Annotated in this window: 90 protein-coding genes; 46 read left to right on the forward strand and 44 right to left on the reverse strand. The window is 71.3% G+C overall.

What is annotated here, in order from left to right; translation table 11 throughout:
- From ACIA8R_RS50290 to ACIA8R_RS50300, 3 genes are all read right to left on the reverse strand, one after another.
- A partial coding sequence (locus ACIA8R_RS50290) for a DEAD/DEAH box helicase (RefSeq protein WP_397045128.1) occupies positions 1 to 723 on the reverse strand: 723 nt, incomplete at its 3' end.
- 352 nt (positions 724 to 1,075) lie between these two features.
- Positions 1,076 to 1,282, reverse strand: a complete 207-nt coding sequence (locus tag ACIA8R_RS50295) for a cold-shock protein (protein ID WP_020545593.1) — start codon at positions 1,280 to 1,282, stop codon at positions 1,076 to 1,078.
- An 826-nt stretch (positions 1,283 to 2,108) separates the two neighbouring features.
- Complete coding sequence (locus ACIA8R_RS50300) at positions 2,109 to 2,900, reverse strand: class I tRNA ligase family protein (protein WP_397045130.1); 792 nt, start codon at positions 2,898 to 2,900, stop codon at positions 2,109 to 2,111.
- Between the two features lie 478 nt (positions 2,901 to 3,378).
- On the opposite strand from ACIA8R_RS50300, the gene ACIA8R_RS50305 reads away from it, so the two are divergent.
- Positions 3,379 to 3,744: a hypothetical protein gene (locus tag ACIA8R_RS50305; protein WP_397045132.1), complete on the forward strand. Its 366-nt coding sequence runs from the start codon at positions 3,379 to 3,381 to the stop codon at positions 3,742 to 3,744.
- 108 nt (positions 3,745 to 3,852) lie between these two features.
- Positions 3,853 to 4,293: a hypothetical protein gene (locus tag ACIA8R_RS50310; protein WP_397045134.1), complete on the forward strand. Its 441-nt coding sequence runs from the start codon at positions 3,853 to 3,855 to the stop codon at positions 4,291 to 4,293.
- A gap of 26 nt (positions 4,294 to 4,319) precedes the next feature.
- Here ACIA8R_RS50310 and ACIA8R_RS50315 read toward each other — a convergent pair whose 3' ends face one another.
- Positions 4,320 to 5,441 carry an FAD-dependent oxidoreductase gene (locus ACIA8R_RS50315; RefSeq protein ID WP_397045136.1) on the reverse strand — a complete coding sequence of 374 codons (1,122 nt, stop codon included), beginning with the start codon at positions 5,439 to 5,441 and terminating at the stop codon, positions 4,320 to 4,322.
- 63 nt (positions 5,442 to 5,504) lie between these two features.
- Between ACIA8R_RS50315 and ACIA8R_RS50320 the strand changes: the two genes are divergently transcribed.
- Positions 5,505 to 5,957 (forward strand): MarR family transcriptional regulator, encoded by a 453-nt coding sequence (locus ACIA8R_RS50320; protein WP_364099435.1) that lies wholly within the window; start codon positions 5,505 to 5,507, stop codon positions 5,955 to 5,957.
- A gap of 40 nt (positions 5,958 to 5,997) precedes the next feature.
- On the opposite strand, the gene ACIA8R_RS50325 is transcribed toward ACIA8R_RS50320, so the two are convergent.
- Positions 5,998 to 6,936: an alpha/beta fold hydrolase gene (locus ACIA8R_RS50325; protein WP_397045138.1), complete on the reverse strand. Its 939-nt coding sequence runs from the start codon at positions 6,934 to 6,936 to the stop codon at positions 5,998 to 6,000.
- Between the two features lie 90 nt (positions 6,937 to 7,026).
- On the opposite strand from ACIA8R_RS50325, the gene ACIA8R_RS50330 reads away from it, so the two are divergent.
- Positions 7,027 to 7,614, forward strand: coding sequence for a TetR/AcrR family transcriptional regulator (locus ACIA8R_RS50330; protein WP_397045140.1), 588 nt, complete (start codon positions 7,027 to 7,029; stop codon positions 7,612 to 7,614).
- Positions 7,615 to 7,927: 313 nt separating this feature from the next.
- A complete protein-coding gene (locus tag ACIA8R_RS50335) occupies positions 7,928 to 8,401 on the forward strand; it encodes a hypothetical protein (RefSeq protein WP_397045142.1) in 474 nt (157 codons plus the stop codon).
- A 34-nt stretch (positions 8,402 to 8,435) separates the two neighbouring features.
- Here the strand turns inward: ACIA8R_RS50335 and ACIA8R_RS50340 are convergent, their stop codons facing one another.
- On the reverse strand, positions 8,436 to 9,347 hold the full coding sequence (locus tag ACIA8R_RS50340; RefSeq protein WP_397045144.1) for a LysR family transcriptional regulator: 912 nt from the start codon (positions 9,345 to 9,347) through the stop codon (positions 8,436 to 8,438).
- A gap of 250 nt (positions 9,348 to 9,597) precedes the next feature.
- Between ACIA8R_RS50340 and ACIA8R_RS50345 the strand changes: the two genes are divergently transcribed.
- Together ACIA8R_RS50345 and ACIA8R_RS50350 are read left to right on the forward strand one after the other, a co-directional pair.
- The gene (locus ACIA8R_RS50345) at positions 9,598 to 11,358 is read left to right on the forward strand and encodes an adenine deaminase C-terminal domain-containing protein (protein ID WP_397045146.1); all 1,761 of its coding nucleotides are present in this window, start codon (positions 9,598 to 9,600) and stop codon (positions 11,356 to 11,358) included.
- A gap of 62 nt (positions 11,359 to 11,420) precedes the next feature.
- Complete coding sequence (locus tag ACIA8R_RS50350) at positions 11,421 to 12,089, forward strand: DUF6198 family protein (protein WP_357706784.1); 669 nt, start codon at positions 11,421 to 11,423, stop codon at positions 12,087 to 12,089.
- A gap of 76 nt (positions 12,090 to 12,165) precedes the next feature.
- On the opposite strand, the gene ACIA8R_RS50355 is transcribed toward ACIA8R_RS50350, so the two are convergent.
- Together ACIA8R_RS50355 and ACIA8R_RS50360 are read right to left on the reverse strand one after the other, a co-directional pair.
- A complete protein-coding gene (locus ACIA8R_RS50355; RefSeq protein WP_397045148.1) occupies positions 12,166 to 12,594 on the reverse strand; it encodes a hypothetical protein in 429 nt (142 codons plus the stop codon).
- A gap of 24 nt (positions 12,595 to 12,618) precedes the next feature.
- Positions 12,619 to 12,789 carry a hypothetical protein gene (locus ACIA8R_RS50360; protein ID WP_357706786.1) on the reverse strand — a complete coding sequence of 57 codons (171 nt, stop codon included), beginning with the start codon at positions 12,787 to 12,789 and terminating at the stop codon, positions 12,619 to 12,621.
- A gap of 203 nt (positions 12,790 to 12,992) precedes the next feature.
- Between ACIA8R_RS50360 and ACIA8R_RS50365 the strand changes: the two genes are divergently transcribed.
- Positions 12,993 to 13,553, forward strand: coding sequence for an RNA polymerase sigma factor (locus ACIA8R_RS50365; RefSeq protein ID WP_397045150.1), 561 nt, complete (start codon positions 12,993 to 12,995; stop codon positions 13,551 to 13,553).
- Positions 13,550 to 14,230 carry a hypothetical protein gene (locus ACIA8R_RS50370; RefSeq protein WP_397045152.1) on the forward strand — a complete coding sequence of 227 codons (681 nt, stop codon included), beginning with the start codon at positions 13,550 to 13,552 and terminating at the stop codon, positions 14,228 to 14,230. The genes ACIA8R_RS50365 and ACIA8R_RS50370 overlap by 4 nt, the downstream gene beginning before the upstream one ends.
- Positions 14,231 to 14,283: 53 nt before the next feature.
- Here the strand turns inward: ACIA8R_RS50370 and ACIA8R_RS50375 are convergent, their stop codons facing one another.
- The 3 genes from ACIA8R_RS50375 to ACIA8R_RS50385 all read right to left on the reverse strand — a co-directional run bounded on the left by ACIA8R_RS50375 (position 14,284) and on the right by ACIA8R_RS50385 (position 17,910).
- On the reverse strand, positions 14,284 to 15,456 hold the full coding sequence (locus ACIA8R_RS50375) for a sensor histidine kinase (protein ID WP_397045154.1): 1,173 nt from the start codon (positions 15,454 to 15,456) through the stop codon (positions 14,284 to 14,286).
- A gap of 75 nt (positions 15,457 to 15,531) precedes the next feature.
- A complete protein-coding gene (gene glpK, locus ACIA8R_RS50380) occupies positions 15,532 to 17,043 on the reverse strand; it encodes a glycerol kinase GlpK (RefSeq protein ID WP_364099462.1) in 1,512 nt (503 codons plus the stop codon).
- Between the two features lie 21 nt (positions 17,044 to 17,064).
- Positions 17,065 to 17,910, reverse strand: coding sequence for an MIP/aquaporin family protein (locus tag ACIA8R_RS50385; RefSeq protein WP_357706793.1), 846 nt, complete (start codon positions 17,908 to 17,910; stop codon positions 17,065 to 17,067).
- 83 nt (positions 17,911 to 17,993) lie between these two features.
- Here ACIA8R_RS50385 and glpD point away from each other — a divergent pair, with 83 nt between their 5' ends.
- Positions 17,994 to 19,664 carry a glycerol-3-phosphate dehydrogenase gene (gene glpD / locus ACIA8R_RS50390; RefSeq protein ID WP_397045157.1) on the forward strand — a complete coding sequence of 557 codons (1,671 nt, stop codon included), beginning with the start codon at positions 17,994 to 17,996 and terminating at the stop codon, positions 19,662 to 19,664.
- A gap of 10 nt (positions 19,665 to 19,674) precedes the next feature.
- Here the strand turns inward: glpD and ACIA8R_RS50395 are convergent, their stop codons facing one another.
- The 3 genes from ACIA8R_RS50395 to ACIA8R_RS50405 form a co-directional block, all read right to left on the reverse strand.
- Positions 19,675 to 20,661, reverse strand: a complete 987-nt coding sequence (locus tag ACIA8R_RS50395) for a S66 peptidase family protein (protein ID WP_364099467.1) — start codon at positions 20,659 to 20,661, stop codon at positions 19,675 to 19,677.
- Positions 20,662 to 21,819, reverse strand: a complete 1,158-nt coding sequence (locus tag ACIA8R_RS50400; RefSeq protein WP_364099470.1) for a ThiF family adenylyltransferase — start codon at positions 21,817 to 21,819, stop codon at positions 20,662 to 20,664. It abuts the gene before it with no gap.
- Positions 21,820 to 21,970: 151 nt separating this feature from the next.
- Positions 21,971 to 23,251: an MFS transporter gene (locus tag ACIA8R_RS50405; RefSeq protein ID WP_364099473.1), complete on the reverse strand. Its 1,281-nt coding sequence runs from the start codon at positions 23,249 to 23,251 to the stop codon at positions 21,971 to 21,973.
- Positions 23,252 to 23,671: 420 nt separating this feature from the next.
- On the opposite strand from ACIA8R_RS50405, the gene ACIA8R_RS50410 reads away from it, so the two are divergent.
- The 4 genes from ACIA8R_RS50410 to ACIA8R_RS50425 all read left to right on the forward strand — a co-directional run bounded on the left by ACIA8R_RS50410 (position 23,672) and on the right by ACIA8R_RS50425 (position 26,286).
- Entirely contained in the window at positions 23,672 to 24,262 is a 591-nt protein-coding gene (locus tag ACIA8R_RS50410) for a hypothetical protein (RefSeq protein WP_397045160.1), read from the forward strand.
- Positions 24,263 to 24,269: 7 nt separating this feature from the next.
- On the forward strand, positions 24,270 to 24,764 hold the full coding sequence (locus ACIA8R_RS50415) for a hypothetical protein (protein ID WP_397045162.1): 495 nt from the start codon (positions 24,270 to 24,272) through the stop codon (positions 24,762 to 24,764).
- An 84-nt stretch (positions 24,765 to 24,848) separates the two neighbouring features.
- Positions 24,849 to 25,352: a hypothetical protein gene (locus tag ACIA8R_RS50420; RefSeq protein WP_397045164.1), complete on the forward strand. Its 504-nt coding sequence runs from the start codon at positions 24,849 to 24,851 to the stop codon at positions 25,350 to 25,352.
- Between the two features lie 25 nt (positions 25,353 to 25,377).
- Positions 25,378 to 26,286, forward strand: a complete 909-nt coding sequence (locus ACIA8R_RS50425) for a cation transporter (RefSeq protein WP_364099485.1) — start codon at positions 25,378 to 25,380, stop codon at positions 26,284 to 26,286.
- On the opposite strand, the gene ACIA8R_RS50430 is transcribed toward ACIA8R_RS50425, so the two are convergent.
- The 11 genes from ACIA8R_RS50430 to ACIA8R_RS50480 all read right to left on the reverse strand — a co-directional run bounded on the left by ACIA8R_RS50430 (position 26,259) and on the right by ACIA8R_RS50480 (position 38,324).
- Complete coding sequence (locus ACIA8R_RS50430) at positions 26,259 to 27,059, reverse strand: hypothetical protein (protein ID WP_397045166.1); 801 nt, start codon at positions 27,057 to 27,059, stop codon at positions 26,259 to 26,261. The two genes, ACIA8R_RS50425 and ACIA8R_RS50430, sit on opposite strands and share 28 nt — an antisense overlap.
- Positions 27,060 to 27,064: 5 nt before the next feature.
- Entirely contained in the window at positions 27,065 to 27,958 is an 894-nt protein-coding gene (locus ACIA8R_RS50435; protein ID WP_364099491.1) for a hypothetical protein, read from the reverse strand.
- Positions 27,955 to 28,809: an ATP-binding cassette domain-containing protein gene (locus ACIA8R_RS50440; RefSeq protein ID WP_364099494.1), complete on the reverse strand. Its 855-nt coding sequence runs from the start codon at positions 28,807 to 28,809 to the stop codon at positions 27,955 to 27,957. The genes ACIA8R_RS50435 and ACIA8R_RS50440 overlap by 4 nt, the downstream gene beginning before the upstream one ends.
- On the reverse strand, positions 28,806 to 29,609 hold the full coding sequence (locus tag ACIA8R_RS50445; RefSeq protein WP_357706813.1) for a zf-HC2 domain-containing protein: 804 nt from the start codon (positions 29,607 to 29,609) through the stop codon (positions 28,806 to 28,808). The genes ACIA8R_RS50440 and ACIA8R_RS50445 overlap by 4 nt, the downstream gene beginning before the upstream one ends.
- Entirely contained in the window at positions 29,606 to 30,133 is a 528-nt protein-coding gene (locus ACIA8R_RS50450; RefSeq protein ID WP_364099498.1) for an RNA polymerase sigma factor, read from the reverse strand. Before ACIA8R_RS50450 ends, ACIA8R_RS50445 begins: the two co-directional genes overlap by 4 nt.
- Before the next feature lie 183 nt (positions 30,134 to 30,316).
- Positions 30,317 to 31,240 (reverse strand): ABC transporter ATP-binding protein, encoded by a 924-nt coding sequence (locus ACIA8R_RS50455; RefSeq protein ID WP_364099501.1) that lies wholly within the window; start codon positions 31,238 to 31,240, stop codon positions 30,317 to 30,319.
- Positions 31,240 to 32,181, reverse strand: coding sequence for an ABC transporter ATP-binding protein (locus tag ACIA8R_RS50460; RefSeq protein WP_397045170.1), 942 nt, complete (start codon positions 32,179 to 32,181; stop codon positions 31,240 to 31,242). Before ACIA8R_RS50460 ends, ACIA8R_RS50455 begins: the two co-directional genes overlap by 1 nt.
- Complete coding sequence (locus ACIA8R_RS50465; RefSeq protein ID WP_364099505.1) at positions 32,178 to 33,143, reverse strand: ABC transporter permease; 966 nt, start codon at positions 33,141 to 33,143, stop codon at positions 32,178 to 32,180. Before ACIA8R_RS50465 ends, ACIA8R_RS50460 begins: the two co-directional genes overlap by 4 nt.
- On the reverse strand, positions 33,140 to 34,057 hold the full coding sequence (locus tag ACIA8R_RS50470) for an ABC transporter permease (protein ID WP_357706819.1): 918 nt from the start codon (positions 34,055 to 34,057) through the stop codon (positions 33,140 to 33,142). The genes ACIA8R_RS50465 and ACIA8R_RS50470 overlap by 4 nt, the downstream gene beginning before the upstream one ends.
- Positions 34,058 to 34,091: 34 nt before the next feature.
- Positions 34,092 to 35,732: an ABC transporter substrate-binding protein gene (locus ACIA8R_RS50475; RefSeq protein WP_397045172.1), complete on the reverse strand. Its 1,641-nt coding sequence runs from the start codon at positions 35,730 to 35,732 to the stop codon at positions 34,092 to 34,094.
- Positions 35,733 to 35,810: 78 nt separating this feature from the next.
- Positions 35,811 to 38,324: a collagenase gene (locus ACIA8R_RS50480; protein ID WP_364099514.1), complete on the reverse strand. Its 2,514-nt coding sequence runs from the start codon at positions 38,322 to 38,324 to the stop codon at positions 35,811 to 35,813.
- 153 nt (positions 38,325 to 38,477) lie between these two features.
- On the opposite strand from ACIA8R_RS50480, the gene ACIA8R_RS50485 reads away from it, so the two are divergent.
- Complete coding sequence (locus tag ACIA8R_RS50485; protein ID WP_357706823.1) at positions 38,478 to 39,434, forward strand: LysR family transcriptional regulator; 957 nt, start codon at positions 38,478 to 38,480, stop codon at positions 39,432 to 39,434.
- Positions 39,435 to 39,443: 9 nt separating this feature from the next.
- On the opposite strand, the gene ACIA8R_RS50490 is transcribed toward ACIA8R_RS50485, so the two are convergent.
- Genes ACIA8R_RS50490 through ACIA8R_RS50505 form a run of 4 tightly spaced genes read right to left on the reverse strand, consistent with a single transcriptional unit; the run spans position 39,444 to position 45,518 of the window.
- A complete protein-coding gene (locus tag ACIA8R_RS50490) occupies positions 39,444 to 42,440 on the reverse strand; it encodes an alpha-mannosidase (RefSeq protein WP_397045174.1) in 2,997 nt (998 codons plus the stop codon).
- A gap of 25 nt (positions 42,441 to 42,465) precedes the next feature.
- A complete protein-coding gene (locus ACIA8R_RS50495; RefSeq protein WP_364099523.1) occupies positions 42,466 to 43,347 on the reverse strand; it encodes a carbohydrate ABC transporter permease in 882 nt (293 codons plus the stop codon).
- Between the two features lies 1 nt (position 43,348).
- Positions 43,349 to 44,221 (reverse strand): carbohydrate ABC transporter permease, encoded by an 873-nt coding sequence (locus ACIA8R_RS50500; protein WP_397045177.1) that lies wholly within the window; start codon positions 44,219 to 44,221, stop codon positions 43,349 to 43,351.
- Between the two features lie 7 nt (positions 44,222 to 44,228).
- The gene (locus ACIA8R_RS50505) at positions 44,229 to 45,518 is read right to left on the reverse strand and encodes an ABC transporter substrate-binding protein (protein ID WP_397045179.1); all 1,290 of its coding nucleotides are present in this window, start codon (positions 45,516 to 45,518) and stop codon (positions 44,229 to 44,231) included.
- Positions 45,519 to 45,618: 100 nt separating this feature from the next.
- Here ACIA8R_RS50505 and ACIA8R_RS50510 point away from each other — a divergent pair, with 100 nt between their 5' ends.
- From ACIA8R_RS50510 to ACIA8R_RS50520, 3 genes are all read left to right on the forward strand, one after another.
- Positions 45,619 to 46,644, forward strand: a complete 1,026-nt coding sequence (locus ACIA8R_RS50510) for a LacI family DNA-binding transcriptional regulator (protein WP_364099533.1) — start codon at positions 45,619 to 45,621, stop codon at positions 46,642 to 46,644.
- Between the two features lie 114 nt (positions 46,645 to 46,758).
- The gene (locus ACIA8R_RS50515) at positions 46,759 to 47,991 is read left to right on the forward strand and encodes a glycosyl hydrolase (protein ID WP_364099536.1); all 1,233 of its coding nucleotides are present in this window, start codon (positions 46,759 to 46,761) and stop codon (positions 47,989 to 47,991) included.
- Positions 47,992 to 48,005: 14 nt separating this feature from the next.
- Positions 48,006 to 50,408, forward strand: coding sequence for a discoidin domain-containing protein (locus ACIA8R_RS50520; protein WP_397045181.1), 2,403 nt, complete (start codon positions 48,006 to 48,008; stop codon positions 50,406 to 50,408).
- Positions 50,409 to 50,448: 40 nt separating this feature from the next.
- On the opposite strand, the gene ACIA8R_RS50525 is transcribed toward ACIA8R_RS50520, so the two are convergent.
- From ACIA8R_RS50525 to ACIA8R_RS50540, 4 genes are all read right to left on the reverse strand, one after another.
- Positions 50,449 to 52,440, reverse strand: a complete 1,992-nt coding sequence (locus ACIA8R_RS50525; RefSeq protein WP_364099542.1) for an ABC transporter ATP-binding protein — start codon at positions 52,438 to 52,440, stop codon at positions 50,449 to 50,451.
- 12 nt (positions 52,441 to 52,452) lie between these two features.
- On the reverse strand, positions 52,453 to 53,358 hold the full coding sequence (locus ACIA8R_RS50530) for an ABC transporter permease (protein ID WP_397045183.1): 906 nt from the start codon (positions 53,356 to 53,358) through the stop codon (positions 52,453 to 52,455).
- Positions 53,355 to 54,317: an ABC transporter permease gene (locus ACIA8R_RS50535; protein WP_364099548.1), complete on the reverse strand. Its 963-nt coding sequence runs from the start codon at positions 54,315 to 54,317 to the stop codon at positions 53,355 to 53,357. The genes ACIA8R_RS50530 and ACIA8R_RS50535 overlap by 4 nt, the downstream gene beginning before the upstream one ends.
- A gap of 67 nt (positions 54,318 to 54,384) precedes the next feature.
- Positions 54,385 to 56,196, reverse strand: a complete 1,812-nt coding sequence (locus ACIA8R_RS50540) for a peptide ABC transporter substrate-binding protein (protein ID WP_364099551.1) — start codon at positions 56,194 to 56,196, stop codon at positions 54,385 to 54,387.
- Positions 56,197 to 56,416: 220 nt separating this feature from the next.
- Here ACIA8R_RS50540 and ACIA8R_RS50545 point away from each other — a divergent pair, with 220 nt between their 5' ends.
- From ACIA8R_RS50545 to ACIA8R_RS50615, 15 genes are all read left to right on the forward strand, one after another.
- A complete protein-coding gene (locus ACIA8R_RS50545; protein ID WP_357706838.1) occupies positions 56,417 to 57,565 on the forward strand; it encodes an ROK family transcriptional regulator in 1,149 nt (382 codons plus the stop codon).
- 17 nt (positions 57,566 to 57,582) lie between these two features.
- A complete protein-coding gene (locus ACIA8R_RS50550; protein ID WP_364099554.1) occupies positions 57,583 to 59,049 on the forward strand; it encodes a M81 family metallopeptidase in 1,467 nt (488 codons plus the stop codon).
- A 214-nt stretch (positions 59,050 to 59,263) separates the two neighbouring features.
- Complete coding sequence (locus tag ACIA8R_RS50555) at positions 59,264 to 61,057, forward strand: serine protease (RefSeq protein ID WP_397045187.1); 1,794 nt, start codon at positions 59,264 to 59,266, stop codon at positions 61,055 to 61,057.
- 133 nt (positions 61,058 to 61,190) lie between these two features.
- Positions 61,191 to 61,580 carry a VOC family protein gene (locus ACIA8R_RS50560; protein ID WP_364099560.1) on the forward strand — a complete coding sequence of 130 codons (390 nt, stop codon included), beginning with the start codon at positions 61,191 to 61,193 and terminating at the stop codon, positions 61,578 to 61,580.
- A 212-nt stretch (positions 61,581 to 61,792) separates the two neighbouring features.
- Positions 61,793 to 61,999 carry a cold-shock protein gene (locus ACIA8R_RS50565; protein ID WP_055509312.1) on the forward strand — a complete coding sequence of 69 codons (207 nt, stop codon included), beginning with the start codon at positions 61,793 to 61,795 and terminating at the stop codon, positions 61,997 to 61,999.
- 153 nt (positions 62,000 to 62,152) lie between these two features.
- Positions 62,153 to 63,967, forward strand: coding sequence for an asparagine synthase (glutamine-hydrolyzing) (gene asnB / locus ACIA8R_RS50570; RefSeq protein ID WP_397045189.1), 1,815 nt, complete (start codon positions 62,153 to 62,155; stop codon positions 63,965 to 63,967).
- A gap of 16 nt (positions 63,968 to 63,983) precedes the next feature.
- Positions 63,984 to 64,874: an SseB family protein gene (locus ACIA8R_RS50575; protein WP_357706845.1), complete on the forward strand. Its 891-nt coding sequence runs from the start codon at positions 63,984 to 63,986 to the stop codon at positions 64,872 to 64,874.
- Positions 64,871 to 65,278, forward strand: a complete 408-nt coding sequence (locus tag ACIA8R_RS50580; RefSeq protein ID WP_364099570.1) for a hypothetical protein — start codon at positions 64,871 to 64,873, stop codon at positions 65,276 to 65,278. The genes ACIA8R_RS50575 and ACIA8R_RS50580 overlap by 4 nt, the downstream gene beginning before the upstream one ends.
- A gap of 91 nt (positions 65,279 to 65,369) precedes the next feature.
- Positions 65,370 to 65,765, forward strand: coding sequence for a YbaB/EbfC family nucleoid-associated protein (locus ACIA8R_RS50585; RefSeq protein ID WP_357706847.1), 396 nt, complete (start codon positions 65,370 to 65,372; stop codon positions 65,763 to 65,765).
- Positions 65,762 to 66,097: a hypothetical protein gene (locus tag ACIA8R_RS50590; RefSeq protein ID WP_364099573.1), complete on the forward strand. Its 336-nt coding sequence runs from the start codon at positions 65,762 to 65,764 to the stop codon at positions 66,095 to 66,097. Before ACIA8R_RS50585 ends, ACIA8R_RS50590 begins: the two co-directional genes overlap by 4 nt.
- A gap of 3 nt (positions 66,098 to 66,100) precedes the next feature.
- Entirely contained in the window at positions 66,101 to 76,387 is a 10,287-nt protein-coding gene (locus ACIA8R_RS50595) for a hypothetical protein (RefSeq protein WP_397045192.1), read from the forward strand.
- A 46-nt stretch (positions 76,388 to 76,433) separates the two neighbouring features.
- Positions 76,434 to 76,958 carry a hypothetical protein gene (locus tag ACIA8R_RS50600; RefSeq protein WP_357706851.1) on the forward strand — a complete coding sequence of 175 codons (525 nt, stop codon included), beginning with the start codon at positions 76,434 to 76,436 and terminating at the stop codon, positions 76,956 to 76,958.
- Positions 76,951 to 77,502, forward strand: coding sequence for a hypothetical protein (locus ACIA8R_RS50605; protein WP_397045194.1), 552 nt, complete (start codon positions 76,951 to 76,953; stop codon positions 77,500 to 77,502). The genes ACIA8R_RS50600 and ACIA8R_RS50605 overlap by 8 nt, the downstream gene beginning before the upstream one ends.
- A gap of 119 nt (positions 77,503 to 77,621) precedes the next feature.
- Entirely contained in the window at positions 77,622 to 78,737 is a 1,116-nt protein-coding gene (locus ACIA8R_RS50610; RefSeq protein ID WP_397045196.1) for a family 2 encapsulin nanocompartment cargo protein terpene cyclase, read from the forward strand.
- Positions 78,738 to 78,774: 37 nt separating this feature from the next.
- Entirely contained in the window at positions 78,775 to 79,629 is an 855-nt protein-coding gene (locus ACIA8R_RS50615; RefSeq protein ID WP_357706856.1) for a geranyl diphosphate 2-C-methyltransferase, read from the forward strand.
- Here ACIA8R_RS50615 and ACIA8R_RS50620 read toward each other — a convergent pair whose 3' ends face one another.
- Both ACIA8R_RS50620 and ACIA8R_RS50625 read right to left on the reverse strand, forming a co-directional pair.
- Entirely contained in the window at positions 79,630 to 80,433 is an 804-nt protein-coding gene (locus tag ACIA8R_RS50620; protein WP_397045199.1) for an MBL fold metallo-hydrolase, read from the reverse strand. It abuts the gene before it with no gap.
- Positions 80,434 to 80,475: 42 nt separating this feature from the next.
- Positions 80,476 to 81,666 (reverse strand): 4-hydroxybenzoate 3-monooxygenase, encoded by a 1,191-nt coding sequence (locus ACIA8R_RS50625; protein WP_397045201.1) that lies wholly within the window; start codon positions 81,664 to 81,666, stop codon positions 80,476 to 80,478.
- A gap of 151 nt (positions 81,667 to 81,817) precedes the next feature.
- Here ACIA8R_RS50625 and ACIA8R_RS50630 point away from each other — a divergent pair, with 151 nt between their 5' ends.
- A complete protein-coding gene (locus ACIA8R_RS50630; protein WP_397045203.1) occupies positions 81,818 to 82,177 on the forward strand; it encodes an ArsC/Spx/MgsR family protein in 360 nt (119 codons plus the stop codon).
- A 5-nt stretch (positions 82,178 to 82,182) separates the two neighbouring features.
- Here ACIA8R_RS50630 and ACIA8R_RS50635 read toward each other — a convergent pair whose 3' ends face one another.
- Both ACIA8R_RS50635 and ACIA8R_RS50640 read right to left on the reverse strand, forming a co-directional pair.
- Positions 82,183 to 83,037, reverse strand: a complete 855-nt coding sequence (locus tag ACIA8R_RS50635) for an FRG domain-containing protein (RefSeq protein WP_364099594.1) — start codon at positions 83,035 to 83,037, stop codon at positions 82,183 to 82,185.
- Between the two features lie 66 nt (positions 83,038 to 83,103).
- Positions 83,104 to 83,976 (reverse strand): patatin-like phospholipase family protein, encoded by an 873-nt coding sequence (locus ACIA8R_RS50640; RefSeq protein ID WP_397045205.1) that lies wholly within the window; start codon positions 83,974 to 83,976, stop codon positions 83,104 to 83,106.
- A gap of 71 nt (positions 83,977 to 84,047) precedes the next feature.
- On the opposite strand from ACIA8R_RS50640, the gene ACIA8R_RS50645 reads away from it, so the two are divergent.
- Positions 84,048 to 84,614 carry a hypothetical protein gene (locus ACIA8R_RS50645; RefSeq protein WP_364099600.1) on the forward strand — a complete coding sequence of 189 codons (567 nt, stop codon included), beginning with the start codon at positions 84,048 to 84,050 and terminating at the stop codon, positions 84,612 to 84,614.
- Between the two features lie 17 nt (positions 84,615 to 84,631).
- Here the strand turns inward: ACIA8R_RS50645 and ACIA8R_RS50650 are convergent, their stop codons facing one another.
- The gene (locus ACIA8R_RS50650) at positions 84,632 to 85,471 is read right to left on the reverse strand and encodes an NmrA family NAD(P)-binding protein (RefSeq protein ID WP_397045207.1); all 840 of its coding nucleotides are present in this window, start codon (positions 85,469 to 85,471) and stop codon (positions 84,632 to 84,634) included.
- 223 nt (positions 85,472 to 85,694) lie between these two features.
- Between ACIA8R_RS50650 and ACIA8R_RS50655 the strand changes: the two genes are divergently transcribed.
- From ACIA8R_RS50655 to ACIA8R_RS50670, 4 genes are all read left to right on the forward strand, one after another.
- Positions 85,695 to 86,378 carry a response regulator transcription factor gene (locus ACIA8R_RS50655; protein WP_397045209.1) on the forward strand — a complete coding sequence of 228 codons (684 nt, stop codon included), beginning with the start codon at positions 85,695 to 85,697 and terminating at the stop codon, positions 86,376 to 86,378.
- 88 nt (positions 86,379 to 86,466) lie between these two features.
- Entirely contained in the window at positions 86,467 to 87,066 is a 600-nt protein-coding gene (locus tag ACIA8R_RS50660) for an NADPH-dependent FMN reductase (protein WP_397045211.1), read from the forward strand.
- An 11-nt stretch (positions 87,067 to 87,077) separates the two neighbouring features.
- Positions 87,078 to 88,094 carry an ATP-binding cassette domain-containing protein gene (locus tag ACIA8R_RS50665; RefSeq protein ID WP_357706869.1) on the forward strand — a complete coding sequence of 339 codons (1,017 nt, stop codon included), beginning with the start codon at positions 87,078 to 87,080 and terminating at the stop codon, positions 88,092 to 88,094.
- Complete coding sequence (locus ACIA8R_RS50670; RefSeq protein WP_364099615.1) at positions 88,091 to 88,933, forward strand: ABC transporter permease; 843 nt, start codon at positions 88,091 to 88,093, stop codon at positions 88,931 to 88,933. The genes ACIA8R_RS50665 and ACIA8R_RS50670 overlap by 4 nt, the downstream gene beginning before the upstream one ends.
- 90 nt (positions 88,934 to 89,023) lie before the next feature.
- Here the strand turns inward: ACIA8R_RS50670 and ACIA8R_RS50675 are convergent, their stop codons facing one another.
- Positions 89,024 to 89,671, reverse strand: coding sequence for a hypothetical protein (locus tag ACIA8R_RS50675; protein ID WP_397045214.1), 648 nt, complete (start codon positions 89,669 to 89,671; stop codon positions 89,024 to 89,026).
- Between the two features lie 652 nt (positions 89,672 to 90,323).
- Here ACIA8R_RS50675 and ACIA8R_RS50680 point away from each other — a divergent pair.
- Complete coding sequence (locus tag ACIA8R_RS50680) at positions 90,324 to 90,785, forward strand: hypothetical protein (RefSeq protein WP_397045216.1); 462 nt, start codon at positions 90,324 to 90,326, stop codon at positions 90,783 to 90,785.
- A 73-nt stretch (positions 90,786 to 90,858) separates the two neighbouring features.
- On the opposite strand, the gene ACIA8R_RS50685 is transcribed toward ACIA8R_RS50680, so the two are convergent.
- Both ACIA8R_RS50685 and ACIA8R_RS50690 read right to left on the reverse strand, forming a co-directional pair.
- A complete protein-coding gene (locus ACIA8R_RS50685; RefSeq protein ID WP_397045218.1) occupies positions 90,859 to 94,050 on the reverse strand; it encodes an ATP-binding protein in 3,192 nt (1,063 codons plus the stop codon).
- 48 nt (positions 94,051 to 94,098) lie between these two features.
- Positions 94,099 to 95,295 (reverse strand): cytochrome P450, encoded by a 1,197-nt coding sequence (locus ACIA8R_RS50690; protein ID WP_357706874.1) that lies wholly within the window; start codon positions 95,293 to 95,295, stop codon positions 94,099 to 94,101.
- Positions 95,296 to 95,436: 141 nt separating this feature from the next.
- On the opposite strand from ACIA8R_RS50690, the gene ACIA8R_RS50695 reads away from it, so the two are divergent.
- Genes ACIA8R_RS50695 through ACIA8R_RS50705 form a run of 3 tightly spaced genes read left to right on the forward strand, consistent with a single transcriptional unit; the run spans position 95,437 to position 98,728 of the window.
- Positions 95,437 to 96,954, forward strand: a complete 1,518-nt coding sequence (locus ACIA8R_RS50695; RefSeq protein WP_397045220.1) for an FAD-dependent monooxygenase — start codon at positions 95,437 to 95,439, stop codon at positions 96,952 to 96,954.
- 19 nt (positions 96,955 to 96,973) lie between these two features.
- Positions 96,974 to 97,927 carry an NAD(P)-dependent oxidoreductase gene (locus ACIA8R_RS50700; protein ID WP_357706876.1) on the forward strand — a complete coding sequence of 318 codons (954 nt, stop codon included), beginning with the start codon at positions 96,974 to 96,976 and terminating at the stop codon, positions 97,925 to 97,927.
- 51 nt (positions 97,928 to 97,978) lie between these two features.
- Positions 97,979 to 98,728: a sulfite exporter TauE/SafE family protein gene (locus ACIA8R_RS50705; protein ID WP_357706877.1), complete on the forward strand. Its 750-nt coding sequence runs from the start codon at positions 97,979 to 97,981 to the stop codon at positions 98,726 to 98,728.
- A 14-nt stretch (positions 98,729 to 98,742) separates the two neighbouring features.
- Here ACIA8R_RS50705 and ACIA8R_RS50710 read toward each other — a convergent pair whose 3' ends face one another.
- Positions 98,743 to 99,462 (reverse strand): hypothetical protein, encoded by a 720-nt coding sequence (locus tag ACIA8R_RS50710; protein ID WP_397045223.1) that lies wholly within the window; start codon positions 99,460 to 99,462, stop codon positions 98,743 to 98,745.
- A gap of 198 nt (positions 99,463 to 99,660) precedes the next feature.
- Here ACIA8R_RS50710 and ACIA8R_RS50715 point away from each other — a divergent pair, with 198 nt between their 5' ends.
- Positions 99,661 to 101,220 carry a cellulase family glycosylhydrolase gene (locus ACIA8R_RS50715; protein WP_397045225.1) on the forward strand — a complete coding sequence of 520 codons (1,560 nt, stop codon included), beginning with the start codon at positions 99,661 to 99,663 and terminating at the stop codon, positions 101,218 to 101,220.
- A 108-nt stretch (positions 101,221 to 101,328) separates the two neighbouring features.
- On the opposite strand, the gene ACIA8R_RS50720 is transcribed toward ACIA8R_RS50715, so the two are convergent.
- Complete coding sequence (locus tag ACIA8R_RS50720) at positions 101,329 to 101,907, reverse strand: TetR/AcrR family transcriptional regulator (RefSeq protein WP_397045227.1); 579 nt, start codon at positions 101,905 to 101,907, stop codon at positions 101,329 to 101,331.
- 142 nt (positions 101,908 to 102,049) lie between these two features.
- Between ACIA8R_RS50720 and ACIA8R_RS50725 the strand changes: the two genes are divergently transcribed.
- Complete coding sequence (locus ACIA8R_RS50725; protein WP_397045229.1) at positions 102,050 to 103,579, forward strand: MDR family MFS transporter; 1,530 nt, start codon at positions 102,050 to 102,052, stop codon at positions 103,577 to 103,579.
- A 162-nt stretch (positions 103,580 to 103,741) separates the two neighbouring features.
- On the forward strand, positions 103,742 to 106,645 hold the full coding sequence (locus tag ACIA8R_RS50730; protein WP_364099641.1) for an AAA family ATPase: 2,904 nt from the start codon (positions 103,742 to 103,744) through the stop codon (positions 106,643 to 106,645).
- Here ACIA8R_RS50730 and ACIA8R_RS50735 read toward each other — a convergent pair.
- A partial coding sequence (locus ACIA8R_RS50735; protein ID WP_364099644.1) for a M28 family peptidase occupies positions 106,642 to 108,320 on the reverse strand: 1,679 nt, incomplete at its 5' end. The genes ACIA8R_RS50730 and ACIA8R_RS50735 overlap by 4 nt on opposite strands.

Raw genomic sequence — 108,320 nt, forward strand, 5'->3', positions numbered from 1 at the left:
CACCTGGTCGAGCAGGTGGGTGATCTGCGGCATGAAGCCCATGTCGGCCATCTGGTCGGCCTCATCCAGCACGGTGATGCCGACCTGGTCCAGGCTGCAGTCGCCGCGCTCGATGAGATCCCTGAGCCGTCCCGGGGTCGCGATGACGACCTCGGCACCGTTGCGCAGCGCATGGGCCTGGCGGCTGATCGACATGCCGCCGACGACCGTGGCCAGCCGCAGCTTCAGTGCTTGGGCGTACGGCGTGAGCGCATCGGTGACCTGCTGGGCCAGTTCCCTGGTGGGGACGAGGATCAGGGCAAGCGGTCGCCGCGATTGTGCGCGCTGTCCGGAGGTGCGGACGAGCAGGGCCAGGCCGAAGGCGAGTGTCTTGCCCGACCCGGTGCGCCCCCGTCCCAGGACGTCCCGGCCGGCCAGGGAGTTCGGCAGCGTGGCCGCCTGGATGGGGAACGGTTCGTTCACGCCCAGGCCGCTGAGCACCTTCAGCAGTGCGGGCGGCATGCTCAGCTCAGCGAATGTCGCGGCTGCCGGCAGGGCCGGGGTTACGGTGACCGGCAGCGCGAACTCTCTCTGGAGCGCGGCGGGACGCCGCCCGTTGCCGGACCGGTTGGAGGCGCCTGAACGGCCCTGAGCCGGAGAGTTGAATCGGCCGCCCCTGCTTCGGGCGGAGCCGCCCGTACGGGGCGAAGAGTTGCGATCGTGCGCGCGAGTTGCGTGGTTCATGCAGAACCTTCCTCGATGCGGCACGTGTCAGGATCCTCGGCGCGATGAGCGGCACAAGAACAGCTAGCACGAGCCGAAGAAAGACGAGTCGAACCGGCGGAAACAGCCTGGGCTCGTACGTCGAAATGGTCGGCTTTCGCCGGGAAGAACGCGGCTGTGATGCGGCGCCCTGGAACTGGAGCGAGCCTACGCCCGAACCGGAGCCATCGGTGGTGCATCCGGTGTGCGGCGGAAGAACAGACATGCTGTGCTTCTCGGGTTGTGAGGTCATCACGGCACGATGGATGCCACAAAAGCAACGCGCCGGGGACCGCACCCTGCGGCGCGGGCCCCGGCTACGTGGTGCGCAGTGTCAGGCGGGAACGATGTTCTCGGCCTGCGGGCCCTTCTGGCCCTGCGTGACGTCGAAGGCCACCTTCTGGCCCTCGCGCAGCTCACGGTAGCCGCCGTTGGCGACGATGTTGGAGTAGTGCGCAAAGACGTCGGCGCCGCCGCCGTCCTGCTCGATGAAGCCGAAGCCCTTTTCCGCGTTGAACCACTTCACGGTGCCAGAAGCCATGTTGATCTCCTTCGATGGGTGCAAAGCCGGAATCCGCATCGAACGGATTCCGCGTCGCCGCGATAGGACCACACACCCGGAGATGACCGGAGAACAAAAAATGCACCTGAGGCTACATACCGTCAGGTGCACACAAGTCTTTATGGGTACCACAACTGCAACTGATCCCAATCTAGCACATGTGCCGTCGTGCTGCGCATGCCCCCGTCAGCGCCGACATCATCCGCGCGCCATTGCCGCCTTGACCTGCAAGTTCCAGGTTCAACTGCGCTGTTGCCCGCACCGCGCCACCCGACGCGGGCCTCATGGCCGAGTGACCGGCGACCTCCAGACCCGGCAATCAGCGATCCGAGCCGTCGAGATTCACCTAGCCCCTGCCCGACCGGTCGGGCAGGGGCTAACGGATGGATCATGCATCCCGGCCAGCCAATGGAATGAGAGTGCGCATGGCCAAGGGATGACACCCGTCCCATGGCTGCTCGTTGGATGCTCGTCGGCACCCGACACGACATGGCACCGGACGGCATTTGCGGGCGACCTACGAAGGGCACTGCGCCGGCTTCACGCGGGACCTGTCCCCTGGAGACACTCTGCAACGAATCGGCATCACTCCTGGTCCCCTGGGCGGGTCCGGATTCGGCGTCGCAGCCCAGGGAACTCACACCGGTACCGTGCTGATCGATGCGGCTGGGCCGACCTGCTGTCCGTGAGCACGGTCACGGCTTCGACGGCGGCCTGATCACCGCGTTCAACCGCCATTCCGTGGAGTCCACGGAGACGTCCCGGTCCAGGCGGCTCTGGGCGTCCTGCCCGGTCTGGATCGCGGTCAGCGGCCGCTGCCAGGTGCCGCCAGCGGGCCGGCGTCAGGGCCGCTCGTGGCGCGTGCTCCGTGGGACGCGCCGTCCACGCGGACGACGATCCGGACGGCGTTGCCGTCCGACAGCTTCTGCTCGGCTGCCAGGGCGTTGGCGTCCCATTCCACCGACGTGGCGAGCGTCTGCTCGGCGAGGAAGTCACGGTGCTGCTCGACCACCGCGCGAAGGGCGACGTCGGCTCCCAGCGTCAGGTGGATGCGGTCGGTGACCTTCAGCCCCAGGTTCTTGCGCTCCTGCTGGACCAGGCGGACCAGGTCGCGGACCAGCCCCTCGCTGATGATGGCCGCGTCCCTGACGAGGTCGAGCTGGACGATCACCTGCGGGGTCTCGCATTCCCAGCAAGAGGGCAGCACCCGCTCACCCTGATAAACCAGGCCCTTGCCGTGGAGCTGTTTGAAGGCCCAAATGACGCTCTCCATGCAGGAGAGGTCCATCGTCTTGTAGTCCTGCTCGAAGTCGACCCAGCGGGCCTGCCGCGTGATGTACCACTCCCACTCGTCGCGGTAGGCCAGCACCGACTTCCGGCAGAACTCGTTGAACCGGTCGACGCCATATTTGATGATGTTCGCCCGGCCGAAGAGCCCGAGCTGCTTTTCCGCCTCCATTTCGGCGGGCAGGCCGTGGCAGTCCCAGCCGAACCGGCGATCCACCCGGTAACCGCGCATGGTCTTGTAGCGTGGGACCACGTCCTTCACGAACCCGGTCAGGAGATGGCCGTAATGCGGCAGGCCCGGCCTGCCCATCCGGGCCAAGCAATCAATGGTTCTGTGACGCGGGACGACGCATGCCGATCAGGAGGCGGCCGGTGCGCCCGGCTCGCGGCACGGGCGCTGTCGAAACTGCAGCGTGCCGTGCCCGGGTGCTCTCCCGCCGGGCGAACACCTCTCCCTTTCGTCGGCCGACGCTTCTAATGTGGCCGGTGTGACGACGAAGCGATCCTTTCTCCTGGCCGCCCTTTTATGCGGGACGCTATTAGTGCCCGCCCCCGCGATGGCCCACGACTTGTCCGCGGCCCCGTCCAAGGCCGCGCTTCTCGCCCCCGAGGACCTCGGAGACGAGTTCGTCCGTCGCGGATTCCGCACCCGAGGACTTCTGCACCCCGAATTCAGCCACACGAAGCCCTGCGCCACAGCCGTCAAAAAACTCGTCCCGGTCTATCGGACCAAGGTCTCGACAGCGCTGAAGCACACGGACAGGTGGGAAGGGATCAGCGAGTACATCGTGAGCGGCACCTCCCGTGAGCTGTCCGCCCTGGAACGCGCGGCCAAGGCCGTGATCCGCCATTGCGGCAGGGTCACGATCAGGACCGGCGCCTCCAGGGAGATCATCCGCAAGCTGTCGATCGGCCGGCTCGGGGACGGCGCCTACGGGATCAGGTTCCGCAGCGGGCTCGTGAACAGCAAGCTGGAGTCGGATTCCCACATGTCAGGCATGATGATCGCGATCGACATCGTGATCGTCCGGGTCGGGAACGTCCTGATCGCGTTGGAGCACGACGGCAACGTCGGCGAGTTCGACCCCGCACTGACCAGGACCGCGGCCGAGCTGGCCGTGACACGGGTCCAGGAGGCCGCGCAGGACGGTTAGCCGATCCGGGAGTGGGTCCAGGCCCACCCATCCGTACGGCCAGCCGCATACCGGGCCGAATCCCCTCTTCCTAGCATCGTTGACACAACGACACGGAGGAGAACGACCATGGCGAACACCGGCCTCACCACGACCGCGACGGCGCCCCTCGGCGAGGCCCGCACCCAGGACGCCTTCGCCACGATCAAGAAGTGCGTCACGCTCTTCGGCGTCGTCGGTGTCATCGTCCTGGGGGTGGTCGCCGTGACGACGTTCGCCGGGCAGGAGGCGTCGGCGTTCATGTGGATCAGGGGAGTGATCCTGGTCGCGGTCGCCCCGCTGATCCACCGCATGACCGTCCGCGCCTCGCAGGGGTCGTACAAGGATTTCGCCCGCGTACGCACCCTGTCGGCCACCCTGCCCATCGCGATCGTCGCCGTCGACCTGATCCCCGGCCTGTGCCCGGCCTGGTACGCCGTGCTCCAGGGCCTGTCCGCGCCGGCTCTGGGCGGGGTCGCCCTCATCACCCGCGGTTCGTCGCTGCGTGCCGCCTTCCCCGCCAGGAAGTGAACGCGGGCAGCGGCGCATCCCCGCTCTCAGCCTGCGAGGGCCGTGAGACGGTTGCTGAAGCGGGCGAGCATCCCGCTCTGGGACGTCTCGGGCACCATCCGGCCGATGAACGGCGGGATGCGCCAGTTGGCCGGGCTGCGCCTGGCCATCCTGGACACCAGGTTGACGTGCGGGTAGCGGGCCCGCTCGTAGGCGCGTAGCCGTTCCGCCGGGTCGCCGCCCTTGGCGAGCTCGCGCCCGAGCACCCACACGTCCTCAAGGGTCTGGTTGGCGCCCTGTCCGAGGGTGGGCGGCATGAGGTGGGCGGCGTCGCCGAGCAGGGTGACGCGGCCCTTGCCCCACTCCCGGCGCACCTTCTGCCAGTGATGCCCGAAGAAGTCGAGGTCGTCCTCGGACGCCTGGGCGAGCAGCTCGGGGACGGGCGACGCCCAGTGACCGAAGCGGCGCCTGAGCTCGGCCAGGGGCGCGGCGGGGCGCGGCTCGCCCGGGGACCAGCGCACGTCGAACCACCACTGGAGTTTGCCGTCCCCGGCGGGGATCATGCCGCACGCGCCCTCCCGCCCGGTGATCATGAGGTGGAGGTGGGTGCGGGTGAGGTCGATGTCGATCGGGCTCAGGGCCTGCCAGGTGCCGAAGGTGGCCGTCCGGATGGGGACGTCGCCCCACAGCTCGCGCCGGACGACCGAATGGTGGCCGTCGGCCCCGATGAGCAGGTCGGCCGTGATCGTCGAGCCGTTGTCGAAGGTCGCCGTGACGTGGTCACCGTCCTGGGTCACCGTCCGGAGGGCCGTGCCGTAGCCGATCAGGTCGTCGGGCAGCCCGTCGGACAGCCGTTCCAGCAGAAGGCGGCGGGAGATCGACTTGTTCGGGAAACCGTAGAGCGCGGCCGCATGGGCCATGTCGGAGCTGAGCCGCAGTCGTCCGTCGGAGGTCAGCGCGTCAATCCGGTCGAACCGGCCACCGACCCCGTCGAGGCTGACACCGAGATCGTGCAGCACCGCCGCGCCGTTGCTGAAGATGCTCAGGCCCGCGCCGCCCGTCCGCAGGGCCGGCGCCTGCTCGAAGATCCGCACCTGGTGGCCGGCGGACAGCAGGCTCCGCGCCACGGCCAGGCCGCCCACCCCGGCCCCGATGACAAGAACGTCCATTTTCTCTCCAAATCGAAGTTACTTCGATTCAAAGATACATCGCGGTGAAGTACATTGGGCCGAGTGACCGACAAGCACCCAGAAGAGGACGTCTTCCGCGAGTTCCTGATCGCGGTCATGCTGCACATCGAGGCGATCGCGGACCGGCTGGGCGTGCACCACGTGGACGTGGCGGCCCTCATCCTGCTGGAGATGCGCGGCCCGCTTCCCGTGGGAGTCATCTCCGAGGAACTGGGGTTGCCGTCCGCCTCCGCGACCCGGCTCATCGACCGTCTGGAGAAGGCCGGCTACGTACGGCGGGTGCGCGGCGAGCGCGACCGGCGCATGGTCACCGTGGAACTGCTGGAAGGTGGCATGGCCGAGTACCACGCCACCCGCATCACCTCCGAGCGGCATTTGGGCGAGATCCGCGCCGACTACCCGCCGGAGCAGGTGCCGTTGATGCTGGGCATCCTCACCGGCGTCGCGCGGGCCTACCGCTCGGCGACCAGGGAACTGCGCGAGCAGTCCGGCTGAGGGGCCCCTTCACCTCCATTCGCTCTCACCGGCGCGCGCGTCACGGCGTCTCGCGGGTGCGGTCGACCTCGTCGACGAAGGTCAGGACCCGGGCGTTGACGCGCTCGGGGAACTCGCCGTTGATGGCGTGGGAGGCGTCCGGCCACAGTTCGACGACGCCTTTGGCGAGCAGGCGGCGGGCGCGCCGGGCGGCCTTGCGCGGGTCGTGGATGATGCTGCGCCCGGCGATCAGGGCGAGCACCGGCACGTCGAGTCCGGCCACCGTGTCGTCCGCGGGGTACGTCGGCGGCGGCAGGAAGGCGGTGAAGTCCCGCATCCCGGCCGAGATCAGGTTGGCGACGGGCTCGTCGTCGGAGGCGTCGGCGCCGCCGGAGATCCAGCTCAACAGCTTCCTGCGCCACGACTCGGGGAAGAACGGCACCACCGAGCCCAGCGAGATGACGATGACCTTCCAGGTGATCCGGCCGAAGAGCACGGCGGGATCGAGCAGGCTCACCGAGGCGATCTTCTCGGGGACGTTCAGGGCGAGATGGAAGGCGCTCCACCCGCCGATGGACACCCCGAAGAGGTGCACCCGGTCGAGGCCGAGCCCGTCCAGCAGCTCCGTAAGCCAGCTCGCCTGGTCGGCCGCGGTCGTGAACGCCCGCGTCTGCACCGAGAGGCCGGGCTCGCCGAGCAGATCGATCGCGTAGACCGGGCGGTGGGCGACGAGCCCGGCCAGGTTCGCCTCCCACATCGGGGTGGACGCGGTGCGTCCCGGCAGCAGGAGAAGCGGCACGCCGTCGCCCGCGCCGAAGCGATGGACCCGGACGGTCCCGAACTGGGTCGCCACGTCCTGGATCAGATCCGGCTCGGGCAGTCGGGCCATGGCCTGGTCGTAGGCGGTCCGGTAGCGCGCGAAGGCGGACGCGTCACGGAAGTGGCCGAGCCGCCGCCCGCGGAACGCGGCTCCGATGTTGGGTTCCACAAGATCGTTCACGTACGGGACCTCCGCTCGCACCCTTCGCGATACGATCGTATCGCATCGAATGTCACGATACACTCGTATCGCGAAGAGGGGGGCGGGGCCGTGCCGAAGCAGGTGGACCACGCGGCGCGGCGGGCGGAGATCGCCCACGCCGCACTCAGGTTGTGCGCCCACGACGGCCTGGCCGGGGTGAGCATCGGGCGGGTCGCCCAGGAGGCCGGCGTCTCCAAGGGGCTCGTGCAGCACTATTTCCCGGCGAAGGCCGACCTGCTGCGGGCCAGCGCACACCTGCTCAGGCAGGAGATCGAGCGCCATGTCCGCGCGGCGCTGCCGGACGCCGGCAGCCCGGCCGACACGCTGCGGCGCACGCTGCTCGCCGTCGTCGAACTGGGCGCTCGCGCGCCTGTGCTCCTGCTCGCCGGACACGCGTTCCTGGCCACGGCCGTCGCCGACCCCGACGTACGCGAGCTGTACCGCGCGGGCGGCGACACGGTCCACCGCGAGATCGCCGCGCTCGTGACCGCCACCGCGTCGGAACCGGGCCTCGACGCGGGTGCCGAGGCTCACGTGCTGCTCGGGCTCGCGCGCGGCCTGGCCGACGGGGTGCTGGTCGGCGAACTGGACGTCACGGAGGCGGTCGCGGTCCTCGACCACCAGCTCGGCCGGATCGGCGTACGGGCGAACTCCTGACGACGGCTTCCGCAAGAACGCCCACCGGAGGTGTTCAACCTACCTCGGCACGGCCTTCGCGGTAGATCTCCGCCGGCCCTACCAGGCTGTCCCCCGCCCTCGAAATGCACGGGGTCGCCGGACCCACGGATACCGCCGACGCTTTTTCCGGCGGCGTGATGCGCATGGGACGCATTTATTGCGCCACTCTCCTTTTCGTCTGGCATTCCTTACCGATGGCAGGGCGCGGAACCCGCGAACGGCCGCAATTCGTGGAGAGGACCGACCACAGGCGGGAGCGGGTCGATCGAAGGCGGAAAGGAGAGTCATGCGATTGTCAGAGTGGTTGCAGATTGCATCCTTCTTCGGGGTGGTGGTCGCCTTGCTGCTCACGACTCTCCAGCTCAGACTGGTTTCACGCCAGTCACAGGCTCTCACGCGCTCGATGCAGTACGGCGACTACCGCACCCTCGTGGGCCGGCTGAACGAATTCAGGACCGTGCACCTGCGGCAGGACCCGAAGCTGCTGGCCTGGGTGCTCAGCACGCGAGGCTTCGCCGGCACGAGATCGGCCGACCTGAACAACCGCCGCATCTACATGATCGGGAAGGTGGACATCTTCGAGGGCTGCTATTTGAGTCGCAAGAACGGGCTCATGCCGGACGACGTGTGGCTCACCTGGCAGCGCATCATGCGGGCGGACGTGAAGATAAAGGAGTTCCAGGAGGTCTGGCCCATCGCACGGGTGTATTACGACCTCGAATTCGGCCGGTTCATGGACGAGATGATGCGCGCCGAATGCCCGTGACGACCGCCGTACCCTGCGGGAAAAGGCCGGGGCGTCAGAGGGGCGGGTGGGCCACGGATTCCAGGGTCTGGATGATTTCGTCGGCGAACAGGAGGCCGGCCAGGCCGTGACCGTGTTTTTCGCGGCGGACGAGCGAGAGGATGTTGTCGCTGAAGGCGCGGTCGCGGACCGGACGGAAGGCGAGGGTGCCGTTGTGGTGTTCCTCGGCCATGTCGAACCTGCTGAGAAAGGCGATGGCCTCCCCCGCGGCGGCCAGGCGTTTCATCGTCTCGATCGAATTGGTGTGGAAGGCGGGTTCGACTTTCAGGCCGGCCTCGGCGAAGGTGTCGGCGATGATGCCGTGGATCACCATCGAGCGGTCCGCGAAGATGAGCGGGTAGGCCGCACACTGGGCCAGCGGGATGGACTCCAGGCGGGCCAGCGGGTGATGCGGGGCGATGACCGCGCCGAGCCGGGTGTCCATCTGCCAGCAGAGTTCGAGCTGCGCCGAGGACGGGACGTTGAACCCCAGGCCCAGGTCGGCCTCGCTGTTCGCCACCGCGCGCAGGATCTCGTGGGTGGACAGCGCGCGGATGGAGATCCGCACCTCGGGGTGGCGGGCGTGGAAGCTCACCGTGGCGGTGGAGACGATGCTGCTGGCCAGGCCGGTCATCGTGGCGATCACCACCTCGCCGCTCGGCAGTGACTGCAGGTCGCGGATCTCCGTCACGGCCTCGCGGTACTCCTGCAGGGTCTTCCGTACGTGGGCGAGGAGGAGCTCGCCCGCCGGAGTGGGCCGCATGCCGCGCGGCAGGCGTTCGAAGAGAGGCTCGCCGAGCTCTTCCTCAAGCAGCAGGATCTGCCGGTTGATGGCCGACGGCGCGACGTGGAGCCTTGCCCCGGCGGCCCGGATGGAGCCGTACCGCGCGACCTCGTCGATGTAGTGCAGCAGGCGTGAGTGGAGCATCGGGCCTCCCGGGCCGGCCGGACCGTGCGCAGAAAACTGGACTGTGCGCAAAAAGAGTACAGTCCGTGCGAAAACGGCTGCTTGTCAGCAACGGTGCGGTGCCATTTCATAGCCACAGCGCGTACGAGCGACACGGCCCCGGCGGCCTCTGATCAACTCCGCGACCTGGCCGCCGGCATCCCGGAGCCGCGTCCTTGGAGCTCGTTCCGCCGGCGGAATCGCAACAGCCGAGTATTGAAGCGAGGAAATCATGCTCCAGCAGGAGAAGACGGGCCAGACCGGTAGGGCGGACCGGGTCTCGGTCCACTACGACCACGTGCGGGCGGTCTTCGACATCCTGAACGGGGAGAGGGAGGCAGACCTGCTGCTGCGCAACCTCAGCGTTCTGGACGTCCACAGCGAGACCGTCTACCAGGGTTCGATCCTCGTCTACAACGAGCGGATCATCGCGCTGAACCCCGACGAGTCGATCGTGCGGGTACGCGAGGTGTTCGACGGCGAGGGCCTTTACGCGATCCCCGGGCTCATCGACGCGCACCTGCATTTCGACGCCCAGTTGGCCCACCCGGCGGCGTTCGGGGAGGCGATCGTGCCGAGCGGCACGACCACCATTTTCGCCGAGACCCTGGACTTCGCCAGCGCGGCGGGCGACGAGGCCGTGGCGGCCGCCGAGGCGTTGTTCAAGGACTACGAGAAGCTGCCCTACCGGATCTACGCCTTCGCGCCGGGCAAGAAGACGTCGGTCGAGGTCACCGACGCCATGCTGAAGATGGACCCGGTGATCGGGCTGGGCGAGCTGGCCCACCTCTCCTACATGACGGGCAACGAGGACGACTTCCGCAAGTCCGCCCTGGGCCGCGCCAAGGGCGGCTTCGTGAACAGCCACTGGGGTGTGACGGCGCTGTCGGACATGTTGCTGAACTACATGCCCGCGATCGGCGCGCACAACAACCACGATGTCTGGAACGAGGACGACATCGAGAAGAGCATCCGGTACGGCTTCCAGACCCAGATCAAGTTCGGTGTCGGCAGCCCCGAGGTGATCAAGACCATGCTGCGCGCCATCGTCAAGCGCCGCTGGCCGGCCGAGAACTTCCAGATGTGCGCCGACAACATCTCCGTCGACCGCGTGCTGACCAGGGGGCACATCGACTGGGTGATCTCCCTGGCCGTCGAGATGGGCCTCAACCCGATCCAGGCGATCAAGATGGGCACGCTGTACTCCGCGCGCTCCTTCGGCATGGACCACGACTTCGGCTCGCTCGCCCCGGGCCGCTTCGCCGACATCGTGCTCACCGACAGCCTGTCGAAGATCAACCCTCGGTACGTGTTCAAGGGCGGCGAGCTGGTCGCCAAGGACCGCAAGCTCCTCAAGCCGGTCGACCTCGACTATTCGGTCATGGTCCAGGAGCCCAGGCCGGGCCTGGCCGATCTGGCTCCCGCGCAGCTCGACCTCACGCCGATCGAGATCTCCGAGGACGGCGGCCGGGCCAAGGTCCTGCTCTTCGACGTCTACGGGCGCGGTCATCTCAAGTTCGCGCAGGAGGTCTGGGTCCCGTTCGTGGACGGCGCCGTCGTGCCCGAGGTGGACGGGGTCACGCTGAACCGGATCTCCGTCGTGCAGCGTTACGCGGACGGCACCCGCCATGTCGTCAACGGCCTGTTCAAGGGCGTCTCGATCGACCGGGGGGCGGTCTCGACGTTCTGGCCGGCGCCCTTCGCCTACTTCGTGGTGGTCGGCACCGACAGCGCCGAGATGTGCGACAACCTCAAGCAGCTCGACGCCTACGTCGGCGGCTGCGTCGTGACCGAGGACGGGCAGGTGAAGGCCGCGCTGCCCCTCGACATCTACGGCGTCATGGCGAACATGAACCTGCCCGAGCTGGTCGACGCGACCCGGTCGATCGACGCCGCGCTGGAGAAGCTGGGCAACCACAACGAGGGCGAGCCGGTCGTCAACAAGCTGCTGACCCTCTTCATCTCGCTCGACCGCTTCGGGTTCATGGTCTGAGGCGTACACCGCGTCATCCGGCAGGCTCCGGCCGGAACAGCAATACAGCCAAGGAGGCAACTGTGCTACAGCATGAAAAAGAGGCCGGAGTCGTCGACACCGGAAGCCTGGTGCGGCGTTGGATCACCTACGGCGCCGGCATCTACCTGCTGACCCTGGGGGTCAGCCTGGCCATCAGGGCGGGGATCGGCATCTCGCCGCAGAGCAGTCTCACCCGGACGATGACGCTGGTCTTCCCCTCGGTCAGCCAGGGGACGTTCAACTTCGCCCTTGAGCTGCTGATGTTGCTGCTGACCTATCTCGTCCTGCCGAAGGATTTCAAGCTCAGGAACTTCCTGGCGTTGATCCCGGCCCTCGTCCTGGCCACGTTCCTCGATCTGAACCTGATGCTGACGAGCTGGATCGTGCTGGACGTGTACGCCGCCAAGTTCGTCCTCCTGGTGGTCGCGGACGCGACGTTGGCGTTCGGGCTGTTCCTGATGATCCGGGCGAACCTGGTGCTCATGCCGGTCGACATGTTCGTCAACACGGTCTTCAAGCGGACGGGCTACAAGTGGGGCAACATCAAGACGGCCTTCGACTGCACGTTGCTGGTCGTCTCCGCCGGAATCGGGCTGATCTTCCTGGGCGGGCCGCAGTTCATCCGCGAGGGCACCATCATCAACGGCATCCTCGTCGGGCAGTACATCAAGCTCTACTTCTACCTGTTCAAGAAGTTCTCGCGGACGTGAGCTGACGTCAGTCGCGAGAGGGGCCTCCGGGACCGGGCACAAGCCCAGGCCCCGGGGGCCCCGTCGTTTCAGGAGGTCAGGCGCCCGGGACGAGAAGGTTCTGCACCGGCTGCCGGCGGGCGGCCGGGACGTCGCAGGCGTCCATCGCGCGCCGCAACAGGTCGGGGTCGAAGCCGTGGACGCCCAGGTGGTCGATGATCGGGCCGTACCGGTCGGCGCGGTCGCGCAGGAGCTCGGTGGCCAGCCGGATCTCCAGCCGGACCGCCGGCACCTGGTGGGAGCCGCACGCGACCAGGACGTGATGCCGCCACGGCCCCTCCCCTACGCATTCCAGGACGTCCCAACCGGCCGGCCTCTCGACGGTGCTGAGCTCGACCTCGACCCCGTTCACCGCGAACCTGGCGAAGTACTGCGCCGAGGGGACGGCGGCGCCCGCGGCGTCGAGTGTCATGGCCAACGCCGTGGTGACGTCCGCCCGGCTCAGTGATCTCGTTCGGTGGCCCATGCCGGGCACCGTAGCAACGCGCGGCTAGCTCTTGTCACGCTCGTGCAGGAACTCGGCGATGGAGATCCAGGAGTCGGCGAGGCGCTCAAGGCGTTCCATCAGCGCCAGGTCGGTGATCGTCTCCGCGTTGTAGAGCAGGCGCGCGGCGTTCGCGATGGCGATGTCCACCGTGGTGGTGACGTCTGGCTGGTTCACCGTGCGTTCCGTCCGTCTTCGCTGCTGGGGGATGGCCGACGGTTTGCCGTGGCATCAGGAGCATAAGCCACGGTCGTGCCGGGTGTCGTCCGGGTTTCGGTGTCCGGACGCGGGCGGCGCGAGGTGTCTGTTCTGTCAGCTCTCATAACGTTTTCTCGGCTACTGACCAAGAAGGGGTGTAATCGACGAAGGGAGCACGGCCGGTGCGTCGCAAACAGCCGGACATCGCTACAGATCCGGACGCTTTCGAGGCTTTCTACCGGCGTCACGTCGATGCGATCACCTCGTTCCTCGCACGCCGGATCGACGATCCGCACACGGTCGCCGACCTGGTGGCGGAGGTGTTCGTGGCGGTGCTCGACTCCGCGCACACCTATCGGCCCGGACGCGGCAGTGAGATCGCCTGGCTGTACGGCGTGGCGCGCAACAGGCTCTCGGCCGAGCGGCGTCGGGCGTTCAAGGAGACGAGACTGGCCGATCGGGTGGGCGGGCGACGGCAGCTCGCCCCCGACGACATGACCGAGCTGGTGGAACGCATAGACGCCGAGAACCTGGCCAGAGGCGCCTTCCAGGCCATGGCCGGACTGCCCGACGGTGACCGCGCGATGCTCGAACTGGTCGTCATCGACCAGCTCACGATCGGCGAGGCGGCCACCGCTCTGGGGATCCGGCAGGGAGCCGCCCGCGCCAGGTTGTACCGCGCCCGCCACGCGCTCAGGGACGTACCGGAGACGGCCCTCTTCGTCATGGAAGGAATCCGATGAACTTCAAGGAGCGCGTACTGATGGAGCTCAAAGCCGAGATCGAGGCCCGCAACGGGGCCCGGAGCCGGCGCACCAGGCGGCGCCTGCTCACCGGCACGGCGGTGGCCGCCGTCCTGGCCGCCGCGGCCGTCGCGACGCCTTTCCTCAACGGCTCTGACACCCCCGCCTACGCGGTCAGCAAGAACACCGACGGCACGATCACGTTGAAGATCAACGAGTTCCGGGACCCCGGCCAGGTGGAGAAGGACCTGGCGGCGCTCGGCCTGCCCGCGGACGTCTCCTACCTCAAGCCCGGCACCCGCTGCGCCCCCGACCGCGCGCCCGCCGACGCCGGCCCCTCCTTCACCAAGGAAGAGCTGCAGAGCAAGGACCCCGCGGTCCACGAGAGGATCAGGAAGGCGATCGAGAACAGCCCCAACGCCAAGACGTTCCGGCTGGGCAACGGTCAGGTGCAGATCGACCCGAAGCGCATCAAGCCAGGTCAGACCGCCGTCATGGAGTTCACCGAGGACGACGACCAGACCTCGGGGCCCGAGAAGCCCAGGGCGCTGTGGCAGTTCGGCGGCTTCGTGGCCGACGGGCCGGCCAAGCCGTGCAAGGTGATCGACGACCCGTCCTGGGACCAGATGCCCGACCCGAAGAAGCACCCCGAGGCGTACCCGCCGTCCGGCAAGTGACCCTCTGAGATCCCCCGCGACGGCCTCCAGGCAGGCCGTCGCGGGGTCGTCCCTCAGCGGTTGGGCAGGCTGATCGTGACGGAGAGGCCGCCGCCCTCGCGCGGGGACGCGGTCACCTGGCCGCCGTGCGCCTGGACGACCGCGCGGACGATCGACAGCCCCAGCCCCGAGCCGTTCGCCGAGTCCACGCGGTCGGAGTTGAGCCGCCGGAACGGCTCGAACAGGCTGCCGATCTCGTACGCCGGCACGGGCTGCCCGGTGTTGGCCACGTGGACGACGACCTCCCCGGTCAGCGTCTCGTCGGTGCTGATCCAGATCTGCCCGTTCTGCGGGAGGTTGTACTTGATGGCGTTGTCCACCAGGTTGCCCACGGCGTGTTCGAGGAGGACCGGGTCGCCCTGCATGGTCGTGCCGCCGAGGCGCGAGGTGACGGTGACGCCGCGCCGGTCGGCGGAGGGCGTCAGTTGTTCCACCGCCGTCAGCGTCACGTCGTTGATGTCCACCGGCCTTCTGCGCGCGAGCTCCCGTTCGCTTCTGGCCAGCAGCAGCAGCCCTTCGATGAGTTTCTCGTTGCGCGCGTTCACTTCGAGCAGGGTGCGGGCGAGGGCCTTCAGGTCGGGTGAGGCCAGCGGGTCGGAGAGCGCGATCTCCAGGACCGTGCGGTTGATGGTCAGCGGCGTACGAAGCTGGTGGGAGGCGTTGGCGACGAAACGGCGCTGGGAGTTGAAGGCGCTGTTGAGCCTGGTCAGCATCGAGTCGAAGGTGTCGGCCAGCTCCTTCAGCTCGTCCTCGGGGCCGTGGAGGTCGATACGCTGGTGGGCCAGCGTGCTGTCGGAGAGTTTGCGGGCCGTCGCGGTCATCTTGGCGACGGGCCGCAACGCCCGGTCGGCGACCAGGTAGCCGCAGACGAGCGCGAACAGGCCGACGCCCAGGAGGATCAGCACGGACTGCTGGACCATGAGACGCAGTATCTGCTCGTTCAGCTTGACGGCCTGGATCTCGATCTGGTGCCGCCAGATCGTCACCAACGCGTCGGGCGTGCCCGGTGGCACGTCGAGCGAGAACTCCACGTTGTCCAGCACCGAGCGCAACAGCAGGTAGGTGACGGTCAGGAGGAGCGTGCCGCCGACGAACAGCATGGACCCGTACGTGAGCGTGAGGCGGGCGCGGATGCTCAGCCTGCCGAACAGCTCTCCGAGCGGTTTTCCGTGGAACGGTAATCGCACGCGATCTCCTTCTGCCGGAGATCTCATTGTGGGGACCGCGGCGGTAAGCGCGCGGTAAGGGCGTCCCGCGGGCGGTCAGGACTCCCAGTCGAGGGTGCGGCTCACCGCGCGTTTCCAGCCCGCGTACCCCTTCTCGCGCTGCTCGTCGCTCCACTCCGGGTTCCAGCGCCGGTCCTCGGCCCAGTTGGCGCGCAGTTCGTCGGTGTCCTTCCAGTAGCCGACGGCCAGCCCGGCGGCGTACGCGGCGCCCAGCGCGGTGGTCTCGGCCACCACGGGACGGCTGACCGGCACGCCCAGGATGTCGGACTGGAGCTGCATGCACAGGTTGTTCGCGGTGACCCCGCCGTCGACCTTCAGCACGTCCAGCACCACGCCGGAGTCCTGCTGCATGGCCTCCACGACGTCCCTGCTCTGGTAGCAGATGGCCTCCAGGGTGGCCCGCGCGAGGTGGGCGTCCCTGTTGTACCGGGACAGGCCGACGATCGCGCCGCGCGCGTCGGGCCGCCAGTACGGCGCGAACAAACCCGAGAACGCCGGGACGAAGTAGATGCCGCCGTTGTCGGTCACCTGCCGGGCCAGGTCCTCGCTCTGCGCCGAGGTACGGATGATGTGCAACTGGTCGCGCAGCCACTGCACGGCCGACCCCGTCACGGCGATCGAGCCCTCCAACGCGAACACGGCGGGCTGGCCGGCGAACTTGTAGGCGACGGTGGTGAGCAGGCCGCGCTCGGAGCGTACGAGGTCGGTGCCGGTGTTGAGGAGCATGAAGTTGCCGGTGCCGTAGGTGTTCTTGGCCTCGCCGGGCGAGAAGCAGACCTGGCCGACGGTGGCCGCCTGCTGGTCGCCGAGGATCCCGGTGATCGGCACCTCGCCGGCGAACGGGCCGTACGCGCTGGTCACGCCGTAGGACGCGGGCTCGGACGACGGGCGGATCTCCGGCAGCATCTCGTGCGGGATGCCGAAGAAGGACAGCAGCTCGTCGTCCCACTCCAGCGTCTCCAGGTCCATGAGCATGGTGCGGCTGGCGTTGGTCACGTCGGTGACGTGCACGCCGCCGCGGACGCCGCCGGTGAGGTTCCACAGGGTCCAGGTGTCGGTGTTGCCGAAGACCGCCTCTCCCCGCCCGGCCGCCTGGCGCACGCCCTCGACGTTCTCCAGGATCCACTGGATCTTGCCGCCGGAGAAGTACGCGTCCGGCCGCAGGCCCGTCTTCCTGCGGATGACCTCGCCACGGCCGTCCTGTTCGAGCTGCGCGGCGATCCTGGCGCTCCTGGTGTCCTGCCACACGATGGCGTTGCAGTACGGGCGGCCGGTGCGCGGGTTCCACACGACCGTGGTCTCGCGCTGGTTGGTGATGCCCACGGCGGCCAGGTCGGTGTCGTGCAACCCGGTGCGCTGGAGGGCGGTCTCGATCACCGCGGAGGTCCTGGTCGAGATCTCGATCGGGTTGTGCTCCACCCAGCCGGCCCTGGGCAGGATCTGCTCGTGTTCGAGCTGGAACTTGCACACCTCCAGGCCGCCGTGATTGAAGATCATGAATCTGGTGCTGGTGGTGCCCTGGTCGACGGCCCCCACGAAATCGGGCATGGTCGTTCTCCTCCGGTCGGGTCAGACGCGGCCCGCGTCCTCAAGGTCGGGCTCGGGCTCGGGGAGGAACCGGGCGATCATCAGCTGGTAGAGCCCGGCGCCGGCCACGCCGCCGAGCAGGGGGCCGACGATGGGCACCCAGAAGTACAGGTCGCCGTACTGGTCGCGCCAGGCGCCCGAGTAGCCGGTGAGGAAGCTGGCCAGGCGCGGCCCGAAGTCGCGCGCGGGGTTGATCGCGTAGCCGGCGTCGGCGCCCCACGCCATGCCGATGCCGACGATGAGCAGGCCGATGACGACGGGGCTGAGGTTGGCGCTGGGCGCGAGGTTGTGCGAGTCGGACAGGGCGTACAGGACGAACATCAGGATGGCGGTGCCGATGATCTGGTCGCGGAACCCGCCCCACATGCCCACCGGCAGCTCGCCGTTGCCGGGCAGGGTGGAGAAGACGATCTGGGTCTTCAGCGTGTGCCCGGGGTCCACCTTGGTCAGCACCTCCGTGTAGTTCCAGCGCACCAGCAGCGCCCCGACGAACGCCCCCACGGTCTGCGCCAGCGAGTACGGCAGCACCTTGGCCCAGGGGAACCCCCGGAAGGCCGCGAACGCCAGCGTGACGGCCGGGTTGAGATGGGCGCCGGTGATCCGGCCCGCGACGTAGACGCCGAGCGCGACGCCGATGCCCCACGCCCAGGCGATGCTGTCGTGGTCGCCGATGCCCGCCGCGACCACCTGGGCGACGACGCCCACCCCGAACAGGATGAGCACCATCGTGCCGGCGAACTCGGCGATGAGCTCACCGGCCAGTTCCCGCCGCTTGACACGTTCGACCACCGCTGCCCCCGCTTCCGTGGTGTCGGCGTTGTGTGCCATTCCCCGATCAGGGAAACGTATACGGATTGTGAGCAGTTGAGCACAAAACGTGGTTCGGGGGATCAATGAACATGACCGGGGCGATGGACGCCAGAAACCGTCAGGCCGCCATCGACCGGCTGGCCGAGCAGTCCTTCGACGTGCTCGTGGTCGGCGGCGGCGTGACCGGCGCGGGCGCCGCGCTGGACGCCGCCTCCCGCGGGCTGCGCGTCGCGCTCGTGGAGAGCCGCGACCTGGCCTCCGGCACGTCGAGCCGGTCCAGCAAGCTCATCCACGGCGGGCTGCGCTACCTGGAGCAGTTCGACTTCAAGCTGGTCCGCGAGGCGTTGAAGGAGCGCGACCTGCTGGTCTCGCGGCTGGCCCCGCACCTGGTCAAGCCGGTCACGTTCCTGTACCCGCTGCAGCACGGGCTCATCGAGCGGCCGTACGTGGGGGCCGGGCTCACCCTGTACGACACGTTGGAGGGCATGCGCCGGCCGATGCCCCGGCACCGGTACCTGTCGGTCAAGGAGTCCCGCCGGATGGCCCCCGGCCTCCGCGCCGACGCCGTGTCCGGCAGCATGATCTACTTCGACGCGCAGGTGGACGACGCCCGCTTCACGCTCGCCCTGGCCAGGACGGCCGCCGCGCACGGCGCCGTGGTCGCCACCCGGACGCGGGTCGTCGAGATGCTGCGCGACCAGGGCAACGAGCGGATCGTCGGGGCCCGCGTACGTGACGAGGAGACCGGCCGCGACCTCGACGTCAGGGCCGACGCCGTGGTGGTGTGCGCGGGCGTGTGGACCGACCCGATCAACGGGCTGCCCGGCTCGGCCCCGGCCGGCTTCAAGGTCAGGATGTCGAAGGGCGTGCACGTCATGGTGCCCGGGGAGGCCATCGACGCGTCCACCGGCATGATCATCCCTACCGAGAAGAGCGTGCTGTTCATCATCCCGTGGACGCGGCGGCGGTGGATCGTCGGCACCACCGACACCGAGTACGACGGCGACCGGGAGGAGCCGTCGGCCACCGGCGAGGACATCGACTACATCCTCGACCACGCCAACGCCGTGCTGGCCCGGCCGCTGACCCGCGACGACGTGGTGGGCGTCTATGTGGGCCTGCGCCCGCTGGTGGCCGCCGACGAGAGCTCGGCGACCACCAAGCTGTCCCGCGAGCACGTCGTGGACGTGCCGATGCCCGGCCTGGCCACGATCGCCGGGGGCAAGTTCACCACCTACCGGGTCATGGCCAAGGACGTGGTCGACGCGGCGCTGGAGGGCTTCGACGTGCCGGACTCGGTGACCGACCGGCTGCCGCTGATCGGCGCGGACGGGCTGCCCGCCGTGCGCGTGTCCGTACGGCGTCTGGCCGAGGACCACGACGTGGACGCCGACGTCGTGGAGCACCTCGTCCAGCGCTACGGCACGCTGGCGCCGGAGGTGCTCTCCCTGGTCGACGGCGACCGCTCGCTCGGCGAGCCGCTGGTGGAGGGATGCCCGTGGATCAAGGCCGAGGCCGTGTACGCCGTCACGCACGAGGGCGCGCTGCACGCCGAGGACGTGCTGTCGCGGCGGACCCGGATGCTCATCGAGGCGATCCCCGCCGCGCTCGACGCGGCCCCCGTGGTGGCGCGGCTGATGGCCGGGCTGCTCGGCTGGGACGGGGCCCAGGTCGAGGCGGAGGTGGCGCGCTGCCGCACCCTGGTCGAGGCCGAGCAGAAGGCCCTGGCCGAGGCCACGGCTCCGCGCCGGGAGGCCGCCGCCGCGTCCTGAGGGCCGGCGGTCAGTGGCGCAGGAGGGTCAGCGATGGTTCGGGGGTGACGGTCAGGCGGGCCCGGCCGCCGATCGGGAAGGTGGCCAGCGGGTTGGTGTGGCCGACCTCGACGTTGGCCAGGACGGGGACGTCCCGCAACCCCGGCTGCGTCTCGACGATCTGCTCCAGCAGGGCGCGGGTCATGCGGCTGGCCTGCTGGAACCGTCCGATCACCAGGCCGCGGACGGTCTCGGCGCCCGGCTGCTGGAGCAGCGAGGTGAGGTCGCGGGCGAAGGTGGCCGGGTGCGACTCCAGGTCGTCCTCCACGACGAGCAGCGCGTCCTCCAGTGACGGCATGTACGGCGTGCCCTGAAGCAGGTTCAGGGTGCAGAGGTTGCCGCCCACGACGCGCCCCTCGGCGGCGCCGGGCCGCAGCGGCCACCAGCCTTCGCCGGGGATCGGCTCGCGCTTGTCCTGGTCGAGGAACCACAGGTCGTCGGTCCAGTACGCCGCCGCCGAGAGCTCGACCGGCGCGTCGCCGAACAGGACCGCGGTGAACCACTCCAGGGTCTGCTCGAAGTGGTCCCGCATCCCGAACGTCGACCAGTGGGGCCCCGAGTACGTGACCAGCCCGGTGCGGGCGAGGAAGGCGTTCTGCAGGGCGGTGATGTCGGAGTAGCCGCACACGATCTTGGGGTTGGCCCGGATCAGCTCCCAGTCGAGGTGCGGCAGGAGCTCGTTGCTGTTGTAGCCGCCGATGACCGTCAGGATCGCCGCCACCGACGGGTCGGCGAAGGCGTCGTGCAGGTCGGCGACGCGGGAGGCGACGCTGCTGGAGTTGAAGGCGTCCCGCTCGTCGACGTGGCGGCCGTAGGTGAGCGTCAGGCCGAGCTCGGCGAAGCGGGCGTCGATGAGCGCGGTGTGGTCGTGCTCCATGACCATCGCGCGCGAGCAGGCGGGCGCGACCACGCGGACCACGTCGCCCGCCTTGAGCTTGGGGGGATGGATGACGTCCATCTAGCGAAGCATAGGGGAGTCGTTCTCCGCCTCCGCCCACACCGCGAACGAGGCCGCGTCGGCGCCGTCGCCGCAGACCGGGCAGCCGTCCGGGTCGCGCGGCCACTGGGACATGACCTCCAGCTCGCCGGTCTCGAAGTGCACGTCGAGCTGACGGCCCAGGGCGATCGGCTCGGCGTGGCCGGTCACCAGCCGGATCGCCTCGCCGGTGATCAGCGACGCGACCAGCGCGATGTGCGGGGCGAAGGCGATGGTGACCCGGCCGTGCTCGACCCGCAGCGCCCCGGCGAGCTGGGACAGGTAGCTCGGGTCGGCGCGCGTGTAGTACAGGTGCAGGCAGTCCATGCAGCCCGTCTCGCGCGGGCGCACCGAGAACAACCGGCCGCGGGTGACGAACGAGCCGCCGCAGACGTAGGGCACCCCCTCCTTCACGCAGGCCGCGTTCACCCGCCGCTGCGCGACGAACGGCGGCTCGTCGATCGCGCAGATCGCCACGTCGGCGCCCCGGACGAGCGGGGCGACGTCGGCGGCCGATTCGATCCGGCGCTGCACGGCGGTGAACTCGACGTCGGGGTTCACCTCCTTGGCCAGCCGGGCGGCCACCGCGGTCTTGTACGCGCCGATGTCGCTCTCGCGGTAGAGGGACTGCCGGTTCAGGTTGCCCAGCTCGACCCGGTCGTAGTCGACGGCCGTGATCCTGCCGAACCCGGCCGCGAGCAGCATGGGCAGGATGTAGGAGCCGCCGCCGCCCAGCCCGAGCAGCACGCAGTGGGCGGACCGCAGCCGGTCCTGCGGCTGCTCGCGCGCGGCGGACAGGCCGGCGTAGTGGCTGAAGTAGTTGACGTTGCCCTCGTAGCGGCCGTCCTCGTAGGGCGTGGGCCGCGCTTCCTCAAGGAAGCCGCGCCCGTCCAGGTCGCGGACGGCGGTGAGCACGTCCTCGACGCCGATGCCCGGGTGCGCCCGGCCGACCGCCGCGGCGACCTCGCCGAGCGGCCGCGCGCCGTCCAGCGCCTCGACGAGGGTCCAGAGCTGCCCGTACGGGTCGGTGAAGTCCACCGTGACGCCGGCCTGGGCGCCGATGCGGAAACGCCGGTCGTCCAGCCGGTACACGGGATAGATGGGTTTGACGCGGATGTGGCTGTCCAGGGAGGGGGTCATCGTCGTCCTTTCTTTTCGCGGTCGCTTCGGAAATGGCCGAGCGGGCATCCGGGGAGCGGCCGTTCTCCCCGGATGCCCTGAAACTGTCTGCCGCTGTGTGCGGGTCTACCGTCGGGCTCAGAAAACGATCCAGCTCACCTCGACCGGCGCGTCAGTGCCCAGGTCGCTCATCTCGTAAGTCATGCGATTCACCTCCCTTCGCGAAGTTCCGGACCGGCCCGGAGACGAGGCCGGCCACACCTGCCGCGGCCACCAGTACGGCGCCGAGGACGAACACCGTCCTCGGACCGGCCGCGGAAGCCATGAGTCCCGCGAGCAGCGCGCCCACGGGGAAGATCCCGAACGAGGCCACCAGCAGTGCCCCGGACACCCGCCCGCGTACCGCCGCGGGCAGCGTGGTGTGCACGACGGTGATCAGCAGCACGTTGCCCGCCGCGTTCGCCGCGCCCGCCCCGAGGAAGAGCGCCGCGGGCCAGACCTGGCCCTCGATCAGGCCGACCGCGCCGAGCAGCGCGGCCTGCGGGAGCATCAGCAGCACCGCCGCCCGCACCGGGTTGCGCGGGGCGCGCAGCAGGCCCGCCACGACGCTGCCCGCGAGCGCGCCGAGCCCGAAGGCGCCCAGCACGATCCCGTACGCGGTGGAGAACGTCGCCGGCGCGGTCTCGTGCAGCAGCGCGGGCAGCCCGACCTCCAGAATCCCGGCGAAGCCGAGATTTCCGGCGGCGGCCAGCGTCAGGATCACCCTGAACAGCGGGAACCCGCGCACGACGGCCCACATGCCGGCCCCGCCGCCGCCCTGCTCAGGACGCACCCGTCCAGGGCGCGGCCGGACGAACCAGAGGGTCGCGACCGACACCGCGAACGAGGCCGCGTCCACGGCGAGCGCCGGCCCCGGGCCCAGTCGGGCGACGAACACGCCCGCGACCACCGGCCCGGTCAGCGCGACGGCTTGCGCGGTCGCGTAGTTGCGGCTGTTGGCGCTCTGGACGTGCCGCTCCTCGACGATGTCGGGGATGATGGCGAAGTTCGCCGGCAGGAAGACGCCTCCGGCCAGGCCGAGCACCGCCGTGCCCGCCGCCAGCGCCCACAGGCGGTCCTCGCCGTTCCAGGCCAGGGCGCACAGCAGGCCCGCGGCCGGGGCCCGCACGACGTCGGCCGCCAGCATGATCGGCCTGGGCGTCCAGCGGTCCGCGAGCGGGCCGCCGAGCACGAGACCGAGCAGCCGGAAGAGGCCGTAGACCGTCAGCACCGTCCCCAGGGCCGCGGTGCCGTGGCGCAGCAGCACGATCCCCGGGAGGGCGACGACGTAGAACTGGTCGCCGAAACCGGACAAGCCCTGGCCGGTGACGAGCAGCGCCAGCGACGACACCGGAGAACGGCGGCGCCCGGTGACGTGTCCGGCGGGGATCGAGTGTTTCGACGAGTGGCTCACGTCATGGAGGGCGTTCCACCCCGTTCCAGGGCCGTTCCATGGAGGCGCCGAACGGTCGTTCGCCATCAGCCCGAAACCGGACGTTGCTCAATAATTCCGGCGACAGTGTGCACGTTTGTTATGGACGGCCGATAAACGTGCGACCACAATGCCGCCGGCGGGGCTATTGATAAAGTTGCAAACCCCTGTCAATCGAGCCGAAGAACTGGCAAATGTAGGCCGAATGTAGCCATTCGTGTTCCGCTAGCACACGGGCCGGGGCCGGACAAGGAGTTGCTCGCCGTTCAGCGGCGTGAATAACTGACGCTCAATACCCGGCGGAGAGCCGGGGAGACATTCAAAAAAGCTGCACGGACGGGTGCCGCGACCAACGATCCCCGTCCGTGGAGCACCATTCGATGCAGAGGGAGCCTACCCACGATGTCGCTGAAACGCACGCTCTCGGCAACCGCACTGATCGCACCGCTCGCGATTCTGGGCGCGACGCCGGCCTTCGCCGACGAGCCCCGGCCCGTTCCCGGCAATCCGAACGTGGTCGTCGGCTTCGACGACGACACGGAGATCTTCCGCGCCAAGTCCTCCGCTCCTTCCCTGGCGATGGCCTGCCCGCCTGGGGAGGTCAGTTATCGGGTCTCCACCTACAGCAACAGCCACAAGGCGATCGGCCCGACGCAGTCGAACCACAACAGCACCTCGCACGCCGCGACGTCCACCTTCACCGCCACCGTCTCCGGCACGGTCTCGGTCTCCTGGAACGTCTCCGGCAGCCTGAAGGTCGACAGGCTCATCGCCGGGGCCGAAGTGGCCACGGGCGTGAATCTGTCCGCCAGTCTCACGGCTTCATTGGGCAACACCATCTCGATCCCGACTCCCGCCCGCAAAACCACCACCGCCACGTACGGCGTCTGGCGCAAGAAGACCAACGGCGTTTATCACGTATGCGGCCAAAAGCCGAAAAACGTAACCGCCTGGACTCCATGGCGCGTCGGCTGGTACCTCAAACAAAGGTGATCTCGACATGATGATCCGACAGGTGGCGTCTCTCGCCATTCCCTGCTGCCTTCTCGCCCTGGCGACGGCCTGCACGGCTGCGCCTCCGACCGATCCGGCGGCTGAGCGGCGGGACGCCACCCCGTCGGCCCCTCCCAGCAAGACAGCGGCGGTCCCTCCCACCGAGACCCCGGCGAGCACGCCACCGCCCGAACCCGCGTCCCTGCGCCTGCCGGGCATGGAGGCCGGCACCATCACCGTCCTCAAGGCGGGCCCGAGGAAGGGGTCCATGGTCGTGGGCGACGTGCCCCCCGGCAAGGACGAGCTGTGGGTCCTGTTCCGCTGCCGGGGGGAGGGCAAGGCGGAGATCATCCTGGAGCCGGGCATCGACATGCCCTTCACCTGCCTCGACGACGTGATCAGCCCCATCATGAACCGCCTCGATCTGGGCCGCAGGAAGACCCTGACGGTACGGGTCCAGGCCCCGGACTCGGTCGAGTGGGCCTTGCGCGTGACACGCTGAGGATGGCGTTCGCGGCGGGGTGCGGCACGCCGGGTGAGGAGGAACTCCGGGGTGAGATCCGTCCTGGAGCCTAGGGTGTTTGCCATGGTCAAGTGGCTTGTACTCCTGCTCGCTTGCGCGTTGACCGGGTGCGCCGGTCCTGTCGGGACGGCCGGGCGCACGTCGGCGCCCACTTCCGAATCCGCGTCCGAACCCGCGTCCGAATCCACGTCCGGCTCGTCCACGTCGCCGCCCGACGCCGCCGGCGGCGCGGGCGGGCGGGAGCTCGGCGGGTGCGGGGACGCCCGGTGCGAGGTCACCCTCAGGGCGGGGGACGTCCTGAAGTTCGGGCAGCGTCACGGGATCTCCCGCTTCGCCGTCGGGAGCGTCGAGGGCGACAAGGTCACCTGGGAGGCGGACTTCACCGGGGCCGGGGACATGAGCTCCCAGGGCGAGCAGGGCGGCTCGTCCACCTGCAAGTTCGACGAGGGCGGCGGCTGCACGGGCTACATCCGGGGCGTCACCACACTCACCCTGAACGACGTCGTCCTGCGCTTCCTCTCCTTCGACCGCGGCCGCGCCGTCGTACGGGTGACCCCCAAGCGATGATCGCCTGCCGGGAGGTCGTTCCGGCATGAGCGCGCAGCCGAGCAGCCGGACCAGCGTGATCGTCACCATGGTGGTCGTGGCGACGCAGGCCGTCGTCCTCGGAGTGCTGGCGGCGGCCACCGGCTCGGCCATCCTGTACGCCGAGGCCATGTTCAGCGTGGCCGACCTCGGGGTGGAGGCGTTCCTGCTGATCGGGCTGGCGCGGGTGGCGCGTCCGGCCGACGAGCGCCACCCGCTGGGCTACGGGCAGGAGATCTTCTTCTGGTCGCTGTTCGCCGCCGTGGGGCTGTTCGTGGGCGGGGGCGTCGCGTCGATCGTGGAGGGCCTGGGCGAGCCGTCGGCCTCGGGCGGTTCGTACGCGCTGGGCTACCTGGTGATCACCCTGATCACGGTCAGCGACGGGTGGGCGCTGGCCGTCTCGGTACGGGCCCTCGGCGCGCGGGCCGCGGTGACCGGCCGGTCGTTGTGGTCGGAGCTGCTGGCCGGGAGCGACCCGGCGGCCAAGACCGTCACGCTGGCCAACGCGGCGGCCGTGGTCAGCGGCCCGATCGCGCTGGCCGGGCTCGGGCTGCACCAGGCGACCGGGAACGAGGTCTACGACTCGCTGGGCAGCGTGCTGATCGGGATCCTGCTGGTCGCGGTCTCGGGTCTGCTGCTGCGTCTCAACCAGAACCTCGTCGCCGCGCCCAGCGTGGACGCCGCCGACCTGGCCCGCATCCGCCGCGCGATCGCCGAGGTGCCCGGGGTCGCCGGGGTGCGCAGGGTGATCGCGGTGATCGTGGGCCCTCACCAGGTCATGGTGGCCGCCCGGGTGACCCTCACCTCGGCCACGGACCTTCCCGGGGCCGAGCGGGCAATGTCGGCGGTGGAGGAACGGCTGCGGCGGCGTCCGGAGATCCGCGAGGTCTACGTCACGCCGGTCGCCCCGGAATGAGCCCGCGCCCTGTCACGTCGCGGCGACGGCACCCGGGGGTGCGGGTCCTGGAGGGGGCTCGGGTTCTGGAGGAGGGCTCTGATCTCCTGGCTGATCGTGTTCATGGCGGCGCTCAGGTCGAGCAGGAGCCGGTCGGCCGCGGCGGGGTCGGTGCGGTGGCCGGTGGCGGCCGCGTCGACCGTCCCGGCCAGGTCGCGCAGGGCCCGGCCGAGCCCTTCGTGCAGGTCGTGGTGGAGGCGGCGGCGTTCCTCCTCGCGGATGGCGAGCACGCGTTCCCTGGTCCGGCGCAGGTCCGCGACGACGGCCGCGGTGTGGGCGGCGTCGGCGACGTACGGGGTGACCGCGGCGACCGCCCGCGGATCGGCGAACGGGGTGATCAGCAGGCGGCCCACCGCCCGTCCGTGCCACACCAGCGGCACGTCATGAGCGACCGGCCAGGGCTCGCCCGACGTGATCCGGGTACCGGTCAGATCGTGGACGACCGGCCCGGGATCGCCCGACGTGATCCGGGTGCCCGGCAGTTCCACGGCGACCGCGGTGGCCGGCAGTCCTTCTCGTACCAGCTCGATCACGGCGGCCAGCGCGGCCTGCGGGCCGTTGGCGGAGATGGCCCGCTGGAGCCGCCGGACGAGCAGCGCACGCGCCCGGCCCCGCGCGCCGGGCAGCCGGTCGAGCAGGCGCCGCGGGGCGGGCGGGGTCGTGGCGGTCATGGCGGTCATGGCGGTCGTGGCGGTCATGGCGGTCATGGCGGTCATGGCGGTCATGGCGGTCATGGCGGTCATGGCAGTTGCCGGATCGCGGCCACCGACGCGGTCACGACCAGGGCGGCGCCGATGCCGACCCAGAGCCCGCGCCGGTCCGAGTCGCGGGTCATCGCCAGCGCCCCGGCCCCCAGGCTCAACGCCAGCAGGTAGAGGGCGTGCCAGGCGGGCGAGCCCGGCAGGAAACCCACGCCCTCCAGGTACGGCGGCGGCCCCCACCGCGCGAACTCGACGTACAGGCCCAGCATGGACAGCGTCGAGTGGTGCGGCTCCACCCGCTGGTTGACGACGATCAACGCGAGCATCACCAGGACGGACACCCCGGGCCACGGCAGCCACCGGGCCACCGCCACCCCCAGGAAACAGGCGCCGAGCATGCACAACGGCCCCGCCGCGATCTCGTGGACGCTCGGGAAACGCTCCAGCTCGACGTCGGCGACCACGTAGACGGTCACCATGACGGCCTGGATCGCGCAGGCCAGCAGGAACGGTCCCAGCCCGGCCAGGCAGCAGGCCGCCGTGCGCAGGTTCCGGCCGACGGGGGTGACGGCCAGCAGTTCGTCCGTGCCCGCGCGTCTGGTGGCCGAGGCCGTGAGCGTCGCGGCGAAGAAGATCGGCAACCCCCACAGGACGACGAAACCGTTGGTGAGCGCGCTGTAGGCGGGCCGGGGCGCCCATTCCGTGGTGGCGAGGCCGAGCAGGTACAGGGCCAGGCCCGCGATCGCGAGCGGGTGCAGCATCAGCCGCCGCGTCTCGGCCAGCGCGAGCGCGGGCAGCAGGTGCGCGAGCAGCGGATGGACGGGCTCGCCACCGTTCTCCAGCAAGTCCGGTGCGTCCGGCGTGCGAGGCGTGCGGGGGGTGGCCGACTTGCGGGGGGTGTCCGGAGGGGAGGCGTCGGGGTCGCGGGTCATGCCGAAGCCTCCGTGATGTCCGTGGTGTTGGTGGTTGTGGTGAGGAGCAGCAGGTAGCCGTCCTCCAGGGTGGGGTCGGCGGGGCGGGCGTTCCGGGGCGTGGGGCCGAGGCCGCGGTACAGGCCGTCGCCGGTCCGCCGCGACGTCCCTGCCGCCTTCTCCGCCGACACCCAGACCTGCCCCTCGGCCAGCGCCCGGAGCTCCCGAGGAGCCCCCGCGAACACGCACCGGCCCGCCTTGAGCACGGCCACCCGGTCGCAGAGGGCGGCGACGTCGTCGGTCTGGTGGGTGGACAGCACGACCGTACGGTCCTGGCCGAGGCGCGCGACCAGCTCGCCGAACAGCAGCCGCTGCTCCGGGTCCAGCCCGGCGGCGGGCTCGTCCAGGAGGATCAGCTCGGGCTCCCCCAGCAGGGCCTGGGCGATGCCGAGACGCCGCCGCATGCCGCCCGACAACGTACGGACCCGCCTGCCGCCGACGGACGTGAGCCCGACCTCCTCGATCACCCGGCGCACCTCGTCGTGCCTGGACCGGCGGTGTGTCATCTCCTTCAGGATCGCCACGTAGTCGACGAACTCGAAGACGGTGACACCGCGTTGGAAGCCCAGGTCCTGCGGCAGGTAGCCGAGCCGCCGCCGGATCTCCAGCCGTCCGGCGGCCGGGTCGCGGCCGAGCAGCCGCAGCTCGCCCTCGTCCGGCGCGAGGACGGTCGCGAGGACCCGTACCAGGGTGCTCTTGCCCGCGCCGTTCGGGCCGAGCAGGCCGGTGACGCCCTTGCCTGCGGTGAGGGTGAGCCCGTCCAGGGCCCGGTCGCGGCCGTAGGTCTTCACCAGGCCGACTGCCTCGATCATGAGAACTCCCTGCGCCGGACGACGAGCAGGACGACGGACACGACGGTGACGGCCAGGTAGCCGGCCTGCCCGGCGGCCCCGAACATGGCCAGATCCGGCTCGCGTACGTTCGTGCCGACGACCGCGGCCACCCAGGGGACGGTCACCGCGATAGCGCAGCGGCGCGGGTCGTACCGGCTGGACAGCGCCAGGGTCAGCGAGGTGAGGGCGAGCGAGGGCAGCAGCCACGCGGCGGTCGCCCAGCCGCCGCCCGGCAGGGTCAGCCCGGCCGCCAGCGCCAGCGCCGACGAGGACGCCACCACGGCGGCGGCCCGCATCAGCATCAGCCGGAACGTCGAGTACGGCGCGGCCAGCCCGATCTCGTAGGCCGGATCCCCGTCCCGCCCGAAGGCCACGGCGACCCCGGCCACCGGCACGACCGGCGCCAGTGTGAGGAACGTCAGCAGCCCCCACCGGTTCGTCTCCCCCGAGGCCAGCGCGGCGAAGAACAGCGCCACGGCGCTGGCGGCCAGCCACGGCAGCCGCAGCGAGACCGTGGCCCCGAGCAGCCGGGCCGTGTGCTCGCGCACCCCGGCGGCCCGCAGCAGCCGTTCGACCGGGCGGGGCGCGGGGGCGTCCACGGTGTCGGCGATGTCGTCCCAGACCCGGTCCAGGCGGGCCCGCGGCACCCGCGGGGCCAGCAGGAGGCGGCACTGCTCGCAGGCCAGCAGGTGGGCCTCGACGGAGGCGGCCGGCGTCGCGGGCAGTTCGCCCGCCGCGTACGCCGCGGCCATGCCGTCGTCCATGTGCCAGGTGCTCACGCCAGTTCCTCCCTCAGCAGCGCGCGGGCGCGCATCATCCGGGTCTTGACCGTCCCCACGGGGATGCCGAGCAGCCGTCCGGCCTCGCGGGTGGTCAGGCCGTCCAGGACGGTCGCCTGGACCACGGCGCGCAGCTCCGGGGAGAGCCGGTCGAGCGCCCGGCCGAGCTCGCCGTACTCGATGCCGAGCAGCACCTGCTCCTCGGCGGAGACCATGACCTGCTCGTGGGCGGGCAGCACCGCCGCGGGGCGGCGGCGCAGGTGGTCGAGCAGGCGGCGCACGCCGATCCCCCAGATCCAGGCCGCGACCTCGCCCCGCCCCTTCCAACTGCGCGCGGTACGCCAGACCGCGACGAAGGTGTCCTGGACCGCCTCGTCCACCAGGGCGGGGTCGGCGCAGCGGCGGGTGAGCCGGAGGAGGAGCCAGGGCGCGTGCCGGGCATAGAGGACTTCCAGCGCACGCCGGTCGCCGTCGGCCACGGCCTCCAGCAGCCGGGCGTCCTGCCACGTCTCGTGCTCGCTCACGGGAGCCCGTTCATCGGTGTCATGCCTCTCTGTCGCATCCCTCCGCTCCGGCGGTTCACGAACTGGGATGCGCGTTTCGCCCGACAAGGGGGATGTGAGAGGAAAGGTACTGGTGACACCGACCCGACCGAGCCCCGGGAAGCCGGTCCGCTCAGGGAACCGGCCTCCCGGAGGCAGGCCCGGTCACTCCTCGGGGAAGTGGCAGCTCACCTGTCGCCCCCGTACCGTCGTGAGCACGGGCGGCTCCGTCCGGCACAGCGACCGGGCCTTCGGGCAGCGCGGATGGAAGGCGCAGCCGGGCGGCGGCGCGAGCGGGCTGGGCGGGTCGCCGTGCAGGACGATGCGCTCCCGCGCGGCCTCCACCTCCGGGTCAGGCACCGGCACGGCCGACAGCAGCGTGCGCGTGTACGGATGGGCGGGATCGGCGTAGACGGTGGCCGAGGAGCCGGTCTCCACGATCCGGCCCAGGTACATGACGGCGACCGTCTCGCACATGTGCCGCACCACCGACAGGTCGTGCGCGATGAACAGGTAGCCGAGCCCGAGGTCGGCCCGCAGGTCGGCGAGCAGGTTGACGATCTGGGCCTGGATGGACACGTCCAGCGCCGAGACCGGCTCGTCGCAGACGACCAGGCGGGGGCGGGAGGCGAGCGCGCGGGCGATGCCGATCCGCTGCGCCTGGCCGCCGGAGAACTCGTGGGGGTAGCGGTCGGCGTGCTCGGCGTCCAGTCCGACGAGCCTGAGCAGCTCGACGACGCCGTCCCGGTCCACGGTCCGGCGCGGCCCGGCGACGATCTGCCGGACGGTGTGGCGCGGGTTCAGCGACGCGTACGGGTCCTGGAAGATCATCTGGAGCCGTCCGCGCATCGGCAGCAGGGCCCGGGGGCCCAGGTGGGTGATGTCCTGGCCGTCGAAGGTGACGGTCCCGCCGGTGGGCTCCAGCAGCCGGACGATCATGCGCCCGGTCGTGGACTTGCCGCAGCCCGACTCGCCCACCAGCCCGAGCGCCTGGCCCTCGGGCACGTCGAAGCTCACGCCGTCCACCGCCCGGACCCGTTGCCCGCGGCGTACGGGGAAGGTCATCCGCAGGTCGCGTACCGAGAGCATCAGTGGTCGGCTCCTTCCAGATGGCACGCGACCCGGTGGGGCTCGCCCGCGAGCGGCGGTCGCGTGGTCGCGCAGACGTCGAGGGCGGCCGGGCAGCGCGGGTGGAACCGGCAGCCCGGTGGCGGCGCGAGCAGCGAGGGCGGCGCTCCCGCGATGGCCCGCAGCCGGGCACGGCCCGGGTCCGCGCCGGGCACCGAGTCCAGCAGGGCCCGCGTGTACGGGTGCAGCGGCCGTTTGAAGATCTCCCTGGCCGGCGCGTGCTCCACGGTCCGGCCGCCGTACATGACCAGGACGTCGTCGGCCATGCGCGCCACCACGCCCAGGTCGTGGGTGATCAGGACGACCGCGAGCCCCCGGTCGCGCTGGATGCGCGCGATCAGGTCGAGGATCTGCGCCTGGACGGTCACGTCCAGCGCCGTCGTCGGCTCGTCGGCGATCAGCACGCCCGGCTCGCAGGCCAGCGCCATCGCGATCATCACCCGCTGCCTCATGCCGCCCGAGAAGCGGTGCGGGTGCTCCCCGGCGCGCCGCCGCGGCTCCGGGATGCCCACCTCGGCCAGCATCTCGACCGCCCGCTCACGAGCCACCCGCCTGCCGGTACGGCGGTGCAGCCGGTACGCCTCGGCGATCTGCTCCCCCACGGTGAAGAACGGATGCAGCGACGACAGCGGATCCTGGAAGATCATCGAAACCGCGCTGCCGCGCAGCCGGCGCAGCCGTTCGGCCGGGGCGCCGACGAGCTCCTCCCCGTCGAGCTCGATCGACCCGGCGACGGTCGCCCGGCGGTGCAGCCCGAGCACGGACAGCGCGGTCACCGACTTGCCCGACCCGGACTCGCCCACGACGCCCAGGGTGCGCCCCCGCTCCACGCCGAACGACACGCCGTCCACGATCCGGACGTCGCCGAAGCTCACGGACAGGTCGCGCACGGAAAGGATCACGAGTACCTCACCCTGGGGTCGATGACCGCGTAGACCAGGTCCACGAGCAGGTTGGCCAGCACGATGAAGAAGGCCGCGAGCAGCGTCGTGCCGAGGATCACGGGCTGGTCGGACTTGACGATGCCGTCGTAGGCCAGCCGTCCCACGCCGGGCAGGCCGTACACGGTCTCGGTGATCATCGCACCGGCGAGCAGGCCGCCCAGGTCCATGCCGAAGACGGTGACGACCGGGGTCATGGCCGCGCGCATGCCGTGCTTGGCGACCACGGTCCGCTCGTGCAGGCCCTTGGCGCGGGCCGTCCTGATGTACGGCTCGGCCATCGTCTCGATCATCTGCGCGCGGGTGAGCCTGGCGTACATGGCGGCGTACAGGGCGGCCAGCGTGACCCAGGGCAGGATCAGGTTGCCGGCCCAGGCGGCGGGGTCGTCGGTGAGCGGCACGTACGCCGGGTACGGCAGCAGCCCCGTCACCCGTACCACCAGCAGGAGCAGGACCATCGCCACGAAGTAGACCGGCAGGGAGGCGCTGGTCAGCGTGGCGATCATCAGCGTCCGGTCCAGGGCGCTCCCCCGGCGCAGCGCCGACACCACCCCGACCGTGACGCCCACGACCAGCCACAGCAGGGCCGCGCCGATCGCCAGGGACGTGCTGGCCCCCAGCCGGTCGATCAGCAGGTCCCAGACCGGCAGCGCGTTCTGGTAGGAGAACCCGAGGCAGGGCACGTGGCAGCCGGGACGTCCGGCGAAGATGCCCGCGACGTAGCCGCCGAACTGCTCCCACAGCGGCCGGTCCAGCCCCATCTGCGCGCGCACCTCGGCGACCCGCTCGGGCGTGCAGGTCTTGCCGCACGCCTGGACCGCCGGGTCGGACGGCAGCACATAGAAGATCACGAAGGTCACCGCGCAGATCACCAGCAGCACTCCGGCGACCGCGAGGGCCCGTCTGACCAGGTACGACGTCACTGCGCCGCCCCCTTGGGGTCGATGGCGTCGCGCAGGGCGTCGCCGAGGAGGGTGAAGGCGAGCACGGTCAGGAACAGGCAGGTGCCGGGGATGAGCAGGTACATCGGGTCCACCTCGTACCAGAGCATCGCCTCCTGGATCATCTGCCCCCAGGAGGCGGTCGGCGGGCGCACCCCGACGCCGAGGAACGACAGCGCCGCCTCGGTGCCGATGTTGGCGGGCACGGCGAGCGTCGCGTACACGAGGATCGGCGCGGTGATGTTGGGCATGATCTCGCGGAAGACGATGACGCCGTTCAGCGCGCCGCCGACCCGGGCGGCGTCCACGTACTCGCGGTGCTTGACGGAGATCGCCTGCCCGCGCACGATCCGCCCGATGTACGGCCAGCCGAACCCGCCCATCACGCACACGAGCAGGACCATGCGGTCGCCGTCGGGCATGACCGAGATGAGGGCGATCATGAAGATCAGGCTCGGGAACGACATGAGCAGGTCCATGGTCCGGCTGATCACCGCGTCCGCCCAGCCGCCGAGGTAGCCGGCCAGCAGGCCGAACACGGTGCCGAGCAGCACCGACACCAGGGTCGCCAGGGTGGAGACGAGCAGCGAGACGCGGGCGCCGTACACGATGCGGCTGAAGACGTCGCGGCCGTTGACGGGCTCGACGCCGAGCCAGTGCTCGCCGCTGACGCCGCCCAGCATCCCCTTGGGCACGCCCGCGAGTTCCTGGTCGATCGCGGCCGGGTCGAAGGCGTCCGGCGGCCAGCCGTTCACCTGGGTGAGCAGCGGCGCGGCGAGCGCGACCAGTACCAGGACCGTCACCACGGCCAGCCCGAACCGGGCGGCGGCGCCGCCCAGCAGGCGCCTGCGGACCAGCCGGGCGGGCGGGCTCGCCGTGACGACCGTCGCCGTCATGTCCGGATCCGCCGGAATCCGGGGTAGCCGTTCCTCACTGCTGCTTCACCCCCAGGACGGCGAAGTCGAGCTGCCCGGACCAGACGGGATGGCCCACGGCGCCGGAGACGCCCTTGCCGACCAGGATCGGCTTGCGGTCCCACGCGTACGGCACCGCCGGCGAGGACTGCATGACCTGCCGGTCGAGGTCGATCCAGGCGGCCTCGGCGGCCTTCGGGTCGCTCATCGACTGGATCTCGTCGATGCGCTTCTCCACGGCCTCGTCCTTGAACTGCCAGACGTTGCCCGAGTTGCCCTTCTCGACGATCGTGCGCCCGTCGAACAGCAGCGGCAGGAACGTCGCCCCGGACGGGTAGTCGGGGCACCAGCCGTAGGTGAACAGGTCGGGCGTCTTGGCGGTGTCGCCGACGGTGTCGTAGTAGACCGAGGGATCGACGGGGGTGAGCACGACCTCGACGCCGGCCCGCTTCAGCGACGCCTGCACGGCCTCGCCGAGCGCCTTGTCACCGGTCGAGATCGTCATCCGGACGTTCAGGGTCCGGCCGCCGAGCAGGGCCTTGGCCTTCTCGACGTCGCCGCCCGGGGGCAGGCGGAACACGTCCTGCGGCGTGCCGCCCGACAGGGCCGGCGGCAGGTACGCGGTGGCGATCGAGGTCATGGCCGGGCCCCCGGCGGCGGTCTGGAGGGCCTGCTTGTCCAGGGCGAAGTGCACCGCCTGCCGGGCCTTCACGTCGTCGAAGGGCGGCTTGGAGGTGTTGAAGCCGATCATGTCGGTGCACCCCGACATGGCGTTGACCAGCCGGGACTTCACGTCGGGCCGGGGCAGGATCTTGGCCAGGCTGGCGGCGCTGACGTCGGTGTAGGCGATCGAGGTGGCGTCCTCGCCCCTGCTCTCGATGAGCCGGTCGTCGATCACGCCCTGCCGCAGGCCCTGCTTGACCACGATGCGGTCGGGCGCGGCCTTGCGCACCGGGTCGGTGGCCGCCGACCAGTGCGGGTTGCGGACGAGGACCATCTCCTTGCCGCGGTCGTAGCGCTCGATCTTGTACGGCCCGGAGGAGAAGGGCCGGTTGTCGTACTGCGCCACGGTCTCCTTCGCGGCCGGCACCGGCGCGAACGTCGGCAGCGTCACCGTGGAGGAGAACTCGGCGACCGGCCGCTTGAGGCGGAAGACGATGGTCCTGTCGTCCGGGGTCTCGATCGAGTCCAGGTGCCTGCCCTTCAGCGGACCCTTGTAGCCGTCCGCGTCGGCCAGGTAGAGCTGGGCGTAGTTGGGGCCGCCGGGCAGCTCGGGGGCGAAGGAACGCTCCACGTTGTACTTGATGTCCTTCGAGACGACCGGGGTGCCGTCCTCGTACTTCACGCCCTCCTTGAGGGTGAAGGTCCACACCTTGCCCCCTTCGGAGGCGGTCCCCAGGTCGGTGGCCAGATCCGGGACGATCTCGTGGCTGCCTGCCTTGAAGGTGGTGAGGGTGCGGTACAGCAGCCGGATGCCGAAGTCCATCTGGGGCATCGTCCAGTTGCGGGCCGGGTCCAGGTGGGAGAAGTCCTGGTTGGACAGGATCGTCAGGGTCCCGCCCCCGGCCGCCGCCGGCGCGGGCGCGGCGGCCTTGCCGCCGCCGCAGGCCGCCACGCCGAGCAGCAGCCCCGCGGTCAGCACGTTACGGAGAGTCACGGATCACTCCAGTGAGGTGAGAGGGGCCCGGGCCGGGACCGGCGGGAGGGGGTTCGCCGGCCCCGGCGCCCGGGCGGTCTAGTACTCGGTCTTGACGCTCGCGCCCGAGAAGGTCTGCGCGGCGTGGAGGCTGATGTAGTTGTAACCGGCGGGCGGGTTGTTGATCACCAGGGTCTCGGCGTTGCCCGACGCGGTGGAGCGCTGGGTGTAGGCCGAGGTGGTGGCCCAGGTGGCGGCGTTGTAGTAGAGGTCGGCGTTCCCGGTGCCGCCGGAGGCGGTGATGGTCAGCCGGGCCGTCCCCGCGGGCAGGTAGATGTAGAGGTAGGCGTAGTTGCCCTGGGTGGCCGACAGGTTGCCGCGCTTGCAGTTCCTGTCGAGCTTGCGGGTGTCGGAGGCGGTGCACTCGGGCGTCGAGCCGCCGCCGGTCGAGACGGTGACCTGCTTCGACGTCGTCCCGGTGGCGCCGCCGTTGTCGGTGACGGTCAGCGTGACCGTGTACGTGCCCTGCGCCGCGTAGGCGTGCGACGGGTTGGCCGTGGTGGAGGTGGCGCCGTCGCCGAAGTCCCAGCGGCGGGAGGCGATGGTGCCGTCGGAGTCGGTGGAGGTGTCGGTGAAGGAGGCGGTCAGGCCGCTGGCCGTGGAGGTGAAGTTCGCGGTGGGCGCCTGGTTGCCGGTGCCGCCTCCGGAGCACGCCCCGGCCGCGCAGGCGGCGAGCCAGGTGTTCCAGTCGGAGTCGTAGCGGCTGCCGATCGTGCTGGTCAGGAAGGACCTGGCGGTGCTCCACGCGCCGCTCCGGTACGAGCCCAGCAGCGTCGCGACGTCGGCCGGGTGCTTCTCGAACATGTAGCGGACGGCCAGGTAGCCCCACCGGTAGATGCGGGTGGTGTCATGGTCGTAGGTGGTGTTCCACAGCGTGCTGAGGGCGTACGTGCGGTTGCCGGCCTCGGTGATCGCCGCGTCGTAGACGACCTTGCGGTAGGAGTAGGAGACGTACTCGGCGAAGCCCTCGATCCACCAGATGGTCGGCGTGCTCACCCCGGCGTTGAAGTCGCCGTACATGTCGAAGCGGCCGTCGAGGTAGTGGGTGTACTCGTGGTTGAGGTTCCAGATCTGGAAGTCGGGGCGCAGCCACTCGGCCTCGTAGGCGATGAACCTGGGCTGGTTGCCCGCGGCGGCGGGGTCGCCCTCCAGGTACATGCCCCCGTTGTTCGTGTCGATCCCGAAGATCGCGCCGGCGTAGGTCTGGTAGTCGGTGCTGGAGTCGAAGACCACCACTTCCAGCGTGGTGTTGTTGTCGTTCGCGACCGGGCCGTTGTCCTTGACCAGGTTGTGGAAGAAGGCGTCCTGGTTGGCCAGGCTGGCGCAGGTGGAGGCGAGCTGGCTCGCGGTGACGTCCTGGGCGCGGATCCTGATGCTGGCGCTGCACGTGTGGGTGATCGGCAGCACGGTGGTCGCCAGGCGGTTCGCCAGGTCGCAGGTGCCGTAGTAGGAGCAGTTGGCCTTGTCGTAGGCGTCGGTCATCTCGGCCACGCCCACCCACAGCGGCGCGGTGGCGCCGGTGATGGCGCTGCGGCTGATCAGGTTCTTGGCCAGCGGCCGGACGACGGCCTGCAACGCCGTGTGCTGCAGGAAGCGGCCCAGCTCGCGCCCGGCGTTGGAGACGAGGTAGGAGCGGTCGGTGCCGAGCATGTTGAGGTGGTTCGTGGCGAAGGAGTTGAGGGTGTCGAGCACGCTGCGGTCGGCCTGCACGGCGCTGACGAACGCGGGAACCTGGTGGCCGCGGAACAGCACGGTGTAGACGTTGTTGACCGCGTTGAGCATCCACCACGACGCGTCGTAGGAGCTGTTGTAGCCGTCGAGCAGGCGCTTGACCACGTACAGGTAGCGGTCGTTCTGCTCGGCGCTGTCGATGAGGGTGACGGCCTCGGCCAGCACCTCGCCGTTGGCGTCGCTGACGGTCGAGGACCGGGAGGAGGCGAAGAAGGCGTCCAGGCCGGACCGGATCGCGGTGATGAGCGCCTGGCCGTAGGTGCCGACGTCGCCGGAGTTGTACCAGTGGACGTAGTAGCCGGCGCGCAGGTAGAGGACCAGTTGCGCGGTGCCGGTGGAGTTGTCGCCCGGGTAGTTCGCCGAGTTGTCGCGCAGGGCGTAGGCGACGGTCGTCATCTGCGCCTCGCGGAAGGCGTTGTAGGCGTCCGTGCCGGTCAGCATGAACAGGGTGTTGACGCAGTCGGTGGCGCTGGCCTTGATCTGCTGGACCAGGGCGCTGCCGGTGCGGCTGGTGAAGTCGGAGACGTTGCAGGCGGCGGCCGCCGCGACGCCCTTGCGCGCCGACGGTCTCGGGCGCTGCGGCTGCGTGGCGGGTTCGTCGTAGTCGCGGCGCAGGGCGTCCTTGGCCGCGGGCTGGGGGGCCCGGTCACGGGTGTCGAGCCGGGTCTTGCTGACGTGCGGGGCTTCGTCGGACGGGGCCGCGAGGCGGGCGGCCGGGGGCGGTTCGGCCGTCGCGCTCGCGGGTGCCGCGGCGAACGGGGAGAGAAGGGCTAAGGCGGCCAGGGGAACGACGAGCCGCCAGCCGTGCAGGACCTTGCGCACAAGAACCTCCGGGGGGTATCCGCATGGATGCGAGGTCGGGTACGAGTGTGCGGTCCGTCCGGAGGGCGTGGTCATACGACGCCGCATAAGTGTTGCCTATGGGCGTCTCGAATACGTCGCCAAGAGCCATCACATGTCACATAATCCTGAGCTATGGACCTGGATCTCCGGCATCTCCGAATGGTCTGTACGATCGCCGAAGCGGGCAGCGTCACCAAGGCGGCCGCGCGCCTGGGGCTGTCCCAACCGGCGATCACCACCCAGCTCCGCAGAATCGAGGAGATGGTGGGTGGTGAGCTGTTCACCCGCAGCCGGAACGGCGTCCAACCCACCCAGCTCGGACGTCAGGTCATCGCCCGTGCCCGGATCGTCCTGTCGGAGATCGACGCCCTCTTCGGCGACCTGCACGACGCGAACCCGTCCGTCACCGGGCTCCGGCTCGGGTGCAGCCACCTGGCGTGCGTGGCCAGCGTGGTGGACCGGGTCGGCGAGGCGTTACCCGGCCGGTCGATCTCCCTGCGCATCGAGCCGTCCAGCGTGCAGCTCGCCGACGCGCTCACCCACGGCCAGCTCGACGCCGCGCTCATGGGCATGATCGAGGGCTTCGACGTCACCCTCACGCCGCCCGTCGTCACCCGCACGCTGGTGCCCAGGTATCCCATCTTCGTGGCCATGTCCGCCGGGCACCCGCTGGCCGAGCAGCCCCAGGTGCACCTGTCCGACCTCAGGAACGAGCGCTGGATCAGCCCGCCCGGCGCCGACGACGGCTCGCTCGCCGCCCTGCGCGCCTCCTGCCGGGCCGCCGGATTCGAGCCGGACGTGCGCTACGACGCCCCCAGCGGGGCCGGGCGCCCGCTGGTCGCCGCCGGGCTGGGCGTGCGCCTGGTGGACCCGACCTGGCCGGTGCCCGAGGGCACCGCCGTACGGCCGCTGGTGGGCGAGCCGCAGGTCGGGCACCTGGTCATGGCCTGGCGCAGGGACCTGATCGGCCCCGACGCGGCGGCGGCCATCTACCGCGGGCTCGCCGCCGCCTTCGAGGACCACATCGACGACAACCCCATCTTCCGCCAGTGGTGGGACGAGCACCCGGGCGCCCATCCCCTCCCCTGACGCCCGCGATCAGCGCGCCAGCCGCAGCGTGACCAGCTCGAACGGCCGCAACGTCACCGGGATCGACGGGCCGGGCCGCTCGGGCTCGGCCAGCGGGCGCTCCAGCAGGTCGGTCACGGTCACCGAGGTGACGGGGAAGCCGGCCGTGAGCGTGGCCGCCGCCCGTCCGCCGCGCGACTCGTGGAAGCGCACGACCACGTCGCCGCTGCCGTCGTCGGCCAGCTTGACCGCGGTGATCACGACCGCGTCGTCGTCCACCGTGACCAGCGGCGCCACCTCGGCGTCGCCGGACAGCACCCGTTCGGGCAGGTTGACGAACCAGCCCTCGCGCACCGCGTCGCCGATCGTCGCGCCGGGCAGCAGGGCGTGCCGGAAGGTGTGCCTGCCCTGGTCGGTCTCGGGGTCGGGGAAGCGGGGGGCGCGCAGCAGCGACACCCGCAGGGTCGTGGTGGTGCCGCCGTCCTCGCGGACCGTGCGGGTCACGTCGTGGCCGTAGGTGGAGTCGTTGACCACGGCCACGCCCCAGCCGGGCTCCTCCAGGTGCACGAACTTGTGGTTGCACGCCTCGAACTTGGCCGCCTCCCAGCTCGTGTTGGTGTGGGTGGCGCGGTAGGCGTGGCCGTACTGGCTCTCGGAGGCGTAGCGCTCGGCCCGCACGTCGAGCGGGAAGGCCAGCTTGAGGAACTTCTCGGTCTCGTGCCAGTCGACCTCGGTGGCGATGTCGACGCGCCGCCCGTGCAGCGAGATCACCTGCGTGACGGACGAGCCGCCGAACGAGCGGGTGACCCGGACCGAGCCCGGCCGCTCGCCTGCCGTCACCTCGTCGGCGTCGGTGAGGTCGCGGACGGTGTTGCGGTAGAACTCGTCCACGTCCCAGGCGTCCCACATGTTGGGGAAGTCCTGGTGGAGCTGGAGCAGGTTGGCGGCCTGGCCGGGGGGCAGGGTCTCGCGCCGGGCGCGCAGGTCGTAGGCGGAGACGATCAGGCCGCGCCCGTCCACCTCGACCCGGAGCAGGCCGTTGTCCAGCACGTAGCCGCCGCCCTCCCGGGGTTCCCTGCCGGTCGCGGCCGCCGGTACGGCCGCGGCCGCGCCACCGGCCGGGACGCCGTCGCGGGCGTGCGGGGCCGCGTTGAAGACCAGTTCGCGGGAGCCGTCCCCGGCCAGGGCCCGCTGGGCGCCGGCGATCAGGCCGTTCAGCTCCTCGGCCAGCGCCGCGTAGGTGTTCCTGGCCTCGCGGTGCACCCAGGCGATCGACGAGCCGGGCAGGATGTCGTGGAACTGGTGCAGCAGCACCGTCTTCCAGATGCGGTCGAGCTGCTCGTACGGATACGGCGCCCCGGCCCGTACGGCGGCCGTGGCGGCCCACAGCTCGGCCTCGCGCAGCAGCGACTCGCTGCGCCGGTTGCCCTGCTTGGTCTTGGCCTGGCTGGTCAGCGTGGCCCGGTGCAGCTCCAGGTAGAGCTCGCCCACCCAGACCGGCGGGCTGGGATACTCGGCCTCGGCCTTGGCGAAGAAGTCGGCCGGGGTCTCCCAGGTGACGGTGGCCGAGCCCTCCAGGTCGCGCAGCCGGGCGGCCTTGGCCACCATCTCGCGGGTCGTGCCGCCGCCGCCGTCGCCCCACCCGGTGGGGGCCAGCGAGTGCCGGGCGACGCCCTTGTCCTTGAAGTTGCGGGCGGCGTGCGCGATCTCCCTGCCGTTCATCGAGCAGTTGTAGGTGTCGACCGGCGGGAAGTGGGTGAACACCCGCGTCCCGTCGATGCCCTCCCACAGGAACGTGTGGTGCGGGAACGTGTTCGTCCGGCTCCAGGAGATCTTCTGGGTGAGCAGCCGCTTCGAGCCCGCCGCCTTGATGATCTGCGGCAGCCCGGCCGCGAAGCCGAACGTGTCCGGCAGCCACACCTCCTCGTTGTCGACGCCGAACTCGTCGATGAAGAAGCGCTTGCCGTGCACGAACTGGCGGGCCATGGCCTCGGAGCCGGGCATGTTCGTGTCGGACTCCACCCACATGCCGCCGGCCGGGACGAACCGCCCGGCCGCCACGGCCTTGGTCACCTTGGCCCACACCTCGGGCCGGTGCTCCTTGATCCACGCCCACTGCTGGGCCTGCGACATCGCGAAGACGAACTCCGGCTCGTCGGCCAGCAGCGCCGTCATGTTGGAGGCCGTACGGGCCACCTTGCGGACGGTCTCGCGCAGCGGCCAGAGCCAGGCCGAGTCGATGTGCGCGTGCCCGACCGCGCTGATCCGGTGGGCCGAGGGCACGGCGGGCGCGGACAGCACGCCGGCCAGCTCGGCGCAGGCGGCCTCGGCGGTGGTGTTGACGTCCTGGAGGTCGATCGCGTCCAGGGCGCGGTCGATCGCCCGGGTCAGCTCGGAGCGGCGGCCGCTGTCGGCGGGCAGCTCGTGCATCAGCTCCCCGGCCACCTCCAGGTCGAGGATCAGGTTCCACACCGTCTCGTCGAACACGGCCAGGTCCATGCGCACCAGCCGGTACTGCGGCTCGGCGCCCGCCGTCTCCCTGTCGCCGAGCGGGGTGGGCACGAACGGCTTGTAGCCGAGCACGACCGGGTTGGAGGCCGCCTCGATCCGCAGCTCGACGTGCTCGCCGCCGGTCACCGGCGCGCCGACGCGCACCCACTGGTTACGCGGGTTGAGCCCCTTCACCGGCGTGCCGTCGGGCAGGTAGACCAGGCCCTCGCACTGGAAGCCCGGCATGTTCTCGTCGAAGCCGAGGTCGAGCACCGCCTCGACGGTCCGGCCTGCCCAGTCCTCCGGGACCGTGCCGGTCACCGTGAACCAGCTCGTGCCCCACGGCGCGCCCCACGCCGTGCCGACCGCGATCGGCTCGGCGGGCGCGGCCAGCCCTTCGGCGACGGGCACGGGCTCGCCCGGCGCGTGCCAGACGCGTACGTCCATCGGCACGGACTCGGGATAGACGGCCGGACGCAGACGTTCGTCCAGCACGCGCTTGAGACGGGCTTCGACCAGTGTGCGGTCGTCATGCATCGGAGAGCTCCCTAGAGGTGGCGGGTCAACCCTTGATCGCGCCTTCCGCGACGCCCCTGAAGAAGAAGCGCTGGAGGGACGCGAACACGATCACGATCGGCAGGAAGGAGATCATCGTGCCCGCCGCGATGAGGCGAGGGTTGGCCGTGAACGTGCCGTTGAGGTACTGCAGGCCCACGGTCAGCGTGTAGTGGTCGGGGTCGTTGAGCACGATGAGTGGCCACAGGAAGTCGTCCCAAGCGCCGATGAACGCGAAGATCGTGATCACACTCAGCATGCCACGGACGTTCGGCAGCCCGATATGGCGCAACCGCTGCCATGCGGTCGCCCCGTCGATGATCGCGGCCTCGTCCATCTCGGGCGGGATCGAGCTGAAGGCGACCCGCATGAGCAGCACGTTCAGCATGCCGATCGCGCCGGGCAGCGCCACGCCGGGCAGCGTGTCGGCCAGGCCGAGGTCGCGGACGATCACGTACTTGGACACGATCGTCACCTCCTCCGGCAGCACCAGTGTGGCCAGGAACGCGCCCAGCAGCAGCTTGGCGCCCCGGAAGCGCAGCTTGGCCAGGGCGTAGCCGGCCAGCGTGGCGCCGACGGCGTTGCCGGTGACCACGATGGCCGCCACGACCACCGAGTTGGCGGCGTACGACCAGACCGGGATCGTGCGGGCGACCTCCACGAAGTTGTCCAGCGTGGGGTGCTCGGGCAGGAAGGCCGGCGTGCTGGTGTAGATGTCCTCGTCCAGGCTCTTCAGCGACGTGGACAGCTGCCACAGGAACGGCGAGACGGTGATCGCCAGCATCAGCAGGAGCAGCGCGTACCGCAGCGCCCGCTCCCCCGGCGAGATCGTGTTGAGCGAGCCCCCACCCATGGGGCGGCGCCGGTGGGCCGGGTCGGTGCGCGCCACCTCAGGCCGCCTTCCTGTCGAGCCGCAGCAGCAGGAGCATCGGGCCGATCGTGATCACCAGCAGCACGAGGCTCAGCGCGGAGGCGTAGCCGAGATGGCCGGAGAAGCCGCGGCTGTACATCTGGATCAGCATGACCAGCGACATGTCGCGCCCGCCGGGGCCGCCGGTGCCGTTCGACAGCACGTACAGCTCGGAGAAGACGCGCAGCGCCGACACCGACACCAGGACCGAGACCAGCAGCATGGTGTTGCGCACGCCGGGGACGGTGACGCTCCAGAACCTGCGGATCGCGCTCGCGCCGTCCACGGCGGCCGCCTCGTGCAGCTCCCGCCGGACGTTCCCGAGCGCCGACAGGTAGATGATCATGTAGTAGCCGAGGCCCTTCCACACGGTCAGGCTGATCGCGCTGAACAGCAGCAGCCACCGGTCGGTCAGGAACGGCACCGGCGCGGCGACCACGCCCAGCCACTGCGCGAAGCCGTTGACCAGGCCCCGGTCGTCCAGCAGCCAGCCCCAGATCAGCGCCACCACCACGGCCGAGGCCACGACGGGCGTGTAGAAGGCGGTGCGGAAGAACATGATCCCGGGCAGCCGCTTCTCCACCAGGATCGCGATCAGCAGCGGCAGCATCGTCAGCAGCGGCAGGCAGACCAGCATGAACACGACGCTGTTGACCAGCGCGTCCACGAGCTGGTCGTCGTTCAGCACCCGTTCGGCGTTGGCCAGGCCGGTGAAATGCCCGCCGCCGAGCGGCTTGGCGTTCGTGAACGACAGCACGATCGTGTTGATCGAGGGCCAGACGTTGAACGCCACCAGCCAGACGGCGGCGGGCAGCACCAGCAGCCACGGCGTGAACCAGCGGCGGTGGGTCATCGGCCGCTCAGCTCGTGAGCAGTTCGTTGCACTTCGCCACCGACTTGTCCAGCGCCTCCTTGGAGCCGATCTCGCCGCTGATCGCCGCCGCGAACTGCTGCCTGATGTACTTGCTCATCGCCTCGGTCACCTCGTACGGCTGCAACACCTTGGCCTTGGCCAGCGAGGTGAACGCGGTGACCTTGGCGTCGCCGGAGTTCGTGCCGTCGCTCTTGCTGAAGAACGGGTCGGCCGACGACGCCTTGGTGCTGGGGAAGATGTTGACCAGGCGGGCGAAGGCGGCCTGGTTCTCGGCGTTGGTCACCCAGCGGGCCAGGGCCAGCGCGGCGGGCGGGTTCTTGGTCTTCGCGGAGACCGACAGGCCCTGGACGTACAGCGGGGGCACGTCCCAGACCGGCGAGGAGACCACCTTGGGCGCCAGCGTCGGGTTGTCGGTGGCCAGGCTGGTGATGTAGTTGCCGCCGCCGGTCGTCCAGGCGACCGTGCCCTCGTTGAACAGCTTGGCGTTGCCCGCGTAGGTGTCGGTCAGCACGTCGCGCGGCAGCAGGCCGTCCTTGAACGCCGCCCGGTAGCGGTCGAGCACGGCGACGGCCTCGGGGGTGTTGAAGACGAAGCTCTTGCCGTCGTCGGCGAGGATCTTGACGCCCGCCTGGGTGAGGTCGCCCAGCTCGGGGCGGCGGCTCATCAGGTAGACCTTGCCGCCGGACTTCTCCTTGACCGTCCTGGCCTGCGCGATCAGCTCGTCCAGGGCCGCCGGCGGCTTGGCCGGGTCGAGGCCGTACTTCTTGAGCAGCTCGGAGTTCCAGTAGTTGACGTCGGTGTTGAGGTACCAGGGGTAGCCGTAGACGCCGTCGTGGCCGGAGAACCGGTACGCCTCGACGCCGCCGGGGACGTACTCGTCGGCCAGCTTGGCGTCGGCCCGGCCGACGTCGAGTAACAGCCCCTGCTTGACCAGGGGCAGCGCGAAGTCCGGCGGCAGGTTGGTGACGTCGGGCAGGGTGCCGCCGGCCGCCTGGCTCAGCACCTTCTCGGAGTAGCCGTCGGCCGGCTGGTCGAGCCATTCGACCTCGACGCCCGGGTACTTCTTCTCGAAGGCGTCGATGACGCCCTGGACGTAGTCGGTGAACTTGGGCTTCAGCGCCCACGTCTGGAGGCTCACCTTGCCCTTGACCTCGCCGGTCAGGCTCGCGCTCGGCACTGCCGGTCCTTGTTCCGAACCCTGCTCCGCGCCGCCGAGCCCGCAGCTCGTGGTGATCATCGTGGCGGCCACGGCCAGTCCTGCCCAGTACCTTCGCATGAAGCACTCCTTCTGGGAACTAAACCGCTCTAGTTGCGGGACTATCCACCGGGCTACACTGCGGTGTCAATAGATGAGACGAATCCGTGAGGAGCCAGCCGTGGGCCGACCGACGATCGCCGACATCGCCGAGAGGGTCGGGGTGTCGAAGGGCGCGGTGTCGTTCGCACTCAACGGCCGTCCCGGCGTCAGCGAGGCGACCAGGGCCCGCATCCTCCAGGCCGCCAAGGAGATGAACTGGCGGCCCCACAGCGCGGCCAGGGCGCTCGGCGGGTCCAGGGCCGAGGCCGTCGGGCTGGTCATCGCCCGGCCGGCCAGCACGCTGGGCGTGGAGCCGTTCTTCGCCCAGCTCCTGTCGGGGCTGCAGGCCAGCCTGTCGGCCCAGTCGGTGGCCATGCACCTGCTGGTGGTCGAGGACGTCGAGGCCGAGATCGAGGTCTACCGCGAATGGGCCTCCGCGCACCGCGTGGACGGGTTCATCATGGTCGACCCGCAGGTCCGCGACCCGCGCATCGACGCCCTCCAGGAGCTGGAGGTGCCCGCCGTGGTGCTCGGCGGGCCGGGTGGCCACGGGTCGCTGTCGAGCGTGTGGGCCGACGACCGCGAGGCGATGCTCTCGGTGGTCGACTACCTGGCCGCGCTCGGCCACCGGCGCGTGGCGCACGTGGCCGGGCTGCCGCGCTTCCGCCACACGCAGCGGCGGATGCGCGCGCTGCGCGACTCCGTGCGCAGGCTCGGGCTGGTCGAGGCGGTGTCGGTGCCGACCGACTTCAGCGACGCCGAGGGCGCCGCCGCCACCAGGGCACTGCTGTCGCGCGGGCGGCGGCCCACCGCGATCGTCTACGACAGCGACGTGATGGCGCTGGCCGGGCTCGGGGTGGCGGGCGAGATGGGGGTGCGCGTGCCGGACGAGCTGTCCATCGTGGCCTTCGACGACTCGGTGCTGACCCGGGTCACGCATCCGGCGATCACGTCGTTGTCGCGGGACACGTTCGCGCTGGGCGGGCAGGTGGCCGAGGTGCTGCTGGAGCTGATCGCCGACCCGGGGCGGCGGCGCGACCTCAAGACCGCCACGCCGCGCCTGGTCGTCCGCGAGAGCACCGCGCCGCCGTCCCGCGACGCCTGACCGCCTTCCGGCCGGTTCCGGCGGGCCGCCGCGCCCTCCTGGGAGCGGTGTCTTGGCAAGCGGACTAAACCGATTTAGGGTTCGGGGAGTTCCGATCGACTCCTCGGAGGACGTGTGCCCTTCCCCTTGCGTTTCGGCGCCAACTACGTGCCCGCGGAGGGCTGGTTCTACAGCTGGCTCGACTTCTCGGCCGACGCCGCCCGCCGCGACCTGGCCGACCTGGCCGGAATCGGCCTCGACCACATCCGGATATTTCCGGTCTGGCCGTGGATTCAGCCCAATCGCTCGCTGATCCGGCAGCGCGGCATCGACGACGTGCTCGCCCTCATCGACATCGCCGCCGAGTTCGGCCTCGACGTCTGCGTCGACCTCCTCCAGGGCCACCTGTCCAGCTTCGACTTCCTGCCGTCCTGGGTGCTCACCTGGCACCGGCGCAGCCTGTTCACCGACCGGGACGTCCGCGACGGCCTGGCCGCGTACGTCGACCGGCTCACCCGCGAGGTCGCCACCCGCGGCAACGTGTTCGCCGTGACGCTGGGCAACGAGGTCGACAACCTCTTCCCGGCCAACGGCACCACGCCGGACGCGTCCTCGGCCTGGGCCGCCGAGCTGGTCGGCGTGGCCCGCGCCGCCGCCCCCCGCCTGCTCGCCCTCCACTCCCTCTACGACGCCACCTGGTACGACCCCGGCCACCCCTTCCACCCGGCCGACACCGTCGAGCTGGGCGACCTGACCACCGTGCACTCGTGGGTGTTCAACGGCGTGTCCGCCCTCGACGGCCCGCTCGGCCCCGCGACCGTCTCCCACGCCGACTACCTGGTCGAGCTGGCCGCCGCCACCAGCGCCGACCCGGACAGGCCGGTGTGGCTCCAGGAGGTCGGCGCGCCCGCCCCGGACGTGCCCGCCGCCGACGCGCCCGCGTTCGTGCGCGGAATGCTCGACCTGGTCACCGCCAACCCGGCGCTCTACGGCGTCACCTGGTGGTGCTCCCACGACCTCGACCGCTCGCTGGCCGACTTCCCGGAACGCGAGTACGACCTCGGCCTGTTCACCGTCGACCACCGGATCAAGCCGGCCACTCGGGAGCTGGCCGCCGTGATCGCCGAGCACCGCCGCTCCGGCGGCGCCCGGCAGGCGGACGGCGGCGGCAGGCCCGCGCTCGTCTGCGAGCCCGACCTCGCGACCGAGCCCGGCCGGCGCGGCGAGGTCGCGCCGGGCAGCCCCTTCCACGCCGAGTGGGTACGGCTGCGCCGATCGGGGCCGGTGGCCATCGTCACCAAGGCCCGCAGCGCGGACGCCGCGCATCTTCAAGCTCGGGGGATCGACACCGTCCTGACCCAGGCATGAGACAAGGAGCTCAGATGCCACGCAGGCTGTTATCCACCTTGTGCGCGGCGGCCTCATTGGCCGCCGCGCTGGTCGCGGGCCCGGCCCAGGCCACCGCGGCCCAGCCCGGCGACCAGCCGTACGCCTCCTACTGGTACCCGGACACCATCCTGTCGTGGGACCCGGCGACCGACCCCGACGCCCGCTTCAACCGTTCCCGGGTACCGCTGCGGCCCAGGATCCAGGACCCGGCGCTGAAGGCCAACGCGAACGCCCGTGCCGGGGAGGGCCGCATCGCCTCGCTGGTGTCGTTCGGCCCGACCTCGAACAACCCGTCGCAGGGCTCGTACGACCCGGCCTACTACGCCTTCGGCTACTGGCAGTACGTCGACACGCTGGTCTTCTGGGGCGGCTCGGCGGGCGAGGGCCTGATCCTGGCCCCGAACCCCACGGTCATCGACGCCGCCCACCGCAACGGCGTGAAGGTGTACGGAACGGTCTTCTTCCCGCCCACCGCCTACGGCGGCCAGATCCAGTGGGTGCGCGACTTCGTCCGGAAGTCCGGTTCCTCGTACGTGGTGGCCGACAAGCTCGTCCAGGTGGCCCAGCACTACGGGTTCGACGGCTGGTTCGTCAACCAGGAGACCGCCGGCGGCGACGCGTCCCTGGCGACCGAGCTGCGGTCGCTGATGAAGTACGCCAGGGCCAAGGGCCCGGTCGAGTTCATGTGGTACGACGCCATGACCGAGAGCGGCTCGGTCTCCTGGCAGAACGCCCTGACCACCGCCAACGACGCCTTCCTGGCCGATCCGGCCAAGGTCTCCGACTCGATGTTCCTGAACTTCGGCTGGTCGGCGAGCGGTCTGGCCTCCTCCCGCGACCGGGCCGGCTCGCTCGGCCGCAGCGGGTACGAGCTCTACTCCGGCATCGACACCGAGGCGAACGGCTACGGGACGGGCGTGTCCTGGGACGCGCTGTTCCCCGCCGGCCGGCCGCACGTCACCTCGCTCGGCCTCTACCGCCCGGAATGGACGTGGAAGTCCTCCTCCGGCCGCGACGACTTCCGCACCAAGGACGCCCGCTACTGGGTGGGCGCGAACGGCGACCCGTCGAACACCTCGACGTCCTCCTCGTGGAAGGGCCTGGCCACGTACGTCGCGGAGTCCAGCGCGGTCACCGCGAAGCCCTTCGTGACCGGGTTCAACGCGGGACAGGGCGACTTCTACAACGTCGGCGGCGTCCGGGTGCGGACCGGCGGCTGGAACAACCTCTCGCTCCAGGACGTGCCGCCCACCTACCAGTGGCTGGTCTCGTCCGCCGGGACCAGGCTCACGCCCTCGATCGACTTCGGCGACGCCTACGAGGGCGGCTCCTCGCTGCGTCTGCGCGGCCGTCTGGACTCGGTCAACACCGTCCGGCTCTACCAGACGAAGCTGCCGGTGGCCGCCGACACCAAGCTCTCGGTCGTGTTCAAGGCTCCGGCGGCGGGCGCGACGAACCTGCGGGCGGCCGTCGCCTTCACCGACGCGCCCACCACGTTCACCACGTTCGACCTCGGCTCGGCGGCGGGCACCGGCTGGGAGCGCAGGACGCTCGACCTGTCCGCCCACGCCGGGAAGACGATCGCCCAGCTCGGCCTCCAGGCCGCCGGGAGCAACGACGCCTACGACATCCGCGTCGGCCAGCTCTCTGTCTACGACGGCGCGGTGGACGTTCCCGCCGCCCCCACCGGCGTGAGCGTGCTCGGCGTCACCGACGTGTCGGCCGGCCGCAAGTCGCTCCGCCTGTCCTGGTCGGGCTCCGGCCAGGCCCACCACTACGACGTCTACCGGCGCAACCCCGACGGGACGCGCACCTACCTGGGCGGCACCCCGAACGACGCCTACTTCGTCCCGCAGCTCGACCGGGTGGGCACGGAGACCTCGACCACGATCGACGTCGAGGCGGTCTCCCCCGAGTACGGCCGCTCCCCCGCCGCCTCCACCACGGTCGCCTGGGGAGGCGACCCCGGCGAGAGCAACCTGGCGCTCGGCCGGCCCGCCACCGCCTCCGGCCAGTGCAACGCGGACGAGGGCCCGGCCAAGGCCGTCAACGGCAGCGTGTCCGGCGGGAACGCCGACAAGTGGTGCGCCCTGACCAGCACGAAGTGGCTGGAGGTGGACCTCGGCTCGGCGAAACAGCTCACCCGGTTCGTGGTCAGGCACGCCCAGGCCGGCGCCGAGCAGGCGAGCTGGAACACCCGTGACTTCACCGTCCAGGTGCGCTCGTCCGCCTCGGACCCGTGGACCACGGCGGTCACGGTCACCGGCAACACCGCCGGGACCAGCACGCACCCGGTCACCTCGACCGCCCGGTACGTGCGGCTGAACATCACCAAGCCCGCGCAGGACTCCGACCCCGCGGCCCGGATCTACGAGTTCGAGGTCTGGGGCTCCTGACGGGGGGCGAGGTGCCGGCCCGCCTGCCCGGGCCGGCACCTCAATCCGCCGTGCGCAGCGGGAAGTGGCAGGCCACCTGATGGGCGCCGCCCGCCAGCGGCGGTTCGGTCTCGCAGATCTCCTGGGCGAGCGGGCAGCGCGTCCTGAACCGGCATCCCGTGGGCGGGTTCTGCGCGCTGGGCAGCTCGCCCTTGATCGCCACGCTCTCGCGCGGTGCCACACCGGGCTCGGCGGACGGCACGGCCTCGATCAGCGCCTGCGTGTACGGGTGCCGGGCGGCCCTGACGACGTCGCGGGCGGGCCCGACCTCGACGAGCTTGCCCAGGTACATGACGCCGATCCGGTCGGACATGTAGTCCACGACGGACAGGTCGTGGCTGATGAACACGTACGACAGGCCCAGCTCGCGCTGGAGGTCGCGCATGAGGTTGAGCACCTGGGCCTGGATGGAGACGTCGAGCGCGCTGACGGGCTCGTCGCACACGATCAGCCGCGGCTCCAGGGCCAGCGACCTGGCCAGCCCGATGCGCTGGAGCTGGCCACCGGAGAACTCGTGCGGGTACCGGTCGAGCACCCGTCGCGGCAGGCCCACCTGATCCAGCAGGGTGCCGATGCGGGAGCGGCGGCCGGCCCGGTCGCCGGCCTGCTGGATCTCCAGGGGTTCGGACAGGATGGAGTCGATGCGCATGCGCGGGTTCATCGCCGCGTAGCTGTCCTGGAACATGAGCTGGACCCGCCGGTGCATGCGGCGGCGGGCGCGCCGGTCGAGCGTGGCGATGTCGGCGCCGTCCACCACGATCTGCCCGGAGGTCGGCTCCTCCAGGCCGACGATCAGCCGGCCCACGGTCGACTTGCCGCAGCCCGACTCGCCCACGAGCCCGAACGTCTCGCCGGGGCGCACGTCGAAGCCGACCCCGGCGACGGCGCTCACCTGCGGCGCCTTGCGGCCCAGCGACCCCGTGCCGTCGTAGTTCTTGACCAGCTCGCGGACGGACAGGATCGGCGCGACCTCGTCCTGCGGCCCGGCCCGGCCGGGCACCGGCGCGGCGACCTCGGCGCGCGCCCGCGGCTGGAGCACCGGGTGCAGGCAGGCGTGCTGGTGCTCGTCGCCGGACAGGGTCACGTCGGTGGTGCGGCACTCCTCGGTCGCGAACCGGCAGCGGGGTGCGAACCGGCAGCCGGTCATCGGCCGGGACAGGTCCGGCGGCAGGCCGGGGATGCTGTAGAGCGCGCCGCCCTCGTGGCCGGCCGCGCCGGGCAGCGACTCCATGAGCGCCTCGGTGTAGCGGTGGCGCGGCTGCCGGAACAGTTCGGCGGTGGTCGCGGCCTCGACCACGCGGCCGGCGTACATGACGGCGACGCGGTCGGCGCGGCTGGCGATCACGCCCAGGTCGTGGGTGACCAGGACGACCGCCATCTGGAACTCCTCGCGCAGGTCATCGATGAGTTCGAGGATCTGGCGCTGGGTGGTGACGTCGAGCGCGGTGGTCGGCTCGTCGGCGATGAGCAGCCGGGGCGAGCAGACCAGGGCCATGGCGATGACCACGCGCTGGCGCATGCCGCCGGAGAGCTGGTGCGGGTAGGCGTCGGCGATCTTGTCGGGACGCGGCATGCCGACCCGCCGCAGGATCTCGATCGCCCGCTCACGCGCCTGCGCCTTGCCGACGCCCTGGTGGACCCGGAGCGGCTCGGCGACCTGGGCGCCGATGCGCATGGTGGGGTTGAGCGAGGTGAGCGGGTCCTGGAACACCATGCCCATCTCGACGCCGCGGATCCTGCGCATCTCGGCGGGCGGCAGGGACAGCAGGTCGCGGCCCTCGAACAGGATCTCGCCGCCGACGACGTGGCCGCCGGACGGCAGCAGGCCCATGATCGACAGTGCGGTCATGGTCTTGCCGCTGCCCGACTCGCCCACGATGCCGAGCGTCTCGCCCTGCCGCACCTCCAGGTTGACGTGGTCGAGGGCGTGCACGACGCCCTGACGCAGCGGGATGTCGGTGCTGACGTCGCGCAGGCGCAGCAAAGGGGTCATGTTCCGTTCCTCCTAGCGCCGCCGGAGGCGGACCTCGAAGACGTCCCTCAGCCCGTCGCCGATGAAGTTGAAGGCGAGGACGATGAGGATGATGGCGATCCCGGGCGGGTACAGCAGCCACCAGTAGCCGCTGTAGGTGTTGGCGAGGCCGTCGGAGAGCATCCCGCCCCAGTTCGCCGCGGGTGGCGGCACGCCGAGGCCGAGGAAGGACAGGTAGGCGACGTACAGGATGGCGTCGGCGACCTGGAAGGTGGCGTTGACGATCACGGTCCCGATGGCGTTGGGGATGATGTGCCGCCGTACGGCCCTGCCGCCGGTGCCGCCCATCGACCGCATGGCCTGGACGTACTCGCGCGAGCGCAGGGTCAGCGCCTCGCCGCGGACCAGCCGGGCCGGGCCCAGCCAGGCGAAGGCGCCGATGATGAGGATGAGCATCGGCACGGTCGGCGTGACGATGGTCGCCATCAGCATGAACAGGAACAGCGAGGGGATCGACATCATCGCGTCGACGACCCGCATCATGGCCGCGTCCACCCAGCCGCTGGTGAAGCCGGCGATGGCGCCCCAGATCGTGCCGACGACCGTGGCCAGCACGCCGGCGGCCAGCCCGACCACGATGGACGTCTGCCCGCCGAGCAGCAGGCGGCCGAGCTGGTCGTAGCCGACGCCGTCGGTGCCCAGCGGGTGCCCGGGGGTGCCGGGGGCCAGGTAGACCGAGGCGAGGTCGGTGTGCACCTGGTCGGTCCGATAGAACAGCGGCCCGAGGAAGCACAGGGCACCCAGCACGACGAAGATGACCAGGCCCACCAGGGCGAGGCGGTTCTCGGCGAAGACGGTCAGCGCCTGGCGCCACTGGCCGCGTACGGGTGCCTCGTCGGCGGGGACCGGCGTGCCGGCCGCCTCGGCGGGTGCGGTCATGAGCGGGCCGCCGTCCTGAGCCGTACGCGGGGGTCCACGGCGGCGTACAGCAGGTCGGCGAGCAAAGCGCCGAGCACGGTCGCGACCGCGATGATCAAGGTGACGCCGAACAGGATCGGGAAGTCCCGCTTCAGCGCCGCCTGCCAGAAGAGCTGGCCCATGCCCGGGTAGTTGAACAGGGCCTCGACGACCAGGGCGCCGCTGAACAGCGCGGGCAGGTACATCCCGAGCAGCGTGATGACCGGGAACAGGCCGTTGCGCAGCGTGTGCCGGGCGACGACGCGCGCCTCCGACAGGCCCTTGCTGCGGGCGGTGCGCACGTAGTTCTCGTTGAGGTTGTCGACCATCGAGGAGCGCACGTACCGCGAGTAGACGGCGACGGTCACGATGGCGAGCGTGATGGTGGGCAGGACGAGCCCGGCCGGATCGGCGAGCACCTCGCCCAGGGTGAACCCCTGCGAGGCCTCCGGCGGCAGGATCGGCCACACCTGGGAGAAGAGAATGATCATCATGAGACCCATGAAGAAGATCGGCGTGGCGTAGGCCAGCAGCGACAGGGTGGTGATCGTGTAGTCGGGCCACCTGTTGCGCCGCATCGCCTGGACGACGCCGAGCGGGATGGCGACGACGACGGCCAGCATCGTCGAGAACAGCGACAGCACCATGGTCTTGGGCAGCCGCTGGCCGATGGCCTCGGCCACCGACTGGTTGAGCTGGAAGGAGTAGCCGAGGTCGCCGCGCAGGAGGCGGCCGATGAACATGACGTACTGCTGGATCCAGGGGCGGTCGTAGCCCATCTCGTGGTCGAACGCCGCGAGCTGCGCCAGCGTCGCGTCCTTGCCCAGGGTGGCCCGCGCCGCGCCGCCCGGCAGGAGATGCAGGATGACGAACGTGATCATCGTGACCAGCACGACGATGATCAGGGCCTGGCCCAAGCGGGTGATCAGATACCGGGCCACGCGTGGACCCTCCTTGCTCCGGGGACCCCGGCGGCCCCCGCACGGGCCGCCGGAGTGGGGGACTGTCTCAGCTCTTCCAGGACCAGTCCTGGAAGAACATGTTGTTCATCGGGTCCTGCGTCACGCCCTGGAGCCCGGAACGGTACGCCGAGATCTGGTAGACGGGGTTCGGCATCCACAACACCGGCAGGTCCTGGGCCAGACGGTCGTTGTACGCCTTCAGCGTCGCCTCGTCGTCGGAGAACTGGGTGGCCTCGATGAGCTTGTCGGACTCGGCGTCGCTGTAGCTGCCCAGGTTGACCGGGGCGCCGGTGGCGAACAGCCGCTCGCCGCTGGGGAAGGCCGGGTAGTACCAGCTGCCCTGCGAGCCGAAGTACGACATGTCCCACGAGCACTCGGAGTCGGAGGACTTGCAGGCCGGGGTGACCGCGACCGAGTCCGGCACCTCCTTGATGGTGAGCTGGATGCCCAGCTTGGCCATCTGCGACTTGATCTCGGCGAACATCTTGGTCGTCGCGGAGAAGCCGGTCTGGCTGGTGACGGTGAAGGCCAGCTTCGCACCGGACTCGATGCCCTCACCGCACTGGTCGGCGCCGGCGCCCGGCTTCTGGCAGGTCGTCTGGCCGTCGGGGGTCACCTGCCAGCCGTGGCTCTCCAGGAGCTGCTTGGCCTTGGCCGGGTCGAAGGAGTAGGCGCAGCCTTCGCTGGACCCGTTCGTGCCGGGCTTGGCCGGGACGGGACCGCAGGTCGGGGCTGCCATGCCGGACCAGATGGCCTTGCTGATGGTCGGCTGGTCGATGAGCGACTGCAGGGCCTGGCGCAGGTAGAGCTGCTTGAACAGGGGGCCCGAGGCGGGGTTGTTGAAGTTCAGCTGGAGGTAGGTGATGGACCAGCCGTACCAGGGGGCGATCTGGTAGCCCTTCGACTCCAGGTACTTCTGCTGCGACAGGTTGGCCGGCGGCACGTAGCCGTAGTCGATCTGACCGGCGCGCAGCACGTTGAACTCGGAGTCGTCGCTGGTGAAGGGGCGCAGCGTCACCGACTTGAGCTTCGGCTTGTCGGAGCCGGAGTAGTTCGGGCGCGCGGTGAGGACGACCTCGCCGTTCGGCACGTACTTCTCCAGCTTCCACGGGCCGCTGTTGACCTGCCACAGCTCGTTGGTCGCGTACGTCTTGGGGTCCTTCGACGCGGCGGTGAGGAAGTCGAAGACCTTCCTGGCGCCCTCGGGCGTGGTGTCGAGGTCGCTCACCTTGCCCGTCGCCGAGTCCTTGTCCCAGACGTGCTGGGGCAGCGGCACGATGCGGTTGAGCTGGTTGCCGACGAACCACCCGGTGTTGTACGTCTTCGTGGTCGTCAGGGAGAAGGTCTTGTCGTCCTTCACCTTGAACTCGGCGATGTTGTCCGGGAAGCCGCCTTCGCGGTAGGACGCCCACTTGTCCTTGTTCGCGGTGACGAGGTTCCACCAGAACTGGATGTCACGGGTGGTGACGGGCTTGCCGTCGGACCACGTGTTGTCCTTCAGGGTGATCGTCAGCGTCTTGCCGCCGTCGCTCACCTCGGGCGGTCCGGCCATCGAGCGCTCGGGGTCGATGTTGTACTTCGCCGAACCGTCCAGCAGGTACTCGTACACGTGACGGTACTGGGCGGAGCCGAAGATGACGTTCTCGCCCTGGGTGAAGCCGGGCGCCGAAATCGGCAGGATCCAGTTCGGGGTCCTGAGGGCGACGGTCACGCCGTCCTTGGTCTGGCCCCCGCTCTGGGCGCCCTTCTGCGCGCCGCCGGCGGACCCGCTGCACGCGGTCAGCGCCAGCCCGATGGCCAGCACGCCCGTCAGGGCGCCGGTGCCGCGGAGCCCGCGCCGGTGGAATCTGCTCCCCATGGGATCTCCTCGGTTGACGTCGCACGGCGCCCTGCGCTTTCCGGAGGGCCTGGTGCGTTCAATGCGGAGAATGTATAGATGGTCCCGTATGAAGTCAACGGAAGTAACACACTTTGTTCGCTTACTTCTTTCAGGTTAGAGTCGAAGTCGCCGGTGCCTCATGATGGGGCTCTGTTGCGACGACGGGCCTGCCGGGAGACCGGCCTGAAGAAGGAGCGGCATGCCGGAGCCATCGAGTCCCGCCAACCTGCGTGAGCAGGCGCTCGACCTCTTGGCCAGCGGTGCGGCGACATCGCGCGCCGACCTGGTCGAGACTCTCCAGGTGGCTCCGTCCACGGTCTCCAGCGTGGTCCGGCGGCTGCTGGAGGAGGGCGCCATCCTGGAGGAGGGCGTGGGCCGCTCCACCGGCGGGCGGCGGCCGCGCATCCTGCGCCTGCGCGACGTCCAGGGCGCGTTCGCGGTGTCCGAGCTGGGCGCCCAGCACGCGCGCGTCGGGCTGTGCTCGCCCGACGGCCGGCTGCTGGCCGTACGGGAGATCGCCACCGACATAGCGGACGGGCCCGGCCAGGTCTTCGACGCCATCGGGCAGGCGTACGAGCAGCTCAGCACGGCCAAGGCCCCCGGTCAGCCGCTGCTCGGCATCGGCGTCGCGCTGCCCGGCCCGGTCGAGTACCCGCACGGCCGGCTGATCGGCCCGGCCCGGATGCCCGGCTGGAGCGGCTTCGACGCCCAGACCCACCTCAGGGAGCGCTTCGGCGTGCCCGCGGTCGTCGACAACGACGCCAAGGCCGCCGCCATCGGCGAGTACGTCGGCCGGGGCCGCGACCCCGGGGACATGATCTACGTCAAGGCCGGCACCGGCATCGGCGGCTGCCTGGTCAGCGGCGGCCAGATCTACCGCGGCGGCCGCGGCCTCAGCGGCGACGTCACGCACGTCCGGGTGGCCGACAGCGGCGAGCGCGAGTGCTCCTGCGGCAGCCGCGGCTGCCTGGAGACGGTGGCCAGCGGCGCCGCCCTGGTCCGCCAGCTCCAGGACCGGGGCCTGCGGGTCAGCACGCCGCGCGACGTCATCGCCGCCACGGTCGACGCCGAGCCGTCCGTCGTGACCCTGGTCCGCCACGCCGGCGGCCTGCTCGGGGTCGCCCTGTCCGGCCTGGTGAACTTCCTCAACCCCGACGCCGTCGTCATCGGCGGCGCCCTGTCCAGCCTCGACGTCTACGTGGCCGCCGCCCGGAGCATGCTCTACAAGCGCTGCCTGCCGTCCATGACCCAGTCACTCTCCATCGAGGCCAGCGCCGCCGGCCCGGACGCGGCCCTGATCGGCCTCGGGCATCTCGTGCGCGCCTCGGCCGACGTCCGTCCCTCCTAGGCAAGGAATCCCCGCCCGTGTCCCGTCCCCTCCGCGTCGCCGTCGGCGGCGTGCACATCGAGTCCAGCACCTTCTCCCCGCACCTGAGCACCGCCGCCGACTTCGAGGTCACCCGCGGTGACGCCCTGCTCGCGCGGTACGGCTGGCTCGCCGAGCCGTGGGCGGCCGACGTCGAGTGGATCCCGCTCGTCCACGCCCGCGCCCTGCCCGGCGGGGCCGTGGCCAGGGAGACGTACGACGCCTGGGCCGCGGAGATCGCCGCCGGGCTGGCCTCGGCCGGCCCGGTGGACGGCGTCCTGCTCGACATCCACGGCGCGATGAGCGTGGTCGGGCTGGAGGACGCCGAGGGCGACCTGATCACGGTGGTCCGTTCGGTGACCGGCGGGGGGCCGTTCGTCTCGGCGGCCATGGACCTGCACGGCAACGTCTCCCACCGCTTCTTCGACGGCTGCGACCTGCTCACCTGCTACCGCACCGCCCCGCACGTGGACGTCTGGGAGACCCGCGAGCGCGCGGCGCGCAACCTGGTGGAGGCTCTGCGCCGCGGGCAGCGTCCGCACAAGGCCCTCGTGCACGTGCCGATCCTGCTGCCCGGCGAGATGACCAGCACACGCGTCGAGCCCGCCAAGGGCCTCTACGCCCGCGTCCCCGAGATCGAGGCCAGGGACGGCGTCATCGACGCGGCCATCTGGATCGGCTTCGCCTGGGCCGACGAGCCCCGCTGCCGCGGCGCGGTCGTCGCCACCGGCACCGACGCCGCCGCCACCGCCGAGGCCGCCCGCGAGCTGGGCGAGCACTTCTGGGCGGCGCGCGACGCGTTCACCTTCGTCGCGCCCACCGGTTCCATGGACGAATGCCTCGACCAGGCGCTGACCGCGGTCAAGGACCCGGCCCGGCGCCCGTTCTTCATCAGCGACTCGGGCGACAACCCGGGCGCGGGCGGCGCCGACGACGTCACCTTCGCCCTTGAACGCATGCTGGCCCGTCCCGAGATCGCCGGCGGCTCGGTCCGCGCGGTCTACGCCTCGCTGGTCGATCCCGAGGCCGTGGCCCAGGTCGCCGGCCTCGCGCCCGGCTCGCCGGTCGCCCTGCGCGTCGGCGGCCGGATCGACGCCCGCGAGCCGGGGCCGCTGCCGATCGAAGGCGTGCTGGAGGCGGTCGCCGACGACCCCGACGGCGGGCTGTGCGTCAGCGTGCGGGTGGGCGGTTTGAGCGTGTTCGTCACCTCGCGCCGCATGCAGTACCGCGAGCTGGCCTCCTACGCCCGCCTGGGCGTCTCGGTGGACGACGTGGACCTGGTGACGGTCAAGATCGGCTACCTTGAGCCCGAGCTGTTCGACGCGGCGGGCGACTGGCTGCTGGCCCTGACGCCCGGTGGTGTCGACCAGGACCTGCAACGCCTGCCGTACGAGCGGCTGGCCCGGCCGGTCTTCCCCCTCGACCGCGACTTCGACGCCGACCTCACCGTGATCACCGCACGTTAGCCCCCCGACGGACGCGCCCCCGCCGCCTGGACAGAAGGGCGGCGGGTGGGGGGCGGGGGCTGAGCCTGGTGAGGGCTTGCACCCGGTGGCCCGGCAAGGGCTTCGGACCTGGGCCTGGTGGGGGCTTGGAGGGGGCTCCCAGTCGGCTCCAAGCCAGGAACAAGAGGGCTAACTCATCATTCCGCCTGTGAGCGGATATTTCAGGAAAAGGCTGATGAGGGTCGCCGCGGGTGCGGCGGTCGTCGCGGCGGTCATGCTGCCGGCGCTGCCCGCGGCCGCCGACGACTCCCCCGACGAGCGGCCCGACGTCCCGGTCGGCACCTGGCTGGCGGCGCGTACGCAGCCCGCGGTGCAGCTGACCAGCTTCACCTACACGGCGACGGTGTCCGTCCCGTCCAACACGATCAACGAGGCGGCCTACAACCAGATCGTCCAGGAAGCCGTCGCCGCCGTGCAGTCCGGCAAGATCTCCTCGGACGAGCGCAGCATCGGCAAGTGGGTCTTCCAGCAGATCGCGGCCAACGTGGACACCTACGTGTCCGCGACCACCCCGATGCGTACGGTCGAGGCCGAGGTCGGCGGCATGTGCACCGGCTGGTGGGTCACCCCCGACGGGTACATGGTCACCGGGGCGCACTGCGTCCAGATCGGCGACACCGAGCTCAGCCAGCTCTTCGCGCAGCAGGCGCTGGCCAAGTTCAACAAGAAGGACGCCAAGGAGATCATCAGCGGCCTGGGCGACCTCAAGAACGACGAGGAGATCGTCAAGCTCGCCCAGCAGATCTACGTCACGTTCAACTCGACCCACATGCAACTCGGCAACCTCAAGCAGAGCCTGTCGGTCATGCAGAGCCTGCCGGGCGGCGGCGTGGACAAGACGGCCAAGGCGGTCCCGGCCGAGCTGGTGTCGGTGGGCGAGAGCTACCCCGGCAAGGACTTCGCGCTGCTCAAGGTGAACGGCCAGCAGAACCTGCCGACCGTGCCGCTCGGCGACGACGCCGACGTCCGCACCGGTGACACCCTCTACATCAGCGGCTTCCCCGGCCTGGTCACCAACACGCCGTTCTTCAGCCTGGAGTCGAAGCTGGAGCCGGCCCTGACCGAGGGCCCGTACAACGCCAAGCGCACCACGCAGACCGGCGTGCCGTACATCCAGACGCAGGCGCCGTCCTACCACGGCAACTCCGGCGGCCCGGTGTTCAGCAAGGACGGCAAGGTCGTCGGCATGCTGATCGCGGGCACGGTCAGCGAGGGCGGCGAGGCGTCGGAGAGCGAGAGCTTCGTCCTGCCGGTGGGCATCATCAAGGAGAAGCTCGGCGAGAAGAACGTCAAGCCCGCCCAGGCCGTCACGACGACCCGGTACAACGAGGCGCTCAACGACTTCTTCCGGCGCTACTACTCCGCCGCGCTGCCGAAGTTCCGCGAGGTCCAGGCGCTGTTCCCGAACCACCCGTACGTGGCCAAGTACATCAGCGACTCCCAGCAGGCGATCTCCGCGGGCAAGGACGAGACGCCCAAGCCGATCCTGATGTGGGTGCTGATCGGCGGCGGCGTGCTGCTCCTCCTCGTGCTCGTCGCGGTCCTGGTCAAGGTGCTGCGCGGGCGGCGGCGGTCCCAGCCGGCCGTCATCTCGCCCCAGCCCGGGTACGGCGCGGTGCCGCCGCCCCCGTGGCAGCAGCTTCCCGCGGCCCAGGCCCAGCTCTCGCCGCCGGTCCAGCCGATGTACCCGGCCCAGGGCCAGTACGGCCACAACGGCTCCGACGGCCACGGCGGGTACGGCCCCGGCGGGTACGCCGCGGGCGGTCACGCCGCGAGCCCGCACGGATCGGCGCCGGACGACCGGTTCCAGCAGCCCCCTCACCAGCAGGCCGGCGGCGACCAGACCAGGTCCGTCCGCTACGGCCAGTTCGCCCCGCCCTCGGACCCCAGGTCCGGGCAGGTCGCGGACCTGGAACGGCAGATCGCCGACCTCCAGCGCCGGCTCGGCGACCAGCCCCCGAACTCCTGACGGGCCCGCGTGAGCCAGGTCCCGCCAGACACGTCAGGATGCGCGGCCCCGGAACCCCATGACGGGTTCCGGGGCCGCGACATGCGCCCGTCCGATCCGGCCCGCCACGCCCCCCGCGGCCTACGATGACCTCGTGGACGTGCTGAGCAGCCGCGTGCTCCTGCGGCCGAGCGACCCCGGACGCACCCGCCGCTTCTACGCCGAGACCCTCGGCCTGGCGGTCTACCGCGAGTTCGGCCCCGACGACGATCCGGGCGTGGTCTTCTTCCTCGGCCAGGGCTTCCTTGAGGTCGCCGGGCGTTCCGACGGCCCCGCGACCGGCGGCACGCTGTCGATCTGGTTGCAGGTGCGCGACGTCGGGCGCGAGGAGGAGCGCCTGCGGCAGGCGGGCGTCACGGTGCTGCGCGAGCCACGGCTGGAGCCGTGGGGCCTGGTCGAGATGTGGATCGCCGACCCCGACGGCCATCGCATCGTCCTGGTGGAGGTGCCGCCCGGCCATCCGCTGCGCCGCGACCCGCGGTGAAGGCCCCCGCATTTGCGTCATGCGCGATGGGTGTGCTAGCGTTAGCCGCGTTGCAGTTGTGGTACCCATAAAAGACTTTGTGCGCACCTGAAAGGGCTGGATCTTCAGGTGCGTTTTTGTTTTCCGGTCATCTCCGGGATGGGCTCAACGCGGCGACACGGGGGTCCGCGCGGTGCGGATTCCGTCTCTGCACATTCTGAAGGAGATCCGATATGGCAACCGGTACCGTGAAGTGGTTCAACTCCGAAAAGGGCTTCGGCTTCATCGCCCAGGACGGCGGCGGCGCCGACGTCTTCGCCCACTACTCCAACATCGTCTCCAACGGTGGCTACCGTGAGCTGACCGAGGGCCAGAAGGTGGCCTTCGACGTCGTGCAGGGCCAGAAGGGCCCGCAGGCCGAGAACATCGTTCCCGCCTGACCCACGCAGCCCGCGTCTGGGCCCGCACCTCTCCGGGGTGCGGGCCCAGACCGCTTTCAGGGGCATTTATCGGGTATGGACCGAGCAGCTCCGTACGGTTATGTTGCGAGGGCGTCAGGCAAGTTGTCAGACTTCGTCTGAGAGGACCCTCGTATGTGCGGCATCGCCGGATGGGTGGACTTCGACCGCGACCTGACCAGCGAACGGGCCACCGCCCTCGCCATGACCGAGACCATGAGTTGCCGGGGCCCCGACGACCAGGGCCTCCATCTCGAACCCCACGCCGCGCTCGGCAACCGCCGGCTCGCCGTCATCGACGTCGAGGGCGGCCACATGCCGATCGAGGCCGAGGGCCTGGCCGTCATCACCTACAGCGGCGAGGTCTACAACTTCCGGGAGCTGCGCGAGGAGCTGGCCGCCAAGGGCCACCGCTTCCGCACCAGGAGCGACACCGAGGTCGTGCTGCGCGGCTACCTGGAATGGGGAGAGGGCGTCGCCGACCGGATCAACGGCATGTACGCCTTCGCCGTCTGGGACGAGCGCGAGCAGGAGCTCGTCCTGATCCGCGACCGCATGGGCATCAAGCCCCTCTTCTACTACCCGCTGCCCAACGGCGTGCTGTTCGGCTCCGAGCCCAAGGCGATCCTGGCCAACCCGCTGGCGCCGCCCGTGGTGAACCTCGACGGCCTGCGGCAGTTGCTCAGCCTGGCCGGCCTCCGGCAGCGATCGGTCTACCAGGGCCTGTTCGAGCTGCCGCCCGGCCATCTGCTGCGCGTGGGCAGGCAGGGCGCGCGGCTGCGCCGCTACTGGTCGCTGGAGGGCCACGAGCACACCGACGACCTGGACACGACCGTCCGCACGGTGCGCGAGCTGCTCGACGACATCATCGGCCGGCAACTGATCTCCGACGTGCCGATCTGCACGCTGCTCTCCGGCGGCCTCGACTCCAGCGTCGTCACCGCGCTGGCCAGGACGCACGGCCCGATCCGCTCCTTCGCCGTCGACTACGCCGGTTACGCCGAGCACTTCCGGCCCGACGAGTTCCGCGGCGATCCCGACCGGCCGTTCGTGCGGATGCTGGCCGAGCACGTCGGTTCCGAGCACACCGACATCGTCCTCGGGCCGGCGGAGCTGGCCGATCCGAAGCTGCGGGCCTCGGTCGTACGGGCCTGGGACGCGCCGAGCTTCATGGGCGACATGAACTCCTCCCTCTACATGCTGTTCCGGGCCATCCGCGAGCATTCGACCGTGGCGCTGTCGGGCGAGTCCGCCGACGAGATCTTCGGCGGGTACGCCTGGTTCCACCTGCCGCAGACGGTCGAGGCCGACACCTTCCCGTGGATGGCGATGGCGATGCGCGAGCAGCAGCCGTCCGACATGCTCGACAAGTCGCTGATCCGGCAGCTCGACCTGGACGCCTACACGGCCGACGCCTACCGTACGGCGCTGGCCGAGGTGCCCCACGTACCCGGTCAGGACGCCCGCGAGCGGCGCATGCGCGAGATCTGCTACCTGCACCTGACCCGCTTCCTGCCCTTCCTGCTCGACCGCAAGGACCGGATGAGCATGGCCGTCGGGCTGGAGGTGCGCGTGCCGTTCTGCGACCACCGGCTGGTCGACTACGTGTTCAACACGCCCTGGTCGATGAAGACGTTCGACGGCAGGGAGAAGAGCCTGCTGCGGGCGGCCGGGGCCGACCTGCTGCCCGAGCCGATCCTGCGCCGGGTCAAGGCGCCGTACCCGGTGACCCAGGACGTGGGCTACGAGCAGGCGCTCCGCGCGGCGCTGCGCGAGCTGGCCGCCGACAAGGACGCTCCGGTGCTGCGGCTCCTCGACCCCGACGCCGTCCGGGAGGCCGCCTCGGCGCCGCCCGAGAAGGTGACGACCACGATGAGCAGGTACAGCCTGGAGCTGGCGCTCGACCTGAACGTCTGGCTGACCGCCTATGGCGTGCGCCTGGAGTTGTAGCGGGCAGACTGGGCGGATGACGTCCAGTGATCATTTGCCGGCCACGCCGTTCGAGGAACAGCTGTGGGCGGCCCGCCAGGACGGGCAGGACGCCCTGTGCCTGGGCCTGCTCCGCGACGCCGACCTGGCGTTGCCGATCACCGCCGCCGCGGCGGCCGGTACCGAGCCGCCCGCCTGGGCGACGGCCACGGACTCCGGCCGCACCTGGGTGGTGGCCTTCACCTCGGTCGAGGCGATGATCACCGCGACCGGCGGCGCCGCCACGCACTGCCGGGTCGTCTCGCCCGCCGAGCTGGCGGCCGGCTGGCCCGACCCGCGATGGGGGCTGGCGGTCAATCCGGGGCTGGGGGCGGCATTCCTGCTGGAGCCGGGGACGCTGGCCAGGCTGGCGGTGCCCACGCTCGTCCAGGACCTGCTGCTCGCGCCCGACTCGGGGGTGCCGGTGGTGCAGAAGCTGCTGTCCCCGTCCGACATCGGGGACCTCCTGGCGACGGGCGAGCCGCGCGTCTCCGGCTACTGCCACCACGCCCTCGACGTCTCCCACATCGCCACGCCCGCCGTGCTGGCCGACGCCCTGAAGCAGCCGGAGATGCTGACCGAGAGCGGCTCGCTGAACATCCTGCGCTGGCGTCCCGTCGGCCTCGACCTCTACCGCACCCCGTACGGCGGGCGCGACGAGGAGGGCCGGGTCGCGGTGGCCGGCTGGGTGGTCGAGGAGCCGCCGTTCGTGGGCATGGGCCTGGTGCCCAATGTCGACCAGGTCATCCGCGAGTACAAGGTGTACGGCGTCGGCCTGCCGCACGGCTCGGAGATCTGGGAGCTCACCGTCCAGGGCGCCGAGCACCGGCGCGCGCTGTACCACGGTGACCTGCGGCGATGGCTGCTGATCGGCAGGGGGGAACGATGACCTGGCACTTCTACCGCGCCCACTGGCAGGGCGCCGACTACGTGGCCAGCCCGGAGCCGCACGCCCTGGAGCTGTGGGTACGCCTGCGCACCACCGGCCCGGCCGACGGTTTCGAGGAGGTCGAGCCGGGCTGCCACGTCCGCACGGTGCCGGTGACCGAGTGCGCGTCCCTTCAGTTCGTGACCACGGAGTGCATCTGGCGGGACGAGCGGTTCCAGGTCCACGACGAGCGCGACGGCCTTCTCCTGCTCGAATACCTGGGCGGCTCCGCGCCCGCGGCGCTCGCACTGGGGCTGGAGCGCGTCGAGCGGGGCGTGTACCGGGCGTGGGTCCCGCGAGCGGAGATCGCCGAACTACGGGAAGAAGTTGTGGCGATAAGTCCGCCGAACGACCATTTTTCGTGATTGGCTCTTGTCTCCTGTTGTTCATGTGACGGAAACTGGCCTGAAAGGTCGGTGTGGCGTAAGAGTCACGCGGCATGGGGCCGGGGGTGTCATGGATTCTCCTGACGTGGCGGGGATGCGGGCGTACGGCGACGAGCTGCGCGACATGTTCCGCCAGATCCAGGACGTGGGCATGGAGCTGCACGAGCAGGCCAAGGCCGTCCAGGTGACCGAGACCTCCCGGGACGGCCTGGTCTCGGTGACCGTCGGCGCACGCGGCGAGCTGGTACGGCTCGACCTCGACCCGCGCATCTACCGGCGCCCCGACGCCCGCCACCTGGCCGACACCATCGCCGAGACCGCCCGGCTGGCCACCGAGCGCGCCCAGGAGCGCATCACCGAGATCTTCGAGCCGGTGATCCCGCGCGAGGACTTCCAGGCGCATCTGAGCGGCGACCTCGAAACCGTCCTGACCCGGCTCGCCGACCGCATGGGAGGCGGCCGATGAAGCCCTGGGACGGCACCCAGATCATCAAGCCCGTCGTGGACTCCGGCATCTCCCAGTGGACCACCATGGCCGAGGACTGGGAGAAGGAGTCCAAGCGGCTGGTCGCCGCGGTCGTCGAGGCGCTGGCCGCCGCTCCCTGGGGCGGCGGCACCGAGGGCGAGTCGTTCAAGTCCTCCCACTTCCGCGACGACGGCCCCAACCGCATGCTCAACCAGTACGTCGACCTCTCCAAGCAGATCAACGACGCGTGCGGCAGGCTCCGCGCGAGCATCGACAACACCCTCGGCACGGACGCCGACATCGAGCAAGAGCTCAAGGCGCGAGAGGTCTGACGCGTGTCGCACAGCGCCACCGGCCCCCAGGGGCCGACTTCTGCGGGTTCGTCGGGCCAGGCCACCGTCCAGCCCCCGGTCCGCATCGACCGGGACGTGGAGCCGGTGTGGGAGACCGAGGCGCTGCCCGACTGGGTGGTCAACTGGCTGCTCCCGATGTTGTCGGCTGGTCAGAAGTGGCCGGACGCGAGCGAGAGCGGCATGTCCAAGCTCGCGCACACCTACCACGCGCTGGCCGCCGGGGCGATCGCCACCGCGCCGCGCGCCGGCTCGGCCGTGCGCACCGTGGCGACCGGCTGGTCCTCGCCCGCCAGCGCCGACTTCGTCACCCGCGCCAAGTTCCTGTACGGCCAGGAGGCCGGCATGGCGGGCGCGGCCAGGGTGTCACAGTCCCTCCAGATGCAGTCGGACAACTTCGCGGTCGAGACCCAGTACTCCAAGCTGTCCGTCAACGTGGCCTTCTGGGTCACGGTCGTCGCCATCGCCATCGCGCTCATCGTCGCCTTCTTCTCCGCCGGCACCTCCGCGGCGATCATCGGCCCGTACGCGGCCGCGGGCCGCGCGGCGATCAGCCGCATCCTCGTCAGGCTCGCCATGATCGGCGCCAGGGAGCTGGGCGCCGGCAAGCTGGCCCGGGTGACCACGCTCAGCGGCGCCACCGGCCGCGGTCTGATCGCCAGGCTGCTCGGCTCCTCGATCGGCCGCGAGCTGATCGAGGAGATCGGCGAGGAGTTCTTCATCGACGCCGCCGCCCAGTACCAGCAGATCAAGATGGGCACAAGGAAGGACTGGGACTGGAAGAAGTCCCAGGCGGCGATCATCGGCGCGGGCGGCGGCGCGCTCTTCGGCACCGCGCTGTCCGGGCCCATCTCCAAGGTCACCCGGCACATGCCGGGCTTCCCCGGCCGCGCGATGACCACCGGCCTGACCAACACGATCGCCTCCCCGGCCGGCAGCTTCCTCGCCAACGGCCTGGTGTACGGCCAGTGGAACAACCCGTTCTCGGTCGACTCCCTCATGGGCGGCTTCATGGGCGGCGTCGGGCGTACCGGGTCGATCAGCCCGTTCAACCCCGAGGTGTACACCGCGCTGGGCAACCCGGTCAGCACCCTGGCCTCCGCCTACGACACCGCCGCCCGTTCCGACGCCGCCCGCGCCGGAGGCGGCGACCCCAGCACGGGGGGCGGGAACCCGCCGGTCGGCAGCCCGGCCCCCACGGGTGGCGGCGGGCCCGTCGTCCCCGCCTCGGCGCAGGCGCCCGCGCCGAACCAGGGCGACGACGTCAGGCGCGGCACGCCGTCCACGTCTCCCCCCGACTCGGACGCGAACCCGCGCCGCGGCTCCTCCTCGCGGGACGGCCGGACGGACACCGACCGCGAACCCCGTGCCGACGCCGACCAGAACGTCGACGAGGACACCGACGAGAACACCGACGACGACAAGCAGCAGCGGCGGCCGAAGAGCGACCCCGCGCCCGCTCCCCAGTCCACCACCGCCCCGGCCTCCCCCCAGGCCCAGGACGGCTCGCAGGACACCCGCCAGACCCGCGACACCCAGCCGGACGACCAGACCCAGCAGAACGACCAGCAGAACCCCCGGCAGGACGCCGAGCAGGACACGCAGCAGAACCCCCAGCAGGACGCCCAACAGAACGACCAGCAGGACGCTCAGCCGGACAACCAACAGGACAACCAGCAGGACGGTCGTCAGGAGCCGATCGCTCAGCAGGGCGCTCAGCAGGGCGACCAGCAGGGAACGACCACCGCCCAGGACACGAACACCCCCGCCACGACGTCGGCCGCCGCCCCCGACGCCACCTCGCCCGTGCCCGTCACCGGCCCCGTCCGGGCCCGTACCGCGCTGATGGACTCGCTCACCCTGGACTTCCCCGGCGCGGTCGTCGGCCCCACCGGCGACCTCCTCATCCCCTCCCCCGACGGCACCGTACGGGTGATCCGCGCCGCCACCATGAAACGCGTGCGCGCCGCCCTGGACACCCGCGCCGACGAGGTCACCGACGCCGACGAGCTGCGCGCGGAGGCCACCGCGATGGTGCTGCTGGCCCAGGAGGGCGGCGAGACCCTGCAACCGGCCACGAGCAAGCCGGGCACGGTCACGTCCAGGCCGGTCCCGGGCACCCGGCACGTCCCCGACGCCCGGCCGGACACCCCGTTGGAGCCCGGCGACGTCCGCACGGGAGCCGACGCGGTGCGGCCGTCCCACTTCCTCAACCAGGACGTGGAGGAGATCACCTGGTCGGCCGAGGGCACGCTCGTCGTCCGCACCAGGAACAACGGCACCCACCACTTCCGCCCGGTCATCGGCGGGCTGACCGAAGGGCTCATGGGCGAGACCGAGCTCTCGACCGGTGAGGACGCCGCGCACGCCCACGTCGTGCACTTCGCCCCCGGCATGAACCCCAGCCAGGTGTCCCGGGTCTGGCTGCACGAGATCACCGACACCCTGCAGAAGATGCAGGAGGACAACGGCGGCAAGCGGCGGGGCTTCCTGCGCCGCAGGAAGGCGACCAGCGAGCCCACGCAGGACATGTGCGCCCAGGCCCAGCTCAACGAGCTGGCGTTCATGGCCGAGCAGTGGCACGCGGCGCAGACGCCGCAGGAGCAGCGACTCCTCGCCCTCGACATCGACGGCGTGTCCCGCCAGCTCATCGAGCGCGGCCACACCCCGCCGCTGCCGCCCTGGGCCCCCAAGCCGGGGACCCGGCCCACGTACGCGCCGCAGTTACCGCAGGGCCGTCCGTCCCAGGAGGAGCTGCCGGCCGTCATCGACGCGCTGCAGCGGGCCGAGCGGGCGCTCAAGGAGCAGGTCGACGCGAAGCGGAAGACCGCCCAGGAGGCCCAGCAAGCGGCACGCGACGCCAACAAGAAGATGCGGAAGGCGCAGCGGCAGCACGACCAGGGCCGCCAGGCGCGGGCGACCGCGGCGCGGAAGGAGGCGCTCCAGCAGCGGGCCACCCGCAGGCGGCACAACAGGATCGCCGACGCGTACGAGGCCGCGCTGCGCGAGGCGACGCGGACCCGGCAGACCTACCAGCAGCTGCTCACGGCGATGAACGAGATCCAGAACCCGAGCGCGCCCAACGGGCCGGTCAGCATGCGGTCCGTCGCCGAGCGGCTGGCCGCCCAGGTCCTTGAGCAGCACGCCGCCTACCTGAAGGCGCTGGCCGCCGCGTTGCCCCAGGAGATCAGCCTGGCCGCGGCCCAGCCGACGGGCCGGCTGGCCCATCTGTCGGCCCTCACCACCGCCGTCAACGACCTGCTGGCCGACAACGGCGTCAATCACCAGTTCTCCGCCGACCAGCTCGAACGGGCGATCCGGGCCGACTTCCACAAGGCCGTCTCCCCCGACGGCCTCGTGCTGACCGTGGGGCACCACGGCAAGGCGGCCGAGGTGCGGATCAAGCTGACGCTCGCCGACCTGGTCGAGGTGCTCGACCCCGCCATCAAGGGGTCGGAGATGATGGTGGGCCTGTTCTACCAGGCCGCCCGTACGGCCTCGATCAGCCAGGCGGGCAGCGGCGGCGTGTCGGTGGGCTTCGACACCAGCGTCCTGGCGCAGTTCCTGCCGGAGGACCACGTCGCCAGGACGGTGAGCGAGCTGCTGGGCGTCGGCCTCGGCGCCTCGCTCGGCCGCAACTGGTCCACCAGCGGCGGGGCCGGCATGTACGCCCAGGGCGGCTCGGTCACCGACAACCGCAGCGAGTCGCTGCTGTTCGACGCCGCCGCCACCTGGACGGCCGAGATCCGCACCGGCCAGGACGCGAGGTGGCAGGGCACGGTCACGGTCGACTCCGGCGCCCCGGGCGACTCGTCGAGCCAGCGGCTGTGGTTCTCGCACCCCGCCACCGACCAGCCGGCGCGCGTGCTGGACTGGATCGACAGGGCCAAGCGGGGCAAGACGATGCCCAACGTCGTCGTCCAGAGCATGACCGACCTGGAAGGCGCCCTCGACGCGCTCGCGGAGGAGCTCGGCGGCGACTACGCCGAGGTCGGCACCGTGCCTCGCGACCAGCTGCGCTCGTTCGTCACCCAGGAGCTGCCCCACCGCCTGCGGACGTCGGTCAACGAGGGGCTGGAGCGCGTCTTCACCAAGAACGGCGAACCGCACGTCCGGGTGCGGGCCGAGAGCCGTGTCGTGGTGGAGACCGCCCAGCCGATCGGCGGCGCGTCCTCCGAGGAGTGGGAGGAGGAGGTGCTCGTCGACTTCGTCCAGACGCCGGGGGGCGCCTCGTCGGGCTCCTCGCTCGACGGCAGCGCCTCGGCCGGGTTCAAGGCCCCCGGGCTGCAGGCCGTGGACCTCGGTCCGTACCAGCCTGCGATCGGCCCCAAGGCCAACGGGGGGAGGGGGGCGTCGCGGTCGTACTCGGCCACGGCCAACAAGCAGGCGATCCACCCCAGCGTGCACCGTAAGTCCCACCCCAAGCAGAGCTACCGGCTCACGGTGGTGACCACGTTCACGGTGGAGGTGATCGGCAAGCCCCCGGTCACCCTGCCATCGGTGCGCAGCACGGCGCTGGTGGACATGCGGGAGTCGGCCGCCTACCGGTACGGCCTGCCCGTGGACAGCGCCGCGCTGGTCCGCAAGGACGGCCGGCCGGTCACCGACGCCAACGGCGACCAGGTCCTGCGCGGCGACCCGCACCCCGGCCCGCCGCCCGGCCGCAAGCCGGAGCTGCCCGCATGGCTCGGCGACGGTCCCGGGCAGATGCGCGGCGCGGGCCCGGCGCTGGTGCAGGAGATCGAGGGGCTGGCGGAGTTCCGGCAGAAGGTGTTGGACGAGCTCGCCGAGCGCGGGCTCATCCCGAAGACCGTGAATGGCGTGCCGGAGTACTCCTCCAACAGGCTCGCCCGCGCCAGCCAGATCCTCAACCGCCAGGAGGTCCTGGAGCAGTTGTCGGAGCAACGCATCCGCGCCGCCTACGACTCCCTGGCCCAGGACGGCATCGTGCTGGACCTGACGCTGCAAGGGCTCAACTCCGCCCCCGAGCACTACATGCTGCGCGTGTCGCTGAAGCAGGACTTCAACGACATGACCTACGTCGGTCACACCGACACCCAGACGGTCGTCAACCTCGACATCGGCTCCGACACCTCCGCCCGCGGCATCGGCAGGTCCAGGACGTACAGCGGCGGCGCCGGGGTCAGCGAGAGCGACGGCCCGGACAAGGGGCAGGACGGCCTCACGAACGAGGTCGGCGTCAAGGGCGGCGGCAACCGCACCCGTACGGCGGGCTCCAGCGCCGGCGGCACGACCAACGTCGTGACCCTCCAGGAGAGCAACAGCACGGTCGCGATCTTCAAGCTGGGCCACCAGATGACCGCCGACCTGCTGCACAGGGGCACGACGACGACGATCGCGACCAGCGACGGATCGGCCCAGCTCGTCTTCGCCGCCGACATGCTCCCCTCGACCAAGCCCACGCCGCCCGCGCCGATCGGGCGGATGTCCCAGAAGCTCAGGGCCAAGGCGCGGCTGCTGCACGTGGACATGGGCCGCCCCCTGGACGCGGCCCGCCAGGTGCTGCCACGCGGCATGACCGCCGACTCCGTGGCCTTCCAGCACCTCATGGCGTTCCTGAACGTGCGCAACCTGGTCGCCCACCCCAAGCTGCTGAACAGGCCGCTGACCACGGATGTCGCGATCCGGCCGAACGGGCCCACGCGCTCGTCGCTGTCGGTGTCCGGCGAGGTCGGCGAGACCGAGGTGCTGGGGGTCGTCGACCAGGTCACGGGCAACATCCTGTTCGGGCTCGGCAGCGCCGGCATCTCGTGGGGCGGCTCGTCCGGGCTGTCGGCCGGCATGTCGACGTCCGTCGGCGACCTCGACGACGGCGGCACGACCGGCGACAGCGGCTCGCTCTCGTTGCCGTCCCGGTCCGGCGGCACGTCCGAGTCCACCTCGATCCTCGACATCTGGGGCAGCGAGGAGCTGACGATCGAGTTCGGCCGCCAGTACATCCTGCGCAGCACGGTCGACCTCACCCTCACCGGTTCCGAGAGCGCCGAGCACGGGGTCCCGACCGGCGAGCAGATCCCCGTCAGCGGCTCGAAGACGACGACCACGTCCGGCACCGCGCTGTTCACGGTCTCGGAGTACGACGCGCTGCTGATGTACGCGGAAGGCGACCTCGACCTGCCGGCCCACCTGGTCGGCGACGCGGTCGAACGGTTCCTCAACGGCAGCCTGACCCTCGACCGCAGCCTCGCGGTCCCGCTGGTCCAGCGCTACGTCCTGGACATGGCCCAGTCGGGGACGACCAACGAGTACACCGAGCGGCACACCCCGGAGGCCCTGCTGGCCAAGCTCAAGGAGGTGACCGGGCTCACCGCCCCTGACAGCGGCAGCCCGCAGCAGAAGCTCGACCAGACCCTGGACAAGGCCGCCGAACAGCTCGAACGCTCCAGGGACGTGGTGCTCGCGCCGTCGTACGACCGGTCGGTGGGCGCGAGCTCGACCGAGTCGCTGACGCTGACCGACGAGAACGGCGACCCGGTCGACGTGATGGACGCCGTCCGGAAGGCCGTGCAGGACGCCGTGCCGGGGGCGCTGGACGAGAGCCCCACCCTCGGCGAGGAGTTGAACGTCGACTTCTCCGAGGACGCCGCGCTGATCCACGTCACCGACATGTGGTCCTCGCGCGGCTTCGAGCGCAGCTACCACGTCCAGCAGGGCGCGCAGGTCACGCAGGCCGAGGAGGTGACGGTCCGGGTACGCCTCGAACCCGTCGGCGACTCGCGCAGGGCCACGATGCTCAGCCAGACGTCGCAGTCCGGACTGATCGTCCAGCACTACCGGTACACCGACCTGTCGCATTCGGAGTCGTACAACGGGTCCTACTCGGCGGGCTTCGACCAGGGCGCCAGCGACCCGACCGGCGGCCAGGGAGCCGGCCTCTCCACCGACCGGGGCCGCGGCTATTCGGGCTCCACCAACCACCAGAACACCAGGTTGCAGCGGATCGGCCTGTTCAACGGGCTGACCCGGGTGCAGCAGGAGATGCGGCTCGTCATCGAGGTCGAGCGCAGGCCCGTACGGGGCGGCAAGGTCTCCGGCGCCGCCAAGCGCGTGGCGGACGTGCTCCAGGGCAAGCGGCGCGCCGCGCCGCCGGTCGTCTACAACGCCACGGTGGTGCGGCGCATCCCGACCGGCATGACCAGGCCCGCCGCCGAGGACCCGGGGCCGGTCGTCATGACCACCGACCCCCGGCAGGCCGAGCTGCATCCCGGCTTCTTCCCGGCGGCGTTGTGGGAGAGCCCGGCCAAGCCGAGCCTGTACGAGGTCGTCACCACCCAGCTCACCAAGATGATCGGCGCGGCGGCGGTCGAGGAACGGCGTCCCGAGCTGATCAGGCGGCTGGCGCCGTCGGCGCTGCTGACCGCCTTCGAGCGGATGACCGGGCCCTCGGGTGAGCCGGTCGTCCGGGTGTCCAGGCAGAAGTTCAAGGACCAGGGCGTGAATGTCACCGTCCACGCCCGCACGTCCGACCTGACCATCGTGGCCGGCCCGTACGACGCGGAGAAGGGTCAGGTCGACCGGCAGGCCGACGCCCAGAACGTGAACGTCTCCCGCGGGCGGACGACCCCGGTGGGCTGGGGCGCCAACGGGTCGGACAGCTCGACCGGGGTGAACGGCGGCGTCCGGGGCGGGGAGCAGACGTCCGAGGGCGTCGGCGACCACCACGGGGCACGCCGCGAACGCAGCATGTTCGAGAAGGGCAAGGCCTACACCGTACGTCTCCGGGTGGACTACGACCTTGAGTTCCAGTACATGGCGCGGCTGCGCGACGGCAACGAGCGGCCGGTCGGCGAGGCCGTCCACCTGCCCTCCGCCTCGACCGGCGAGGTGGACGTGATCATGTTCGGCGAGGAGATCGAGGAGCTGCGCGAGCGCATGGCGGCGGGCGTACGGATCGCGCCGCCGCGTCCCGGCGGCCCGCCGCCCGCGACGTTCAATTTCGTGCCCACGTCCGAGCGGCAGAACCCGATCCAGACCCTCCAGGAGGCCCGCGTGGCCGCCCGCGACCGCGGCGAGGTGGCCCGGGTGGCGGTCTGGGAGACGGACGGCCTCCACCGCTACCGCGTCATGCCCGACGGCTCGCTGTACAGCGAGACGCTGGACGGCGGCTTCGCCGAGGCGTTCGCGGGCCTCGCGCCCGACCTCCTGGACGCGGCCCGCGGCGCCGGCCTGAACCTGCGCGACGTCTTCATGAACCCGAGCACGGACGGCACCTTCACCGAGCAGGTCGAGGCCGCGCTCGACGCCGTCGGCGCCCTTCCCGCGCCCGCCGCCCCGGCCGCCTGGCCCGCCGCCGCCCCCGACACGCACGCGAACCCGGTCGGCGGCAGCGTGTCGCAGGGCGTGACGCCCGCCGCCGGGATGCCGTCCCCGGCGATCGAGGACAGCCCGTTCAGCAGGTCGGCCCGCCCCGAAGGGGTTCCCGACCTGACCCTGGACGAGCTGCGCGACCAGCCCGTCTCGGCCGTCGACCTCGGCGGCACCGCCGCCCACGTCGGCTGGACCGGGGACGACGTCCTGACCGTCCAGTTGCCGGGCGTGCCCGACCAGCACGTCCGCGTGGTGGTCGCGGACCCGGGCGACGGCCTGAACGCGCTCACCGAGCCGCGCGCGGGCACGGCCGAGGACCCGCACCTGCTGCGGATCTGGGGACGCGTGCATCCGGACCTGGTGTCGTCGATCCTGGTCCACGACCTCTCGCACGTCGCCCAGACGGCGACCGCGGCGGCGGCCGGCATGCCGCAGGGCGTGCTCAGGACGTCCCCGACGGGCGAGCACACCGAGGGCACCGACCTCTGCCTGCTCCCCCGCCTGGACGAGCACGCCCACCTGTCCGACAAGTGGCACGCCACCACCGACCCGGCCCGCCGGGAGCGCCTGGCGGCGGCCATCGACGCCCTCGCCGACGACATCCGCCGGCGCGGCCACACGCCGCCGCCCCCGCCGTGGGGCACCGGGCCCCGCGCACCGGCCGCCCCCGAGCCACAGAGCCGGATCGCCCGCCTGCTCAACGGCGATTCGGCCACCGGCCTGGACACCTCGCCGCCCGGCCTCGGCAAACTGGCCGAGATCGCCGGCGTCCCCGCCATCACGCCCGGGGGCGTCCCTGCGAACGCCACGGCGCCGCAGATGGGACCGGTGGACACGTTCACGGTGACCACCCCCGAGGGTGAGTTCACGCTGACTCTGGCCGAGGCCGCTCCCGGCACGGCCGGGGTGACCGTCGAGTCGAGCGCTCCCGGCCACCTGACGCTGCGGGTGCCCGCCGACGACGGCCCCAGGGCCACGACCGCCGTCGCCGAGCAGGTCGCGGCCCACGCCGCCACGCTCGCGGGCGACACCGCCGCCGGCCGGTCGCCGGACACCGGCCAGGCCCGGCCGGCGGCCCCCGGGCGGCCCGGCCCGATCGAGGCGGCGGCGCTGGCGCGGCTGCGCGGGCTGGCGCGGGCGGTCGCCGAGGCGGGCCCGGTCCGCTCGCGCACCGAACGGGCGGCGCTCCAGGAGGAGGCCAGACGGCTGGGCCTGGCGAACGGCCAGCAGAGTGCGTCGTCCAAGCTGGTGGAGCTGTCGCGCGCGGGCTATCTCACCCCCGCCCAGGTCACGGCTATCCGCGGCCACGCGACGCTCCCCGCGACGGCCGCCGCCGGAGCCGTCGGACGGGCCGCCGCCCTCATGGGCGCCCGCGTGCACACCCACGGGCCCGGCCTGCTCGACATCGTGCTGCCGGGCCGCGCGCCCATCGCCGTCGAGATCCGGCAGCCGGGAACGGGCGCGAACGACCCGGGCGTGCTCACCTACGAGGTGGACCCGGCCCGCACGGTCGGCGCGAACGAGCGGGCCGCCGCCGCGACGGCCGCCGCCGCGGTGGCCAACGCGCTGGGCCTGCCGCCCGCCGACGGCCAGGAGCTGGCCGAGCTGAACGAGGCCCTGCGCCAGGCCCGTACGGCCAACCCCAGGCAGCGCCCCGGACGCCTGGGCGTGCTGTACGACCTGGTCACCGAGGCCCGCCCGGAGATCCTGCGGATGTTCCCCCCGCAGGTGGCCACCGAGCTGGCCACCCTGGCGGACGGCCGCCGTCCCCGCGACTGGCCGGCGATCATCGAAAAGCTCCGCGTGATGGCGGACGGGACCGGCTGGGACGTGCCCGACGCCAAGTGCGGGTGCCCGCCCGACGGCCCGTGCACGTGCGGCCGCCGCCTGGACGAGGCCCCGCCGGTGACGCTGGAGCCCGACCCGCAGGCGATGGCGGTGTGACGGACGGGACGTCGGGCATCATGGGAACCCCGAGGAGAGGACGACTATGGCTTTCGCGGTGGCGCGGACGAGGGACGAGGCGCATCTCTACCTCGACCTCAACCCCTGCGCCTGCGGGTCCACCGACACGACCTGGCGCAACGGGCTGATCGACGTCGAGGGCGAGCTGGCCAACCGCTACTTCGGCCCGTGCGAGCAGTGCGGCACGCCGCGCGAGTTCGTGTTCGGGCTGCCGGAGACCCCCGTGATGCCCGCCGGGTTCCCGACGTTCGGCGGCCCGGAGCCGTCGGAGCTGCTCGACGCGGGCGAGTGGTTGTGGGTGGCCGACCTGACGGCGAGCGACGTGCCGGTGTCCGACCGGGCCGAGGCCCTGCGCACGCTCAGGATCGCCGCCGCGGCGGTGGAGGAGGTCGTCAAGTTCGTGCCGGCGGGCGCGGACTCGGTGCCCGACCAGGGGTTCTGGTCCGAGCGCGGGCAGGGGGTGCGGGCGGCCGAGCCGGGCAGGTTCCAGCTCGACCGGCTGCTGGTCGTCCGCGACACCTACCAGACGCTGGCGGGCGAGTATGCCTGAGCAGGGTCTGGGCCGCTCGCTCGTCGAGGCGTACGTCTACATCGACCTGGTGGCCCACTCCGGCCTGCCGGGCGCCTCCCGGAACGCCACGGTCGCCCAGGACCCGGAGAACCTGCGGGTGCGGCTCGACGACGTGGAGGTCGTGGTCCCGGTCGAGGCCGAGCGCGCGGCCAGGGAGACCGGCGCGACGTTCGGCACCGGCCTGTCCGAGCTGCTCGACCCCGGCCAGTGGGTGCTGATCGCCACCACGTACGCCAGCCGGGCCCTGGAGGAGGGCCTGTTCTACGCCGTCGGCCCGGCCTCCCCCGAGCGGTACGACTCGGTGGCGACCGGTTGGCTCTTCGCCGCCGACGCCGTGGCCGAGGCGCTGAAGTTCTTCCCGCCGGAGGCCGCCGAGCTGCCGCCCGACGACTTCTGGAGCGACCTGGGCAGGACCGTGCGCGAGACCGAGCCGGAGCGCCTGACCAGGGAGAAACTGGAGGACGACCTGGCCTTCTACCGCAAGAGCCTCGACGACTTCGAGGGCCTGCACACAAGGCCCTGACCGCCAGAGTGCGCCCGCAGGAGGGTAAGGCTCTCATTACTGATTGGCTACTCTACTTTTAGTAGCTGAATAACTACTTTCGGTAATGTCCTGCTCCTCCTCAAGGGAAGAGGCGCGCCATGCCCCAGTACGCCGCGGCCCCGCGGCTCCCGACCGGCCCCACCGGCCTCGGAACCTCCGCGCTCCACCTTCCGGCCCCCGCCCCGCCCCCAGCGCCGCCTCCCGGACCACGGCAGCTCCTGGCCCCCATCCCCTACGCGGAGCGAGAGTGGGGCGACGGCTCCTACCCGCCGCTCTACTGCCCCGAGACGGTCCGCGACGACCCGGCGCTCGGCGCGGAGGTCGACCGGCGGCTCGTGGCCTGGGCCGAGAAGGTGGGCCTGCACGCCGGGCGGATGGACGAGTTCGCCGCCACCGGGTTCGGCCGGCTGGTGATGCTCGCCCATCCCGACAGCGACGACCCCGACCTGCTGCTGATCGCGGCACAGATGAACACCGCCTGGTGGGCGGCCGACGACTACTACGCCGACGAGACCGACCTCGGCGCGAGCCCCACCGAGCTGCCGCCGCGCCTGGCGCTCGTCATGTCGGCCATGGACCCGCCGCCGCCCGCGGGCGCGTACACCGGGCAGCTCGAAGAGGCGATCGAGGCCGACCCCGTGCTGGTCTCGCTGCGCTCGGCCACCGACCACCTGTCCCGCCACGGCACCCCGTCGCAGGTCATGCGGGCCTGCAACACCACCTTCCAGATGTACGTGAGCTGGACGGCCTACGCCGCCTGGCGCTACCTGGAGACGCCGCCGCCCGTCTGGCGCTACCTCGCGGCCCGGCAGCACGACAGCTTCTACACGTCCATGACCCTCATCGACGTCGTCGCCGGCTACGAGCTGCCCGCCGACCTCTTCTACGACCGGCGTTTCCACACCGCGCTCATGCAGGCCGGCACGGCCAGCGTCATCGTCAACGACCTGCACTCCGTGGCGAGGGAGGCGGCCGACGAGCTGCCCGACTCCAACCTCGTCCTGCTCATCGCGGAGGAGGAGAAGTGCTCCACGCGCGAGGCCACCGAACGCGCCGTCGCGCTGCACAACGACTTCGTCAAAGGCTTCGAGACCAGCCAGCGCGAGCTCGCCGCAGTTCCGTCCGTGGAGCTGCAGCGGTTCCTGCGTGGCGCCCAGGGCTGGATGGCCGGCTGCCTCGAATGGCACGGCAGCAGCAGCCGCTACCACTCATGACACCGGCCGCCCCCGGCCGGGAAGGAGCTCTTCCCAGGTGACCGTCAACACCCATTCCCCCGTCCTCACCAGCCACTACCAGCACTCCGTCGCCAGCTACTGGAACGCCGAGAAGAACCCGGTCAACCTTCGTCTGGGCGACGTCGACGGCCTGTACCACCACCACTACGGCATCGGCGAGGTGAACTGGACGGTACTCGACGGCCCCGAGGACACCCGCGAGGACCGCATCGTCAAGGAGCTCCACCGCCTGGAGACCGCCCAGGCCGACCTGCTGATCAGCCACCTAGGCCCGCTCGAACCCCACCACCGGGCGCTCGACGCGGGCTCCGGCCGCGGCGGCAGCAGCCTCCTGGTCAACATGCGGTACGGCTGCGAGGTCGACGGCGTGTCCATCTCCGAGTCGCAGGTCGCCTTCGCCAACGACCAGGCCAAGAAGCGCGGCGTCGACGACAAGGTGCGCTTCCACTTCCGCAACATGCTGGAGACCGGCTTCGAGACTGGATCGTTCCAGGCGAGCTGGAACAACGAGAGCACCATGTACGTCGAGCTGTCCCTGCTGTTCGCCGAGCACTCCCGGCTGCTGCGCCGGGGCGGCCGGTACGTGTGCGTCACCGGTTGCTACAACGACGCCTACGGCCTGCCGTCCCGGGCGGTCAGCCAGATCAACGCCCACTACATCTGCGACATCCACCCCCGGAGCACGTACTTCGAGCAGATGGCGGCCAACCGGCTCGTCCCGGTCAGCGTCGTGGACCTGACGGCGGCCACGATCCCGTACTGGGAGCTGCGCGCCCGTACCCATCTGGCCACGGGCATCGAGCAGTCCTTCCTCGACGCCTACAAGAACGGCAGCTTCCAGTACCTGCTCATCGCGGCCGACCGCGTCTGATCAACCGGCCACCGCGGCGGCCAGTTCCCACGGGTCGTGGGCCGAGAAGACGCTCACCTGGTCGCCGTGGTCCCGTACCAGCTCCCGCAGCCGGGCCTGGGTGCCGAGCCGCAGGTCGTGATGGACCTCCGAGCGGGTCTGGACGACGTCCATCAGCGGGTGGGGATGCGGGTCCGGCTGCAGCTCGCGGTGGTAGTAGTAGGCGTCGCCGCAGTGCAGCAGCCAGCGGTCCCCCTCGCGGACGGCGACGCCGGTGTGCCCGGCGGTGTGCCCGCCGAGGGGGACCAGCCTGATGTCCTCGGGCAACCCGTCGGGCTTGATCGAGGCGAAGCCGAACCAGTCGTCGTTCGCCTCCGGGGTGTAGGTGACCCAGTCGGGGCCGTGCGCCCAGTGGGCCGGGCGGTAGCGGTAGCTCGGGGCCTCGGCCAGCGCCGCCTCCAGCTCGGCGGCCAGCAGGTGCACCCGCGCGCCGGGGAAGTCGGGCAGCCCGCCGCAGTGGTCGACGTCGAGGTGGGTGACGATGACGTGGCGCACGTCGTCCGGGCGGTAGCCGAGCCGGGCGACCTGGCGGACGGCGGTCTCCTCCTCCTCCAGCGCGGGCTCGGCCATGGCCACCCAGTCGGCGCCCAGCGTGCCTGCCGGGTCGCGCACATCGCCGAGCCCGAGCCCGGTCTCGACCAGCACGAGCCCGTCGGCCGGGGTCTCCACCAGCAGGCAGTGGTTCACGGCGGGGGCGGCGGGCGGGCCGTCGTAGGTGGCTTCGATCGTCCGTACGGATCCGCAGTTCAGGTGATGAATCCTCATGGGGACGATCGTCGTACTTGAACCGCGGTTCAAGTCAACTCGTCAGCCGCCCGCCATCATGTCGCCGAAGGCGCGGGCCGCCGGGCCCGAGGTGAACAGCCGGTCGAGCCGCGCCCTGGCCAGCCGGCGGCGGAACGGCCCGGCCAGCGTCTCGTCGCCGGCCTCGTGGGTCATCTCCGTCATCCAGCGGGAGAACTCCTGGTGCTGCCACACGCGTTCGAGGCAGGTGGCCGAGTAGGCGGCCAGCGGCTCCTCGTCGCCCTCCCGTACGGCGGCGCGCAGCGCGCGGGCCAGCACGTCGGCGTCGGCGACCGCCAGGTTCATGCCCTTGCCGCCCATGGGCGTGATGATGTGGGCGGCGTCGCCGACCAGGAAGAGCCGGCCGTAGCGCATCGGGTCGACGACGTGGCTGCGCATCTCGACGAACGCCTTCTCGCCGATCGGGCCGTCCGGCAGGTCCTTGTCGGCCAGGCGCAGCCGCAACTGGGCCCAGATCCGCTCGTCGGGCCAGTCGGCGGCGGTGGCGTCGGGGGCGCACTGGAGGTAGAAGCGGCTGGCCCGCGGGCCGCGCGGGAAGTGGGCGGCGAACCCGTGGGCCGTGATCGCCATGAGCGGGAAGCCCGGCGGCGGGACGTCGGCCAGCACCGTCAGCCAGCCGATGCCGTAGTCGTGGGAGTAGGTGGTCAGGGCGTGCGCGGGCACGCCGGCCCGGCTGACGCCGTGGTGGCCGTCGCAGCCGGCGACGTAGGAGCAGGCGATCTCGTGCGTGCGGCCTTCGGCGTCGCGGTACGTGACCGTCGGGGCGGCTCCCCCGACGCCGTGCGGGGTCACCTCGGCCGCCTCGAACCGCAGGTCGCCGCCGGATTCGAGGAGGCGGGCGAGCAGCCGGCCGACGAGGACCTGCTGCGGCACGAGCCGGCCCGATCGGCCTTCGGTGATCGCGGAGACGTCGAGGAAGCGCTGCTCGCCGTCGACGCGGAACTCGAACCGGGTCTCCTGCGGCATGCCCGCCAGGACGGTGTCGGCCAGGCCCCACTCCTCGAAGACGCGGGCGCCGTGGTGGTCGAGGATGCCGGCGCGCTGGCGCTGCTCGACGTACGGGCGGCTCTGCCGTTCGAGCACCACGCACTCGACGCCGGCCTGGCGCAGCAGGTTCGCCAGGGTCAGGCCGGCCGGACCGGCTCCGATGACGACGACCTCGGTGCTCTCTCGCCTGCTGGTCTTCCCGGACATGGCGGTCCTTTCGCCTCGGTGACGCGCAGTGGTACCCGGCCAGGATGATCACGATGATAGTCCGCGCGATCACCCGCCCACCGGGAGATCGTGCGCTTCGGGGCCCCGGCTGACCTCCGCCGGGGCGCCCAAGCGTGAGAACCTCGGCGTCATGGAAATCTGGATCAACCCCGACTGCTCCAAGTGCCGCTCGGCCCTGTCGATCCTGGACGCCGAGGCGGCCGACTACGAGGTCCGCCGCTACCTGGAGGACCCGCCGTCGCCCGACGAGCTGCGCGCCGTCCTGGCCAGGCTCGTGCTGGAGCCGTGGGACATCACGCGTACGGGCGAGCCGGTCGCGGCCGAGCTGGATCTCGACGCCTGGCCGCGCGACCCGGACGCCCGCGAGCGCTGGATCGCCGCGCTGTCCGCGCACCCGGTCCTCATCCAGCGGCCGATCATCACCGCCGACGACGGCCACACCGTGATCGGCCGCACCGAGGAGGCCGTGCGGGACACGCTGTCCAGGTGACGCGGTCAGTCGTTCATACGGCCCTCCCGCTGGCCTGGGCGCTCGGGGCCGGCCATGCTGGAGCCGCCCGCGGGCACGTCGACGCTGCCCGGCGAGTAGTAGCGGCGCAGCCATTCGGCCAGGCCGTCGAGGCCCCCGAGCAGCACCCGCTCGGTGATCCCGGCCTGGTCGAGCCGCCGCCGGATCTCGACCTTGACCTCGGCCGGGATCGACCAGCCGCGCCACAGCCCGGGATGGGCGGCCAGCCAGTCGTCGAGCTGGTACGTCGCCCCCGACATCGCCGACAACACCGACGACTGGTTGACCATGCGCTCGTCCAGCGAGGGCGGCTCGAAGAAGACCACGAACGGGCGGTCGCGGCCGAGGGCGTCGAAGCGGGCCAGACCGGCGGCGCGTTCGGCGAGCATCTCGGTGCTGAAGAGCAGCGCGCCCTCGCCGTCGAGCACCTCGCGCAGCGGCTCGGGCAGCAGGCGGTGCGCGCCCGCGCAGTCGACGGCCAGCAGGACGGCGTCCTCGCCGGGCCAGGACGCGGTGGCGAAGTGCAGGGCGACCAGCGGGGAGAAGGTCCAGTCCAGGAGGCGGGTGGGCAGGCCGTGGTGCTGGCCGAGGGCCAGCCAGTCCCAGACGGTCGGGCCGGGGGCGGCTCTGTGCGCGTATTTTCTAAAATTTCGTATCAAGTGGGCTTCTAGGGTGGCGTAGTCGCCCGCCAGCCGCGCGAGCCTGTGCACGTGCGAGTACGCGCTCTTCGCCAGGCCGCGGAAGACCAGCGGCGAGTGCGCGTGGGCCGGCCCGTCGCCGTGGCCGGCCGCGCCGATCGCGTCGTCCAGCTCCCGCCAGGACGACACCGTCACCATCCCCATCCGCCTCCGGTGCCCCTGTGCGCCCTGGTCACACCTGCCGCCACCAGGGCGCCCGGGTGCGCCCGGCTAGGTCCACATGCTGTGGACGGCGGCGGCCACCCGCCGGCCCTGCTCGCGGCCCGCGTGGGCCGCCGGTGACCGTACGGCGGGGTCGAGCGGGTTGGGGCCCATGGCCGCGACGGCTCCCTCGTCCGGGCTGACGACCTCGACCGTGGAGCCTTCCTTGCGCAGCTGGGCCACCTCCTGTTCGAGCGACGTCCAGGGGGAGGCGGGCGCGCCCGGCGGCTGCGGCGACACCACCAGCACCCGCTCGAAACCGGCGGCCAGGTCCGCGTTGTCGCTGGACCGCACGCCGCCGTCGACATAGCGGCGGCCCTCGATGGTGACCGGCGGCCAGACCCCCGGCACGGCGCAACTGGCCGCCACCGCGTCCACCAGCTCCACCCCGGACGCCCGGTCGAACAGGCGCGTCTCTCCGGTCACCGCGTCGAGCGCGACCAGCACGAGCGGCCGCTGCGGCCAGCCGGTCTCCGGCAGGCGGGAGGCCACCGCCGCCCGCCGTTCCGGCTCGCCGAGCGTGGGGGCCTTCAGCGCCCAGGCGCCGATGCGGCGGTGCAGCTCGTCCCGGTCGTGGGCGCCGGCCAGGATCTCCTGGAGGCTGCCGGCGAAGGAGGCGGCGTCGAACACCGCGGGGATCTCCCTGGCCTGCAGCGCGGGGTCGACCTGCCGCTGGAACAGCTCCTCGACGGTCAACCCGCTGCGGGCCTGGGCACCGACGGCCGACCCGGCGGAGGTGCCCACGATCAGGTCGGCGTCCCGTACGTCCGCGCCTTCGTCGGCCAGCCCGGCCAGCACGCCGGTCGCCCACGCGATGCCGGCGACGCCGCCGCCCCCGAGCACCAGGGCCCGCCGACGGTCAGAAGCTTCAATTCCGTCCATGAGGATCATCATTCATCAATCAGGAACAAAGCGCGCGTCTCATCCGGGCCGTCCGTGTGTATGGTGAGTCAGTGGAACGTACTCATGATTTTGGGTACAACCCCGCCGTCGAGAGCCTGCGACTCATCGATCACGGGCTGCCGAGGTCCCTGCCCGGCAACCTGAGCGGACGCTTCCGCTTCACCCCTGCCTCCCTGTACGTCGGCGACCGGATCGCGGCGACCGCCTTCGCCCGCCTGGACGGCTTCGGCCTGTCCTGGGTGGACGTCTGGCTGCTGTCACTCCACCGCGGACGCTGGGCGTTGCGCGCCGGCGACAGCAGGTCGGCCGTGCGCAGCGACGACCTGCTGGCCCATCGGCAGGGGGTCTCGGTGCTCAAGGAGCACGCGCTGACCGACGAGAACGGGCGCTTCGACACCAACGCGGGCCGCTGGCTGCCCCGGCCGAAGCGGTGGGTGGCCTACGGGCTGCTGCGGCTGTCGGCCGAGGTGGAGACCGTCAGGCTGGGCGGGCGGGAGGTGCCGGTGCCGGGACACGGCCTGCAGGCGCTCGCCTGGCGGCTGCGGGCCGGCCCGGTGGTCGCCGACCTGCTCGACGACCTGGGCGAGACGATCGCCGCGGTGAGCCTGACCCCGTAGCCCCCGGGCGTTTCACGTCAGGCGGGGAGGAAGTCGGTCGCGTGGTCGTGGGCCCAGGTGCGGAACGTGCGCGCGGGCCGGCCGAGCAGCTCCTCGACCGTGCCGGTCACGCGTTCGGGGGTGTGTGTGAACGACTCCCACGCCCTGAGCCGGGCCTCCACGAACGCCGGATTCCCCCAGGCGGCCGTCAACTGCTCGCGGGCGACCTCCGGCGGCAGGTCCTCCCAGCGCACCTCGCGTCCGATCACCTCGCCGACGGTCCGCGCCAGCTCCTCCTGGGTGATCGACTCGGGGCCGGTGATCAGGTACTTGGCGCCGTCGTGGCCGGGGGTGGTGAGCACGTGGGCGGCGACGTCCGCGATGTCCCGCTCGTGGATCACCGATCTGGCGGCCTTGCCGTACGGGAGCCGTACCACGCCCTGCCGGATCTGGTCGGCCCAGGCCAGCGTGTTGGTGGCGAAGTCGATGGCCCGGACGAACGTCCACCGCGTCCCAGACGCCCTGATCAGCCGTTCGATCTCCTGGTGGTAGATCGTGGCCGGCTCGCCGTCCTCCAGGTCGGTCACGTCCGCCGACAGGTACGCGACCTGCCCGGCTCGCTCGGCCACCGTCGTCACCACCCGGGGATCGACGGGGATGCCGGGCCACATCAGGTACACACCGTCCACGCCGTGCAGGGCGGGCCCAAGGGAGTCGAAGTCCGCCAGATCCCCGCGTACGGGCTCGGCCCCCTCGGGGAGCACCGCCCTGGCCGGGTCGCGGACCAGCGCCCGCACCTCGTGCCCCGTCTCCGCCAGGGAGGAGACGACATGCCTGCCCACGTTGCCGGTCGCGCCGGTCACCAGAATTCTGCTCATGAGGGCAGCCTAGAACCTAGACCCCAGTCAAGGTCTATTCAAAGAACCGACTCACCCAGGTGATATGCCGCACATTCCGGGTAGCGGCGGTATTGGTGATCGCGCTTCAAGGGATGAGAAGGGCCCGGCCCCGGCCGGGCCCTTCTGCTTGTCCCAGGGCCTCACATGCGATTCACAAGCGGTCCTCAGACAAACCTCATGCACGTCCGGCATCGTTCCCGGCATGCACCCGACCGCCTCGACCGTCTCGCCCGGATCCGCGCGCGGCTCGTACGCCGTCCTCGTCGTGGACGAGCGTCCGCTCGGCGAGTCCCTCTCCCGCGCGATGCGCCGCTGGGACGTGCGAAGCCTGCGCGGCGGCGAGGCGCTCAAGGCGGTACGCGGCTTCCGTCCCCGCGCGATCGTCCTGGACGCCACGACCGGCGGACGGCTCCTGCCCCGCCTGCGGGCCGCGCTGCCCGGCGTGCCGGTGCTCTTCCTGACCCCGCCGGACTCCCCGCCCGACCGGGCGTCCTGGCTGCGCGCGGGCGCCGACGACTACGTGACGCGCCCGTTCAGCGTGGACGAGGTCGTGATCAGGCTGCACGGCCTGCTGCGCCGCTCGGCCGCCCCGCTGGCCGTCGGCGACCTCACCCTGGACCAGGAGACCCGCCAGGTACGGCGGTCCGGCGAGGAGATCCGGCTGACCCCGACCGAGTTCGAGCTGCTGCGGCTGCTCATGCGCCATCCGGGACGCGCCCTCAGCAAGGCGCAGATCCTCGACCGGGTGTGGGCCTACGACTTCGCCGGCCAGGGCAACATCGTCGAGCTGTACATCTCCTACCTGCGCCGGAAGATCGACGCGGACCGCCGTCCGATGATCCACACCCTGCGCGGCGTCGGCTACGTGCTCAGACCCGCCGCCTGACGGCCCGCTAGATCCCGTCTAGCGACCTTCTGGCGGCCGTCTCGCGCCTCCTGTGTGAGAGCCCGCAACGGGCCGAGGGAGGTGGACGATGGCGAGCGAAGAGCACACCGCCGGCGGGAGCGCCGTACCGCTCCGCCTCGCGGTGATCATCGGAAGCACCCGCGTCGGGCGGATGGGCGAGACGGTGGCGAAGTGGTTCGCCGGCCGTGCCCGTGACCGTCCCGACCTGGCGGTCAGCCTCGTCGACCTGGCCGACTACGCCTTCCCCGGCCATTACCCCGAGCAGAGCAGCCCCTCGATGCGCCGCTTCACCGCGGCCGTCGGCGAGGCCGACGCCTTCGCCGTCGTCACCCCCGAGTACAACCGCAGCTTCCCGGCCTCGCTCAAGCAGGCGATCGACTACGCCTACGACGAATGGCAGGCCAAGCCGGTCGGCTTCGTGGCCTACGGCTCGGGATCGTCCGGTCTGTACGCGGTCGAGCAGCTCCGTACTGTCTTCTCCGCCCTGCACGTCGTGACGGTGCGCGACTGGGTAGGTCTCGACCTGCTGGGGGACGACGTGGCCGGGAGCGGCGAACCGTACGACACCGACGACCGCGTACCCGCGGTCGCGGCCATGCTCGACCAGCTCACCTGGTGGGGACGGGCGTTGCGGGACGCCCGGCACGCCCAGCCGTACTGCTCATGAGAGGAACACCCATGCGAGACCTGGCGATACAGACCTCCGGCCTGGTCAAGGTCTTCGGCGACAACCGCGCCGTGGACGGCCTCGACCTGGAGGTGCCGGCCGGCACCGTCTACGGCGTGCTCGGCCCCAACGGCGCGGGCAAGACCACCGCCGTCCGCATGCTGGCCACCCTGCTCCGGCCGGACGGCGGCGAGGCCACCGTGTTCGGGCACGACGTGGTGCGCGAGGCCGACGCCGTGCGCAGCCGCGTCAGCCTGACCGGCCAGTACGCCTCCGTCGACGAGGACATGACCGGCGCCGAGAACCTGATCCTGCTCGGCCGCCTCCTCGGCCACCGCAAGCCGGCCGCCAGAGACCGGGCGGCGCAGCTCCTGGAGGCGTTCGGGCTGACCGAGGCCGCCGGGCGGCAGGTCAAGACGTACTCGGGCGGCATGCGGCGGCGCATCGACATCGCCGCCAGCATCCTCAACACGCCTGACCTGCTCTTCCTCGACGAGCCGACGACCGGCCTCGACCCGCGCAGCCGCAACCAGGTCTGGGACATCGTCCGCATCGTCGTCGCCCACGGCACCACCGTGCTGCTCACCACCCAGTACCTGGAGGAGGCCGACCGGCTGGCCGGCCGCATCGCGGTCATCGACCACGGCAGGGTCATCGCCGAGGGCACGCCGGGCGAGCTGAAGTCGTCGGTCGGCTCCGGCTCGGTGCACGTACGGCTGCGCGACCCCGGCACCCGTCCCGAAGCGGAACGGCTGCTGGCCCAGACCCTCGACGCGCCCGTCTACCTGGACGCCGACCCCGTGTCGCTCACCGCCCGCATCGCCGGGAACGGCCGCGAGGCCGCTGCCGCCGAGCAGGCCTCGCGCGCGCTCGGCCGCCTGGCCGAGGCCGGGATCGTCGTTGACGACTTCTCCCTCGGCCAGCCCAGCCTGGACGAGGTCTTCCTCGCCCTCACCGACCACCCCGCCACTGGGCCCGCCACCGAGACCGCCACTGAGTCCGCCACCGACCGGGAGGCCGCAGCATGACCGCCACCACCGAGACCGCCACGACCTACTCCCCCGCCGCCGACGTGCTCGGCACCGTGCTGGCCCCCGCGGCGAAGCCGCCGCGGCCGAGCGCCTGGTCGGCTTCGGTCACGTTCGGCTGGCGGGCCATCCTGAAGATCAAGCACGTGCCCGAGCAGCTCTTCGACGTGACCGCCTTCCCGCTCATGATGACGCTGATGTTCACGTACCTGTTCGGCGGCGCCCTGGCCGGCTCCCCGACGGACTACCTGCAGTTCCTGCTTCCGGGAATCATGGTCAGCAGCGTCGTGATGATCACCATGTACACCGGGGTCGAGGTCAACAAGGACATCGAGAAGGGGGTGTTCGACCGCTTCCGCACCCTGCCGATCTGGCGTCCCTCGACCATGGTGGGCTACCTCCTCGGCGACGTCCTGCGCTACACCATGGCCTCGACGGTCATCCTCGCGGTCGGCCTGGCCCTGGGGTTCCGTCCGCAGGGGGGCGTCACGGGCGTGCTGGCCGGGATCGTGCTGCTGCTCGGCTTCTCCTTCGCCTTCTCGTGGGTGTGGACGATGTTCGGCCTGCTCATGCGGAGCGAGAAGTCGGTGATGGGCGTGAGCATGCTCGTCCTGTTCCCCCTGACCTTCCTGAGCAACGTCTACGTCGACCCGGCCACGATGCCCGGCTGGCTGCAGATCTTCGTCAACGTCAACCCGATCACCCGCCTGGTGGCCGCCGTCCGCTCCCTGATGGCCGGCACCCCGGACATGGCCGAACTGGCCTGGGTCCTGATCGCGTCGGTCCTCCTCATCGCCGTCTTCGGCACCCTGACCATGCGCCTCTACAACCGCAAGTAGCCCCCACGCTCGAAGAGCGGGCGCGAAGAAGGCATCCGATGCCCTTCGCGCCCGCTCTGCTGCGTCGGCAAGGGTGTGCGACTCGGCCTTTCAGGATCGTGTGAATGCCCACCGGCCGTCGGCGTGGATCGTCACCAGAAGCGTGCCGTCCGGCAGCAGCACCTCGCCACGGTAAGAGCCGATCTCGTTGATCAGCCCGTTCTGCATCTCTTCTGTGTAGGAGTGCACGATGAAATTGCTGCTGCCCGAATGATCGGCCTTCACCGTGCTCAGGCCCGAACTCGCCGGGGACAACAGCAGCACGTCGTCGCCGCGGCCCGATATACGTGACCCCGTCCACTGGCGGGCCATCGTGATCGGTTTGAGCGTGAGGGTCCATGCCCCGTCAGCCTTGATCGTGAAGCCGCGAAGCACCTTGCCGTTGTCCTCGTTCACGATGACCGTGCCTTGGTACGCGCCGATCTCGTTCACGATGGACACCTGCTCCGCTCCTCCAGGGTCGAGAGGATGCACGATGAAGTTCGCCGATCCCTGGTGCGTGAGCGTCGCCAGCAGGACGTGCTCGGTCTCCCCCACCTTCACCACCTTGTCACCGACTCCGCGATACGTGCGCGGCTGCATCGTCGGCGACGGCGACGGGCTGGGTTGTTCTTCCTCGACCGGCGCGCCTGCTTCTGCCTGGCCCGCGGAACTGCTCGAGGGCTGTTCGGCCACAGTGAGCCGTTCCCTGCCGTTCACCGGACGTCCCCCCGACAGGACCGCCGCGAACACCAAGAGGACGAGCAGGCCGCCTACGATTCCAGCCGCCACCTTCAGGCCGGTGTGCTTCTTCGGCGGTCGACGCGGCGGCGGGAACCCCTGCCCGTAACCGGGCGGAGGTCCCGATGGCGGAAAGCCTCCTGGAGGAGGACTCTGGGGCGGATACCCGTGCGGAGGCGGGCCTGACGGCCGGTAGCCACCCGGCGGTGGCCCCTGCGGCGGCCCGTACGGGTACGACATGGCGACTCCAACGAGGATGACCGGACGTACCCGCACATCGGTGCCGCCTGGCGGGTTCGTTACAAGCCGTGCTGCCATGAGTGCTGGTCGTCAACGCGGGCTCCGCAAGAGTCACCCTGCTACGTCTTCACAGCTGGCGTCGCCGATTCGGAGAGCCTTCGTACGCGCTGTGCACCGTTCCGCGGAATCACGCGTCCAACCGCGTCCGTACCCTTCTGCTCAGGAGTCACAGATGCGTTTACATTCCCGCGTTGTCCTCGGCCTTATCGCGCTTGCCGGAGCGCTCCTCGTCTCACCGGTCCCCGCGCAGGCGGCCACTGCGCATTCGGGTGTCCTTCGAGGCGAAGGTGACGACGTCGTCCGCATCCCTGTCACGTCCAGGCCCAGCGTCGTGAAGCTGACCCACCAAGGCGAAAGCAACTTCGCCGTATGGACACTGACGACGAGCGGCAAGCAGGTGGATCTCCTCGCGAACGTCATCGGCGACTACAAGGGCACGGTCGCGTTCAACGTCAGCGGCCTTCACAAGATCCAGTCGATGAGCGTGAACGCCGACGGCCCTTGGACCCTGCAGGTCCTTCCGCTCGCCAAGGCTCGCTACTGGCCGATCAACGCGCAAGGAACGGGTTCGGACGTGCTGCGGCTCACCACGGCCAGCAAGGGGCTGCGTCGCCTGACGCTTCGTCACGATGGGGAGTCCAACTTCGCGGTGTGGGCGCTCGACAATCGCGGCCAATACACCGACCTGCTCGTCAACAAGATCGGCACGTACAGGGGACGTGTCGCCCTTCCTCCTGGCACCCGGTATGCCGCCATCACGGCGGACGGCACTTGGAGCATCACTCGCAACTAGGTAGCCCAAGACTCTGCACCGTGGGGCAACGGGCCCCGACCCGACATCCTGCTTGGCCGGCCCGTCGTAGGCGTCACAGGCGCCAGGTGATGGGGGTGGTGGGCTGGTAGCGGCAGGTGGCGCCGGTGGAGATGGTGGCGCGGAGGTGGGTGGCGAGTTCGGGGTGGGTGTGGGTGAGTTTGCGGAGGGTGTCGCGGATTCTGGCGGTCACCGTCTTGCGGGCGCGTTCGGCTTCGTCGCCCAGGCGGCGGGAGCGGCCGCCCAGCCCGGCGGCCGTGCGGAGCTCCTCCAGCAGGGCCGCTCGTTCGCGGTCGTACTCGGCCGCCCGGTCGTCGTCGCCGCGTTCGGCCGCCCGGTCGATCTCGTCGTCGAGGACGGACAGGCGGCGGCGGTAGCCGGCCTTGGCCTCCTCGTCGAGCACCGCGTCGCCGCCCATCCCGCGGGCGGCCAGCACGAGGTCGCCGCCCTCCGGGGCGAGCAGGTGCACGGCGGGGATGTCGGCGCCGGGGTGGCCGAGCAGGTTGTGCAGGTCGCGCAGGCCCTTGGCGTCGGGCATGTGGGCCAGCCGCCCGGCGAACCCGAGGGTCCAGACCTCGCCGTCCTTCCGGAAGTCGCCCGCGGGCGGGCCGAGGCCCTCGTGCGGTTCGGGGGCCTCGGGAGGCGCGGGACGGTCGTCGGCGACGGGCCGGGGGACGTCGGGCGTGGGCAGCGCCGGGAGGGTGTCAAGGACGTGGTGCATGCCGAGCTCGGCCGCCTCCCGACGGACCTCCTCCAGCAGGGGACGGGCCCGGCCCGGGTCGCCGCCGCCCAGGAGGGCTTCGGCCAGCCGGGCGCGGGCCAGGACCGACCACGGGCGGGCCCGCATGCGGTCGGCCGACCGGTAGGCCCGGGTGAACCCCTCGGCCGCCTCCTCCCACCGCTCCTCGGCCAGGTCGAGCACGGCGATCCACAGGTCGTAGGGCCCGCTGATGTCCCACCCGTAGTAGGAAACCGCCCACCGCCCCCGGTACGGCAGCAGCGCGGCCCGCGCCCCGGCGGCCAGCTCCCGGTCGCGGGTGGCGGCGGCCAGCTCAGCCTGGAAACGCAGCCACAGCGGTTCGGTCATGCGCCCGACCGCCGCGCCGGCCAGGTGGTGGCGCAGCGCGGTGCCGACGTCGCCGGCCTGCAGGGCGGTCAGCGCCTCCAGCAGGCCGCGGTCGGGATGGCGGCCGGCCCTGAGCCTGCGCAGGGCGTCTTCCTGCTCCTCCACCCTGCCCTGGAGCCAGAGCATCGCCCAGCGGTGGTGGTCGAGCATGACGTCGAAGTCGTGGCTCTTGTCGTCGAGGGAGAGCCCTGTCATCAGCGACTCGGCCTCGGCGAAGCGGCCCGCGAGCGCGGCGACGATGCTGGCGTCGACGGACGTGGTGACGTTGAGGTGGGCGTCGTCGGTGCTGCGGCCCTTGGCCGCGTAGTCGTGGAACTGGGCGAGGTAGCGGGGGTCGCCCTCCTCGATCATGGCGACCCAGCGCAGGGCGCCGGCGTAGTGTTCGAGCTCCCGGTCGGAGGTGCGCCGGGCGACGGCGAGCAGCTCGTCGGTCAGGGCCACGCGCTCGCCCGCCGTGCCGGGGCCCCAGATGATGTCGTGGTGGGCCCACAGGCTGAAGGCCAGGACGTCGTCGTCGCCTCCCTGGCGGGCCTGGGCGGCGAGGTGGAAGACCAGGTCGAGGGCCAGGCGGTCGTCGGGGACCGGCTCTCCTACGAGGCCGGCGTGGGCCCGGCGCAGCCGGTCGAGCGAGGCGTCGTGGCCGTAGTGGGAGCGGAAGACCAGCGCGACGCGGGCGGTCAGCTCGGGGTCGCCGAGGCCGGCGGCCAGGGCGCCGGCCTCCTCGAACAGGGCGCGGGCCTCGTCGCGCTCGCCGCGGTGGTGCAGCTCTCTGCCGAGGTCGAGGCAGCTCAGCACGCGCCGGCGCGGCCCGGCGGCGGCGCTCACCTCGTGGGCGCGGCGCAGGTGGCCGAGCTCCTCCTCACCGGCGAGCCGGCTGCGGGCGGCGCGGGCGGCGGCCTTGAGGAGGTCGATCGCCCGCTCGGGGTCGAGGCGGTCGCCCGCCAGGTAGGCGTGCCTGGCCAGGTCGCTCGGCAACATCCGGCGGGCCAGGTCGGGGGTGCCGTCGAGGGCGCGGACGATCGCCGCGTGCAGGTCGCGGACGTTGGCGACGGCGTCGTAGAGGGTCTCGCGGACCAGGTCGTGGGCGAAGGCGAACCGGCCGCCGCCCTTGGTCACCATCAGCTTGGCGATCACGGCCAGGTCGAGGAGGCGGTCGACATGTGCGACGGGGGCGGCCACGGCGGCGGCCAGCACCTGGCGGTGGAACTCGCGCCCGAGCACGGCCGCGGCGGGCAGCAGCTCCGACACCGGACGCGGCAGCAAGGACAGGCGGCGCAGCAACGCGTCGCGGACGCCCGGCGCGACGGCGGTGGCCGAACCGCCGCTGCGCCACAGCCTGGCGGTCTGCTCGACGAAGAACGGATTTCCGCCCGTGCGCACGTGGACCTCGGCCACCAGGTCGGCGGGCGGGTCGTGACCGGCGGTGCGGGCCATGAGCGCGCCCACCCCGGCCTGGTCGAGGCCGGTGAGCGTGATGGAGGTGGCCTTGGCGACGAGCGGGGACAGCAGGTCGCGCAGCGGGTGGTCGACCGGCTCGACCTCGGCGTCGCGGTAGGTGCCGATGAGGAGCAGGCGCTCGAACCAGGTCTGCCGGGCGGCGAACTCCAGGAGCCTGAGCGAGGCGGGGTCGGCCGCGTGGAGGTCGTCGATGACGATCACGAGCGGGTGGTGCTGCGAGAGCGCCACCAGGGCGGTGGTGACCGCGTCGTAGATCTGGAACGCGGAGGCGGGGTCGGTGTCGGCGGCGGTGACGTCGATGTGCGGCTGGGCGAGCGCCGCCGCCTCGCCGAGGAGGGCGGCCAGGCTGCCCCCGGCCGCCTGCTCGGCCTCGGCCCACTCCTGGGGGGCGGCCGCGCGGCGCAGGGCGCGGATGACCTGGACCCAGGGCCAGTAGCCGGGGGCGCTGCCGGAGTCCCAGCAGGCGCCGCCGACCACGAGGGCGCCCCTGCGCCTGGCCTCGGCGGCGGCGCTGGTGACGAGCGTGGTCTTGCCGATGCCGGCCTCGCCGGTGACGAGGACCAGGCCGCCGTGGCTGTCGATCACCCGCGAGACCTCGGCACGCAGCAGCGCGGCGGGGTGGTCCCTGCCGATCAGCTCGTGTGGCCTGGCTTCGGTTGGCATGACACCCGCACGTTATCCGCCGCCACCGACAAAATCGCGTGGACGCCGCTACCAGGCGACCTCCAGCGCGGTCAGGCCGTACACGACGTTGAAGGAGCGGAACTCCGGCGTGGCCTCGGTCGGGCGCAGGCCGGGGAAGCGCTCGAAGAGCGCGGGGAAGGCGATCTTCATCTCCATGCGGGCGAGCGGCGCGCCCAGGCAGTGGTGGACGCCGTGGCCGAAGGCGACGTGGCCGGGGGCGCCGCGGGTGATGTCGAGGGTGTCGGGGTCGGCGATGAAGGCGGGGTCGCGGTTGGCGGCGGGCAGCGAGCACAGGATCATCTCGCCCGCGCCGATGGTCCGGCCGCCCAGCTCGACCTCCCTGGACGTGAACTTGATCGTGCCGGAGTGGACGATGCTGAGCCAGCGCAGCAGTTCCTCGACCGTCGCGTCGATGCGCTCGGGCTCCTTGCGCAGCAGGGCGAGCTGACCGGGGTTGCGCAGCAGGGCGAGCGTGCCGAGCGAGAGCATGTTGGAGGTCGTCTCGTGCCCGGCGAGCAGCAGCAGGTTGCCGATGCCGACGAGCTCGCTGGTGGTCAGGTCGTCGCCGTGCTCGCGGATGAGCATGCCGAGCAGGTCCTCGCCGGGGTCGGTGCGCATGCGGGTGACCAGGTCGCGCATGTACGCCCGCGACTCGAAGTTCGCCGCCACCCGCTCCTCGACCGGCAGCGACAGGTCCAGCATGCGCCCGGAGCGCCGCTGGAAGTCGGCCCGGTCCTCGTACGGGACGCCGAGCAGCTCGCAGATCACCAGGGACGGGATCGGCAGCGCGAACGACGACACCAGGTCGGCCGGGGAGCCTGTGGCCTCCATGGCGTCGAGGTGCTCGTTCACGATGTCCCTGATGCGGGGTTCCAGCCGCTTCATCCGGCGGATCGTGAACTCGGGCGTCAACATCCTGCGCAGCCGGGTGTGCTCGGGCGGGTCCTGGCCGAGCAGGTTGCCCGCGCGCAGTTCGGCGAGCTGTTCCTCGCTCAGCTCGGGCGCTCCCGGCATGCGGGCGGCGCCCTGCCTGGCGAGCTTGAACCGTTCGGCGTCGCCGAGGACCTCGCGGACGTCGGCGTACCGGGTCACCACCCACGCCTCCAGGCCGAGGAGGGCGTCGATGCGCTTGATCCGTTCCTGGTCGCGCACCTCGCCCAGCTCGGGGGCCGGATCGAACTCCACCCGCCGCATGTGCAGCGGCACCGCCGAGGACTCAGTCATGCAACGACCGTAACAAGTCCGGCGGCCGTCCTCTAGATCGTTTCCGTTCGGTGATCCGGCCGGCGGTTTCGGCCCGAGCTTGACGTGGGACGCGCGGCGCTTGGAGTATGCCGCTGATCGCCGTGACGAATGGGAGCTAGTGTGCGCCAGACCGACATACCGGTACTGATCGCCGGAGGCGGGCCCGTAGGACTGGCGACGGCCGTGGAGCTGGCCCATCACGGGGTGCGCAGCATGGTCGTCGAACCGCGCGAGAGCGTGTCGTGGCTGCGTCCGCGCGCCAAGACCACGTCGGCGCGGTCGATGGAGCTGCTGCGCAGGTGGGGGCTGGCCGGGACGTTGCGCGCCCGTTCGCCGCTCGCGGTCTCCTGGTCGGACGAGGCGGTGTTCACGACCGGCCTGCTCGGCCGCGAGATCACCAGGATCGGCGGCTGCTTCGGACTCGACCTGGCCGGCTCCGACCTGGCCGCCGAACCGGGCCAGCAGGTCGCGCAGCCGATCGTCGAGGAGGTGCTGCGCGAGGCCGCCGGTGACGCGCTGCTCACCGGCTGGCGGTTGACCGGCCTGCGCGAGGACGCCGACGGCGTCACCGCCGACCTGGCCTCCGCCGACGGCGACACCCGTCAGGTACGTGCCGCGTACGTCGTCGGCTGCGACGGCGCCCGCAGCGTGACGCGCGCCGCCATCGGCGCCCGCTACGAGGGCAGGCAGGACGCCAGGCCCAACTTCAACGTCGTCTTCCGCGCGCCCGGCCTGGCCGACCTGGTCCCCCATGGCCCCGCCGTGCACTACTGGGTGCTGAACCCGGCCCAGCCCGGCATGCTCGGCCGGCTCGACCTGGAGGACCTGTGGTGGTGCATCGCCCAGGGCGTCCCGGCCGAGGGCACCGACCCCGTACGCCTGGTGCGCAACCTGGTCGGGGCCGACGTCGAGGTCGAGATCCTGGCCACCGACCCGTGGACCGCGCGCATGCTGCTGGCCGACCGGTACGCCGGCGACCGGGTGTTCCTGGCGGGCGACGCCGCGCACCAGAACCCGCCCTACGGCGGCCACGGCTTCAACACCGGCATCGGGGACGCGGTCAACCTCGGCTGGAAGCTGGCCGCCGTACTGAACGGATGGGCGCCCGCCACCCTGCTGACCAGCTACGAGGCCGAACGGCGGCCGATCGCGGCGGACACGATCGAGTCCGCCGCCGCCAACATGGCCACGCTCGCGCCCGAACTGGCCGATCCCGCGCTGATGGGCTCGGAGGCGGAGTTCGCGCGGGTGCGCCCGGCCGTCGCGGAGGCGGTGCGGCGGACCAAGGACAACGAGTTCCACAGCCTGGACCTGGTGCTCGGGTACTCGTACGCGGGGTCGCCGGTGGTGGCGGACGGGTGCGGCGAGCGGCTGCCGCACCGGTGGCTCGCTCCCGGCGAGTCGCTCTACGACCGGCTCGGGCCCGGGTTCAGCCTGGTGGGCGACCTGTCGTCGCCGGAGGCGAAGGTGCTGGTGGAGCGGGCGGCCGAGCTGGGCGTGCCGCTGCGGGAGGTGGACCTGCCGGACGCGGCGGGCACGCTCGCGCTCGTACGTCCCGACCAGCACGTGGCCTGGCGCCCGTCGTCCGGCCGGGACGCGGCCCACGCCCTGGACCTGGCGATCGGGCGTACGGGGTGAGCCGGTCTAGGGTGGGCGCATGCGTGTAGTGGTGATCGGGGCGAGCGGGCACATCGGCACCTACCTGGTCCCGCGGCTGGTGGACGCGGGGCACGACGTGGTCGCGGTCAGCCGGGGCAGGCGGGGGCCGTACACGCCGCACGGCGCGTGGGAGCGGGTCGCCACCGTGGTCGCCGACCGGGAGAGCGAGGAGGCCGAGGGCACGTTCGGACGGCGGATCGCCGAGCTGGAGGCCGACGTCGTCATCGACCTCATCTGCTTCACCGAGGCGAGCGCCCGGCACCTGGCCGGCGCGCTGGCCGGGCGGGTCCGGCAGTTCCTGCACTGCGGGACGATCTGGGTGCACGGCCCGAGCACCCGCGTCCCGACGACCGAAGACCGCCCGAAGCGTCCCATCGGCGAGTACGGCCGGCAGAAGGCCGCCATCGAGGCGTACCTGCTCGACCTGGCCGCGCGGGAGGGATTCCCGGCCACGGTCGTCCATCCCGGGCACATCACCGGCCCCGGCTGGATCCCGGTCAACCCGGCGGGCAACCTCGACCCGGCGGTGTTCCAGGCGCTGGCCGACGGCGCGGAGGTGCGGCTGCCCAACCTGGGCATGGAGACCGTGCAGCACGTCCACGCCGACGACGTCGCCCGGCTGTTCGTGGACGCGCTGAACAACCCGGCCGCCGCCAGGGGCGAGAGCTTCCACTCGGTGGCCGTGACCGCGCTGACGCTGCGCGGCTACGCCGAGGCGGTGGCGGGCTGGTTCGGCAGGGAGGCGCGGCTGTCGTACCTGCCGTGGGAGCAGTGGCGGGAGACCGTGCCGGAGCGGGACGCCCGCGTCACCCACGACCACATCGCGCACAGCCCCCACTGCAGCATGGAGAAGGCCGGACGCCTGCTCGGCCACCGTCCCCGTCACACGTCGCTGGAGGCGGTCGCGGAGGCGGTCGACTGGCTGGTGGCGGCGGGCACCCTCACCCGCTGACCCCCACCTGACCAGCGAGCGCACCGGACCCACGCACTAGAGTCACCCGCCATGACACCTTGGGAGATGGCCGCGGTCTTCGCGGCCGGCATCGGAGCAGGGGGCATCAACGCCGTCGTCGGTTCCGGGTCGCTGATCACGTTCCCGACGCTGCTGGCCGTCGGCCTGCCGCCGATCACCGCCAACGTCTCGAACAACATCGGCCTGGTGCCCGGCGGCGTGACCGGCGTCCTCGGCTACCGCACCGAGCTCCAGGGTCAGCGCGGCCGGCTGCTCCGTCTGGCCTCGGCCTCCGCGCTGGGTTCGCTGATCGGCGGGCTGCTGCTGCTCAACCTGCCCGAGCGCACGTTCACGGGTGTCGTCACGGTGCTGATCGGGCTGTCCTGCGTGCTGGTCCTGGCCCAGCCCAGGATCAGCCGGATGCTGGCCAGCCGTCCGCGGCAGGCGCACGGCGGGCCCTGGTTGTGGCTGGGCGTGCTGGCCGCCGGGGCGTACGGCGGCTACTTCGGGGCGGCGCAGGGCGTGCTGCTCATCGGCCTGCTCGGTATCTTCCTCGACGAGGAGCTCCAGCGCGTCAACGCCGCCAAGAACGTGCTCTCGCTCGTGGTCAACGCCACGGCCGCCGTCCTCTACACGCTGGTCGCCGACGTCGACTGGTGGGCCGTGCTGCTGGTGGCGCTCGGCTCGACGGTCGGCGGGTTCCTCGGCGCGCGGGTGGGACGCAGGCTGCCCGCGCCGGTGCTGCGCGGCGCGGTCGTCTGCATCGGGGTCGTGGCGATCGTCAAGCTCCTGACCGCCTAGCCGGCGTAGCGGAGTCAGCCCGCCATCCCCACGAAGAACGCCACCGGGACCAGCGCGAGGGTGAGGGCGAGCGCCCACCAGCGGGGCGCGGGGCCCGTCCGCAGCACCGCGACGCCCATGGGCACGAGCGCGACGGCGAGCCCGGCCAGGGCGGCCAGCGCGATCGGGTCGCTGCTGCCCTTGAGCACGCCGAGCGGCAGCCCGGCCGCCAGCGCCAGCGCGACGCATCTGGCCACGCCGACCGGCCCGGCCCCGAAGGCCCTGGTACGGAACGCGCCGACGGCCAGCACGAGCCAGCCGCCCATGATGCAGACGTTGACCGCCTTGAACACGTGGAAGGCCCCGTAGGTGCCGGCGACGACCCGCTGGGCCGCGTCCGGGCCAAGCGCGTCCACCAGCTGGAAGGCCAGATGGCTCACCCCTGCGTGGAACACCCTGCCGAACAGCCCCAGCACCGCCAGCGTCACGCCCCACCTGGCCAGGGCCGGGTGGGCGGCGCCGATCACCCGGCCGAGCGCGGTCACCGCGGGCCACAGCAGCACGGCGCCCGCGGCGTACAGGCTGTAGGAGAGCACCATGCGGCCCGGGTCGGCGGCGTAGGCGGCGAGCTGGCCGGGGAAGAAGTCGTCGGCGCCGAGCCGGAGCAGGACCCCGGCGAGGAGCAGCGCCGGGCCGAGCACCAGCCCGGTCCCCTCCGCCCAGCGCCCGGGGACCGTGATGTGCGTGATCGTCATGACCACCATCCAAGTGACGGACGCGTCCGGGCACATTGGCGCGGCCGCGAGGACCCGTACTCCACCTGGCACTACTCCGGCATGAAAGTTTCAGACGTTCTCGCAGGTCAGGACGGCTGGTGGGCGTCCTCGCATTGACGGGCCCGAACGCGGCGGCCCAGCATGACGCCGCGTTCCCCTCCTGGAAAGGGCACCCCCATGCAGACCTCGAAGGCGGCACTGACCGCCCTGGCCACGGTGGTGGCCGGAGCGGCTGTCGCCGTCGCGCTGACCACCACCCCGGCGGGCGCGGCGACCGGCACAGGGACCGGCTACCTGCACACCAGCGGCAACAAGATCCTCGACAGCACCGGGGCGACCGTCCGGCTGACCGGGATCAACTGGTTCGGCATGGAGACCGACAACAAGACCTTCCACGGCCTGTGGTCGAGCAACCCCTGGAAGAGCCAGATCGACAAGATGGCCTCGCTGGGTTACAACACGCTGCGGGTGCCGTACTCGAACGACGCGCTCAAGCCGGGGGCCGTCGCCACCGGGATCAACGACTACGTCAACCCCGACCTGGTGGGCCTGTCCCCCATGCAGATCCTGGACAAGGTCGTGGACTACGCGGGCGTCAAGGGCATGCGGATCATCCTCGACCGCCACCGCCCGACCGCGGCCGGTCAGTCCCCGCTCTGGTACGTCAGCGCCACGCCCGAGAGCACCTGGATCAACGACTGGAAGACCCTGGCCCAGCACTACGCGAACAACCCCACGGTCATCGGCGCCGACCTGCACAACGAGCCGCACGCCGAGGGCACCAACCCCGCCGCGACCGGCGCCTGCTGGGGCTGCGGCGACCAGGCCCGCGACTGGCGCCTGGCGGCCGAACGGGCGGGCAACGCGGTCCTGGGCGTCAACCCCAACTGGCTGATCTTCGTCGAGGGCGTGAGCTGCCCGAGCGGCGGCCTGTCGAACGTCTGGGACAACGATCCCAGCAACGACGAGGACTGCGGCTGGTGGGGCGGCAACCTGTCGAAGGCCGGCCAGTACCCGGTACGGCTCAACGTGGCGAACCGCCTGGTCTACTCCCCGCACGAGTACGCGACCTCGGTCTACCACCAGACCTGGTTCGACGCCCCCGACTACCCCGCCAACATGCCCGCCATCTGGGACAAGTACTGGGGCTACCTGTACAGGCAGAACATCGCGCCGATCATGATGGGCGAGTTCGGCACCACGCTGGCCTCGAACGTCGACAAGGTCTGGCTCCAGGAGCTCATGAAGTACACCGGGACCGGGGTGAACGGCATGTCGTTCACGTACTGGTCGTGGAACCCGAACTCGGGCGACACCGGCGGCATCGCCAATGACGACTGGACCACGATCAACCAGGCCAAGCAGGACATCCTGCAGCCGTACCTGATCCCGCCGGCCGGGGGCGGAAGCAACCCGACCACGTCGCCGACGGTGAACCCGCCGGGCCAGTGCACGGTCGCCTACAAGCAGACCAACGCCTGGCAGGGCGGCTTCCAGGGCGAGGTGACGGTGAAGAACACCGGCACGTCCCCGATCGGCAACTGGACCGCGACCTGGGCGCTGCCCTCGGGGGTCACCCTGAACAACGCCTGGAACGCGGTGGTGACGGTGTCGGGCACGACCTGGACCGCCAAGGGGCCCGACTGGGCGAGGAGCCTGGCGCCGGGGGCGTCGGTGGCGATCGGCTTCACCGCCGACGGCCCGGCGGCCACCCCCGCGAACACCACCTGCTCCTGACCTCCCGCCGACCTCCCGCCCGCGTTCCCCGCCCGGGGACGCGGGCGGGCGCTTTTCCCCAGGAAGGGGGCGCGGGCGGGCGCTTTCCCCCGGAAGGGGGCGGCTCGGTCAGGTGAAGGGCCGGGACATCTCGTCGAGCATCTCGGCCATGACCTGCCGCAACGAGCGCGACTGGCGCTCGTCCACCCACAGGTGCGACCCGAGACGCAGGGCCGTGAGGAACCCCGCCGCCACGACCCGGGGACGCACCGGGCTCTCCCGCTCGGAGATCACCTCGGCCAGGTCGCGCTCCAGCGCCGCGTGGTTGGCGAGCTGCCGGGCGAGCAGCGACGGGTGCTGCTTGGCCAGGCGGGCGCGTACGGCCCACTCCCGCGCCGGCTCGCCCACCTCGTCGAACACGTCGTCGATCGCGCCGCACAGCGCCTGCCAGGCGGTCCGGCCGGCCGGCTGGGCGCGCACCTTCTCGACCAGGTCGCGGATGCGCTGCTCCTCGCCGTAGAGGACGGCGTCCTCCTTGCCGGCGAAGTAGTTGGAGAACGTGCGGCGCGAGATGTTGGCGGCGTCGGCGATGGTCTCGACGGTGACGGCGTCGAGGCCGTGCTCGCCGACCAGCCGCATGGCCGCCTCGTGCACGGCCTGCCGCGTCTCGGCCTTCTTGCGCTCGCGCAGCCCGCCGGTGCTGTCCATGATGCGCCAAGCCTACCGTTCGGGAATATATGCTCAGCAGGCAAACTTTCCCATTGGGCATTGTTTTAACTAGAGGAGGCCGCGCGTGAGCGCACCGACCGTCCCGGCCGCGCCGCCGGGTCAGATGAGCCATCGGCAGATCATGGAGGCCCTGAGCGGGCTGCTGCTCGTCCTGTTCGTGGCGATGATCAGCGGCACGATCGTGTCGGTCGCGCTGCCGCAGATCATCGGCGCGCTGAACGGCACACAGTCGCAGTACACGTGGGTGATCACCGCGTCGCTGCTGGCGTCCACGGCCTCCACCCCGATCTGGGGCAAGCTGGCCGACCTGTTCAGCAAGAAGCTCCTGTTGCAGATCTCCATCGTGATCTTCATGGTCAGCTCGGTGGCCTGCGGCTTCGCCCAGGACACCGCCCAGCTCATCGCCTTCCGCGCCCTCCAGGGCCTGGGCATGGGCGCGTTGCAGGTCCTGGTCCAGGTGATCATCGCGGCGATGATCAGCCCGAAGGACCGGGGCAAGTACAACGGCTACCTCGGCGGCGTCATGGCCGTCGCGACCGTGGCCGGGCCGCTGCTCGGCGGCCTGATCGCGGACACCTCCTGGCTCGGCTGGCGCTGGTGCTTCTTCGTCGCGGCGCCGTTCACCGTGATCGCCTTCTTCCTGCTGCAGAAGACCCTGCGGGTGACCCACGTGCGCCGCGAGGGCGTCAAGGTCGACTACGTCGGCGCCACGCTGATCGCGCTCGGCGTCAGCGTGCTGCTCATCTGGGTGACCTTCGTCGGCAACTCCTTCGACTGGCTGTCCTGGCAGACCGCCGCGATGGTGCTCGGCGGCGTCGCCGTCCTGGCGATCGCGACCTGGGTGGAGACCGCGGTCAAGGAGCCGGTCGTGCCGCTGCACGTCATCCGCCGCCGTACCCCGGCGCTGGCCATCCTGGCGAGCCTCGCGGTGGGCATGGCGATGTTCGGCGGCTCGGTCTTCCTCGGCCAGTACTTCCAGATCGGCCGCGGCTACAGCCCGACCGAGGCGGGCCTGCTGACGATCCCGATGATGCTCGGCGTGCTGCTGTCCTCGGCGATCTCCGGGCGCATGGTGTCGAGGAGCGGGAACGTCAAGCCGTACATCGTGACCGGGTCGATCGTGCTGACCGTCGGGTTCCTGGTGTTGTCCCTGATGGACCACGAGACCTCGCTCGTGCTCATCGCCGGCGCGATGGTGCTGGTCGGCGCGGGCGTCGGCATGTCGATGCAGAACCTCGTCCTCGCGATCCAGAACACCGTGCCGCTGCGGGAACTGGGCGCGGCCAGCGGGGCCGTGACGTTCTTCCGCTCGCTGGGCGGCACGGTGGGCGTGTCGGTGCTCGGCGCGGTGCTGGCCAACCGGGTCGCGACGGGCATCGCCGAAGGGCTGGCCAAGGCGGGCATCGACCCGGCCAAGGCGGCCGCGGGCGGCAGGAGCACGCTGAACATCGCGGCGCTGCCGGAGCCGTTCAAGGGCATCGTCCGGGCCGCGTACGGGGATGCCACCGGGCACATCTTCCTGATCTCGGCGGGCATCGCCGTGGTCGGCGTGATCGCCACCCTGTTCCTCAAGCCGACCAAGCTCCGCGACAGCGTGGACCTGGCCGAACCCGCCCCGGCGAGCGACGGCAAGACCCCCGTCGCCCCCTGAGGCGCCGCCCGCGCGGGTCAGGGCGGTGGAGGGCGCCGGGACCACCGGCGCCACAAAGGGCATGTCATTTGACCGGAAAACAGAGGGTTGACCCGCGATGACCTGTGATGGATAACAGTATTCCGACAGGGGGAGTAAACCTGCACTGTTACGGAGACCCCGATGACAAGCCTGGCTTCTCCTGGGTTGATCGGGCGTGACGTTCAGTTACGCTCACTCACCGACGCCATCACCGGCCCTCCGGCCGTCATCCTCGTGCAGGGTGAGGCGGGCATCGGAAAGACCCGGCTGGTCCGAGCCGCGCTCGACCAGTTGCCCGACGGCGAACGCACCGTCCTGATCGGCCATTGCCACCAGATCCGCGAGCCGTTCCCGTACGGCCCGGTGTTCGACGCCCTGCGGCACGTCGCGGGGGCGCTGCCGGAGACCGGCACGCTCAACCCGGTCACCGGCGCCCTGCGCGGATACCTGCCGGAACTGGCCGGGCATCTGCCGCCGGCGCCGTCCCCGCCGCCCCTGGACGACCCCCGCGCCGAGCGCCACCGCCTGTTCCGCGCGGTGCACGCGCTGCTGGCCGCGGCGGGCCCAGCGGTGCTGGTGATCGAGGATCTCCACTGGGCCGACGACGGCACCCGTGACCTGCTGCGCTTCCTCACCGACCAGCCGCCGGCGGGGCTCGCGCTGGTGGTGACGTTCCGCCGGGAGGGGCTGCCGGTGCCGGGGCTGCCGTTCGGGCGCGCGTACCGGCGTCCGCCGGGGGTGCGCAGCGAGGTGATCTCGCTGTCGCCGCTCGACGTCGAAGGGGTGCGCAGCCTGACCGGGGCGTTGCTCGGCCGTTCGACGCTGACCTCCGAGTTCGTCACGAAGCTGCACGACCGCACGGCGGGGGTGCCGTTCGTGATCGAGGAGGTGGTGCGCTCGTTGCTCGACGACGAGGGCCAGTTACTCGGCGGCGAGGAGGAGCCTGAGGTCCTGGAGCGCATGGCCGTCCCGCTGCTGCTGCGCGAGGCGATGGCCGAACAGCTCACCGGGCTCTCACCGGCCGCGCTGCACGCCGTGCACGCCGCCGCCGTGCTCGGGCTGCCCGCCGACGAGCAGCTCATCGCCGCCGTCTCCGGCCACCCGCTGGGCGACGGGCTGAGCCAGGCGCTGAAGGCCGGCGTCCTGCTCGAACAGCACGACGGCCAGTACGGCTTCCGCCACGCCCTCGCCCAGCAGGCCGTCTACGACGCGATCCCCGGCCCCGACCGGCGGCTCACCCACCAGCGGGCGGTGAGCGCGCTGTCGGCCCTCGCCCCGCCGCCGCTCGTCCAGCTCGCCTACCACGCCAGGCGCGCGGGCGACTTCGAGTCCTGGCAGCGGCACGGCCCGGCGGCGGCCGACCACGCCGCCGCCATGGGCGACATCCCGCTCGCCGTCGAGGTGCTGGCCGGCATGCTGGCCGACCCGAAGCTCCCGCACGACGCCCGCGGCCCGCTCGCGCTGCGGCTCAGCAGGGTGGCCGCGATCGGGCTGTCCTACCGGCGGGTGGTGCGCTCGCTGCGCCACCTGCTGGCCGAGGACTTCCTGTCCCGGCACGTACGCGGCGAGGCCCGGCTCAACCTGGGCGTGCTGCTGTCCAACCAGGCCGGCGTGGTCGCCGCGGGCCGCCAGGAGATCCTGCTCGCCCTCCCCGACCTGCACGACCGGCCGAGCCTGGCCGCGCGCGGACTGGCGCTGCTGGCGATGCCCGCCTGGGGCGACGAGCCGCTGGCCGCCCACGAGGAGTGGATGAACCAGGCGGAGAAGCTGCTGGCCACCGTCGAGGACCAGGATCCCGAGCTGACCGCCGCCGTGCACGCCAACAAGATCAGCCTGGCCATGATGCTGGGCTCGGCGGACGCCTTCGACCTGGCCGCGACGCTGCCCGCGAACGACCCGTCGACGGCGGTGCGCAGGCAGGTCGCCCGCGGCTACGCCAACCTGTTCGACGCGGCCATCGCGCTCGGCCACTACGCGACGGCCGAGCGCTTCGCCGACCAGAGCAGGCGCATCGCCGAGGAGACGGGCGCGCAGTACCCGGTGTTCCTGGTGGAGATGTCCTCGATCCGGCTCGCCCTGCTGACCGGCCGCTGGGAGGGCCTGCGGGAGCGGGCGGTCGCGGCGGTCGAGATGACGGCCGAGGCGCCGCTGCTGGCCGTGGACGCCCGGCTGGCGCTGGGCGTGCTGGCCCTGGCCAGGGGCGAGTGGGAGGAGGCCGCCGAGCACCTGATGGCGACGGGGGTCAACGACCTGGAGTCGGGGTTCCTGCCGGTCGCCGCCGTGGCCTCGGGCGGCCTGATCGAGCTGCACCTGACCCGCGACTGCCCGCACGAGGCGCTGGCCGAGGCCGAACGGGGGGTGGCCAGGCTGCGGCGCAAGGGCATGTGGGTGTGGGGCGACCAGCTCGTGCCGCCGGCCGTGGCCGCGCTGCTGAAGGCCGGACGAGCGGAGGAGGCGGAGGAGCTGGTGGCCGAGTTCGCGGCGGGCATCGAGGGCCGGGACGCCCCCTCCGCGCACGCCGGCCTCGACGCGGCGACCGGCTCGCTGGCCCTGGACCGGGGCGCGTACGAGGAGGCGGCCCGGTGTTTCGCCAGGGCGCGGGCGGCGTACGAGGCGATGCCCAGGCCGTACAGCGTGGCCAGGACGGCCGAGTCCGAGGCGGCGGCCCGGCTGGCGACGGGCGACCGGGCCCGCGCCGCGGACCTGATCGCGGACGCCTGCGAACGGTACGCCGGCCTCGGCGCGACCCACGACGCCGCCCGCTGCCGCCACCTGCTGCGCGAGATCGGGCCGGGCAGCGCGCCGCGCAGGGGCAGGAAGGGCCGCAGCGGGGTGTTGTCGCCCCGCGAGGCCGAGGTGGCCCGGCTGGTCGCGCTGGGCCGGACGAACAGGGAGATCGCCGAGGTGCTGTTCCTGTCGCGGCGGACGGTGGACACGCACGTCGCGCGGGTGCTGCAGAAGCTCGGCGTGCGCACCCGCAACGACGTGAAGGAGCCCCGGCCGGATGACCGGCCGGGGCCCCCTGCCCCTGAGTCCGACGGTTAGACCGTGATGCTCCAGGAGTCCAGGAAACCGGTGTCACCGAGGTAGACGTCCTCGATGTCGAGGGTCCAGGTGCCGGCCGCCTGCTGGCTGACCGGGACCGAGAAGGTCCTGGTGCCGTACTGCGTGCAGGTGGTGCCGCCGTAGGCGTCGACCACGTACCAGGTGCCGTTCGGGCCGCGGAGCCAGATGTCGAGGTCCTCGGCGCAGGTGTGGCTGATCGTGATGGACACCTTGACCGGGGAGGCCGCGGTGCCCGACGCCGTGGACGTGATCGAGCTCTGGGTGTTGGCGTAGTCGCTGATCTGGTAGTCGGTGTCGTTGGTGAACGTCCGGCCGCCCGAGGTGCCCTGGACGGTCAGCGTGTAGGTCGTGGTGTGGTTGATCGTCTCGCCCGTGCCGGTCACGGTGATCGGGTAGGCGCCCGCCGGGGTGGTGGGCGAGGTCGCGATCGACAGGCTGGACGAGCCGCCCGACGTGATGCTGGCCGGGTTGAACGAGGCCGTGGCGCCGGTCGGCAGGCCGCTCGCGGACAGGTTCACCGTCTGGGCGGTCCCGTTCGTGGTGGTCGAGCCGATCGTCGTGGTGGCGGTGGAGCCGGCCTGCACCGTGCCCGAGCCGGGGTTGGCGGAGAGCGAGAAGTCACGCGGCTGGGTGGTGCCGCCGACCGCCTGCTTCCAGATGGCGTACGCCGCGGCGTCGGCCGCCCGGTCGAGAACGGTGTCGTTGATGTTGGAGGTGGTGTCGCAGGAGGAGTGGTAGCAGGAGTCGTAGGCCCTGTTGGCCGTGCCGCCCCACTTGGTCGCCTGCGCCGAGGTCTTGATGGCGCTCGCGCCCGCCGCCACGCCCGAGCTGGCGATGCCGGCGTTGCGGAAGGAGGCGTCGTCGGAGCGGTTGGCGCCCTCGGTGTTCTCCTCCGGCTGCAGGTTCAGCTTGTCGTAGAACTCCTTCAGGTAGGACGCGCCCGTGGTGGTGATGTTGTTGATGAAGTAACCACCGTTGGGCGAGCCGACCATGTCGTAGTTGTAGTAGACCTTGATCTTCGAGCGGTCGGCCGAGCTCAGCGAGGCGACGTACGCCTCGGAGCCGTTGAGGCCCTGCTCCTCGTCGGTCCACCAGCCGAACCGCACGTGCTTGGTGAGCGTGGGGTTCTTCTGGGCCAGGGTCAGCGCGACCTCAAGCAGGGTGGACGAGCCGGAGCCGTTGTCGTTGATGCCCGGTCCCGCGGACACGCTGTCCAGGTGGGCGCCGGACATGATGACCTGGTTGGCGTCGCCGCCGGGCCAGTCGGCGATCAGGTTCGGGCCCGCGCCGCTGGTGCAGTAGGAGACGCTGCAGGTCTGGCGGGTCACGGTGTACCCGGCCGCCTGGAGCTTCTGCTCGACGTAGGAGACCGACTGGAGGTAGCCCTGGCCGGTGGACCTGCGGTTGCCGCCGTTCGCGGTGGCGATGCTCTGGAGCTGCGCCAGGTGCGTCTTGATGTTGGTGACACTGACGTCAGGCGGGTCCTGGCCGCCGGGGCCGCCGCCGCCGACCGTCAGGGTGTACGTCGCGGTGTGCGTGGTCGAGCCGGTGCCCGTGATGGTGATCGGGTAGGTGCCCTGCGCGGTGGACGCGCCGACCGACAGCGTCAGCGTCGAGGAGTTGCCGGAGGTCACCGACGCCGGGTTGAAGCTGG

The sequence above is a fragment of the Nonomuraea sp. NPDC051191 genome (assembly GCF_044455665.1).
Classification (GTDB): Bacteria; Actinomycetota; Actinomycetes; order Streptosporangiales; family Streptosporangiaceae; genus Nonomuraea.

Bases quoted from the DNA above. Each gene is read 5' to 3' on its own strand.
- ACIA8R_RS50295 (WP_020545593.1), bottom strand. From the start codon at position 1,282: ATGGCTTCTGGCACCGTGAAGTGGTTCAACGCGGAAAAGGGCTTCGGC.
- ACIA8R_RS50300 (WP_397045130.1), bottom strand. From the start codon at position 2,900: ATGGGCAGGCCGGGCCTGCCGCATTACGGCCATCTCCTGACCGGGTTC.
- ACIA8R_RS50310 (WP_397045134.1), top strand. From the start codon at position 3,853: ATGGCGAACACCGGCCTCACCACGACCGCGACGGCGCCCCTCGGCGAG.
- ACIA8R_RS50315 (WP_397045136.1), bottom strand. From the start codon at position 5,441: ATGGACGTTCTTGTCATCGGGGCCGGGGTGGGCGGCCTGGCCGTGGCG.
- ACIA8R_RS50340 (WP_397045144.1), bottom strand. From the start codon at position 9,347: ATGCTCCACTCACGCCTGCTGCACTACATCGACGAGGTCGCGCGGTAC.
- ACIA8R_RS50345 (WP_397045146.1), top strand. From the start codon at position 9,598: ATGCTCCAGCAGGAGAAGACGGGCCAGACCGGTAGGGCGGACCGGGTC.
- ACIA8R_RS50355 (WP_397045148.1), bottom strand. From the start codon at position 12,594: ATGGGCCACCGAACGAGATCACTGAGCCGGGCGGACGTCACCACGGCG.
- ACIA8R_RS50370 (WP_397045152.1), top strand. From the start codon at position 13,550: ATGAACTTCAAGGAGCGCGTACTGATGGAGCTCAAAGCCGAGATCGAG.
- glpK (WP_364099462.1), bottom strand. From the start codon at position 17,043: ATGCCCGATTTCGTGGGGGCCGTCGACCAGGGCACCACCAGCACCAGA.
- ACIA8R_RS50385 (WP_357706793.1), bottom strand. From the start codon at position 17,910: ATGGCACACAACGCCGACACCACGGAAGCGGGGGCAGCGGTGGTCGAA.
- glpD (WP_397045157.1), top strand. From the start codon at position 17,994: ATGGACGCCAGAAACCGTCAGGCCGCCATCGACCGGCTGGCCGAGCAG.
- ACIA8R_RS50395 (WP_364099467.1), bottom strand. From the start codon at position 20,661: ATGGACGTCATCCATCCCCCCAAGCTCAAGGCGGGCGACGTGGTCCGC.
- ACIA8R_RS50400 (WP_364099470.1), bottom strand. From the start codon at position 21,819: ATGACCCCCTCCCTGGACAGCCACATCCGCGTCAAACCCATCTATCCC.
- ACIA8R_RS50410 (WP_397045160.1), top strand. From the start codon at position 23,672: ATGTCGCTGAAACGCACGCTCTCGGCAACCGCACTGATCGCACCGCTC.
- ACIA8R_RS50415 (WP_397045162.1), top strand. From the start codon at position 24,270: ATGATGATCCGACAGGTGGCGTCTCTCGCCATTCCCTGCTGCCTTCTC.
- ACIA8R_RS50420 (WP_397045164.1), top strand. From the start codon at position 24,849: ATGGTCAAGTGGCTTGTACTCCTGCTCGCTTGCGCGTTGACCGGGTGC.
- ACIA8R_RS50425 (WP_364099485.1), top strand. From the start codon at position 25,378: ATGAGCGCGCAGCCGAGCAGCCGGACCAGCGTGATCGTCACCATGGTG.
- ACIA8R_RS50430 (WP_397045166.1), bottom strand. From the start codon at position 27,059: ATGACCGCCATGACCGCCATGACCGCCATGACCGCCATGACCGCCACG.
- ACIA8R_RS50435 (WP_364099491.1), bottom strand. From the start codon at position 27,958: ATGACCCGCGACCCCGACGCCTCCCCTCCGGACACCCCCCGCAAGTCG.
- ACIA8R_RS50440 (WP_364099494.1), bottom strand. From the start codon at position 28,809: ATGATCGAGGCAGTCGGCCTGGTGAAGACCTACGGCCGCGACCGGGCC.
- ACIA8R_RS50455 (WP_364099501.1), bottom strand. From the start codon at position 31,240: ATGCTCTCGGTACGCGACCTGCGGATGACCTTCCCCGTACGCCGCGGG.
- ACIA8R_RS50470 (WP_357706819.1), bottom strand. From the start codon at position 34,057: ATGACGGCGACGGTCGTCACGGCGAGCCCGCCCGCCCGGCTGGTCCGC.
- ACIA8R_RS50485 (WP_357706823.1), top strand. From the start codon at position 38,478: ATGGACCTGGATCTCCGGCATCTCCGAATGGTCTGTACGATCGCCGAA.
- ACIA8R_RS50490 (WP_397045174.1), bottom strand. From the start codon at position 42,440: ATGCATGACGACCGCACACTGGTCGAAGCCCGTCTCAAGCGCGTGCTG.
- ACIA8R_RS50500 (WP_397045177.1), bottom strand. From the start codon at position 44,221: ATGACCCACCGCCGCTGGTTCACGCCGTGGCTGCTGGTGCTGCCCGCC.
- ACIA8R_RS50505 (WP_397045179.1), bottom strand. From the start codon at position 45,518: ATGCGAAGGTACTGGGCAGGACTGGCCGTGGCCGCCACGATGATCACC.
- ACIA8R_RS50520 (WP_397045181.1), top strand. From the start codon at position 48,006: ATGCCACGCAGGCTGTTATCCACCTTGTGCGCGGCGGCCTCATTGGCC.
- ACIA8R_RS50525 (WP_364099542.1), bottom strand. From the start codon at position 52,440: ATGACCCCTTTGCTGCGCCTGCGCGACGTCAGCACCGACATCCCGCTG.
- ACIA8R_RS50530 (WP_397045183.1), bottom strand. From the start codon at position 53,358: ATGACCGCACCCGCCGAGGCGGCCGGCACGCCGGTCCCCGCCGACGAG.
- ACIA8R_RS50540 (WP_364099551.1), bottom strand. From the start codon at position 56,196: ATGGGGAGCAGATTCCACCGGCGCGGGCTCCGCGGCACCGGCGCCCTG.
- ACIA8R_RS50545 (WP_357706838.1), top strand. From the start codon at position 56,417: ATGCCGGAGCCATCGAGTCCCGCCAACCTGCGTGAGCAGGCGCTCGAC.
- ACIA8R_RS50555 (WP_397045187.1), top strand. From the start codon at position 59,264: ATGAGGGTCGCCGCGGGTGCGGCGGTCGTCGCGGCGGTCATGCTGCCG.
- ACIA8R_RS50565 (WP_055509312.1), top strand. From the start codon at position 61,793: ATGGCAACCGGTACCGTGAAGTGGTTCAACTCCGAAAAGGGCTTCGGC.
- asnB (WP_397045189.1), top strand. From the start codon at position 62,153: ATGTGCGGCATCGCCGGATGGGTGGACTTCGACCGCGACCTGACCAGC.
- ACIA8R_RS50575 (WP_357706845.1), top strand. From the start codon at position 63,984: ATGACGTCCAGTGATCATTTGCCGGCCACGCCGTTCGAGGAACAGCTG.
- ACIA8R_RS50580 (WP_364099570.1), top strand. From the start codon at position 64,871: ATGACCTGGCACTTCTACCGCGCCCACTGGCAGGGCGCCGACTACGTG.
- ACIA8R_RS50585 (WP_357706847.1), top strand. From the start codon at position 65,370: ATGGATTCTCCTGACGTGGCGGGGATGCGGGCGTACGGCGACGAGCTG.
- ACIA8R_RS50590 (WP_364099573.1), top strand. From the start codon at position 65,762: ATGAAGCCCTGGGACGGCACCCAGATCATCAAGCCCGTCGTGGACTCC.
- ACIA8R_RS50600 (WP_357706851.1), top strand. From the start codon at position 76,434: ATGGCTTTCGCGGTGGCGCGGACGAGGGACGAGGCGCATCTCTACCTC.
- ACIA8R_RS50605 (WP_397045194.1), top strand. From the start codon at position 76,951: ATGCCTGAGCAGGGTCTGGGCCGCTCGCTCGTCGAGGCGTACGTCTAC.
- ACIA8R_RS50610 (WP_397045196.1), top strand. From the start codon at position 77,622: ATGCCCCAGTACGCCGCGGCCCCGCGGCTCCCGACCGGCCCCACCGGC.
- ACIA8R_RS50620 (WP_397045199.1), bottom strand. From the start codon at position 80,433: ATGAGGATTCATCACCTGAACTGCGGATCCGTACGGACGATCGAAGCC.
- ACIA8R_RS50625 (WP_397045201.1), bottom strand. From the start codon at position 81,666: ATGTCCGGGAAGACCAGCAGGCGAGAGAGCACCGAGGTCGTCGTCATC.
- ACIA8R_RS50630 (WP_397045203.1), top strand. From the start codon at position 81,818: ATGGAAATCTGGATCAACCCCGACTGCTCCAAGTGCCGCTCGGCCCTG.
- ACIA8R_RS50635 (WP_364099594.1), bottom strand. From the start codon at position 83,037: ATGGGGATGGTGACGGTGTCGTCCTGGCGGGAGCTGGACGACGCGATC.
- ACIA8R_RS50640 (WP_397045205.1), bottom strand. From the start codon at position 83,976: ATGGACGGAATTGAAGCTTCTGACCGTCGGCGGGCCCTGGTGCTCGGG.
- ACIA8R_RS50650 (WP_397045207.1), bottom strand. From the start codon at position 85,471: ATGAGCAGAATTCTGGTGACCGGCGCGACCGGCAACGTGGGCAGGCAT.
- ACIA8R_RS50655 (WP_397045209.1), top strand. From the start codon at position 85,695: ATGCACCCGACCGCCTCGACCGTCTCGCCCGGATCCGCGCGCGGCTCG.
- ACIA8R_RS50660 (WP_397045211.1), top strand. From the start codon at position 86,467: ATGGCGAGCGAAGAGCACACCGCCGGCGGGAGCGCCGTACCGCTCCGC.
- ACIA8R_RS50665 (WP_357706869.1), top strand. From the start codon at position 87,078: ATGCGAGACCTGGCGATACAGACCTCCGGCCTGGTCAAGGTCTTCGGC.
- ACIA8R_RS50670 (WP_364099615.1), top strand. From the start codon at position 88,091: ATGACCGCCACCACCGAGACCGCCACGACCTACTCCCCCGCCGCCGAC.
- ACIA8R_RS50685 (WP_397045218.1), bottom strand. From the start codon at position 94,050: ATGCCAACCGAAGCCAGGCCACACGAGCTGATCGGCAGGGACCACCCC.
- ACIA8R_RS50690 (WP_357706874.1), bottom strand. From the start codon at position 95,295: ATGACTGAGTCCTCGGCGGTGCCGCTGCACATGCGGCGGGTGGAGTTC.
- ACIA8R_RS50700 (WP_357706876.1), top strand. From the start codon at position 96,974: ATGCGTGTAGTGGTGATCGGGGCGAGCGGGCACATCGGCACCTACCTG.
- ACIA8R_RS50705 (WP_357706877.1), top strand. From the start codon at position 97,979: ATGACACCTTGGGAGATGGCCGCGGTCTTCGCGGCCGGCATCGGAGCA.
- ACIA8R_RS50710 (WP_397045223.1), bottom strand. From the start codon at position 99,462: ATGACGATCACGCACATCACGGTCCCCGGGCGCTGGGCGGAGGGGACC.
- ACIA8R_RS50715 (WP_397045225.1), top strand. From the start codon at position 99,661: ATGCAGACCTCGAAGGCGGCACTGACCGCCCTGGCCACGGTGGTGGCC.
- ACIA8R_RS50720 (WP_397045227.1), bottom strand. From the start codon at position 101,907: ATGGACAGCACCGGCGGGCTGCGCGAGCGCAAGAAGGCCGAGACGCGG.
- ACIA8R_RS50725 (WP_397045229.1), top strand. From the start codon at position 102,050: ATGGAGGCCCTGAGCGGGCTGCTGCTCGTCCTGTTCGTGGCGATGATC.
- ACIA8R_RS50730 (WP_364099641.1), top strand. From the start codon at position 103,742: ATGACAAGCCTGGCTTCTCCTGGGTTGATCGGGCGTGACGTTCAGTTA.